This window comes from Flavobacterium sp. TR2, from assembly GCF_025252405.1.
GTDB lineage: Bacteria > Bacteroidota > Bacteroidia > Flavobacteriales > Flavobacteriaceae > Flavobacterium.
The window spans coordinates 1,152,501-1,267,843 of sequence record NZ_CP104307.1 but is presented as its reverse complement, the minus strand read 5'-3'; the positions used below and the strand labels follow the sequence as shown (position 1 = coordinate 1,267,843).

The 115,343-nt window shown below is 34.6% G+C and carries 95 protein-coding genes and 2 tRNA genes (2 of these 97 cut by a window edge); 51 read left to right on the top strand and 46 right to left on the bottom strand.

Features of this window, described 5'->3' with window-relative positions:
• From N4T20_RS05900 to N4T20_RS05880, 5 genes are all read left to right on the top strand, one after another.
• Positions 1-262, top strand: partial view of a TonB-dependent receptor gene (locus N4T20_RS05900; RefSeq protein WP_260672152.1) — the 3' portion only. It extends 2,228 nt beyond the left edge of the window; only the last 262 of its 2,490 coding nucleotides appear in the window; its start codon lies beyond the left edge, outside the window; the stop codon is at positions 260-262.
• Between the two features lie 58 nt (positions 263-320).
• Entirely contained in the window at positions 321-653 is a 333-nt protein-coding gene (locus tag N4T20_RS05895; RefSeq protein WP_260672151.1) for a hypothetical protein, read from the top strand.
• A 21-nt stretch (positions 654-674) separates the two neighbouring features.
• The gene (locus N4T20_RS05890) at positions 675-974 is read left to right on the top strand and encodes a hypothetical protein (RefSeq protein ID WP_260672150.1); all 300 of its coding nucleotides are present in this window, start codon (positions 675-677) and stop codon (positions 972-974) included.
• A gap of 4 nt (positions 975-978) precedes the next feature.
• Complete coding sequence (locus tag N4T20_RS05885) at positions 979-2,529, top strand: PepSY-associated TM helix domain-containing protein (RefSeq protein ID WP_260672149.1); 1,551 nt, start codon at positions 979-981, stop codon at positions 2,527-2,529.
• 315 nt (positions 2,530-2,844) lie between these two features.
• Entirely contained in the window at positions 2,845-3,957 is a 1,113-nt protein-coding gene (locus N4T20_RS05880; protein WP_260672148.1) for a PepSY-associated TM helix domain-containing protein, read from the top strand.
• 59 nt (positions 3,958-4,016) lie between these two features.
• Here the strand turns inward: N4T20_RS05880 and N4T20_RS05875 are convergent, their stop codons facing one another.
• Positions 4,017-4,364 (bottom strand): toxin-antitoxin system YwqK family antitoxin, encoded by a 348-nt coding sequence (locus N4T20_RS05875; protein WP_260672147.1) that lies wholly within the window; start codon positions 4,362-4,364, stop codon positions 4,017-4,019.
• 210 nt (positions 4,365-4,574) lie between these two features.
• Positions 4,575-5,570 (bottom strand): TlpA family protein disulfide reductase, encoded by a 996-nt coding sequence (locus N4T20_RS05870; RefSeq protein WP_260672146.1) that lies wholly within the window; start codon positions 5,568-5,570, stop codon positions 4,575-4,577.
• Positions 5,571-5,729: 159 nt separating this feature from the next.
• Between N4T20_RS05870 and aspS the strand changes: the two genes are divergently transcribed.
• From aspS to N4T20_RS05780, 18 genes are all read left to right on the top strand, one after another.
• Positions 5,730-7,481: an aspartate--tRNA ligase gene (gene aspS, locus N4T20_RS05865; RefSeq protein WP_260672145.1), complete on the top strand. Its 1,752-nt coding sequence runs from the start codon at positions 5,730-5,732 to the stop codon at positions 7,479-7,481.
• A gap of 309 nt (positions 7,482-7,790) precedes the next feature.
• Entirely contained in the window at positions 7,791-7,985 is a 195-nt protein-coding gene (locus N4T20_RS05860; RefSeq protein WP_007137066.1) for a cold-shock protein, read from the top strand.
• A gap of 243 nt (positions 7,986-8,228) precedes the next feature.
• Entirely contained in the window at positions 8,229-8,594 is a 366-nt protein-coding gene (locus tag N4T20_RS05855) for an NADH-quinone oxidoreductase subunit A (protein ID WP_260672144.1), read from the top strand.
• Positions 8,595-8,743: 149 nt separating this feature from the next.
• Positions 8,744-9,292 carry an NADH-quinone oxidoreductase subunit B gene (locus N4T20_RS05850; protein ID WP_111368857.1) on the top strand — a complete coding sequence of 183 codons (549 nt, stop codon included), beginning with the start codon at positions 8,744-8,746 and terminating at the stop codon, positions 9,290-9,292.
• A 1-nt stretch (position 9,293) separates the two neighbouring features.
• A complete protein-coding gene (locus N4T20_RS05845) occupies positions 9,294-9,815 on the top strand; it encodes an NADH-quinone oxidoreductase subunit C (RefSeq protein ID WP_260672143.1) in 522 nt (173 codons plus the stop codon).
• A 21-nt stretch (positions 9,816-9,836) separates the two neighbouring features.
• The gene (locus tag N4T20_RS05840; protein WP_260672142.1) at positions 9,837-11,075 is read left to right on the top strand and encodes an NADH-quinone oxidoreductase subunit D; all 1,239 of its coding nucleotides are present in this window, start codon (positions 9,837-9,839) and stop codon (positions 11,073-11,075) included.
• A gap of 90 nt (positions 11,076-11,165) precedes the next feature.
• Positions 11,166-11,696: a complex I 24 kDa subunit family protein gene (locus tag N4T20_RS05835; protein WP_057115709.1), complete on the top strand. Its 531-nt coding sequence runs from the start codon at positions 11,166-11,168 to the stop codon at positions 11,694-11,696.
• Between the two features lies 1 nt (position 11,697).
• The gene (nuoF, locus tag N4T20_RS05830; protein ID WP_260672141.1) at positions 11,698-13,065 is read left to right on the top strand and encodes an NADH-quinone oxidoreductase subunit NuoF; all 1,368 of its coding nucleotides are present in this window, start codon (positions 11,698-11,700) and stop codon (positions 13,063-13,065) included.
• 83 nt (positions 13,066-13,148) lie between these two features.
• On the top strand, positions 13,149-14,177 hold the full coding sequence (locus N4T20_RS05825; RefSeq protein WP_260672140.1) for a 2Fe-2S iron-sulfur cluster-binding protein: 1,029 nt from the start codon (positions 13,149-13,151) through the stop codon (positions 14,175-14,177).
• A gap of 6 nt (positions 14,178-14,183) precedes the next feature.
• Positions 14,184-15,236 carry an NADH-quinone oxidoreductase subunit NuoH gene (gene nuoH, locus N4T20_RS05820; RefSeq protein WP_260672139.1) on the top strand — a complete coding sequence of 351 codons (1,053 nt, stop codon included), beginning with the start codon at positions 14,184-14,186 and terminating at the stop codon, positions 15,234-15,236.
• A gap of 86 nt (positions 15,237-15,322) precedes the next feature.
• Positions 15,323-15,868 (top strand): NuoI/complex I 23 kDa subunit family protein, encoded by a 546-nt coding sequence (locus N4T20_RS05815; protein WP_129745948.1) that lies wholly within the window; start codon positions 15,323-15,325, stop codon positions 15,866-15,868.
• A complete protein-coding gene (locus N4T20_RS05810; RefSeq protein ID WP_066033069.1) occupies positions 15,869-16,408 on the top strand; it encodes an NADH-quinone oxidoreductase subunit J in 540 nt (179 codons plus the stop codon).
• A complete protein-coding gene (gene nuoK / locus N4T20_RS05805) occupies positions 16,408-16,728 on the top strand; it encodes an NADH-quinone oxidoreductase subunit NuoK (RefSeq protein WP_008466103.1) in 321 nt (106 codons plus the stop codon). The genes N4T20_RS05810 and nuoK overlap by 1 nt, the downstream gene beginning before the upstream one ends.
• Positions 16,729-16,734: 6 nt before the next feature.
• Complete coding sequence (gene nuoL, locus N4T20_RS05800; protein ID WP_260672138.1) at positions 16,735-18,618, top strand: NADH-quinone oxidoreductase subunit L; 1,884 nt, start codon at positions 16,735-16,737, stop codon at positions 18,616-18,618.
• Between the two features lie 10 nt (positions 18,619-18,628).
• Positions 18,629-20,068 carry a NuoM family protein gene (locus tag N4T20_RS05795; RefSeq protein ID WP_260672137.1) on the top strand — a complete coding sequence of 480 codons (1,440 nt, stop codon included), beginning with the start codon at positions 18,629-18,631 and terminating at the stop codon, positions 20,066-20,068.
• Between the two features lie 66 nt (positions 20,069-20,134).
• Entirely contained in the window at positions 20,135-21,526 is a 1,392-nt protein-coding gene (locus N4T20_RS05790; protein WP_260672136.1) for an NADH-quinone oxidoreductase subunit N, read from the top strand.
• Between the two features lie 164 nt (positions 21,527-21,690).
• Positions 21,691-22,461, top strand: a complete 771-nt coding sequence (locus tag N4T20_RS05785; RefSeq protein ID WP_260672135.1) for a Bax inhibitor-1/YccA family protein — start codon at positions 21,691-21,693, stop codon at positions 22,459-22,461.
• Positions 22,462-22,944: 483 nt separating this feature from the next.
• Positions 22,945-25,797, top strand: coding sequence for a T9SS type A sorting domain-containing protein (locus N4T20_RS05780; RefSeq protein WP_260672134.1), 2,853 nt, complete (start codon positions 22,945-22,947; stop codon positions 25,795-25,797).
• Between the two features lie 63 nt (positions 25,798-25,860).
• On the opposite strand, the gene N4T20_RS05775 is transcribed toward N4T20_RS05780, so the two are convergent.
• Positions 25,861-27,414 (bottom strand): aldehyde dehydrogenase family protein, encoded by a 1,554-nt coding sequence (locus tag N4T20_RS05775; RefSeq protein ID WP_260672133.1) that lies wholly within the window; start codon positions 27,412-27,414, stop codon positions 25,861-25,863.
• A 180-nt stretch (positions 27,415-27,594) separates the two neighbouring features.
• Here N4T20_RS05775 and N4T20_RS05770 point away from each other — a divergent pair, with 180 nt between their 5' ends.
• Positions 27,595-28,551, top strand: a complete 957-nt coding sequence (locus tag N4T20_RS05770; RefSeq protein WP_260672132.1) for an MBL fold metallo-hydrolase — start codon at positions 27,595-27,597, stop codon at positions 28,549-28,551.
• Here the strand turns inward: N4T20_RS05770 and N4T20_RS05765 are convergent.
• From N4T20_RS05765 to N4T20_RS05755, 3 genes are all read right to left on the bottom strand, one after another.
• Positions 28,546-28,755: a hypothetical protein gene (locus N4T20_RS05765; RefSeq protein WP_260672131.1), complete on the bottom strand. Its 210-nt coding sequence runs from the start codon at positions 28,753-28,755 to the stop codon at positions 28,546-28,548. The two genes, N4T20_RS05770 and N4T20_RS05765, sit on opposite strands and share 6 nt — an antisense overlap.
• A gap of 81 nt (positions 28,756-28,836) precedes the next feature.
• The gene (locus N4T20_RS05760; protein ID WP_260672130.1) at positions 28,837-29,376 is read right to left on the bottom strand and encodes a 3-hydroxyanthranilate 3,4-dioxygenase; all 540 of its coding nucleotides are present in this window, start codon (positions 29,374-29,376) and stop codon (positions 28,837-28,839) included.
• A 117-nt stretch (positions 29,377-29,493) separates the two neighbouring features.
• Entirely contained in the window at positions 29,494-30,591 is a 1,098-nt protein-coding gene (locus N4T20_RS05755) for an endonuclease/exonuclease/phosphatase family protein (RefSeq protein ID WP_260672129.1), read from the bottom strand.
• A gap of 230 nt (positions 30,592-30,821) precedes the next feature.
• On the opposite strand from N4T20_RS05755, the gene N4T20_RS05750 reads away from it, so the two are divergent.
• The 3 genes from N4T20_RS05750 to N4T20_RS05740 all read left to right on the top strand — a co-directional run bounded on the left by N4T20_RS05750 (position 30,822) and on the right by N4T20_RS05740 (position 33,051).
• Complete coding sequence (locus tag N4T20_RS05750; RefSeq protein WP_260672128.1) at positions 30,822-31,721, top strand: LD-carboxypeptidase; 900 nt, start codon at positions 30,822-30,824, stop codon at positions 31,719-31,721.
• 181 nt (positions 31,722-31,902) lie between these two features.
• Positions 31,903-32,274 (top strand): YraN family protein, encoded by a 372-nt coding sequence (locus N4T20_RS05745; RefSeq protein ID WP_260672127.1) that lies wholly within the window; start codon positions 31,903-31,905, stop codon positions 32,272-32,274.
• 120 nt (positions 32,275-32,394) lie between these two features.
• A complete protein-coding gene (locus tag N4T20_RS05740; RefSeq protein WP_008466087.1) occupies positions 32,395-33,051 on the top strand; it encodes a hypothetical protein in 657 nt (218 codons plus the stop codon).
• Positions 33,052-33,696: 645 nt separating this feature from the next.
• Here N4T20_RS05740 and N4T20_RS05735 read toward each other — a convergent pair.
• The 3 genes from N4T20_RS05735 to N4T20_RS05725 form a co-directional block, all read right to left on the bottom strand.
• Positions 33,697-34,251 carry a DUF5683 domain-containing protein gene (locus N4T20_RS05735; RefSeq protein ID WP_260672126.1) on the bottom strand — a complete coding sequence of 185 codons (555 nt, stop codon included), beginning with the start codon at positions 34,249-34,251 and terminating at the stop codon, positions 33,697-33,699.
• A gap of 167 nt (positions 34,252-34,418) precedes the next feature.
• On the bottom strand, positions 34,419-37,784 hold the full coding sequence (mfd, locus tag N4T20_RS05730; RefSeq protein ID WP_260672125.1) for a transcription-repair coupling factor: 3,366 nt from the start codon (positions 37,782-37,784) through the stop codon (positions 34,419-34,421).
• Positions 37,777-38,385 carry a hypothetical protein gene (locus N4T20_RS05725; protein ID WP_260672124.1) on the bottom strand — a complete coding sequence of 203 codons (609 nt, stop codon included), beginning with the start codon at positions 38,383-38,385 and terminating at the stop codon, positions 37,777-37,779. Before N4T20_RS05725 ends, mfd begins: the two co-directional genes overlap by 8 nt.
• 324 nt (positions 38,386-38,709) lie before the next feature.
• Between N4T20_RS05725 and N4T20_RS05720 the strand changes: the two genes are divergently transcribed.
• Positions 38,710-39,648 (top strand): L-threonine 3-dehydrogenase, encoded by a 939-nt coding sequence (locus tag N4T20_RS05720; RefSeq protein ID WP_260672123.1) that lies wholly within the window; start codon positions 38,710-38,712, stop codon positions 39,646-39,648.
• Between the two features lie 128 nt (positions 39,649-39,776).
• Here the strand turns inward: N4T20_RS05720 and N4T20_RS05715 are convergent, their stop codons facing one another.
• The 8 genes from N4T20_RS05715 to N4T20_RS05680 form a co-directional block, all read right to left on the bottom strand.
• The gene (locus tag N4T20_RS05715; RefSeq protein ID WP_260672122.1) at positions 39,777-40,535 is read right to left on the bottom strand and encodes a hypothetical protein; all 759 of its coding nucleotides are present in this window, start codon (positions 40,533-40,535) and stop codon (positions 39,777-39,779) included.
• Between the two features lie 15 nt (positions 40,536-40,550).
• A complete protein-coding gene (locus tag N4T20_RS05710; RefSeq protein ID WP_260672121.1) occupies positions 40,551-42,137 on the bottom strand; it encodes a M23 family metallopeptidase in 1,587 nt (528 codons plus the stop codon).
• Between the two features lie 176 nt (positions 42,138-42,313).
• A complete protein-coding gene (locus N4T20_RS05705) occupies positions 42,314-43,342 on the bottom strand; it encodes a hypothetical protein (RefSeq protein WP_260672119.1) in 1,029 nt (342 codons plus the stop codon).
• A complete protein-coding gene (locus N4T20_RS05700) occupies positions 43,323-47,390 on the bottom strand; it encodes a PAAR-like protein (RefSeq protein WP_260672118.1) in 4,068 nt (1,355 codons plus the stop codon). The genes N4T20_RS05705 and N4T20_RS05700 overlap by 20 nt, the downstream gene beginning before the upstream one ends.
• A complete protein-coding gene (locus tag N4T20_RS05695) occupies positions 47,383-48,246 on the bottom strand; it encodes a hypothetical protein (protein ID WP_260672117.1) in 864 nt (287 codons plus the stop codon). Before N4T20_RS05695 ends, N4T20_RS05700 begins: the two co-directional genes overlap by 8 nt.
• On the bottom strand, positions 48,236-49,048 hold the full coding sequence (locus N4T20_RS05690) for a hypothetical protein (protein ID WP_260672116.1): 813 nt from the start codon (positions 49,046-49,048) through the stop codon (positions 48,236-48,238). Before N4T20_RS05690 ends, N4T20_RS05695 begins: the two co-directional genes overlap by 11 nt.
• A gap of 193 nt (positions 49,049-49,241) precedes the next feature.
• Positions 49,242-51,122 (bottom strand): M1 family metallopeptidase, encoded by a 1,881-nt coding sequence (locus tag N4T20_RS05685; RefSeq protein WP_260672115.1) that lies wholly within the window; start codon positions 51,120-51,122, stop codon positions 49,242-49,244.
• Positions 51,123-51,186: 64 nt separating this feature from the next.
• Positions 51,187-52,821, bottom strand: coding sequence for a S8 family peptidase (locus N4T20_RS05680; protein ID WP_260672114.1), 1,635 nt, complete (start codon positions 52,819-52,821; stop codon positions 51,187-51,189).
• A gap of 305 nt (positions 52,822-53,126) precedes the next feature.
• On the opposite strand from N4T20_RS05680, the gene N4T20_RS05675 reads away from it, so the two are divergent.
• From N4T20_RS05675 to N4T20_RS05665, 3 genes are all read left to right on the top strand, one after another.
• Positions 53,127-56,816 (top strand): T9SS type A sorting domain-containing protein, encoded by a 3,690-nt coding sequence (locus tag N4T20_RS05675; RefSeq protein WP_260672113.1) that lies wholly within the window; start codon positions 53,127-53,129, stop codon positions 56,814-56,816.
• 3 nt (positions 56,817-56,819) lie between these two features.
• On the top strand, positions 56,820-57,512 hold the full coding sequence (locus N4T20_RS05670; protein ID WP_260672112.1) for a hypothetical protein: 693 nt from the start codon (positions 56,820-56,822) through the stop codon (positions 57,510-57,512).
• Between the two features lie 251 nt (positions 57,513-57,763).
• On the top strand, positions 57,764-62,824 hold the full coding sequence (locus N4T20_RS05665; protein WP_260672111.1) for a LamG-like jellyroll fold domain-containing protein: 5,061 nt from the start codon (positions 57,764-57,766) through the stop codon (positions 62,822-62,824).
• 73 nt (positions 62,825-62,897) lie between these two features.
• On the opposite strand, the gene N4T20_RS05660 is transcribed toward N4T20_RS05665, so the two are convergent.
• Both N4T20_RS05660 and N4T20_RS05655 read right to left on the bottom strand, forming a co-directional pair.
• Complete coding sequence (locus N4T20_RS05660; protein WP_260672110.1) at positions 62,898-63,755, bottom strand: MBL fold metallo-hydrolase; 858 nt, start codon at positions 63,753-63,755, stop codon at positions 62,898-62,900.
• A gap of 78 nt (positions 63,756-63,833) precedes the next feature.
• Complete coding sequence (locus tag N4T20_RS05655; protein WP_260672109.1) at positions 63,834-64,754, bottom strand: hypothetical protein; 921 nt, start codon at positions 64,752-64,754, stop codon at positions 63,834-63,836.
• Between the two features lie 331 nt (positions 64,755-65,085).
• Here N4T20_RS05655 and N4T20_RS05650 point away from each other — a divergent pair, with 331 nt between their 5' ends.
• The 5 genes from N4T20_RS05650 (at position 65,086) to sufD (ending at position 69,704) form a co-directional block, all read left to right on the top strand.
• Positions 65,086-65,415: a HesB/IscA family protein gene (locus N4T20_RS05650; RefSeq protein WP_260672108.1), complete on the top strand. Its 330-nt coding sequence runs from the start codon at positions 65,086-65,088 to the stop codon at positions 65,413-65,415.
• 85 nt (positions 65,416-65,500) lie between these two features.
• The gene (sufB, locus tag N4T20_RS05645; RefSeq protein WP_008466071.1) at positions 65,501-66,949 is read left to right on the top strand and encodes a Fe-S cluster assembly protein SufB; all 1,449 of its coding nucleotides are present in this window, start codon (positions 65,501-65,503) and stop codon (positions 66,947-66,949) included.
• 158 nt (positions 66,950-67,107) lie between these two features.
• Entirely contained in the window at positions 67,108-67,854 is a 747-nt protein-coding gene (sufC, locus tag N4T20_RS05640) for a Fe-S cluster assembly ATPase SufC (protein WP_260672107.1), read from the top strand.
• 47 nt (positions 67,855-67,901) lie between these two features.
• Positions 67,902-68,270, top strand: coding sequence for a four helix bundle protein (locus N4T20_RS05635; RefSeq protein WP_260672106.1), 369 nt, complete (start codon positions 67,902-67,904; stop codon positions 68,268-68,270).
• Positions 68,271-68,387: 117 nt separating this feature from the next.
• Positions 68,388-69,704: a Fe-S cluster assembly protein SufD gene (gene sufD / locus N4T20_RS05630; protein WP_111368792.1), complete on the top strand. Its 1,317-nt coding sequence runs from the start codon at positions 68,388-68,390 to the stop codon at positions 69,702-69,704.
• 106 nt (positions 69,705-69,810) lie between these two features.
• Here sufD and N4T20_RS05625 read toward each other — a convergent pair whose 3' ends face one another.
• Positions 69,811-71,160: a serine hydrolase gene (locus N4T20_RS05625; RefSeq protein WP_260672105.1), complete on the bottom strand. Its 1,350-nt coding sequence runs from the start codon at positions 71,158-71,160 to the stop codon at positions 69,811-69,813.
• A 220-nt stretch (positions 71,161-71,380) separates the two neighbouring features.
• Between N4T20_RS05625 and N4T20_RS05620 the strand changes: the two genes are divergently transcribed.
• The 6 genes from N4T20_RS05620 (at position 71,381) to N4T20_RS05595 (ending at position 75,567) form a co-directional block, all read left to right on the top strand.
• Positions 71,381-72,595: an aminotransferase class V-fold PLP-dependent enzyme gene (locus tag N4T20_RS05620; RefSeq protein ID WP_260672104.1), complete on the top strand. Its 1,215-nt coding sequence runs from the start codon at positions 71,381-71,383 to the stop codon at positions 72,593-72,595.
• 13 nt (positions 72,596-72,608) lie between these two features.
• On the top strand, positions 72,609-73,034 hold the full coding sequence (locus N4T20_RS05615; protein ID WP_260672103.1) for a hypothetical protein: 426 nt from the start codon (positions 72,609-72,611) through the stop codon (positions 73,032-73,034).
• 2 nt (positions 73,035-73,036) lie between these two features.
• A complete protein-coding gene (locus tag N4T20_RS05610) occupies positions 73,037-73,462 on the top strand; it encodes a SufE family protein (protein ID WP_201999101.1) in 426 nt (141 codons plus the stop codon).
• 86 nt (positions 73,463-73,548) lie between these two features.
• Positions 73,549-73,872 carry an SUF system Fe-S cluster assembly protein gene (locus tag N4T20_RS05605; RefSeq protein WP_012023258.1) on the top strand — a complete coding sequence of 108 codons (324 nt, stop codon included), beginning with the start codon at positions 73,549-73,551 and terminating at the stop codon, positions 73,870-73,872.
• Positions 73,873-74,027: 155 nt separating this feature from the next.
• Positions 74,028-74,537, top strand: a complete 510-nt coding sequence (locus N4T20_RS05600; protein WP_260672102.1) for a DUF2480 family protein — start codon at positions 74,028-74,030, stop codon at positions 74,535-74,537.
• Positions 74,538-74,616: 79 nt separating this feature from the next.
• The gene (locus N4T20_RS05595) at positions 74,617-75,567 is read left to right on the top strand and encodes a DUF3078 domain-containing protein (protein ID WP_260672101.1); all 951 of its coding nucleotides are present in this window, start codon (positions 74,617-74,619) and stop codon (positions 75,565-75,567) included.
• Positions 75,568-75,635: 68 nt separating this feature from the next.
• On the opposite strand, the gene hflX is transcribed toward N4T20_RS05595, so the two are convergent.
• The 7 genes from hflX to N4T20_RS05560 form a co-directional block, all read right to left on the bottom strand.
• Positions 75,636-76,868: a GTPase HflX gene (gene hflX, locus N4T20_RS05590; RefSeq protein WP_260672100.1), complete on the bottom strand. Its 1,233-nt coding sequence runs from the start codon at positions 76,866-76,868 to the stop codon at positions 75,636-75,638.
• 165 nt (positions 76,869-77,033) lie between these two features.
• Positions 77,034-77,891, bottom strand: coding sequence for a hypothetical protein (locus N4T20_RS05585; RefSeq protein WP_260672099.1), 858 nt, complete (start codon positions 77,889-77,891; stop codon positions 77,034-77,036).
• A gap of 136 nt (positions 77,892-78,027) precedes the next feature.
• The gene (locus tag N4T20_RS05580) at positions 78,028-79,362 is read right to left on the bottom strand and encodes a DUF5689 domain-containing protein (protein WP_260672098.1); all 1,335 of its coding nucleotides are present in this window, start codon (positions 79,360-79,362) and stop codon (positions 78,028-78,030) included.
• 16 nt (positions 79,363-79,378) lie between these two features.
• Positions 79,379-82,198: a TonB-dependent receptor gene (locus N4T20_RS05575; protein ID WP_260672097.1), complete on the bottom strand. Its 2,820-nt coding sequence runs from the start codon at positions 82,196-82,198 to the stop codon at positions 79,379-79,381.
• A gap of 215 nt (positions 82,199-82,413) precedes the next feature.
• Entirely contained in the window at positions 82,414-83,634 is a 1,221-nt protein-coding gene (locus N4T20_RS05570; protein WP_260672096.1) for an MFS transporter, read from the bottom strand.
• Between the two features lie 483 nt (positions 83,635-84,117).
• On the bottom strand, positions 84,118-85,161 hold the full coding sequence (locus tag N4T20_RS05565) for a Gfo/Idh/MocA family oxidoreductase (protein ID WP_260672095.1): 1,044 nt from the start codon (positions 85,159-85,161) through the stop codon (positions 84,118-84,120).
• A 77-nt stretch (positions 85,162-85,238) separates the two neighbouring features.
• Positions 85,239-86,309 (bottom strand): NADH:flavin oxidoreductase/NADH oxidase, encoded by a 1,071-nt coding sequence (locus N4T20_RS05560; protein ID WP_260672094.1) that lies wholly within the window; start codon positions 86,307-86,309, stop codon positions 85,239-85,241.
• Between the two features lie 201 nt (positions 86,310-86,510).
• Here N4T20_RS05560 and rseP point away from each other — a divergent pair, with 201 nt between their 5' ends.
• From rseP to N4T20_RS05545, 3 genes are all read left to right on the top strand, one after another.
• Positions 86,511-87,854, top strand: coding sequence for an RIP metalloprotease RseP (rseP, locus tag N4T20_RS05555; protein ID WP_260672093.1), 1,344 nt, complete (start codon positions 86,511-86,513; stop codon positions 87,852-87,854).
• Between the two features lie 83 nt (positions 87,855-87,937).
• A tRNA-Asn gene (locus N4T20_RS05550) sits at positions 87,938-88,011 on the top strand.
• Positions 88,012-88,050: 39 nt separating this feature from the next.
• Positions 88,051-88,124: transfer RNA gene (locus N4T20_RS05545), tRNA-Asn, on the top strand.
• A 1,641-nt stretch (positions 88,125-89,765) separates the two neighbouring features.
• Here N4T20_RS05545 and N4T20_RS05540 read toward each other — a convergent pair.
• The 14 genes from N4T20_RS05540 to N4T20_RS05475 all read right to left on the bottom strand — a co-directional run bounded on the left by N4T20_RS05540 (position 89,766) and on the right by N4T20_RS05475 (position 105,708).
• Positions 89,766-90,446: a hypothetical protein gene (locus N4T20_RS05540; RefSeq protein ID WP_260672092.1), complete on the bottom strand. Its 681-nt coding sequence runs from the start codon at positions 90,444-90,446 to the stop codon at positions 89,766-89,768.
• Positions 90,447-90,781: 335 nt separating this feature from the next.
• Complete coding sequence (locus tag N4T20_RS05535) at positions 90,782-91,978, bottom strand: aminopeptidase C (protein ID WP_260672091.1); 1,197 nt, start codon at positions 91,976-91,978, stop codon at positions 90,782-90,784.
• 221 nt (positions 91,979-92,199) lie between these two features.
• The gene (locus tag N4T20_RS05530; RefSeq protein WP_260672090.1) at positions 92,200-93,360 is read right to left on the bottom strand and encodes a BamA/TamA family outer membrane protein; all 1,161 of its coding nucleotides are present in this window, start codon (positions 93,358-93,360) and stop codon (positions 92,200-92,202) included.
• A gap of 89 nt (positions 93,361-93,449) precedes the next feature.
• Positions 93,450-94,625, bottom strand: a complete 1,176-nt coding sequence (locus N4T20_RS05525) for an AraC family transcriptional regulator (protein WP_260672089.1) — start codon at positions 94,623-94,625, stop codon at positions 93,450-93,452.
• A gap of 119 nt (positions 94,626-94,744) precedes the next feature.
• Positions 94,745-95,323 carry a DUF4136 domain-containing protein gene (locus N4T20_RS05520; protein WP_260672088.1) on the bottom strand — a complete coding sequence of 193 codons (579 nt, stop codon included), beginning with the start codon at positions 95,321-95,323 and terminating at the stop codon, positions 94,745-94,747.
• 268 nt (positions 95,324-95,591) lie between these two features.
• Complete coding sequence (locus N4T20_RS05515) at positions 95,592-96,971, bottom strand: DUF2252 domain-containing protein (RefSeq protein WP_260672087.1); 1,380 nt, start codon at positions 96,969-96,971, stop codon at positions 95,592-95,594.
• Between the two features lie 43 nt (positions 96,972-97,014).
• On the bottom strand, positions 97,015-97,818 hold the full coding sequence (locus tag N4T20_RS05510) for a hypothetical protein (protein WP_260672086.1): 804 nt from the start codon (positions 97,816-97,818) through the stop codon (positions 97,015-97,017).
• A 67-nt stretch (positions 97,819-97,885) separates the two neighbouring features.
• Entirely contained in the window at positions 97,886-98,899 is a 1,014-nt protein-coding gene (locus N4T20_RS05505) for an HAD family hydrolase (protein WP_260672085.1), read from the bottom strand.
• A gap of 64 nt (positions 98,900-98,963) precedes the next feature.
• Positions 98,964-100,643 (bottom strand): arylsulfatase, encoded by a 1,680-nt coding sequence (locus N4T20_RS05500; protein ID WP_260672084.1) that lies wholly within the window; start codon positions 100,641-100,643, stop codon positions 98,964-98,966.
• A gap of 530 nt (positions 100,644-101,173) precedes the next feature.
• Positions 101,174-102,607, bottom strand: coding sequence for a pyruvate kinase (pyk, locus tag N4T20_RS05495; protein WP_129745893.1), 1,434 nt, complete (start codon positions 102,605-102,607; stop codon positions 101,174-101,176).
• Positions 102,608-102,612: 5 nt separating this feature from the next.
• Positions 102,613-103,101, bottom strand: a complete 489-nt coding sequence (locus tag N4T20_RS05490; RefSeq protein WP_095930692.1) for an IPExxxVDY family protein — start codon at positions 103,099-103,101, stop codon at positions 102,613-102,615.
• A gap of 125 nt (positions 103,102-103,226) precedes the next feature.
• Entirely contained in the window at positions 103,227-103,967 is a 741-nt protein-coding gene (gene rnc / locus N4T20_RS05485) for a ribonuclease III (RefSeq protein ID WP_260672083.1), read from the bottom strand.
• 10 nt (positions 103,968-103,977) lie between these two features.
• Positions 103,978-105,231, bottom strand: coding sequence for a beta-ketoacyl-ACP synthase II (gene fabF / locus N4T20_RS05480; RefSeq protein ID WP_260672082.1), 1,254 nt, complete (start codon positions 105,229-105,231; stop codon positions 103,978-103,980).
• A 240-nt stretch (positions 105,232-105,471) separates the two neighbouring features.
• Positions 105,472-105,708 (bottom strand): acyl carrier protein, encoded by a 237-nt coding sequence (locus tag N4T20_RS05475; RefSeq protein WP_007137004.1) that lies wholly within the window; start codon positions 105,706-105,708, stop codon positions 105,472-105,474.
• Between the two features lie 175 nt (positions 105,709-105,883).
• Between N4T20_RS05475 and purN the strand changes: the two genes are divergently transcribed.
• Complete coding sequence (purN, locus tag N4T20_RS05470) at positions 105,884-106,444, top strand: phosphoribosylglycinamide formyltransferase (RefSeq protein WP_260672081.1); 561 nt, start codon at positions 105,884-105,886, stop codon at positions 106,442-106,444.
• Between the two features lie 72 nt (positions 106,445-106,516).
• Positions 106,517-106,993: a ribonuclease HI gene (gene rnhA, locus N4T20_RS05465; protein WP_260672080.1), complete on the top strand. Its 477-nt coding sequence runs from the start codon at positions 106,517-106,519 to the stop codon at positions 106,991-106,993.
• A 44-nt stretch (positions 106,994-107,037) separates the two neighbouring features.
• On the opposite strand, the gene N4T20_RS05460 is transcribed toward rnhA, so the two are convergent.
• Positions 107,038-107,397, bottom strand: coding sequence for a DUF6249 domain-containing protein (locus N4T20_RS05460; RefSeq protein ID WP_260672079.1), 360 nt, complete (start codon positions 107,395-107,397; stop codon positions 107,038-107,040).
• Positions 107,398-107,689: 292 nt separating this feature from the next.
• On the opposite strand from N4T20_RS05460, the gene N4T20_RS05455 reads away from it, so the two are divergent.
• From N4T20_RS05455 to N4T20_RS05440, 4 genes are all read left to right on the top strand, one after another.
• On the top strand, positions 107,690-108,277 hold the full coding sequence (locus tag N4T20_RS05455) for an RNA polymerase sigma factor (protein ID WP_260672078.1): 588 nt from the start codon (positions 107,690-107,692) through the stop codon (positions 108,275-108,277).
• Complete coding sequence (locus N4T20_RS05450) at positions 108,261-108,665, top strand: hypothetical protein (RefSeq protein WP_260672077.1); 405 nt, start codon at positions 108,261-108,263, stop codon at positions 108,663-108,665. The genes N4T20_RS05455 and N4T20_RS05450 overlap by 17 nt, the downstream gene beginning before the upstream one ends.
• 206 nt (positions 108,666-108,871) lie before the next feature.
• Positions 108,872-109,795, top strand: a complete 924-nt coding sequence (locus N4T20_RS05445; RefSeq protein ID WP_260672076.1) for a PfkB family carbohydrate kinase — start codon at positions 108,872-108,874, stop codon at positions 109,793-109,795.
• A gap of 82 nt (positions 109,796-109,877) precedes the next feature.
• Complete coding sequence (locus tag N4T20_RS05440) at positions 109,878-111,776, top strand: amidophosphoribosyltransferase (protein ID WP_260672075.1); 1,899 nt, start codon at positions 109,878-109,880, stop codon at positions 111,774-111,776.
• An 847-nt stretch (positions 111,777-112,623) separates the two neighbouring features.
• Here the strand turns inward: N4T20_RS05440 and N4T20_RS05435 are convergent.
• The 4 genes from N4T20_RS05435 to N4T20_RS05420 all read right to left on the bottom strand — a co-directional run.
• Complete coding sequence (locus N4T20_RS05435; protein WP_091490394.1) at positions 112,624-113,235, bottom strand: superoxide dismutase; 612 nt, start codon at positions 113,233-113,235, stop codon at positions 112,624-112,626.
• Positions 113,236-113,375: 140 nt separating this feature from the next.
• Complete coding sequence (gene pth, locus N4T20_RS05430; protein WP_260672074.1) at positions 113,376-114,002, bottom strand: aminoacyl-tRNA hydrolase; 627 nt, start codon at positions 114,000-114,002, stop codon at positions 113,376-113,378.
• A 220-nt stretch (positions 114,003-114,222) separates the two neighbouring features.
• A complete protein-coding gene (locus N4T20_RS05425) occupies positions 114,223-114,834 on the bottom strand; it encodes a 50S ribosomal protein L25/general stress protein Ctc (protein WP_008465977.1) in 612 nt (203 codons plus the stop codon).
• Between the two features lie 120 nt (positions 114,835-114,954).
• On the bottom strand, positions 114,955-115,343 hold the 3' end of the coding sequence (locus N4T20_RS05420; protein WP_111368496.1) for a ribose-phosphate pyrophosphokinase. The gene runs 553 nt beyond the window's last position; only the last 389 of its 942 coding nucleotides appear in the window; its start codon lies off the right edge, out of view; the stop codon is at positions 114,955-114,957.

Genomic DNA, 115,343 nt, shown 5'->3' with positions numbered 1-115,343 from the left:
AGAAGGAGATTTACAAGGATTTGGTTTAGGTTTTGGAGGAAACTACGCCGACAAAAACCTAATCATGAACAGAACAGTTACGGGTCAATTTACAATACCATCTTACACTGTTTTGAATTCATCAATTTTCTACGGAACAGAAAAATACACATTAACACTTAAACTAGACAACATCGCAAATGTTGATACTTATGATGGATGGTCAACTATTCATCCAAGAAATATGAGAAGTGTTGCTGCTAGTTTCGCTTATAGATTCTAAACAAAACAACAAAAACACCTTCCAAACCAAGGAAGGTGTTTTTTAAATTTTAATGATTATGATTACAATAGCCAGTCTTATCGTTTTCTTAGCTTTTTATACATTGTATTATACTTCAAAAAGAGCAGTTTTATCGTATGATTTAGGTTTTGAAAAATGGATGCAAAGAAATCCAAAACAAACCAAAATCATTGGTTTAATGCTTTTGCTTTCTGCTTACGCAATGTGGCTTTTTACTCAATCGTTAGGCTGTGGCACTTTGATGTTTTTTATTCAGCTCATGACCGTTGGAAGCTTGATCATAATTCTTACTCCTTTAAAAAAAATAAACCGCAAGTTACTTTTGGCTTTACTAATTTTTATTGCCGTAACTGAATTTTATTACAACTAAAAAACCACTTTAAATAATAATATGCCAGCAAATCCAAAATATCTAAACCCTTCTTTTTGGCCTCGTTTTTCCAAAATTACTGCTGCAATTTTAGGCGGATACTTTGTTTCTGTTACTTTTCATTTGGCCCTAGCAGCTTGGTTTAGCCGAAAAGATGTACTCATCACAATGGCTTTCAGCGGTTTTATTCTTTGGGTGACACTAATGATTATTGCTTTCTTAGCCAAAAGCGGCTTGAAAATCTGGGGACTTTACATTCTACTGTCTCTACTTTTTTGTCTTTTCATTTATCTAGGTCAAACTTATAATACGGCACAATAATTTTATGAATAACCGTCATTACAATATCTATTTTCACACACATACTGTCAGCGGAATCGTGATCAGTGTAGTTCTTTTTGTAATTTTCTTCGCCGGATCTTTTTCTTTTTTTAGAGATGAAATCATCAATTGGGAAAGAAGTGAATCTACAGCAATCACAAGAGAAATTCAATTAGATTACAATGATGCGCTTAAGCATCTTGACAAAAAATATGTGCTGCACGGAAGAAATCTTACCATTTCTAAACCTTCGGTAGAAAATAGAGTTGCTGTATATATGGAGGGAACCAAAGATACATTGGCTCCTAAAAAACAGCAAGCAGGAGAGTTTTTTTATCTAGACAACAAAAATTACAAAACCTACACCTACGAAGAGTCTTATTCATTAGGCGAACTTCTATATCGTCTTCATTTTTTAGCACAAATTCCATATCCTGCAGGATATTATTTATCTGGATTTACGGCTTTGTTCTTCTTATTCGCAATCATAACAGGAGTTTTATTGCATTGGAATAAAATAGTTTCTAACTTTTATATGTTCCGCCCAAAAGAAAAACTAAAAACACTTTGGACAGATGCGCATACAGCTTTAGGAATGATCGGTCTGCCATTCCAGTTTGTATACGCGGTTACAGGAGCATTTTTTATGATTAAGCTTTTAATTGTAGCTCCAGCTGTAATGGCTTTATACAAAGGGGATCAAGATAAATTATACAAAGAACTGGAATACACTGATCCAGATTATAAGTTTGAAAACAAAAAGCTCGCGAACCCATTTAACATTAATGAACTGGTTGCTAAAACCAAAAAAAACTGGACCGATTTTGAAATAACGCGTGTTTTTATTCAGAACTACGGAGATGCAAATATGCACGTCTTGGTTGAAGGTGAACTTTTAAGCCACAAAAAATTTACCGGAATAGGAAAAATAGTTTACAGAATTGCGGACGGGAAAGAAATTGCCAAAAAAGACCCAATTGCGCAAACCACTTATTTAGATGTTGTAAAAAATGTTTTATATAGAATACATTTTGGAGATTATGGCGGATATGCTTTAAAAATCGTAAGTTTCATTTTAGGAATCATTACTTGTTTTGTCATTATTTCTGGAGTTATGATTTGGCTTGTTGCCCGACAAAAAAACAATCTTCCAGAAAAGAAAAGACGTTTCAACGCTGCTGTTGTTCGCATATACTTGGCGATTTGCTTAAGTATGTACCCAATTACGGCTCTGGCTTTTATCGGAAGCAAAATCTTTTACCCATTAAGCCAGTCCAATTTATATGCTCTTTATTTTGGAGGATGGCTACTGCTGACTATCTTCTTTATCATTAAAAAAGATGATGCTTTTACTAACAAATTCTGTCTGATTTCTGGAAGCATTTTAGGATTCTTGATTCCAATTACCAACGGAATTGTCTCTGGAGATTGGTTTTGGACTTCTTTTATAGAAAACAAATTTCAGATTTTCTTTATTGATGTTTTCTGGATTTTTCTTGCTGGAATTTCTTTATACACAGCGTATCATTTAAAACCTAAAAAAGTCGTTTCCTAATAATAACTTTTGCCACAAAGACACGAAGGCGCTAAGTTTATATTTTAAAGCCTCAGATTAAAAGAATTTAGAAGATTTCCTCTCTCAGATTTTAAACAATTGCTTGGCCTGCTCGCGATCGCTCGTGAACAGATAAAATAATATTAAAAAAAATCTGCTAAATCTGTAGAATCTGCGTGAAACAAAACATTTGCTACTTTACGAGATCAGTTTTTTTTATAAGCACACACTGAAACTATACTTATAGGTAAAATGCTTTAGAATAATTTGTCTCATATAGATTTTGAGCATACTTTTACGCTTTTAATCAAAAAAATGGGATTCAAGACCAAAATACGCTTTATACACAAATGGCTCGGATTAATTTCTGGGATTATTGTTTTTATCGTCTGTATTACCGGTTGCATTTTCTGCTTTCATGATGAAATAAAAGACATTACCAGAAAAGAATGGCGTTTGGTTGAACCTCAAAACAAACCTTTTCTTTTGCCATCTCAGCTGCAGGAAAAAGCCAAAGAAGCTGTTCCCGAAAACAAAGCCAGCATGATCGCTTATTACGGTAAAAGCAGATCAGCGATTGTTTACACTTATTCTGATGCCGGAAATCTTTACTTATATTTCAATCCGTATACTGGGGAATATTTGAAATCAGAAAATCCAGAAACTGACTTTTTCATTATTGTAGAATATATTCATTTATATCTGCTCCTGCCCGATTACATCGGAAAGCACATTATTGGCGGCGCAACTTTCATTTTTATTGTATTGCTCATTTCGGGAATCATACAATGGTGGCCAAAACGAAAAAGCGACATCAAAAGAAGTTTCACTATCAAATGGTCTGCAAAATGGCGCCGCGTTAATTACGACTGGCATAATACTACTGGTTTTTACATCTCTATAATAGCCTTAATTTTAGCCATAACAGGACTTACTTTTACCTACGAATGGGTCGGTGACGGAATTTACAAATCCTTTAATTTTGGCGGAGACAAAGCGGCCGAAACCAAAACTCCTATAATTGACACCACTGCATTTAAAGCAAATTCGATTACAGCAATTGACAAAGCATTTGCCCAAACCTTAAAATTACAGCCAAAAGCAGAAATGTTTTTTATAATGATTCCGCAGCAAAAAGGCGATATCGTAAGCACAGGCGCATATCCGCATACATTGCGTTATGATCAGCAAAGCAATTATTATTTTCATCCGTCAAGCGGAAAATTAATTAAAAGCCAGACTTTCGACAAAAAAACTTTAGGCCTTCAAGTTGTCGAAATGAATTACGGAATACATACAGGACAAGTTTTAGACCTTCCTGGAAAAATAATAGCTTTTACCGTCAGTTTAATTGCTGCAGCACTACCTGTCAGCGGATTTATAATATGGTTTGGAAGAAGCAGAAAATCTAAAAAAGTAAAGGCATAAAAAAACCGCTCCATTAAAAATGGAACGGTTTTTTTATAATTGGTTTTCAGAAATTGTGACTAATTTCTGTTTGCTAAAGCATTTTTCTGTAAACTTTTAACCGAACTTACTTTGTTATCTACATAAGCAACTTCGTTTAAACTGTTTTCATTAAAGTAAATCCATTTTCCGGTTTTAACTCCGTCTGTGTATTCTCCAACGGCTTTTTTATTTCCTTTTTCGTCATAAGATACCCAGACACCGTCTAATTTACCGTCCTTAAAAAAGCCTTCTTGCTGCACTTTACCATTTTCATAGTAATACGTTGCTTTTACCTTGTTCCCAGCAGCTTCTAATTCAGGCTTTCCTTCTTGTGCAACTACAATTCCAGAGAACAATATTGCAGCTAAAATTACACTCTTTTTCATATCTTTAGGTATTTAATGTTAAGAAATCTTTATCAAATATAGTTAATAGTTTACATTAAAAAAACTTTTACTTAACAATTTGGTAACACAGAGTAAAAACTTAACATTGGAAAAATGCATAAAATAAAAAAACCAGCGCTGAGACACTGGTTTTATTGGTATTTAAAAAAAAACGAACTTTACGATAACGTTGTAAATTTCGTAAATAAATTAGTTCAATAATGCGCTAAGCTGCTTATCCAATTCAGGATCAGATGGTCTTGAGGCATCCGATTTTAGAATATTGCCTTGCGGATCTATCAAAATAAATCGCGGAATTCCTGTTACACCGTAATTAACAACAAACTCAGATTCCCAATCTTTATCTGCAAATAATTGAACGCCACCCAATTTTTTATCAGTTACAAACTTTTTCCATTTTTCGTTGTCTTTTGCTTTATCAATAGAAATGCTTACGAATTCAATGTTTTTTCCATGATATTTTTCTTCAATCTTTTGCAGATACGGAATCTCAGCTCTACAAGGCGCGCACCATGTTGCCCAAAGATCGATGTAAACATATTTCCCTTTTAAATCTGAAAGCTTTGTTTTTCCTCCTTTAAAATTTTCATAGTCAAAACCTGGAGAAGCTTTTCCTACCATTTTATTTGCCTTTGCAACTCTTTCATATTCTTCACCCGCATATTGATGAAAACTCTCAAAACTGCGTTTTAAAGCTGTTTTAAATTCTGGAGCAAAATTTCCTTTCTCTAGACTCTCAGTATCCGATTTCAATTTTCCATCAAGCAAAGCTGTAAATTCGCCTGATTCTTTAGCAAAAGCATCTTTCTGAAAGCTTTCATCTTTTAAAGCCTGCTGTGCCAAAAAATTACTTTCATCCACCCCTTTACCTTTATATACAATCGTTTCATCAAATTCTTTGGCATCCATAGTCAAATTAACTTCAGAATTTGGCTTTAAATATAAATTAGAAGATTCTGTGCCGTCAGAAAAAACATAAAACCCTTGAGGAGCATCAAAAGTTGCTGCAAAAATCTCTTTTTTATCAATCGGAATTACTTGTCTGAAATTGTCTCTTCCTTTAATAACCAAAGTATCGCTGTTTCTATTTGCGATTTTAGCCGTGAACTTTATTGAGTTTTTGCTTTGAGCAACAATATTTAAAGCATTAAAAAGTACTAAACCTGCAACAAAAAATTTTTTCATAGGTATTTATGATTAGTTTTTAGATGAATCAAAACTAAAGAAATAAAAGCTTCGGATTTTTAGAATTAACAAAATATTTGAAATTATTCTGAATCAACTTATCACTTTACTATATTATCTTGAATTTTGTATTTACTTTTGCAGTCTAAAATTTTGATTATGTATAGAAGTCATAATTGTGGCGAATTAAACGCTTCAAATATTAATACCGAAGTTACACTTGCGGGCTGGGTTCAAAAATCGCGTGATAAAGGATTTATGAATTGGGTCGATTTACGCGACCGCTATGGAATCACACAACTTATTTTCGACGAAAGTCGTACCGATAAAACTGTTTTTGAATTGGCCAAAACTCTTGGTCGTGAATTTGTAATTCAGGTTAAAGGAACTGTTATTGAGCGTGAGGCCAAAAACAAAAACATTCCAACTGGCGAAATCGAAATTTTAGTTTCTGAATTAACGATTCTAAATACGGCGCTTACTCCTCCATTTACAATTGAAGATGAAACAGATGGCGGAGAAGATATCAGAATGAAATACCGTTATTTGGATATTAGAAGAAATCCTGTAAAAAACAGTTTGTTATTCCGTCATAAAGTAGCGATGGAAGTTCGCAAATATCTTTCTGATTTAGATTTCTGTGAAGTTGAAACTCCTTACCTAATCAAATCTACTCCAGAAGGAGCAAGAGATTTCGTTGTGCCAAGCCGTATGAACGAAGGACAATTTTATGCATTGCCACAATCACCGCAGACTTTCAAACAACTTTTGATGGTGGGTGGAATGGATAAATATTTCCAAATCGTGAAATGTTTCCGTGACGAAGATTTACGTGCGGACCGTCAGCCTGAGTTTACTCAAATTGACTGCGAAATGGCATTTGTGGAGCAAGAAGATATCTTGAATATTTTTGAAGGATTGACAAGACATTTATTAAAAGAAATTAAAGGTATTGAAGTAGATAAATTCCCAAGAATTACCTACGACTATGCTATGAAAACATACGGAAACGACAAACCGGACATTCGTTTCGGAATGAAGTTTGGAGAACTGAACGAATTTGCGCAACACAAAGAATTCCCTGTTTTTAACGCGGCTGAATTAGTTGTCGGAATCGCTGTTCCAGGAGCTGGAAATTACACTCGTAAAGAAATCGACGGATTAATTGACTGGGTAAAACGTCCACAAGTTGGCGCATCTGGAATGGTTTATGTAAAATGCAACGAAGACGGAACATACAAATCATCTGTAGACAAATTCTACGATCAAGACGATTTGGCAAATTGGGCAAAAGCAACAGAAGCAAATCCTGGAGATATGATTTTTGTTCTTTCGGGACCAGCAAACAAAACAAGAGCGCAACTTTCTGCTTTACGTATGGAATTGGCAACTCGTTTAGGATTGCGTAATCCAGAAGAATTTGCTCCATTATGGGTTGTAGATTTCCCATTATTAGAACTTGACGAAGAAAGCGGCCGTTATCATGCTATGCACCACCCATTTACTTCGCCAAAACCAGAAGACATGGCTTTATTGGAAACAGAGCCAGGAAAAGTTCGCGCAAATGCATACGATATGGTTTTGAATGGTAATGAAATTGGAGGCGGATCGATTCGTATTCATGATAAAGCAACGCAGCAATTAATGTTCAAATATTTAGGATTTACCGAAGAAGAAGCAAAAACACAATTCGGATTCCTGATGGATGCTTTCCAATTTGGCGCACCGCCACACGGAGGATTAGCTTTCGGTTTAGACAGACTTGTTGCCATCTTGGGAGGACAAGAAACTATTAGAGATTTCATCGCATTCCCTAAAAACAACTCAGGACGCGACGTAATGATCGATGCTCCTGCTGCAATTGACGATGCACAATTAAAAGAACTTCGAATTAAAGTTGACATTGCTTAATTTGATGTAATTTTTTCATAAAAATTTAAAAAGCCGCTGAAATTTCAGCGGCTTTTTAAATTTAACAAAATGTTAAGAAAAATCTTAGCCGATGATTTTTTTGAATTATCAAATTCTTACAATTTTAATAATTTTATATTCTTACAATTAATGATTCGCAAATTATGGTATTTTATAAACAAATTGATGCAATAAACCGCGTAAAAACACTGTAAATCAATAATTTTTACAAAAAATTAACACGTATATGTCTTTTGTATTATTTTATATGTTACATTTGTTTTATTATAAATTATTATTACAATTACAATGCGTACAGGTACAGTAAAATTTTTCAATGAATCTAAAGGTTATGGATTCATTACAGACGAAGAAACAGGAAAGGACATCTTCGTTCACGCTTCAGGAATTAACGCGGAAGAATTACGCGAAGGTGACCGTGTAAGCTATGAAGAAGAAGAAGGAAGAAAAGGGAAAGTTGCTGCTAAAGTAGCAGTAATCTAAGAAAAATATAGCAATTATTTTTTTTTGCCTCTGAATGGTCTCAAAAGACGTCCCGAAGTATCGGGACGTTTTTTTTTGACCAAATCTTAAAAAAATATTAAAATAACGCAACGTTATTTATAATGAATAAAAATTAGACATAAACACGGTTTCACACCCTACTTAAATCCTTTTTTAGCTTGTGTTTTACAGAGTTCCAAGTTATCTTTGTGGCTCATTTTTTTAAGTATAAAACCGAATTTTATGCAATCTGATCAATACAGTTACATTCCTATTTTAATGCAGTTTATTTTAGCTGTTGGTTTTGTGGTAGGAACAATCATTATTTCTGGAAAATTAGGACCTAAAAGATCCTCTGAAGTTAAAGACAAAAACTTCGAATGTGGTATCGAATCTGTTGGTAACGCTCGTATCCCATTCTCTGTAAAATACTTCTTAGTTGCCATCTTGTTCGTATTATTCGACGTAGAGGTTATTTTCTTGTATCCTTGGGCAGTAAACTTCAAAGACTTAGGAATTGAAGGAATGTTAAAAATGATCGTTTTCATGTCTTTGCTTTTAGTTGGTTTCTTTTACATCATCAAAAAGAAAGCATTAGAGTGGGAATAACGATTTAGATTTTAGATCTGAGATTTTAGATTTATCTAAATATTGAGATTTAAAATTTGAATTCAAATTTAAAGTACTGATTTAAAAAATTGATTTTACTTTTTAAGATTACAAAAATCCAAAATCTAAAATCAGAAATCTAAAATAAAATGAGCGATTCAAAAGTAAATATGGTTGCGCCGCCAGAAGGAGTTACTGGTGAAGGTTTCTTCGCTACAAAACTTAGTGATGTTGTTGGTTTAGCAAGAGCCAACTCATTATGGCCGCTTCCTTTCGCGACTTCATGCTGTGGTATCGAATTCATGGCAACAATGGCATCTCACTATGACTTAGCTCGATTTGGTTCTGAGCGTGTGAGTTTCTCGCCAAGACAAGCCGATATGCTATTAGTTATGGGAACTATTTCTAAAAAAATGGCTCCTATTTTAAGACAAGTTTACGAACAAATGTCAGAACCTCGTTGGGTAATTGCTGTTGGAGCTTGCGCTTCTTCAGGAGGTGTTTTTGACACTTATTCTGTCCTACAAGGAATTGACAAAGTAATTCCTGTTGATGTTTATGTACCGGGATGCCCGCCAAGACCAGAACAAATTGTTGATGGAGTTATGAGACTTCAGGAATTGGTAAAAAGCGAATCTGTGAGACGAAGAAGCTCACCAGAATACCAAGAATTATTAGCTTCATATAATATCTCATAAGATGGCCTTAGAAAATACCCTGATCCAAGACAAACTTGTAGAAACATTTAACAATGATGTTTTTAACTTTCAGCAAGAAAGAGATATTTTTTCTTTAGAAGCTTCGGCTGATAAAATTACAGCCTTAATTCTATTCCTTAAAAACGATCCAGAATTGCGTTTTCATTTCTTAACAGATTTATGCGGAATTCATTATCCAGATAACGAAACAGAACGCCAGTTTGCAGTTGTTTATCATTTACACAACTGGTACGAAAACAAAAGACTAAAAATCAAAGTTTTCTTAAACGGCGAAAAACCAGAAATTAAATCGGTTTCAAATATTTTCCTTTCTTCCAATTGGATGGAAAGAGAAACGTTCGATTTCTTTGGGATAGACTTTATAGGACATCCACAATTGAAACGTATTTTGAATATGGACGAAATGCAGTCTCACCCAATGCGAAAAGAATTTCCAATGGAAGACAGCGGAAGAACAGATAAGGATGATAGATTCTTCGGAAGAACAACATCAAATTGCTAAAAAATAATTCAACATTATAAAATGTCAGAACTATTATTACCACCAGAGCATCGTTATGCTAAAATAATTCAAGAGAGATTAAATGAAGACGGAAGCGAACTTTCTGTACTGAATTTAGGTCCTACACACCCTGCAACACACGGTATTTTCCAAAATATCCTGCTGATGGATGGTGAAAAAATTCTTGAGGCTGAACCAACTATTGGCTATATCCACAGAGCATTCGAAAAAATTGCCGAAAATCGTCCTTTTTATCAAATTACACCTCTTACTGACCGTATGAACTATTGTTCATCTCCTATTAATAATATGGGATGGTGGATGACAGTAGAAAAATTATTAGGTATTGAAGTTCCTAAAAGAGCCCAATATTTAAGAGTTATCGTTATGGAGCTGGCTCGTATTACAGACCACATTATATGTAACGGAATTTTAGGTGTAGATACTGGTGCTTATACTGGTTTCTTATACGTATTCCAATTTAGAGAAAAAATCTACGAAATCTACGAAGAAATTTGTGGTGCTCGTTTGACTACAAATATGGGAAGAATTGGTGGTTTTGAAAGAGACTGGTCTCCAGAAGTTTTCAAAAAACTAGACAAATTCCTTGAAGAATTCCCACCTGTTTGGCAAGAATTCCAAAACCTTTTCGAAAGAAATAGAATTTTCCTTGACAGAACTGTAAACGTGGGCGGAATCACTGCTGAAAAAGCAATGGCTTACGGATTTACAGGTCCAAACTTACGTGCTGCCGGAGTTGATTACGATGTGCGTGTTGCACAACCTTATTCATCTTACGAAGATTTCGATTTTATTGTTCCTGTTGGAAAATCAGGAGATACTTACGATCGTTTCTGTGTTCGTAACGCTGAAGTTTGGGAAAGTTTAAGCATTATTCGTCAGGCATTAGAAAAAATGCCTCCAGGAAACGAATACCATGCTGAAGTTCCAGATTACTACCTTCCTCCAAAAGAAGATGTTTACACTTCTATGGAATCTTTAATTTATCACTTTAAGATCGTAATGGGAGAAGTTCCTGTACCAGTTGCAGAAATCTATCACCCAGTAGAAGGAGGAAATGGAGAAATTGGTTTCTATTTAGTAACAGACGGAAGTAGAACTCCATATAGATTACATTTCAGAAGACCTTGCTTTATTTATTATCAAGCATTCCCAGAAATGATTAAAGGTGCCATGCTTTCTGATGCAATTATCATTCTATCAAGTTTGAACGTAATTGCAGGAGAATTAGACGCCTAAAAAATTTAAATTTTACTCCCGATAGCTATCAGGAAAGATTTGAATTAAAAAATTTGTGCCTTTGCGCCTTTGTGGCAAAACAAGAATAAAATGGAAAGAAAACATTACAAACAAGAAATAAACATGACCGAGGCATTGATGAACCGCATCAATGAATTGATCAGTCATTATCCTGAGGGCAAACAAAAATCGGCTTTATTGCCTGTTTTGCACGAAGTTCAGGATGCACATAACAACTGGCTTAGTATTGAACTGCAAGATAAAGTTGCCGAAATTCTTCAGATAAAACCAATCGAAGTTTATGAAGTGGTTACTTTCTATACCATGTTCAACCAGAAGCCAATTGGCAAGTATATGTTTGAGTTCTGCCAGACTTCTTGCTGCTGCTTACGTGGTGCCGAAGATTTAATGGATTATACTTCTGAGAAATTAGGCATCAAAATGGGTGAAACAACTCCAGACGGAATGTTTACTATTGCTGGTGTAGAATGTTTAGGCGCTTGCGGATATGCTCCGATGATGCAGTTGGGAGATTTCTACAAAGAAAAGCTGACAGAAGAGAAAATCGATCAGATCATTGCTGATTGTAGAGATGATAAAATAATATTACACGATAAATAAGATGTCACAAAAAATATTATTAGATAAGATCAATATTCCTGGAATTAAAACCTACGAAGTTTATCGCCAAAATGGCGGTTATGCTTCTGTAGAAAAAGCTTTAAAAACACTTACTCCAGACGAAGTTACTGAAGAAGTAAAAAAATCAGGGTTGCGTGGCCGTGGTGGTGCAGGTTTCCCTGCCGGAATGAAATGGAGCTTTATTGACAAAAAATCAGGAAGACCAAGACACTTAGTTTGTAACGCCGACGAATCTGAGCCTGGAACATTCAAAGATAGATTTTTGATGGAATATATTCCTCACTTATTAATCGAAGGAATGATTACTTCAAGCTACGCTTTGGGCGCTAACCTATCTTATATCTACATTCGTGGAGAATATATGTGGGTTTTCAAAATTTTAGAAAGAGCAATCGCCGAAGCAAAAGCTGCCGGATGGTTAGGAAAAAATATATTAGGAACAGGTTATGATCTTGAACTTCACGTACACTGTGGAGCTGGAGCTTATATCTGTGGAGAAGAAACAGCATTGATCGAATCATTGGAAGGTAAAAGAGGAAATCCTCGTATTAAACCACCTTTCCCAGCGGTTTCTGGCCTTTGGGCAAATCCAACGGTAGTAAACAATGTTGAAACAATTGCGACTGTGCCTTGGATTGTAAACAATTCTGGAGATGATTATGCTAAAATTGGTATTGGACGTTCTACTGGAACTAAATTAATTTCTGCTTCAGGACACATCAAAAATCCTGGTGTTTACGAAATTGAATTAGGTTTAAGCGTAGATGAATTCATGAATTCTGATGAATATTTAGGAGGAATGTCTTCAAGTCGTCCATTAAAAGCATTTGTGCCAGGAGGTTCTTCTGTGCCAATCTTGCCTGCTGAATTGATTTTCAAAACAGCAAATGGAGAAGATCGTTTAATGACTTACGAATCTTTAAGTGACGGTGGTTTTGCTACTGGATCTATGTTGGGTTCTGGAGGATTTATTGTTTATAATGATACTGCTTGTGTCGTTAGAAACACTTGGAACTTTGCTCGTTTTTACCACCATGAGTCATGCGGACAATGTACACCTTGCCGTGAAGGAACTGGATGGTTAGAAAAAATCTTATGGAGAATTGAAAACGGTCAAGGCCGTGAAGAAGATATCGAATTATTGTGGAGCATTCAAAGTAAAATTGAAGGAAACACAATTTGTCCGCTTGGTGACGCCGCTTCTTGGCCAGTAGCTGCAGCGATTCGTCACTTTAGAGATGAGTTCGAATATCACGTTCGTTTCCCAGAAAAAATTAAAAATAGAGATCACTTTGTTGCCGAGCCTTTCTCACAAGTTAAGCATTTAGTAGGCAAACAAACAGTATAAAATAGTTTAAAGTTTCAAGTTTTTTTAGTTTCAAGTGAAAACCTGAAACCTGAAACCTGAAACTAAAAAAACAAAAGAAAGAGATGAAAGTAACCATAGACGGTCAAAGTATAGACGTAGAACCAGGAACAACGATCCTGCAGGCTGCACGTATGATTGGTGGAGATTTGGTACCGCCAGCCATGTGCTATTACTCAAAATTAAAAGGCAGCGGTGGTAAATGCCGTTGTTGTTTAGTTGAAGTTTCTAAAGGTAGTGAAGCTGACCCACGACCAATGCCAAAATTAATGGCATCTTGTGTAACAGGATGTATGGATGGTATGGAAGTAAACAGTAAATCGTCTGCAAGAGTAACTGAAGCCCGTAAATCTGTAACAGAATTTTTATTAATCAATCACCCTCTAGATTGCCCTATTTGCGATCAAGCTGGAGAATGTGACTTACAGAATTTAAGTTTTGAGCACGGAAATCCGAAATCACGTTACATTGAAGAGAAAAGAACATTTGAACCAGAAGATATTGGTCCAAATATTCAACTTCATATGAACCGTTGCATCTTATGCCAGAGATGTGTGCAAGTTGCAGATCAATTGACAGACAATAGAGTTCACGGTGTATTAGATCGTGGTGACCACGCTAATATTTCTACTGGTATTTCTAAAGCTATCGATAATGAGTTCTCTGGAAATATGATTGATGTATGTCCAGTTGGAGCTTTAACAGATAAAACTTTCCGTTTTAAATCAAGAGTTTGGTTTAACAAACCTTATAACGCACACAGAGAATGTACAACTCCTGGATGTTGCGGTAAAACTACAGTTTGGATGTTTGGTGGAGAAATTCAACGTGTAACGGGTCGTAAAGACGAGTACCATGAAGTTGAAGAATTCATTTGCAACAGCTGTCGTTTTGATCACAAAGATGTAAATGACTGGGTAATTGAAGGACCAAGAGAATTTGAAAAAGACTCTGTAATCAACCAAAACAATTACACTCAAAAATTAGAGAAAGTTCAAATCGATACAGAGAAGAACATTCTTTTAGGTAGAGATATAGACCGTAAAAAGATTAGTATGGCGGCAATTCCATTAACTGATAAAGATCAAAAATAGTAAGAAATGGAAAGTGCATTTATTATAGAAAAGAGTGTTGTTATTGTTGTCGTTTTTGCGGTAACAATGATTATGGCAATGTATTCTACATGGGCAGAACGTAAAGTTGCTGCTTTCTTGCAAGATCGTGTTGGACCAAACCGTGCCGGATGGGGAGGTTTATTACAACCGCTTGCAGATGGTATGAAATTATTCTCTAAAGAAGAGTTTTTCCCGAATACGCCAAATAGATTTTTATTTGTTGTAGGTCCTGCAATTGCAATGAGTACAGCTTTGATGACTAGTGCTGTAATTCCGTGGGGAGATCGCTTGCATCTTTTTGGAAGAGACATCATTCTTCAGGCTACCGATGTAAATATTGCTTTATTATACATTTTTGGAGTTCTTTCTGTTGGAGTTTACGGCATCATGATTGGTGGATGGGCATCTAACAATAAATTCTCTTTGATGGGAGCTATTCGTGCCGCTTCTCAAATGGTTTCTTACGAGGTTGCTATGGGATTATCGATAATTGCTTTATTGATGATGACCGGGACAATGAGCTTAAAAGAAATCTCATTACAGCAGCAAGGAATGAACTGGAATGTTTTTTATCAGCCTTTATCATTCTTAATTTTCTTAATCTGTTCATTTGCAGAAACAAACAGAACTCCTTTTGACTTAGCAGAATGTGAGAATGAATTAATTGGAGGTTATCATACAGAATATTCGTCAATGAAAATGGGATTCTATTTATTTGCTGAATATGCGAGTATGTTTATCTCTTCTACTATCATTTCTGTTTTATTCTTTGGCGGATACAACTATCCTGGAATGCAATGGATGGTAGAAAATGTTGGTGTAAATACAGCTAATTTATTAGGAATTGCGGCTCTGTTTGTAAAAATATGTTTCTTCATATTCTTTTATATGTGGGTACGTTGGACAATTCCAAGATTTAGATATGACCAATTAATGAACTTGGGCTGGAGAATTTTAATTCCGCTTTCAATCATTAATATCATGATTACGGGTGTTGTTATTTTAAGACACGATATTGCAGCAGCTTTAGGATTTTAAGAACCGTAACAAGCTTCAAATAAAAACAAAATAGATTTTGAATTTGATCCATTTCAAATTGTAAATCATAAACTATACTAGTAAAAATGTCAATAGAAACTATATCATTATCGGGTAGAAAAAAGGTGGTCTCAAATAAGGAGATGTCTTTTGTTGAGCGATTGTATCTTGTGGCGATTGTAAAAGGTTTATTTATTACTGTAAAACACCTTTTCAGAAAAAAAGTTACCATTCATTACCCAGAACAGGTTCGTGAAATGAGTCCAGTTTACCGTGGCCAACATATGCTGAAGCGCGATGAGCAAGGCCGTGAAAATTGCACTGCTTGCGGATTATGCGCATTATCATGTCCTGCTGAAGCGATCACTATGAAAGCTGCAGAACGTAAGCCTGATGAAAAACACTTATATAGAGAAGAAAAATATGCAGAAATCTACGAAATCAATATGCTTCGTTGCATTTTCTGTGGTTTATGTGAAGAAGCTTGTCCAAAAGACGCTATTTACTTAACAGAATCTAAAGTATTGGTTCCTGCTAACTACAATAGAGAAGATTTCATTTTCGGGAAAGATAAATTAGTAATGCCTTTAGAAATGGCTTTGAAAAATGCTCAACTTAAAAACGCGAACTAAATGATACATATTCCTGATTTTGCGCACGCAACAACTATTCAAGTTATCTTTTGCTTTTTAGCGTTTATTACCGTTATTACTGCTTTCTTGACTATTTTCAGCAGAAACCCAATTCACTCGGCTATTTACTTAGTGATTTGTTTCTTTTCTATTGCTGGTCATTATTTACTATTAAATTCTCAATTCTTAGCTGTTGTACATATAATAGTCTACTCCGGAGCTATTATGATTCTGTTCCTGTTTACTATCATGTTGATGAACCTGAACGAACAGCGAGAAGTTCACCGTCCTAGAATTACACGTTTAGGCGCAATTGTTTCTTTCTGTTTAATATTGATTGTTTTAATTGCAATCTTTATTAATTCGAAACCAATCGTTGGTGAATACGATTCTACTGGAGAAGATTTCCAATCAATTAAAGTTTTAGGTAAAATCTTATTGGACGAATATATGGTTCCTTTTGAATTTGCTTCGATCTTGCTTTTGGTTGCTATGATTGGAACAGTTCTATTGTCTAAAAAAGAAAAATTAAATAAATAATGGGTAATATATTAAATCAAATAGGTATTGAAAACTACATCTTTTTGAGTGTTGTACTTTTCTGTATTGGTATTTTTGGTGTATTGTACAGACGAAATGCTATTATCGTTTTCATGTCTATCGAAATTATGTTGAATGCGGTAAACCTTTTATTTGTTGCTTTTTCAACTTATCATCAAGATGCGCAAGGACAAGTTTTTGTGTTCTTCTCGATGGCGGTTGCTGCAGCCGAAGTTGCGGTAGGATTGGCCATTTTAGTTTCTATCTTTAGAAATATCGGATCAATCAGTATCGATAATTTAAAAAATTTAAAAGGATAATCAGAAATGGATACCAATTTAGCTTTAATTTTAGTTTTAACTCCTTTACTAGGTTTTCTAGTAAATGTCTTTTTTGGAAAAAGCTTAGGAAAAACAGTTTCTGGTGCAATCGGAACTATTGCCGTAGCAATTTCTTTTGTAGTTTCTCTTTTACTTTTTAATCAAATAACTTCAACTGGAAAAGGAATTGAAGTTACATTATTTGATTGGATTCAAATTAGCAACTTAAAAATCAACCTCGGATTTTTATTAGATCAATTATCTGTTCTTTGGTTGCTTTTCGTAACTGGAATCGGATCTTTAATTCACTTATATTCTATCAGTTATATGCATGATGATGAGAATATGCACAAATTTTTTGCTTATTTAAATCTATTCGTATTCTTTATGATTACGCTTGTAATTGGAAGCAATTTATTAGTTCTTTTCATCGGATGGGAAGGTGTTGGACTTTGTTCTTACCTATTAATTGGATTTTGGCATAAAAACCAAGATTACAATGATGCTGCAAAAAAAGCTTTCATCATGAACAGAATTGGAGATTTAGGTTTATTAATCGGAATGTTCATCATCGGATCGATGTTCTCAACATTGGACTATGCAACTTTAAAAACTGCAATTGCTGGAGCTTCTAATTTAGATTCATCTCTACTTTCTTTAGTTGCATTATGCTTATTTATTGGAGCTTGTGGTAAATCTGCCCAAATTCCGTTATACACTTGGTTACCTGATGCGATGGCTGGACCAACTCCAGTTTCTGCATTAATCCATGCTGCTACGATGGTAACTGCAGGTATCTTTATGGTTACAAGATTAAATTTTGTTTTTGACCTTGCAAAAGATGTTCAAAGCGTAATTGCTATTATTGGAGCTATCACTTCATTAGTTGCCGCTACAATTGGATTAGTTCAAACTGATATCAAAAAAGTATTGGCTTACTCTACGGTTTCTCAATTAGGTTTAATGTTTTTAGCATTAGGATTTGGAGCTTATGAAGTAGCTGTTTTTCACGTAATTACTCATGCTTTTTTCAAAGCTTGTTTATTCTTAGGTTCTGGATCTGTAATTCACGGATTACATGGAGAGCAAGATATGCGTAATATGGGAGGTTTGCGTAAAGCAATGCCAATCACGTTCTGGACAATGCTAATTTCTTCATTGGCAATTTCTGGAGTACCGTTCTTCTCAGGATTCTTTTCTAAAGATGAAATTTTATTGACAGCTTTCCACCACAGTATTCCATTATATGTTGTTGGATCAGTTGCTTCAATCATGACAGCTTTCTATATGTTCCGTTTAATGTTCTTGACTTTCTTTAAAGAATTTAGAGGAACAGAAGAACAAAAACATCACTTGCACGAAAGCGGTTCATTAATTACTATTCCATTAATCATCTTAGCTATTTTAGCAACTTTTGGCGGATTAATTAGTTTGCCTGGAAACAGCTGGTTAAATCACTACTTAGCTCCTCTTTTCACAAAAGTAGCAGGCGAAGAACACCATTTAGGCACAACTGAATATACTTTAATGGGGGTTGCAGTTTTAGGCGGATTACTTGGAATTTTAATTGCTTACGTTAAATACTTTAAACAAGATAATGTTCCAGAAGCTGACGAAAACATTACAGGTTTAAGCAAAGTGTTATACAACAAATATTATGTAGACGAAGTTTACGATGCAGTATTTGTTAAGCCAGTAAATAGTTTATCTAAATTCTTTAGAGACTATATCGAGACAGGATTATCTGCTCTTGTTTTTGGATTAGGTAAAATAGCAAACGAAATTGCTTTCCAAGGAAAAAAATTACAAACCGGAAGTATAGGATTGTATCTATTTGTTTTTGTTTTAGGACTTTGCGCAATTGTTTCCTATATATTTTTAGCTCAATAATATTATTACTATGAACGTTTCTACTATATTAATTATACTTTTAATTGGTGCATTTGCCACTTATTTTTCTGGTGACAAACTAGCTTCAAAAGTTGCTTTATTATTTAGTTTAGCAGCTTTAGGATGTTCAATTGTATTATTGAATAATTATAATGCTGGCGAAAATATCAGCGTAATCAACAGCTGGATCAATCAGCCAAAAATTTCTTTCGCTTTAAATGGTGACGGACTTGGGCTTGCAATGGTTTTATTAACTGCAGCTTTAACTCCAATAATCATATTTTCTTCTTTTGGAAATGAATATAAAAATGCAAAAGGTTTTTATGCTTTAATCTTGTTTATGGCTTTTGCTATGGCGGGAACTTTCTTAGCGGCAGACGGACTTTTATATTATATTTTCTGGGAGTTAGCGCTTATTCCAATCTACTTTATTGCTTTGATTTGGGGTAATGGCGATGCTGAAGAGCGCAGAAAAGCAGTGGTTAAATTCTTTATTTATACACTTGCCGGTTCGTTATTCATGTTGACTGCTTTTATTTACTTATACACAAAAGCTGGCTCTTTCTTAATCGAAGACTTATACAAAGTAAACTTATCTGCTAGCGAGCAATTCTGGATTTTCTTGGCTTTCTTCTTAGCTTATGCTATCAAAATTCCAATTATTCCTTTCCATACTTGGCAGGCAAATGTATATCAAAAAGCGCCAACAGTTGGAACAATGCTTTTATCTGGTATCATGCTAAAAATGGGATTGTACAGTGTTCTTCGTTGGCAATTGCCACTTGCGCCAATCGCTGCTAAAGAATATATGCATATTTTTATTGCTTTAGGAATTGCAGGTGTTATCTACGGATCAATCGTTGCATTGAGACAAAAGGATTTGAAAAAATTATTGGCTTATTCTTCTCTTGCTCACGTTGGATTAATTGCTGCCGGATCTTACACTTTAACACTTGATGGTTTTAGAGGTTCAGTTATGCAAATGATTGCTCACGGTTTTGTTGTGGTAGGATTGTTCTTTGCTGCTGAAGTAATTTTCAGAAGATACGAAACGAGAGAAATTGGTGAAATGGGCGGAATTCGTGCTCAATCACCAAAATTTACATCGATGTTTTTAATCTTAGTATTAGCTTCTGTTGCATTGCCAAGTACATTCAACTTCGTTGGAGAATTTACAGTATTATACAGTTTATCTCAAATCAATATCTGGTTTGCTATCCTTGGCGGAACTACTATTATTTTGGGAGCTTACTATATGTTAAGAATGTTCCAGCACGTCATGTTAGGTGAAACGAATTCTAAAGCTTTTGCTGATGTTACGCTAAACGAAGGAATTTCATTTGCTGTGATTATTGCAGTTTTATTATTCTTTGGTTTTTATCCAAAACCAATCACAGATTTGATTACACCAAGCTTGGAAAACATTTTACAAGTTATCAATAAGAACTAATATTTTAAACAAAAATAAATTAGGATTTAAGTTTAAAAATTAAAATCCTAAATCAAAAAGATAAAAATGAATACATTAATAGCTATAACAGGATTGGGTATTTTCTGCCTATTGTTTGAAATTCTTAATTTAAGAAAGGCGATCGTTCCTATTACCATTTTGGGTTTATTAGGCGTATTGGCTCTTAATTATTGTGAATTTGGAGCAGAACAAAGTTACTACAACAACATGATAGCAGTGAGCAAGTTTTCTACAGCTTTTTCATCATTGTTTATCGTTTTAACTATTTTCCTTGTAGCATTAAGTCACAATTTTTACCATAATCACCCAACGAAAATTTCTGATTATGTTGCTATTAAAGTTTTCTTGCTAGCTGGAGCTGTTGCGATGGTTTCTTTTGGAAACTTAGCGATGTTTTTCTTAGGAATCGAAATCTTATCTATTGCTTTATATGTTTTAGCGGCAAGCGACCGTTTGAATATTAAGAGCAACGAAGCGGGTATGAAATATTTCTTAATGGGATCTTTCGCATCTGGTATTATTTTATTCGGAATCTGTTTGATTTACGGTGCAATGGGAACTTTTGATATTAGCGAAATTCACGAAAGCGCTCTATCTGCAGAATTACCAATCTGGTTTCCAATTGGAATGATTTTAATGGTTGTTGGAATGCTATTCAAAGTAGCGGCTGTTCCTTTCCACTTCTGGGCTCCAGACGTGTACGAAGGTTCTCCTGCTTTAACAACCGCTTTAATGAGCACTTTGGCAAAAGTAGTAGCCATTGCAACTCTATTTAAATTGGTTTCTGGAATGAATTTAATTGCTTCATTAGATAACCAAGATCTTTTACACACTTTTGAAGTTATTGTCGTTATTATCTCTATCGCTTCAATGTCTGTTGGTAATATTATGGCATTAAGACAAGTAAACGTTAAACGTATGCTTGCTTTCTCTGGAATTTCTCATGCAGGTTTCATGTTAATGACCTTGTTAACGGTTTCTGCTTCAGCTGGGGTTTTATTGTATTATACTGCAGCTTACGCTTTGGCTGGAATCGCTGCGTTTAGTGTAATTTTATATGTTTGCAGAGATCATGATAACGAAGATATTACAAACTTCCACGGTTTAGGAAAAACAAATCCGCTATTGGCTGCTGTCCTTACAGCATCATTATTATCAATGGCCGGAATTCCTATTTTCTCTGGATTCTTTGCTAAATTATTCTTATTCAATCAAACTATTCAAGCTGGATATATTGGTTTAGTAATTGTAGCAGTAATCAATTCCATCATAAGTGTTGGGTATTATTTCAAACTGATCATCGCAATGTATTCTAAAGAGCCTAATCAGGAAAGAACAGGGAAACCATTCCTTATTTATGCTACAGCTGTAGTGTCAATTGCTTTAAACATCGCATTAGGTTTATTCCCATCATTAGTTTTAGACTTATTGAAATAAGATAACCTCTTTATCTAAAATATTCGAAAATCCATTAAATTAGTTTTAATGGATTTTTTTTTATGCCTTAAAATAAGAACTGAAATTCATGTTAAAAAATTCTTTCCAATAATTGCACTTCAAAAAATCTCCATATATTTGAGTTCAATTAAATGTATTAAAATATGAACTTTAATTCAAAAAATCCATTTTTAAACAGTAAGCGTTTCTCATCGAATGCTGAACCAAGAACAGAAGTACACCAAGCTCAGATTATTGATTACAATCAAGAAATGACAGTATCTGGAACAATCAACAAAACAGCAATCTTATTTCTTATTTTGTGCGGTGCCGCTATGGTAACATGGTGGATGACTTTTAACGGAATGAATCCTATGCTTCCTACAATTGGAGGAGCTATTGTTGGTTTTATCTTAGTACTAGTTTCTTCATTCAGACCACAGTCTTCTCCTTACCTAGCACCAGGATATGCTTTATTTGAAGGATTATTCATAGGCGGTATTTCTGCAATATTTGAATTAAAAGTTCCTGGAATCGTAATCAATGCAGTTGGAGCAACTCTTGTTACTTTCTTGGTTTGCCTTGGCCTATACAAATTTAGAATTGTTAAAGTTACTGAACAGTTCAAATCTGTTGTGGTTGCTGCTACATTGGCAATCGCTACCTATTATTTAATTTCTTGGGTTGTATCAATGTTTACAAGCTGGACACCTGTTCATTACGGAAATTCTATGATGAGTATTGGCATCAGTGTTTTTGTTATTATTATAGCAGCTCTTAACCTATTCTTAGATTTTGATTTAATTGAAAAAGGTGCAAGAGAAAAAATGCCGAAATTTATGGAATGGTACGGGGCAATGGGATTAATGATAACATTGGTTTGGCTGTATATCGAATTCCTAAGATTATTATTAAAATTATCAAGCAAAGACTAATTGATCTTTACATTATAAATTTAGAAGCCCTTTTGAGTAAAATCAAAAGGGCTTTTTCATTTCAATTACTTCACAATTTTTAATTCAAAATGCATCTTTACAATTAAAAGTTTTAAGAATAATCTGTTATCCAGAACACAAAAACAATCCATTTCCTACAAAAAAGTAAAATGTAATTTATGTAATAAAAAAAAATTACAGCTACTCTCTTCTATTTTTTGTTTAAGCATTAAAAATGTTAAAAGCTAGAAAAATTCGGCTTTCTGAATTAAAAACCCAATTTGCAATAAATTACAATTAATGCAATTTATTACATTTTTAACATTATAAAAGCCAAATAATTTAAGTATGTTCTTTTTTTTTGCAAAAAAATTATCGTATTAAAAATTAATATATAATTTTGTGTAATCGATTACAATTAAACCACTTGGAATCGTAAGTAAAACCACTTACTTATTTTATTAACTATCTTAAACAAACCTTATGAAAAAAAACCTACTTTTCGTGGCTGTCTTTCTTATGACAGTTCAATTATGGGCCCAAACTATTAACGAAGCTTCTGGCTGGCTGGAAACTGCTTTTGTAAAATGGCAACCAGTCAGCGGCGCCCAAACTTATAATGTTTATTACACAGGAAACGGATTAACAGACAAAAAAATAGACGATCAGCTTATTAGAAGTTATGGTTCTTATTTTCGTGCTGATATTCCAGGCCTTAAAGCTGGAAATTATACTGTAAAAGTAAAACCTGTTATAAATGGCACCGAAGGAACTGGTACCACAACAAGCAGCTTAACTGTAGTGGCGCATGACAGAAATGGTTTTGCCTTCGAAGGCGGGCGAGTTCCTGGAGGATACAAAGCAGACGGAACTCCGAAAGACAATGCTGTAATTCTTTACATTACTCAAAACACCAAAAACACGATTTCAATGAATATTACCGGGGCAAGTTCAAATCCTTGCATTGGTTTGCAAAATATTCTTTACGCAATCAAAAAAGGAAAAGATACACGTCCGTTTATCATTCGCTTAATCGGAAATATTACCGATATGACAGTTATGGAAGGTGGCGACGTTGTTATTGAAAATGCAAACAATGCTTCTAGTTATGTTACCATCGAAGGTATTGGAGATGATGCCGTTGCAAATGGATGGGGAGTTAGACTAAAATCGGCTTCAAACATTGAAGTAAGCAATCTTGGATTTATGAACTGTGACAGTACTGCTGGTGATAACGTGGGAATGCAGCAGGATAACGATCACGTATGGGTGCATAACTGTGACTTATTCTACGGAAATGCAGGCAGCGATGCTGACCAAATAAAAGGTGATGGAGCATTAGATAATAAAACTTCGACTTATATCACATTATCTTACAACCACTTTTGGGACAATGGAAAAGCAAGTCTTTTAGGCTTAAGCGAAGGAACAACTTCTGGGTTGTACGTTACTTATCATCACAACTGGTTTGATCACTCCGATTCTCGCCATCCTCGCGTGCGTTACTATTCAGCACATATTTATAACAACTATTATGATGGCGTTTCTAAATATGGAGCAGGATCTACTATGGGTTCTTCTCTTTTTGTTGAAGGAAATTATTATAGAAACAGCAAACACCCAATGCTGACTTCTCTTCAAGGTTCTGATATTTGGGATGAGGCAAACCAAGTGAATAATGCTGGAACAATGGGAACATTTTCTGGAGAAGCAGGAGGAAGCATTAAAGCTTTCAATAACACTTTTGACGCTTCTAACGGAACAAATAATATGCGTTTTGTAGCTTACAACGATCCTAATCCGTTGTATAATATCTCAGGAAAAATAAGCTCCACAACAGATTTTGATGCGTATGTTGCAGCAACAAGAGGAGAAGTTGTAAGCAGTTCTGTGAAATCAAAATCGGGTGCTAATACTTACAACAACTTTGATACAGATGCAAATCTGTACGTAAAAAATTTAGTTGTCGATACTCCAGCTGCAGCTAAAACGAAGACAACTCAATATGCTGGACGTGTTTCAGGAGGAGATTTAAAATGGACATTCAACAACGCAACAGATGATACTTCGTCTTTAGTAATTACGGCATTAAAAACAGCTCTTACAAACTATGCAGGAACTTTAGTCGCTGTACAAGGAGAAGGAAATCCGCCGGCAGGAACACAGACTTTAACTTTGACTTCTGCATCAAACAACAATCAAACTGTGGCAAGCGGTACTGCAATTTCTTCAATCGTATTTACATGGGGAGGAGATGCAACTGATGCAGCAGTAACAGGATTACCTGCATCTGGATTGTCTTTTGTAAAAAATACTACAGCCAAAACTATAACTATTTCAGGTACCCCAACTGCGACAGTTTCGTATTCGATAGCAACTTCTGGAACTAGTGGTTCCCCAGCCACTGGTTCAGGAACTGTAACAGTTACTGCCGCTGGAAACCAAACTTTGACTTCTTCAGGAAACAATAGCCAAACCGTTTCTTCTGGAACTGCTATTGCCTCTATTGTCTTTACTTGGGGAGGAAATGCAACAGATGCAGCAGTAACAGGATTGCCTGCTTCTGGATTATCATTTGTAAAAAACGCAACTGCAAAAACCATCACTATTACTGGAACTCCAACGGCTAATGTGTCTTATTCTGTAACCACCTCCGGAAGTGCGGGAACTCCTGTAACGGCATCTGGAACGATTACGGTTACAACGGGTTCAACTGGCGGATCTGAACTTCATAACTTTACAACTTCTGGAAAGACGAGCACGTTCTATTCTATTACAGGAAATATGAATTCTACTCCTGGATCTGTTACTTACAATGGGCTAACACTTACTGAACGTCTAAAAATAGAGTCAAGCACATCTATCACATATACTACCGCTAGTGCATCTACATTGACTCTCGTTTTCGATTCAAGTTTTACAGGAACCATTAAAGTTGATAATGTTTCATACACAGCATCTGCAGGTATTGTAACCGCTTCAATTGCTGCAGGTTCTCATACTATCACAAAAGGCTCTGTAGCGAACCTATTCTATATCAGCACAGTTTACAGTGGCAGTACTTTAAGAATGGCTGGTGCAACTGAAACTACTGCAAAAGAAAGCACTGAATCTTCAAAAATAGTTTTATACCCGAATCCAGTTTCAAGCACTTTATACTTATCAGATCCAGAACAGAAAGTACAAAAAATACTTATTTACAATATCTCAGGAAATTTGGTTATTAATTCTGGAAATTCTCAAACCATTGATACAAGCGGTTTAATTCCTGGCACTTACCTAGCCAAAATTTATACTGCCGATGGATCATTAAACCAAACACTTATTAAAAAGTAAAACTAACTTAACTTAAAAAGGCTTCCAAAATTGGAAGCCTTTTTTTATTACATATTATAATAATTACAAATCAAATTTAATTCCCTGTGCAAGCGGAAGATTTGTAGTATAATTGATTGTATTGGTTTGGCGTCTCATATAAATTTTCCAAGCATCAGATCCTGATTCGCGTCCGCCTCCAGTTTCTTTTTCACCGCCAAAAGCACCGCCGATTTCTGCACCAGACGTTCCGATGTTTACGTTGGCAATTCCACAATCAGAACCTATTGCCGATAAAAATCTTTCTGCTTCGCGCAAATTATTCGTCATAATTGCAGAAGACAATCCTTGAGCAACGCCATTTTGAATTTCAATAGCATTCTCAACTTCTCCAGAATATTTAATCAAATATAAAACTGGAGCAAAAGTTTCGTGCTGTACAATTTCAAAAGAATTTTCGGCTTCTGCGATTGCAGGTTTTACATAACAGCCGCTTTCATAGCCTTCACCAGAAAGCACTCCTCCCTCAACCAAAATTTTTCCTCCTTCAGCTACAACTTTATTTAATGCCGCCGCGTACATTTCGACAGCATGAGTATCAATTAGCGGGCCAACATGATTATTTTCGTCAAGCGGATTTCCGATTCTCAACTGTTTATAAGCTGCAACCAATGCATCTTTTACTTTATCATAAATACTTTCATGAATAATCAGTCTTCTAGTTGAAGTGCAACGCTGTCCAGCGGTTCCAACAGCTCCAAAAACAGCTCCAATAACTGTCATTTTAATATCGGCATCTGGAGTAACAATAATTGCATTGTTTCCTCCAAGCTCTAATAATGATTTACCCAATCTTCCTGCCACGGTCTGAGCAACAATTTTCCCCATTCTGGTTGAACCTGTCGCAGAAATAAGCGGAATACGAGTATCTGCAGTCAGCAACTCTCCTATTTTATAATCACCGTTTATTAGACACGAAATTCCTTCTGGAAGATTATTTTCTTTAATAACCTGCGCTATAATATTTTGGCAAGCAATACCGCAAAGAGGTGTCTTTTCAGAAGGTTTCCAAACGCAGACATCACCAGAAATCCATGCTAAAGCGGTGTTCCAAGACCAAACTGCAACCGGAAAATTAAACGCCGAAATGATTCCGACAATTCCCAATGGATGATATTGCTCATACATACGGTGGCCTGGTCTTTCAGAATGCATCGTCAACCCGTGAAGCTGGCGAGATAAACCAACCGCAAAATCACAGATGTCAATCATTTCCTGAACTTCTCCAAGACCTTCCTGAAATGATTTTCCCATTTCGTAAGAGACAAGTTTTCCCAAAGCTTCTTTATTTTGTCTCAATTTTTCTCCAAACTGACGTACAATTTCTCCACGCTGCGGTGCTGGAATCAATCTAAAAGTTTTAAAAGCTTCTGCTGCTTTTTGAATTGCTTTTTCGTAATCCTCAGCAGTTGACATTTTTACCGAAGCAATTAATTTTCCGTCAACTGGCGAATAACTTTCTAGAATTTCTCCAGATGAAAAATTATTAATTCCTGTTGATGTTCCTTCATTAATTTTCTTGATGCCCAATTTTTCAAGAGCTTCATTCATTCCAAATTGCGATGCTATTGTTGTCATTGTAACTTTTTTGGTTAAAATTGTTATATTTTTATGTAAAGATATTGTTTTAGAATTAATTTCCCATTGAAGGTAATCCATAAATGAAAGTAAATTTAAGTTTATTTTATAGTATTAACAGAAACGAAACTTCATTATTGAATTTATTTAATGAAATTTGCATTACTTAAATTTTAAAATATGACCTTTTATCCTAGGCTTCTTCTTTGTTTTCTTTTAGTTACAGCCAATATATTTTCTCAAAAAGCAAAAACTTCTTTTTCTGTAGTTCCGTTGGGAATAAAAGGAGGCATTGATGAAAAAAATCTTTCAGCTTATCTAATCGCTCCATCAAACACAACCGATTATATCTGCCTTGATGCTGGAACTGTAAATGCCGGAATCGAAAAGTCCATAGAAAAGAAAACTTTTAAAGTTTCTACAAGTGAAGTTTTACGAAAATACATCAAAGGATATTTAATTTCTCATGCCCATTTGGATCATGTTTCAGGTCTGATTATAAATTCTCCTGCCGATTCTTCCAAAACTGTCTATGCGACTAATAAATGTATGGAAATGATGGAAATTCATTATTTCAACGATCAGACATGGGCAAATTTTGGAGACGCAGGCCCGGGTTTCCCTTTAAAAAAATACCATTTCCAGACTTTAAATTTAGGAGAAGAAACTTCTTTAACTAATACCAAAATGACAGTTAAAGCATTTTCTTTAAGCCATGTTAATCCGTTTGAAAGCACTGCTTTCTTGATTAAAAATGAGAATGATTATGCGCTATATTTGGGAGATACGGGTCCAGATGAAGTTGAAAAAAGCAATAATCTTCGCGATTTATGGACCGCTGTAGCGCCATTGATTAAAGAAAAACAATTAAAAGGAATTTTTATCGAAGTTTCGTTTCCTAACGAGCAGCCAGACAAGTTTTTATTTGGCCATTTGACCCCGAATTATTTAATGAAAGAACTTCATGTTTTAGAAGATTTAGCAGGAAAAGGTTCTCTGGAAAACTTCAAAATCATCATCACACATTTAAAACCGCCGTCAAAAAATATTGCTAAAATAAAAGAACAGTTAAAAGCTCAAAATGATTTAGGCTTGAAAATTATTTATCCTGAGCAGGGAAGGAAATTAGAATTATAATTTACTTGTCAAAAGTGCTTTTTGAATATAAAGATCAAGATCACTTCTTTTAATAAAACCCTTTTGTTCTAATTCAATTAGCATTTCTTCATGCGTAATAAAATTACCTGTACGAAGTTCTTCTTTTGCTTGCTCAATTTCGGCTTTTAATTCTAAAATAAACTTTTCTTCATCGCCTAGTTTATTATTATTTTCAGTATTCATTTCAAAATTATATTAATCTATTCATATTTACAAACCCGTCAGGTTTTAAAAACCTAACGGGTTTCTGTGTTAAAAATTTATTTATTTCTTCGCTACAAATCTCGGATCAGTTTCCATAACAGTTCCGCAATTATCGCAGGTTCTTAATTCTTCTGAATTATAGAAATGTTCAAAATGAGGCAGAAAATCTTTCTCGATATTATGAAGTTCAAAATACACTTCGTACAATTTATGATTACAATTATCACAATGCCAAAGCAAACCATCTGTAAAACCTTGTCCTGCACGTTTACGCTCAATTACAAGCCCGATAGAGCCTTCTGAACGAACAGGAGAATGCGGCACTTTAGCTGGATGCAGATACATATCGCCAGCATTTAATTCCATTTCTTTACGCTGTCCATCTTCCTGAATGACAACTTTTATGCTTCCTTCTAACTGATAAAAAAGCTCTTCTGTTTCGTTATAATGATAATCTTTTCGGGCATTTGGTCCTGCCACAATCATTACAATATAATCTCCAGAATCTACGTAAAGATTTTTATTTCCAACAGGCGGTTTAAGTAAATGACGGTTTTCGTCTATCCACTTAGTTAGGTTAAAAGGTTTTGCTATAGCCATTTTTTTTAATACTAAATTAGGAATAGCTAAGTTAGTAAAATTGTAGAGACGCATCGCAGTGCATCTGAGGGTTTATAATTGAATTTCTGAAAAAGACAACCGTAATTCAGTGCGTCTCTACCTTAGAATCTCTTTTATCAAATAAACGTAAACCGGAAGATGATCACTAAATCCAGCCTCAGCCAAGGTATTGCGCAACGGATAACCTTTATATTGCCCAGAATTTTGAATAAGATAAGGTTGGTTGAAAATGCCTGCTTTCCAAAAATTAAAAGTCGAAAAATCCGATTTAACCAAAGATGCCGTCATGATAATCTGATCAAAAATGTTCCAAGAATCACGATAGGCAATAGTTCCAAAACCTTTACTCTCAAGCTCTTCAAACGGATTAAAAACATCAAATTCAGCTGCTTCTGCTTTTACTCCTTTTGCCCCTAATCCAACTTTTATGCTTTTATTCAATGGCCCGTCATTAAAATCTCCCATTGTCAATATTTTTGCTCGAGGATTAATCTGCTGCAAAGAATCGATAATTTTTCTGTTCAATTTCCCTGCTGCTTCTCGAAATAGACTCGTTGCTTTTTCTCCTCCTGATCTCGAAGGCCAATGATTTACAATAATATGTATTTCTTCATCTTCTAGAAACCCCGACACCAAAAGCTGATCCCTTGTAAAAACACGGTTTTTATCTTCTCTTTTAACTTCAATTTCTTCGTCTAAAACTTCTGTCTCCTCTTCTTTTTTAGGAATTTCTTTTTTATAAATAATTAAAGGGATATTCGAATAAGAAGTCGGCCTGAAATATTTTTTCTGATAAAGCAAAGCCACATCAATACCGCGCTTATCTGGCGAATCAAAATGGATAATTCCTAAATCTAATGGCTGTAGTTTGGGTTCTTTGATTAAATCTTCTAAAACATCACGATTTTCGATTTCTGCTCCTCCTATTAAGATAGGGGCATTAGAATTCTCAGGCGTTCCAATTTCAAATAAAACTCTTGCCAGATTATTTAGTTTCTGATGATACTTTTCCGTTGTCCAATGCTGAGCTCCATTTGGCGTCCATTCATCATCATTTGTAAACACATCATCTACAGCATCATAAAGGTTTTCGAAATTATAAAAAGCTACGGTGTGTATTTTATACTTTTTGGATTGAGATTGCGTTTGGATTGAAAAAAGCACAACCATTAAAAAGATTCTGAAAGAGCGCATATGTTTAATTTATAAAAAGACATTCCAATATTAATCTTTTTTATTCAATTGTAAGAAAATTCAAATAAATTTAAAATCTAAAATTTCTATATTTGTTTTTTCATATAAATGGAAAGAAGCAAATGATGATCATGAAAAACCTTATAAATAGTAAGAAGCCAAATATTCTGTTTCAACTCGCATTTCTTATTTTTGCTTTACAATCATTCAACTGTCAATCTCAACAAAACATGATAACACCGCCTTATTTACAAAAAGGAGATACTGTAGCGCTTTTGGCAACAGCAAGAAAAAACATCGATGACAACTTAAAACCAACAATAGATTTATTGCACAGCTGGGGTTTAGAAGCTGTAATTGGATCAACAATTGGTTTAGATTATAATCAATTGGCAGGAACTGATGAACAGCGAGCTGCCGATTTTCAGAAGCAATTAGACAATCCGAATATTAAAGCTATCTGGTGCGTGCGCGGTGGGTACGGTACCGTTAGAATGTTAGATTTACTGGATTTCACCAAATTTAAGCAGCACCCAAAATGGATTATTGGTTTTAGCGATGTAACTGTTCTTCATAATCATTTGAATACGATGGGCTATAAATCTATTCATGGCATTATGCCTGTAACGGTTCCTAGAGCAACTCCAGACGCTGTAAGTTCATTAAAAGCCAGTTTGTTTGGCGAACCTATCTCTTACTCGATTAGTCCAACTCCGATGAACCGTTTTGGAAATGCGACAGGAGAATTAGTAGGTGGAAATTTGTCTATTTTGTACAGTTTATTAGGATCTCCGTCAGCAATTGACTGCAAGGATAAAATTTTATTTATTGAAGATTTAGATGAATATCTGTATCATATTGACCGTATGATGATGAATCTAAGACGAAACGGATGCATTGAAAATCTTAAAGGGATTATCATCGGAGGCATGACAAGCATGAAAGACAATGAAGTGCCGTGGGGGAAAAATGCCTTGGAAATTATCGATGATGTAACCAAAAAATACAATATTCCAGTCATTTTTAATTTTCCAGCAGGGCATATTAGAGACAACAGAGCTCTCATTATGGGAAATATCGTTTCTATGGAAGTTACTGCAACAGGAAGCACAGTAACTTTTAAAAAATAATTCATAAATGCCATTTTTAGAGGCTTAAAATACCACTTAAAATCTCGTTGAGACGCAAAGCCGCAAAGTTTAATATCACTTTGCGGCTTTGCTTTTTTTACAAACCTAAACCTGAAACTTGAAACCTGAAACCTGAAACCTCAAACCTGAAACTTGAAACCTCAAACCTGAAACAAAAAACATGGCAGAACATAACGATTTAGGAAAACTTGGAGAAGATCTTGCAGTGGCACATCTTGAAGAAAATGGATATTCAATTCTAGAACGAAACTTTATCATACAGAAAGCAGAAATAGACATTATTGCACAAAAAGATTCCATTTTGGCCATCGTTGAAGTAAAGACCCGTTCGAATCTAGATTTTGGCTCACCTCAAGATTTTGTGAAGCCAAAAAAGATTCAATTACTTATTAAAGCAGTAAATGCCTACATAAACGATAGGGAAAAAGATTTTTGTGAAGATTTAGAAATTCGTTTTGACATCATTGCGGTCTGCAAAAATGGGGAATCATTTGCAGTTGAACATCTTACTGATGCTTTTTATCACTTTTAACATATTTTTTTATTGTTATAATTGTAACAATTTGTTTTTTTATTTATATTTGCAAAGAATTATAACATCGCAATGTTAAATTAACAAACCAACTCAACTGTTACCAAAAAAAAAAGAATTATGAAAACTGTTTCTTCTATTGTAGAAAACTACATTAAAACAAAACCATTTTTATTAAATGCCTTATCGCTCGGAATTATTAACCTAACATCACTTTCGCGAAATATTATGACCGAATTAGAGAGTGAGTTTGGTAAAGAGGTAAAACAAGGTGCTGTAGTAATGTCTTTAAAACGGCTAACGGAAGAACTTGATTTTAAATTAAATCACAAAATCAATAAAGTAATTAAAAACATAGGTGAAATCACCGTTCGTTCTGAGCTTACAGATTACACCTTTGCAGCATCTGAAACTGTCTTAAACAAACAGGCAGATTTAATCTCTGATATTAATGCTTTATCTGATATTTTTTATACCTCATCTCGTGGAGTAAACGAAACCAATATCGTAGTAAGCAGCAGTGTGAATCACTTAGTTGAAAAACACTTTATGAGAGAAAAATTAATCCAAAAGTTGGATAATTTAGCTTCGATTACTGTAAAATTGCCGAAAGAAAATATTGTTGTTCCTGGCATCTACTACTTTATTTTCCAGCGTTTGGCTTGGGAAGGAATTATCATCAATGAAGTAATTTCGACTTCAAATGAATTTACTATTTTAGTTGGAGAAGATCAAGTGGATGTTGCTTTTAAAGTAATTAAGGACTTGAAAAACTAAATTAAAAACATGATTTAAAGAATCGTCTAGATTCTTCATCATACCACAAAATCCTTTTGTCTTTTTTACTGAAAGATGAAAGGATTTTTTTTTGAATAAAAGGATGTGCTGCCATCATTTCATTTTTAGCAAATAAGAATATTCTCAAAAGACAAATTCTTAAAATGATTTTATTTCGAAAAAGCGTCAATATGACACTTACTTGTAAAAAGCCACTTTACGCTGCATTTTATGTCTTTTATACAAAAAACTAACAAAAAATACGAATTAAGTTTTTTTACATATAATTTATCACGAATAATATTTTTATATATTTGCGAAGAAGTCAGGCATCAGACCTCGCACTTTGATAATTTAATACCATGGGAATTCAATAACCGCAAATTAAATTGTTAGATGGTTAACCGTAGTGAAGAATTATTGATAAGTGAATTTAAAAGGAAACGAAAAAGCCTTCGCCAGCTTTTTGATTTGTCGCCAAGATATTATGATACAATAAAATTATCTAACCAAAACCACAAATAATGCCCTTAAAATCACTCTTCGGAGTGATTTTTTTATTTTGTTTGCCTCAGATTTCAATTTTTATTTGCCACGAATTCACGAATTCAATTTAACCTAATTCGTGAATTTGTGACGATCTTTTTAAAACGAATAATTTAGGGCAAAACCGAAATTATTGTTGAATGTGATATCATTTTTTATCACAGCAGGTTTAAATGCCAATCTTTCATCTACATTAAATTGCGATAAAGCCGCATCTATATTGGCATCAACAATATTTAAAACATAAAATCCAACTATAAATAGAGCTGATAAATCTCTGTATCGTTGATATTCCTTTTGAGCTGATGTCAATTGACTTTCTGTTAAACGCGCTAAAAATTCAGAATCGCTTTTTTTACCTTCAAGCCTATTTTTGTATTCATCTCTGTATAAATTATATTTTTTCTGATTGTCAATATAAAAATAAGTGCTCGTACCAATCGCCCCGTAAACCAAAGGAACCTTCCAATATTTCTTATTGTATATCTGTCCTAAACCAGGCAAAACTGCCGAATAAAATGCCGCTTTTGCTGGACGAAGCGGGTCAATAGTTTCAGATTTTAAAGAATCACTTAAAACTGTTTTGTTTTTTCCCTGAGCATAAATTGCAGTAACCCCAAGAAGTAGAAAAAGAACTAAAAATTGATTTTGCATATAAAGTATCTTTGAAAATTCGACTCAAAGAAAACCTTTTAGTTCTAAGATTTTTCTTAAATAAAAGATAAAGAATGCTTAATTTTTTTTATTTTGTTTGCCACGAATTACACTAATTTCCACAAATTTTTCCAAGCTTGAAGTTTTAATTCGTGGCAAACTTTATTTTACTCTTCAAATAACTCCATCAACTCCAACGCTCTTTTTATTGACTTTACATTTTCAAAAGTCAATAATAAACGTAATCCATTTACGGTTTGTTTTTCTTTCATTTTGCAGAGTGTGCTATGTTTTTGAACAAAATTCAAAACATTTCTAAACTTCACAGATTGGTAATAATCTGACTGCTGATCGGATACAAAATAACCAATCATTTTGCCTTGCTTCAAAACCAATTTCTCGATTCCAACTCTTGTTGCAATCCATTTGATTCTGATGCTGTTTAATAACGCAACAGCTGGTTTTGGCAATGGCCCAAAACGGTCGATTAGTTTTTTCTCAAATTCCTGTAGTCCCGCTTCGTCTTTTATCGCGCTCAATTCGTTGTATAAAACCAAACGCTCCGAAACGTTATTGATATATTCGTCTGGGAATAAAAGCTCAAAATCGGCATCGATCTGAATGTCTTTTACATATTCTTTCGTGTCGATATCATTTTCCTCAGGATACAATTCTTTAAACTCGTTTTCTTTCAATTCTTCGATCGCTTCATTCATGATTTTTTGGTACGTATCAAAACCAATTTCATTAATGAAACCGCTTTGTTCACCTCCTAATAAATCTCCTGCACCACGAATTTCAAGATCTTTCATTGCAATATTGAAACCGCTTCCTAATTCGCTGAATTGCTCTAATGCTTGAATACGTTTTCTAGCATCCTCGGTCATTGAAGAATATGGCGGGCAAATGAAATAACAAAATGCTTTTTTGTTGCTTCGCCCTACACGACCGCGCATTTGGTGCAAATCTGAAAGTCCAAAATTGTTCGCATTATTAATGAAAATTGTGTTGGCATTTGGAACGTCCAATCCGCTTTCGATAATGGTTGTTGCCACCAAAACGTCAAAATCTCCGTTCATGAAACCTAACATTAATTCTTCAAGTTTAGCGCCATCCATTTGTCCGTGGCCAATTCCTACTCTAGCATTTGGAACCAAACGCTGAATCATTCCTGCGACTTCTTTTATATTTTCGATTCGGTTATTGATAAAGAAAACCTGTCCGTTTCTTTGAATTTCATACGAAATCGCATCGCGGATAATTTCTTCATTAAAACCAACTACATTGGTTTCAATAGGATAGCGGTTTGGCGGAGGCGTCGTAATTACTGATAAATCTCGAGCTGCCATTAACGAAAACTGAAGCGTTCTCGGAATTGGCGTTGCCGTCAATGTCAACGTATCGACATTGGCCGCAATGGTTTTTAACTTATCTTTTACATTAACTCCAAACTTTTGCTCCTCATCCACAATCAATAAACCCAAGTCTTTAAAAACTACATTTTTGTTTACTAATTGATGCGTTCCAATAACAATATCAAGTTTTCCTTCGGCTAAATCTTTTAAGGTTTGTGTTTTTTGTTTCGCCGTTCTAAATCGGTTTAAATAGCCAATTGAAACCGGCATATCTTTCAAGCGTTCCGAAAAAGTTCTGTAATGCTGATAAGCCAAAATCGTAGTCGGAACCAAAACAGCGACTTGTTTGCTATTGTCAACGGCTTTAAAAGCAGCACGAATTGCAACTTCTGTTTTACCGAAACCAACGTCACCGCAAACCAAACGATCCATTGGGCGATCGCTTTCCATATCGGCTTTAACTTCTGCGGTTGATTTCATTTGGTCTGGCGTATCTTCGTATATAAACGAACTTTCCAATTCGTTTTGAAGATAACTGTCTGGCGCAAACTGAAACCCTTTTTCTAAACGGCGCTTTGCGTACAGCTGAATCAAATTGAACGCAATATGTTTGACACGCGCTTTTGTTTTCTGTTTTAAAACCTTCCAAGCGTTCGATCCTAATTTGTAGATTTTCGGAGGCGTTCCGTCTTTTCCGTTATATTTGGAAATTTTGTGAAGCGAGTGAATGCTCACATACACAATATCATTATCGGCGTAAACCAGTTTTATGGCTTCCTGCGTTTTTCCTTCTACTTGAATTTTCTGCAGCCCTCCAAACTTTCCAATTCCGTGATCGATATGCGTTACATAATCGCCCACAGAAAGTGCGGTCAATTCTTTTAAAGTGATGTTCTGCTTTTTAGAATAACCGTTTTTAATATTGAATTTATGATAACGCTCAAAAATCTGATGATCGGTATAAGCCGTTATCTGATTTTCTTCATCAATAAATCCTTGATACAAAGGCAATACGATAGTATGATATTGCTTTCTGATATTTTCTGAATTGGCTTCGTCTAGGCTTTCAAAAATATCGTGAAAACGTTTTGCCTGCGTTTCATTAGAACAAAACAGATAATTGACATATCCGTTAAAATGATTCTCACTTAAATTATTGAGCAATAAATCAAATTGTTTATTGAATGAAGGCTGAGGCTGAATATGGAATTCGAATTTTTTAGTGGTTTTAAAAACGGGTCTAGAAGCCAATTCTACAACCGAAAAATCCAAAGCTCTTTTGATAAACGAAGCCTGATTTAAAAACAATTGTTCGGGCGTGGCGTGTTTTATTTCTTTCGACAATTTCTCAAAAGCTTCTTCTGCTCTAGCAAATTGTTTATCTAACTGACTAAAAAGCCCTTCAGTATTTTGAATGAAAAGTACCGTTTTCTCTGCAATATAGTCTAAGAAACTTTCGCGGTTTTCCTGAAAAAGTTTGTTCTCAACATTCGGAATAATCGTGATTTTTTTATGAGTCTCTACAGATAACTGCGTTTCAACATCAAAAGTTCTGATGCTGTCCACTTCGTTACCGAAAAATTCAATTCTATAAGGATGATCATTAGAGAAAGAGAATACATCGACAATTCCTCCTCGGACTGAAAACTCTCCTGGTTCTGTGATGAAATCTACTCTTTTGAATTCGTATTCAAACAAAACTTCGTTGATAAAATCGATCGAAATTTTATCATTCAAAGCTACTTTTAAAGTGTTTTTATCAAGTTCTCTTCTGGTAACTACTTTTTCAAAAAGCGCTTCTGGGTAGGTAACAATTACGGCTGGTTTTTTTCGGGAATTAATTCGGTTTAAAACCTCAGCGCGAAGAAGGACATTGGCATTATCGGTTTCATCAATCTGATACGGACGGCGAAATGATGCAGGATAAAACAATACATCTTGTTCGCCAATCATCTGCTCCAGATCATTTAAATAGTATGCCGCTTCTTCTTTGTTGTCTAAAACAATCAGAAAAGGCAGCTCTGTTTTCCTGAAAACAGAACGGATAATAAATGAAACAGCAGATCCCAACAATCCGCTGATGTTCATTTTTACCTGATTTCCTTCCAGTAGGCTTTTGGCAATCTGCTCTGCTTTTGGCAGATTGTCGTAGGTTGTATATAAGGCGTTTTTACTCAACTTTTGGTATATTTTGATCTATTGGCGGTGCCGAACTCGGAATCGCACGCGTTGTGTCTAACATTCTAAGGAAATCTTCTTCTCCTTGTTCTTTAGGTATTTTGGCTTTTTCGACAATTTTATCCATTTGTCTTTCAAGCGAAATCAGTTCTTTATTGATTTCCTGTATCAAAAACACGACTTTATCGTCTGGGATTTTACTTAAATGGATAAACAAATCCAGCATTTTAATTTTAGTAATCAAAATAGAAATACGGCTTCTAATCTGCGGCTGGTTAAACTGAGCTGGAATATTGTTATTAAGAGCCATTGCTTTTTTAGAAATAGCCTCCGATTTTTTCTGAAATGCACCAATTGTCTTTCTAGGCTTTTCTCCTATTTCTTTCATAAACTCTCGCCACTCTGTCCAAGAATTCAATTGCGATTCTGAGATTTCGTTAATTGGCTCATCTAGAAAGGTCCAACCTTTATTTATATTGTTAAAAATAGCTTCTTTCTTTTTTGCTTCTTTTGCATTTTCTGCAAGGCGTTTTTCATTTTCATTTTGGCAAGAAAATAACAAAGTTGTCAAAAGCAGAAAAAGAGATATTGGGTATTTCATTGATTAAAATAGTTAAGCCGCAAAGTTACGAAGTAAATTTACAATTATGAATGCTGTTTTTTGCTAAAGATTCTATAAATCAAGGTTATTTTTTCGTCTTTTTATGGCTGCCGGTATATCAATTTGAAATGTTTCATTTACTGGATATACTAATAAAACCGCGCTTTTTCAAGGATTTTCAAAAAGGCACAAAGACACACTTTTAAAAGAGAATAATATAACAAACAAACTTTTTAATTATTGAATTTACAATTTATGATTGAAAAAATCATAAGTATTTGCGAAAACGTTATATTTGTGTCTCTAAAAAAATCTCTAAAAAAAATGAATCCTAAAATATTGATCATTGGCGCCTGCGGACAGATAGGAACCGAGCTGACTCAAAAACTGCGTAAAATATACGGAACCGAGAATGTTATCGCTTCTGATATTAGAAAATTAAATACTGATGTTGTTAATTCAGGGCCTTTTGAAGTGGTCAATGCTTTAGATTTTAATCAGATCGAACATCTGGTTGAAGCGCATCAAATTACAGATGTTTATCTGATGGCCGCTCTTCTATCTGCAACTGCCGAAAAAAATCCAGCTTTTGCTTGGGATTTGAATATGAATTCGCTTTTTCATGTTTTGAATTTAGCGAAAGCAAAAAAAATCCAAAAGATTTTCTGGCCTTCAAGCATTGCTGTTTTTGGACCAACAACTCCAAAAGAAAATACTCCGCAATATACTGTCATGGAACCTTCTACGGTTTACGGAATAAGCAAACAGGCAGGCGAGAGATGGTGCGAATATTATCATAATGTATACGGTGTAGATGTTCGCAGTATTCGTTACCCTGGCTTAATCAGCTGGTCGACTCCTCCAGGAGGCGGAACTACAGATTATGCTGTTGATATTTTCTACAAGGCTATTGCCGATAAAAAATACGAGTGCTTTTTGTCTTCTGAGACTAAAATGCCAATGATGTACATGGATGATGCGATTGATGCAACCATCAACATTATGAAAGCTCCTGCTGAGGAAATTAAAATTCACTCTTCTTATAATTTGGCGGCAATGAGTTTTACTCCTACTGAAATTGCTGCTGAGATTAAAAAACATATTCCGGAATTTGAAATCACGTATAATCCTGACTTCCGTCAAAAAATTGCTGACAGCTGGCCGGCAAGTATTGATGACTCTTCTGCGAGAGAAGACTGGAACTGGAATCATAAATTTGATTTAGAATCTATGACCAAAGATATGATTGAGCATTTGAGCTAATTATTGCTCTTCACAATTTGTTCAACAATGTCGAATAAAATATTCAATTGCCTCCAGCTTTAGCTGGAGGTTTTTTTGTTGCAAAAGTGAAGGGCTTTAGCCAAACTTTGATGGTTTGGCTGTTTTTACTATTCTATTGGAGCAATTATATTATTATTAATCATCTTATTATAGTCTCCCTCATAATCCCCATTATCGTATTTTTTGAAAAAATTGATGTTTTTTAAATCAAATCTAAATTGATATTTTTCTTTAAATTCAAATAACTTGCCATCATCGTAATTAGGATAATTGATATAATCTTTGTCATTAACAATTATGTTCTTCGATTTCATTTCAACAATAATCATTTCATCTTTTTCATAAATTTTTGTAAAATCTTTATAAGATATTTTTATTTCTTCATATTCATTATTCCAGTAACAAATTCGCTTTCCTAAAAAATATAACTTATTCTCTTTGTAATAATACAGTAACCAGCCAAAATTATATTCCCCTATCAGTGGAAACAAAAAGACATAGGTGTTATTTTTTTTAAAAACAGTTGGTCCAGATGTTATTAATTCAGATGTTTTTATATTTCGAATAATTGCTTTATCTATATCCTTAAACTTTACATTTATAAATTCAACTTGATTTTGTGCATCCGATTTTATAATTGAATTCGAGATCATAAAATCATCACATGATAAATTGTAAAAATCTTCATTGCCCATCGTAGTTGAACAAATGACACTTTTAAATTCATCTTCTCTACTAAAACCACTATTCTTATCTAAATCTAAAAGTTCTTTGTTTTGTTTTACTTCTAGTTTTTTAATTGGTGTTGCCGTTTTTTTGCAACCAAATAAAATTGAAAAAATTATTAATAAATATATCTTTCTCATTTTTTAAATTTTTTATTAATCCCAGAATTTCTCTGCAATTTTTTTCTGTTCATCTTTTTCTTGTTTACTCATATTTTCTTCATCTTTATAAGATATAAAAACCCCTGGATGACATCTATTATTTAATCCAGATGCTGATTTAGCATTTCTTATCTCAAAATGTAAATGCGGATCTTTTGTAGTCCCATAGCCACTTGTCCCCGCTAATCCTATTTCTTTACCACATGCTACTTCTTTTTCACTCATGTTAATTGAAATACTTTGAAGATGAGCATAAAACAAGTATATATTCCCATCTAAATTAAATCCTTCTCCTTGTAAAATTTCCCCTTCATCTTCATAGACTAGTTTAAAATCCTTTTTCCTTTTTACAAAAACCTCCTTATCCTTTACTCTTAGACAAACTACCTTTCCATAACCATTTTGTGTTTCTATAAATTCTATAAATGAATCTACGCATGCATATACACTATCTCCTGGAAGAGCAATCAAATCAATCCCTTGATGATTAATTTTTTCCCTTTCTTTTCTAACTCTGCCAAATACATTATATCTCGGTCTATAATTTCCATTCTGAGTGTATAAACACAACATTGGGTTATCTACAGGATCATGCCATCCTAATTTACTAGATGATTCACTATTTGAATTATATTTACAATCATATTTTTTTTGTTTCTTACCTAACCCTGATGCATAACTAATTCTATACCTTCCTAGTATTTCTGAACGTTGAATTATCCCATCATTATTGTTTTCAATGTCAACACTCTTATTTTGTTTGTACTTTTCTGTACCGATCTCATATAGGGGGTAATCATCTTTTTTGTTTACACCCATTGGAGCAAAAACATGAAGATAAATATCCTCTGGCGTAATTATTTTATTTGCTGATTTTTCAAAATATTTCTTCACATAATTCAATTGTTCAATTTCACCCATTTTTGCAAATCGTAGTTTTACATCATGCAATTTTTCGAAGCCATCTCCATTTTTAAATTCTCCAATTTCTACTAATGCGTCTTGTGTAAATTGAATAAGTCCTACAGCCCTTGATGATTTTTGCTTAACAATTGTTCCATCTTTTTGTTTAATTGAAATTTCATTTTCAAAATCTTTCTTTGAGATTTTATCTAATGGTATTAATTCTTTTCCCATTATTTGATGTGCTTTAAAAGACCCACTTGTCTCAACGCTCATAACTGCCATTAATCCATTTGCCATCTTATTATAATTTTTTGGCCAAAGAGATTTGCAAATCTCAACAACTTTTCTTCTAAAATCACAACTTACTTCATTAGCCCAAATAAGATTATAATCTTCACAAACACAAGTTCCTGTTTTATTATTGGCATTACTCTCAGACTTCTTAACCAAAACCGCACTCTTATACTCCGCCAATCCTAACAAAGCACTTTTTTTGGTAATTGCCACTCCACCATTTGCAGTTTTATTACCATTGTATAATATTTTATCTTCACTATCCTGCACAACAGCATATACAGTTCTGGAAGGTAGTTTCTCGTTGATTCTATCCCATTTTAAAGTTGCTGTTATTTTTCCACTTGTATCTACTGTAACATCTTTAACATCAAAAAGCATTTTACTTTTTTCGTAAATCGTGATTTTTAATTTTTCCCCTGCTTTTATACCTCTCGATTTGCCGTAGAAATAACTTCCTTGGTTGTAGTCTACATGATAGTGTCTTTCTTTACCGTCTTGTGTGCCAATTGTGCAATAAGTTTTCGGGCTTTTAAAAACACAAATTCATTAAAATATTATCGACATTTATGTAGTTCTACTGATGCCGTTTCGATTTTATTTGTAAAAGGGTTTTCGGTTTCAATATATTTCTTTAATAATTTATTGTAGAAACCATTCCAAGTAATTGATATCTTGCTACTATCATTTACTACAAAAGTACCGATAGCCCTTTTCTTATCGAGGTTTTCCCAATTTTGCATTTCTTCTGAACGAGGAATTATTGGAGGAAAATCAGTGAAATAAAATTCATAAGTATTAATATCTATCTTTTTTAATTCCGTATTCATACAAAATCTCCCTGGAACGCTAAATTGTCCTCCAATCACATCAAAATAGACATTCGTATTTGAATTGCAATCAGAACTCCAATTAACATCTTTGAATGAGTAATCCTCGACTGTGACTTGTTTATGCTCATAATTTAAGTCACTGCTTCTTATCTTAAATTGTGATGGGAATAAATCAATAAAAAAACTGCTATTAATATAAGGTGGAAGAAAATTACTCGTAATATGTCTCTGCAATTTCCATTTCTTTAAGTTTTGATCATATATGTAAATATCCGCAAAACTCCCTTTTTTAAGATTAATACTCTCTTCACTAAATCCATACTTTACATCTAAATATTCCTTTTTAATATGATAACAATAAATATTATAATCTGCAAAATTATTTTTTAAGATCTTTTCAATTTTTTCACTATCAACTTTCAAATCAAGATTATTAAAATCAAAATCTTTATAATACTCTTGTTTCCAAAAAAGAAAAAGAGATTTAGTTTTGGGAATAAAATGTACTGCAAAATACCCTTCGTTTTTAAAGTTTAAATAACTAAAAAAGGGGTGATCAGATAAATTTGACTCATCAACAACTAAAAAATATCCTTTAAAATATTTTTTCGCAAAAAAATCAACTTGCGAATAATTTAAAATACTGTCTTTAACATTTTCATCTTTTTTTTGAATATCTCTTTTGCAAGAAATTACAAAAAGCATGATACACAAAACATAAATAATTTTAAACCTAATTACTTTTATTTCCATCATTATCAAATTTAGTTTTCATATAATTTTCTGGATTTAACCTATCTTTTCCAAAAAAAGTGACTGCATTCGCCCCATCAGAACAAGCTTCTATATGACAATGCCAAAATTCTCTCTCAATTCCATGTCCTCTTTGTCCATTGGGCAATCCGCTAAAAGAAGCATTTCCTGTTGAACCTGATAAAGCAATTTTTTGACCATGTTTTACTTTTTGTCCTTCTGTTACATAAACTGAATCCAAATGGCAATAAAGAAGATACACTGTTTTACCATCTTTATCTTTAGATTTAATATTTATAACGTTTCCTAATTTTCTGAATCCATATTCGTTTGTTCTAAAAGAAGTCACTATTTTTTCAACTGTGCCACATAATAATGAATGAACATCTTTATAATTAGGCCCCGAAAGGATATCAACACCTTTATGTCCTCTTGTTCCTAAACCGTATCGATTATTATTTTTACCATGATTATCCGAACTTATTTCTGGATTGTCCCAAATGTCTGCATAATTAAAACATTGAGAATAATCATCTGGGCATTTTTCATTTTCAACCTTATTACAACAAGTATATTTGAATTCTTTTAAAAAACCTTTTTTAAGGTGCAAATCACTTTTCTGTGCTAATTCTTCCTTCAAATATTCATCATAAATTCTCTTTACATCTGCAAAAGTATATTTTGAATCTTGCTGACCATAAGGGGAATTTGGTAAACTTGCCCAACATAAACTAGATATCAAAGCTGCTTTTTCTATGTTTCCATCAATGATTAATTGAACAATATCACCTTTAAGACCTCTAAATTTTTTCCTTTCTTCAATTTCACTTTTTACACCTGTAACCTTGTCTGTTTTCCAAAAAAAACTTTCTCTTCTATTACTTTCGTAACTATGTTTTAAAATTGCAACGCAATATTTATCTTGAGATTCCTGATTAAAATTTGAAATATTATACAATTTTGCAAGATTATTTTTTTCTACATAATGCCAAACTTTCTGATCGTCCTTATAATATCCATTCAATCCTTTATAGGTGTCGTACAAAATCTGATAAGCTCCTGCTGCAGTAGACGAAAGGGTATTATTAATTCTTATTTCTATATTAGGATGAGTACTCATATCTTTATGATAATCTTTTACAAAATCACTATTACCTACTAGCATAGTGTATCCTTTTATTCCTCTAGTGCCTTCCTTAACTCTCAACATCCTTATAAATGCTCTAACTCTTGCTTCACATTCGCAAGCACAGTTTTTATTATTTATTTTAGAAATACTGCTCTCAGACTTCTTAACCAAAACCGCACTCTTATACTCTGCCAAACCTAGCAAAGCACTTGTTTTTGTAATATGCACTCCTCCGTTAAAAACTTTATTGCCCTCGTACAAAATCTTATTTTCATTGTCTTGTACCACTGCATGAACAGTTCGTGACGGTATTTTTTGATTTATTTTGCCCCATTTTAATGTTGCTGTTATTTTTCCACTTGTATCTACTGTAACATCTTTAACATCAAAAAGCATTTTACTTTTTTCGTAAATCGTGATTTTTAGTTTTTCCCCCGCTTTTATACCTCTCGATTTGCCGTAGAAATAACTTACTTGGTTGTAGTCTACATGATAATGTCTTTCTTTACCGTCTTGCGTACCAATTTGGGCAGAGTAAATTTCACGTTTGTCCTCTACTTCAAGATGATTTTTAGATTTAAAAATATTATTCTCATTTGCCAGTTTTAACTGCGGTGCGCCAACTTGCAAATATAACATTCCCCAGTTTCCTGCTTTGTTTTTTAAATAACTGTCTAACACAAGCGGGATAAGGTTTCCGTCATATTTTTTTACAGTAATCACTTTGCAGTAATCATCTTTAAAGGCATCATTGTCCCAAATCTCGATAGCAAGATCTTCACCTATAAGATGTTCTTGTTTTACCCAGATATTTACTGTTTGGTTCCAGCTTGATTTTTCGATCTCGATACCGTTGCTGTCTGTAAAAAGAATTCCCAGTACTTTTGCCTGTTTTACTTCTATACTTAATGTTTTGCCTGGCTGTCTGTTTATACGGCATTTTACAATTTCTCTCCCAGCTTTGAGCGGTTTTATCGAGATTGTTTTTTTATCTGCAACTTTATGCGGTATTGCAGTGTCCCAAACCACCATTTCGCTTGCATTTAAATCTGGGAATACTAATTGATCTGCTTCTAAAAAAGTAGTTTTACCCACTTTAGGAACACCGTTGTAGCTAAAAGAAATTACATCATTTTCTTTTACCTCGAAATGCCAGTCGTCATTTTCATGTTTTGCATCTTGTCCGTAGGCATTTGCCAATGTAACATACGCTTCTACTACATATTTGCCCAAGTTCATGAGCTCATGTCCCGATATGCTTATGCTTGTACCATTTCCTAATAAGCTCCCATTTAAGTTCCATTTTACAGCTTGTACTTCTTTAGAAATTGTTTCTTGTTCGTCTGGCACATAAAAACTGAATGTACTCTTTTTTACAGCAAAATTCATTGGAGTACCAGGTCTTATAACCTCAGCATTATGTGTTATTTCTGCTACCGAATTGGCTATTGTTTCTCCTGCAAAACTTTGGGTTTGTGTTTCACCGTTTTCTAGCTTATATACCGCTGTAATTTTGTACTGGGCTTTTGAATTTGTGGGCGTAAAAGAAACCGTATTCTCAATTCGTGTTGATTTTAAGATATTTCCCGAAGCATCTGTAATATACATCTTCAAATTTTCGAGTTCCTCATCTGTAGGAGAGATCAAAAATTTGGCTTTAAAACTAGCAGGAAAGTTTTGTCTCAGTCTCATTTTGCCTTTAATGATCTTAGCAAAATTTTCGCCGTCAATTGGTACGAGCTCCGTTCCATCCAATTTATTTAAAACCACTTCAATATCAATAGAACATTCTGGGTAGTTTTTATTGTGTTTTCCGCTTTCAAAATCTTCTTTTTTGGGTTTACCGTAGCCTTCGATGCGGTATTTACCTAACACCAAAAATGTATATTTAAAGCTAGTTCCCAATTGTTCTTCTGCAAATAGCCGTTTGTCTTTGTCTCCTGTAAAGCCGTCATAAATCACCCATGAAGTAAGGTTAACATTTCCTGTTTTTACTTTTGCCAAAAAACTGCATTCTTCGTTTTGGCGTATTGTGACTTTTTCGATTCTTGTTGCATCGCTTGATGATACTGGCTTAAAATTGGGTGTACTTTTAATACTTTTTAATGTAATATTCAAAACGCTCGGGTAAGCGGTTTCTAAAGCTGGCATTTTTATACTGGGGTTTATAAGCGCAAGAGCTACTTGGTTTGTATTCTCGGCGTGCTCTTTCATAATCGTATCAGTCTGCCCCGACTTTACGACTTCTATTTTACCTCCTACTGTACATTGTAAGGTAGAAATCTCTGTAAGTATTTTATTTCCTTTTATGCTTGTTTTTTCATAAACTTTCTGCCATTTGGGTGCGGGAGTCAGAGCGCAGGGCTGATTACCCGCAGAAGATGGTTTTAGGGTACACTTGCCAAAAGTTGCTTCCGAGGGGTCAAAAGTTTTATCAATCTCAGTAGCAGTAAATTTACCTTCCCCACCATTAAATATCACTTTATTGTGAGAAGTAACCAATAATTTTGCTGTTTGTTTTGGATTTTCTGCCTTATCACAACAACACTGGGCTCCATGTACTACATAATATTTATTGTCATGGGCATTTTTTTCAGTCTCTTTTTGTTTTTCTTCCTCTTCCTGCTGTTTTTGCTGTTCTCTTTCTTCTATCTCTTGTTTTTTTTGTTCTTCTTTTTCCTTAAAAGCTGTTACTGTTTTCTGCCATTCTTCATTTTTTTTATTAATTGCATCAATCTCATCCTGAGGCGGCGTTAAAAGTCTTTTCCCTACAGGAGGTTCAGGACCAATTCCGTCCATTATTTCTGCATTCATATTGTGGTAGTGACGTAAATCACGTGGATTGTCGATTCCTAAATCACTGGCAATACTTTGCAATGTATCTCCCTTTTTTACTAAATAAGGTATTGAATTATTCATAGTCTTGGTTTTTATTAATGGCAGATATGTAGATGGTTTCGCGATGTTTATAAAAAGTACCTATATCTATTTGCATATTAGTTTCAGAAAAATCAAAACCTCCCATTTTATTTATAAATTCTACTTTATGTTTAATACTGGAAACTATAGGCTCTTGTTTAACTTTAATTTTTAAAGCAGATTCATAGCCTGTTACCATCTTCTTTACAATTTTCGAAAATTCCTTACTTTCCATCACTTCTCCATTGTAGGTTATTTCATTTAAAATAGAATCAAAATGTTTGTTCCCTTTCCATAAAACTTCATAATCAAACAGACTAATATTCCATGGGAACTCATACGAAGTATCCTTTTTTGATTTTTGAGTGCAGAAAATTGCCATTTTCAAAAAACTAAGTGGCAAATAATATTTGGCCATATGTGTCCCTTCTTTTTGGGCTAAACCTATAAAATGTTCTTTCATGCTTTCTATTATAGAATACTGATCTATATCACCTCCTTGATCTAAATTCCCTTCTATAAAATACTCTGGCATTAGTCTAAGTTTTTCATTTTTTATCTTTATCCTCTCTAATACATCTTCGTGATTATAGAGCTCAATTGAATCTATGTTAACATTAAATAAAAGCGGAAATAATACTTGTGAATATTCTTGAATAACTTTTGCCGCTAAACCTAATTTTACGCTACTGACATTTACTTTAAATGAAAACTTCTTTATCTCTATTTTTAATTCCTGACTATTAACTTCATCAAAACTAAACTCATAAGTCATTGTTGTCTCAGCTATATGATTTGGTTGTTCTGTCCGAATATTACTTAGTACCTTAAAATTTCCGTGTGATTTAATACTCATACTTATCTTCTGTTTTACTAAAAGCTGTTATGGAAAAATTCTCGTGATAATGAAAATAAGAATTGCTGATTCTAATATTCGTTTCAGAAAATTCAAAATCAAGTCCCGTAGTATTGTATTTTGTTTCCTGTTTAATTGCAGTAGTTAGCACAGATTCTTCATCTGTAACTATCTCGGGATATTGATAATCGTTTCCTGAGGTTTTAATACTGTTAAGTAGTTTTTCATCTCCATTGTTTTCTGACTTATACTCTAGAATATTAGATTCAGGATTAAAGTTTTTTCTCCCTTTCCAAAAGACGTCGCAGTCTAATGTATGGACACTCCAGCAAAAATGGTAATCGATATTGTTTTGTGGTTTTTCGAAACAAAACTGTAGAACGTTGATCAAGCCTAAAGAATGCAAATAATTTACCATTGCATATCCATCTTTTGCTACTTTTTCAAAAAATGCCGTACGAATGTATTCCAGCCCAGCCCCTTTATATTTAAAATTTAGTTCTCCGTCTATATGTAATAAACGCTTTGAAATTTCATTATAATTTGCCAAGAAGAAACTCTCACTTCTCACCTCAAACAAAACTGGAAAAAGTGCGTCATTATAGATATATGCTATATTCTCAAACTTTGAGTCTAATTTTTTATCATTAACCTTAAAATTTTGACGTTTTATTTCTATTCGGGAATTATAATGTTTTACAATTTCAATTTCATATGTGCTGTAAGATTCTTGCTTTCTATCAAAAAGTTCCTGATTGATTTTATGTAGAATTTTAAAATTGTATTTTGAACCTGTACTCATTTTTTTAACTGTTAAAAAATTAACCATTAAAGCTACAAAGTAACTATTTCCCTACATATTACTTAAAAGGTATTTTTATAACAAAATAAGCTCAAAAATCATGAGTTGTTTCTTACTTTTTTTTGTTTAAACAAAAAAAATCCAAAGCTAGAAACCAGCTTTGGATTTTTTTTATTTAAGCATTATTGAATCTTTACTTCACTTCAAAAACATTATTGGTCTGTTTTACATCAGCCATCAATCCGCTTGGATCGATAGTGATTTTTTTGATTGACGTTTTATTTTTGTCAATTGTAAAACTATAATTTTGCTGTGCCCAAGCCCAGTCTTCCAGAACTGTTCTTTTTTCGTTTGGATTTGGGTTTGGTTTAATGAAATTCATCATTCTCAACGGAATATAGAATGTTTCTGATGTTCCGTCTGTGTAATCTATTTTTAAATCGATTGGCATTGGCATTCTTCCAATTCTTTCTAAAGTTACAGTTGTTTTTCCTGCATTGTCAGCAACGTCCTTAATTCCGTAATCGATTGTGTTAGTTGTTTGCGTCCAATCAATTAAATACCAGTCTAACTCAGCTCCAGAAACTCTTTCAGCTGTTCTTTTAATGTCGTTTGGAGTTGGGTGCTTGAATTTAAAATCGTTAAAATATCTCTTTAAAGTGGCATCAACATTATCTTTTCCAATTACATATTCTAATTGAGAAAGGAAAAGGCTTCCTTTTACATAAGATGAAATACTGTATGGGCGGTTTTCGTCATAACGATCTCCGTGCGTTGTCTGTGGCTGTTCTTTTCCAGAATTTACTAAACTGTAATATGCTTTGTAATTTCCTGTAAAAGGATTTACTTCTTTTTTATCTCCTTTTAATTCATTCAAAGCGCTGTCTTCGATGTAAGTTGTAAAACCTTCGTCCATCCAAGGGTGTTTTGACTCGTTTGAAGCTAAAATATGCTGGAACCAAGAGTGTCCTAATTCGTGCGTTGCAGTTCCTAAAATTCCTTCAAGAGTTCCGTTTCCTAACATTAAAGTACACATTGCATACTCCATTCCGCCGTCTCCACCTTGAATAAATGAGTATTGCTTGTATGGATAAGCCCCTACTCTTTGGTTGTAATATTCCATTACTTTAACCATCAAAGGCTCTAACTGTTTCCAGTTTGCAGTTGTTTTTTCGTTGTTTTTGTAGAAGAAATGCAGATCAACATCGTTTGGTCCTTTTACAATATCATGTGTATATTCTTTGTCGGCAGCCCAAGTAAAGTCGTGAACATTTGGCGCAATAAAATGCCAAGTCAATGTTTTTGCTTTTTTAGGATATGTAACGGTTACACCTGCATCTTGGTAACCATGCCCAATTGAATTTTTGTCCTGCAAATATCCAGAACCTCCAATTGTGTAGTCTTTATCGATTGTAATTTTTACATCAAAATTACCCCAAACACCGTGAAATTCTCTTGCGATGTAAGGATCTGCGTGCCATCCTTCAAAATCAAATTCGGCTAATTTTGGATACCACTGTGACATAGAAAGTTCTACGCCTTCAGAATTGTTTCTTCCTGAACGACGAATCTGAACTGGAACTTGTCCGTCAAAATCTAATGTAAAAGTCGTTTTAGAATTTGGAAGGATTGGTTTTGCCAAAGTCACTTCCAAGATTGTTCCCGAAACTCTTGTTTGAGCGGCAACTCCGTCTTGTTTGAAATTTGCAATTTTTAAGTAACCAATTTCGTTTGGTTTTAAAGTTTCAATACGGCTTTGTTTTACTTCTTTTCCATCAGCTTGTTTTACTTTGTTTACCATTCTTCCGTCTGGGTCCTTAATAAAGTGAAGACGCGCATCCATTTCGCTTCCTGGCTGGAAGGCATTTGGAAATAAATGATAGAACACTTTCTTTAGTGTATCAGAAGAGTTGTTGGTATAAACCAATTCTTGTTTTCCTTTGTACTGATAGTTTTTTACATCCATCGAAACCTCCATTTTATAGTCAGCGTGCTGCTGCCAGTATGGGGCGCTTTGTGCAAAAGCCGAATTAAACCCTAAGCTTAGGAAAGAAAGTAAAATAATTTTTCGCATTTTTTTATGTAATAGAAAATGGAAGGGCACAGACCCTTCCATTGGATTAATAGTGTATTATTGTTTATTTTTTAGACATCTTTTCAGCCATTAGCAAAGCATTATAAGCGTTTACCATCTTAGCTGTTTTTGATGATTCTACTGAAGAAACTGCTTTTGGCGCTTCGTCTGGATTTTCGCTTTCGCCCAAAACAACCATTGAAGGAAGTGCCACTCCAGAGTCCATCAAAATCTTTTTAACCTGAGCTGCTTTCAATTTTGGATAGTAAGAACGAATCAGCGCTGCAACACCTGCTGCATTTGGAGATGCCATTGATGTTCCTTGCAAATATTTGTATTTATTATTTGGAACTGTTGCATAGATTTCTTCACCAGGTGCAAAAACGTCTACATTTATTTTTCCGAAGTTTGAGAATGGAGCCACAACTGTTTCTCCGTACGATTTATTAATTGCTCCAATTGTGATTAAATTATCTGCAAATTCTTTTACGTTGTCTTTAGAATCGTTTGGATAATTAATGTTCTTCGCTTCGTCGATATTGTAGCCATCGTTACCTGCTGCATGAACAATTAAAACGTCTTTTTTAGCTGCATAAGTAATGGCATCATAAACCCATTGTTTGTGCGGAGAAAAACTTTTTCCAAAACTTCCGTTAATTACTTTTGCTCCATTGTCTACTGCATAACGAATTGCCAAAGCGATGTCTTTATCGTATTCGTCTCCGTCTGGAACAGCTCTAACGGTCAAAATTTCAACATTTGCCGCTACTCCGTCTCCGCCTAAATTATTTCCTCTAACTTGAGCAATAATCCCTGCAACGTGAGTTCCGTGAAGTGCTTTTTCTTTGTCTGGACCAAAAACAACATTGTTTCCGTAATGATTGTCTTTAATATCTTCAGGATTGTCGCCTACGATTTTTCTTCCGTCGTATTCTTTATTCAAATTATAATCCAACTGATCGTAAACTTGTTCTTTGTATTCTCCAAAATCAGCTTCTGGATCAAAAGTTGGCCCTGCATTTGTAAAAATTCGGGTCATAATCTCTTTACTTCTCAAAACTTTTGGATCTGTTGAAGCAATAGCGCTTAAATCTTCTATTTTGTACGTAGATTTGTTAAGCTCTTTTTTGATGGTATTATGAACATCAAGTAAAAAATCTACTTGCTGTTTATCTTTTAATGCTTTTTCATATTTTTCTGTGTATTGCGCCAAAGCCGCTTTGTATTCTGGAGAACCATCATCAGCTTTTTTTACGATACGGGTCATTTCTAGATTTTCGTGAACAGCGTTTCCAAGGAAATTCCATCCGTGAATGTCATCTATAAATCCGTTTTTATCGTCATCGATTCCGTTTCCTGGAATTTCTTTTTTATTGGTCCAGATCATTCCCTGCAGATCTTCGTGCTCAATATCGACACCAGAATCTACAATTCCTACGATTACTTTTTGCCCTGTTTTACCTTGCAGTAATTCAGCATACGCTTTGTCAACGCTCATTCCCGGAATAGAATCTTTTATTAAATCGAGATGGCTCCATCTTTTTAATTCATTTTCGCTAAGAGGCGCTTTTTTTACAACCGCTGCCGGCGCTTTAATAAATTCTTTTGAAGTTGAAACCTGCGCTTGTACAGTGGCGCTGCAACCTGCTAAAACAAGCAATGCAAAAGCAGATAATTTAAGAGGTTTTATATGATTCATGTATCTAATAAATATAAGTAAAGTTAAATGATGGGTCTAAATTATGCTTTTTTGTTACAAAAAACTAACAGTTAACAATGTGTTATGAAATTTTAATGAAAATTACTGAAAACTAAAATATCCGCAAACATTTATCTCTCAATTCATTATAAATGCAATCTGTTGGATTAAAAATATACTTAGACGCAATTATTTATTTAAGAATTGCCAAAAAATCAACAAATAATATAGCCATTACGGCTTCCCGTAAGGTTTTCCTTTTTAAATCGACTATACTTGCGCGACCTAATCCCTAAACTTATTCTATGAAGACAAAACTACTCTTCTTGCTTTTACTGGCAAGCTTTTCTATTAACGCACAAACCAACTTAGTTCCGAATGGGAATTTTGAGACTTGGTCTGTGTCTACTAAACCAGACAACTGGTATCAATATTTTAGCGGTTATATCTCTAAAAGTGCAGATGCTCAAAATGGCGCTTCGAGCATTAACATGATGGTAGCCAGCGGAACGTTTAACTTTATTAACACAGAGTATTTTCCTGTAACGGCTGGTAAAACGTATAGAGTTACCATGTACCACAAACTTGCAAAAGGAACATTTTCTTCTGTCGAATTTAGCTTGTATCATAAGCCTAGCACTTTTAAGGAGGAAATAATTAAAAAAACGGATGTGACTTTTTCTTCTACAGAATGGAGAAAAATAGAATTTGAATATACTTCAACTGTTTCTGAAAATATTGAAGTTGACATTTGGGCTTATGGAAGTCTTAATTCTGAAATTTTGGTTGACAATGTTTCAGTGGTAGACGTAAAAGATATTCCGCTTCAATACACGAAGATTCCGGATGTTGAATTCGAAAAAAAATTAATTGCTTTAGGACTTGACAGTGGCGCAACCGATGGAAGAGTATTAACATCAAACATTCAAACTGTCAAATCATTGAGTCTTGACACAAGGGTTATTTCTGACTTAACAGGGATTGAAGATTTTACAGCTTTAGAAACATTATCTGCGAAAGGAACCAATTATTATTACCCTACTGCAGAATCTGATGGTATATTGAAAACATTAAATGTTTCTAAAAATATTAATTTAATATCTCTAGATTGTTCTACAAACAAGTTGACTAGTATAGATATCTCTGCCAATACGAAATTAAACTATTTGAATTGCAGCGGAAATAAAATAGCTTCAATCAACCTAGCGAACAATCCTAATTTAGGAATAGCTAATGTCGACTATAACTTAATCAGCACTATTGATATTTCTAAGAACCAGGCTTTAACTTCATTCTCTTGTGCCTATACAAAAATAACTTCTTTTGATGCAGGTAAAAATCCTGGATTGCGTCTTTTAAACGTAAACGGAAATAAACTGCCTTCTTTAGATATTTCAAACAATTCGTACCTATATACATTATATTGCGAAGGGAATTCATTTACATCTCTTAACACCTCAAAAAACTATAATTTAATTACGCTTAGTTGTATTGGTACCCCAATAACAACTTTAGATTTATCAAATAATGTTTTATTGCAGACTCTAGACTGTTCTACTACCGCAATAACAACTTTAGATCTTTCTAAGAACCTTGATTTAAAATCACTTAGCATCGAAGCGACTCAATTAACTGCAATTGATGTTTCTGCTAATTTAAAATTGGAAAGTTTTAGCGGAAGAGCCAGCAAGTTAAAAACACTAGATCTTTCTAAAAATACAAATTTAACTAGATTATTTTGTCATGAAAGTGCCGCTTTAAGCGAAGTAAACCTAAAAAACGGCAACAATACCAAGATTAACGGTCAAAATTTTAATTTAACAAGCTGTCCGAATTTATACTGTCTACAGGTTGATGATGTAAATTATGCTACTCAAAACTGGAAACAAAAAGATGCGTATGTAAACTATACTAGCGCTGCTTGTTCTGCTCTAGCATATACATCTATTCCTGATAAAGAGTTTGAAAAAAGATTGATTGAATTGGGCATCGATTCTGGCACACCTGACGGAAAGGTGCTAACTCCAAGAATCGCTGCTGTAAAATCATTAAAAGTTGACCCTACTCTAGTTGCAGATCTAACTGGTCTTGAAGATTTTACTGCATTAGAAGTATTAGAATGCAGAAACAGCTGTATCGTTAGCACCGGTGGCGGATGCGGAAAAATCACTACACTCGATGTTTCTAAGAATACTGCATTGAAACAATTGTATTGTGAAGGCAATCAGCTTACAAGTTTAAATGTTAGCAAAAATATAAACCTTACGAGTCTATATTGTTCTTCGAACAAATTAACATCTCTAGACCTTTCAAACAATCCAGAACTTTCTGTTATTGATGTATCTCGCAATTTCTTGACCGAGCTTAATATTTCTAATAATAAAAAGCTAAGCCAAGTGACCTGCATAAGCAATAAAATAAAAAGTCTAGATGTAACCAACAGCAAATTAACTTTACTGGCTTGCAGTGATAATGAAATAAGCAGCTTGGATCTTACTAACCAAAGCAACTTGGTACAGCTGTATGTTGAAAACAATAAACTATCATCGTTAAATACTGCCAATAAGCCAAGTTTAATTTACTTTAATTGCAGCAATAATTTACTGACTAGTTTAGATGTAACTTCATCAATAAATTTATCAGAGCTTAAATGTTCAAACAACAAATTGACAAGTTTAAATGTTACCCAAAATGTCAATCTGACTTCTCTTGGGTGCGGCACCAATGCTATTGCAGGTTTTGATATTTCTAAAAATATAAAACTTAAAGAATTAGAATGCTCTTCGCTTCAATTAAAAGAGTTAGATGTTACGTTCTTGCCTGAATTAAAAAAATTGACTGCCAACAAAAACAATTTAACAGCTATTAATTTATCTAAAAACCTAAAATTAACTGATGCTTATTTGTCTGAAAATCAAATTGCTGAAATAGACGTCACAAACAATCTTTTATTAGCCTATTTATTGATTCAGAGTAACAAGCTTAAAGTTTTAAACGTTGTAAACAATCCAGAATTATATTATGTTGACTTTTACAACAATCAGTTAACGACTTTTGATATTTCAAAAAACAAAAAAGTGCAGTATGTAAATTGCAACACTAATAAGCTTACAAGTTTAAATTTGCAGAATGGCGTACAAAATCTTTATATCAACATTGAAATTCCTAACTATAAAAACAATCCTGATTTAAAATGTATTCAGGTTACTGACGCAAAATATTCCAAAACAAATTGGTCTTATTATGCAGATGCTAATGTTAGATTTTCTGAAGATTGCGCTGGACCTCTTACCCTTCTTCCTAATAATTTTACTGTTGAAGCAAAAGGAGAATTATGCCCAGGCGAAAATAATGGAGCGATAAACATCACTGCAAAAGAAACCTTTGCTTATCAAGCAAAAATTAATGACAAAGTATTGTCTTTTACAAACAACACTTTAAATTATAGCAATTTAGCTCCTGGAAATTACATTATTTCAATTACGATTCCGAACGAGATTTTTGAACAGAACTTTAATGTAACTATTCCAAAAGCAGCGGCTACCGCAGGAAAATCTAGTGTAACGGCTAAGAACGTAGACGTTGAAATTACTCAAGGAACTGCTCCTTTCACCGTATTTGTTGATGGTAAAGAACAATTCCAGACGACAGATGCCAATTTTACAGTTGCTTTGGATAAAGCTGGATTGGTTGAAGTGGCAACCGCAAAAGCTTGCGAAGGTGTTTTTGCTAAAAAAGTCACTTCTTATGAATTGGGGACAATGCTTGCTGCATATCCGAACCCTACTTCTGGCAGCATCGAAATCGAAATTCCGAATGCTAAAACTGAAGTTTTAATTGAATTATTCAACTTTGGCGGTCAATTGGTTTCTAAAGGGAACTACAGTGCTGAAAGCGGAAGGGTTCTTTTAAATCTTGAAAAATTGCCTGCAGGAATTTATGCGGCAAAAATCAATTTAGAAATTCCAGAATACATTAAAATTATAAAAAACTAAAAAATGAAGAATTCTATATATCTGTCAATTATCAGCTTAGCGTTTGCAGCTTGCAGCGGAGGCGGTGATGACCCAAAACCTGCAGAAAACACGGCGCCAACCGTTCCTGCTCTTTCATTTCCTGCTGACAATAAATTATGCCTAGACAATAATGTATCCTTTCAGTGGCAGGCCTCTACAGATGCAGAGAAAGATGCAATTGTGTATCAGATTCAAATTGCAAAAGATAATGCATTCGGCCAAATTGTAAACACCTTAGACAATTCATCGTTTTCTACAAGTCCTTTGCAATTGGATAAAAACACAGCATATTACTGGAGAGTAAAAGCTACTGACAGCAAAGGCCTATCTAGTGCTTATTCTTCAACATTTAAGTTTCATACTTCAGGTGACGCTGTTGTAAATCATTTGCCTTTTTCGCCAGAATTGATTTCTCCGACAACCAATGCTGCTTTGAGCACAACAACAGCGAGTTTGAAATGGGAAGCATCTGATGTTGATACTGCTGATGTTCTTACTTATGATGTCTATTTTGGCACTACAAATCCGCCAACTGCGAAAGTAAGCGAGAATACTAGTTCAAAATCATTTGGTGTTACGCTTCAACCCACAACACAGTATTACTGGAAAGTAGTTGTCAAAGACAATAAAGGCGGTGAAACCGTAGGCCAGGTTTGGAAATTTAAAACCAACTAAGCTTTAAAAATTACAATTAGTTAAATCAAAACTCCCATTTTCATTTTTTTGAAAACGGGAGTTTTTTGCAACATACTGATTCTATTTTATTTCGTTACGTCTTCCCGTAAAGAAATCTAGAACGGAATTTATATAATTGCTCTGGCAAAATCTATGGACTGGCTTATCATAACAAAATGATTTGTTGCTGTTTTTAGCAGATTTTTCAATTTAAATTCGTCTCACAATTAATTAACCCAAATATTAACTCTATGAGGAAAATTTTACTTTTAATTTTAATTCTTTCTTTTTCGCAGATAAATGCCCAATGCTGGAAATCAGTAGCCGCGGGAGCTGGTTACACTATTGCCTTAACAACAGATGGTGATCTTTGGTCTTGGGGAGAAAATGCAAGAGGACAATTAGGTATTGGCAGTTTTACAATAACAAACAAGCCTACCAAAATAGGAATCAATAAAGATTGGAAGACTGTTTCGACAGGACAATCCTTTGCTGTTGCATTAAAAACAAATGGAACGTTATGGGCTTGGGGTGATAACTATTACGAACAGCTATGTGATGGTACAAGAACAAACAGCAGCGTACCTATTCAAATAGGAACTGCGACCGATTGGACCGCAATTTCGGCTGGAGATGGTTTTTGCATTGCTTTAAAAGCAGATGGCACTTTGTGGGGATGGGGAAATAATTATAACGGACAACTGGGTGATGGAACAACTAACAATAAAAATACTCCCACTCAAATAGGTACAGCAAATGACTGGCAAACAATTGAAACAGGTTCTGCTTACAGTATTGCTATTAAAAAAGATGGAACATTATGGGCCTGGGGATCAAATTCATTTGGGCAATTAGGCGATAATACTCACACTGACATCCTTCTTCCAAAGAAAATTGGAACGTCAAGTGATTGGAAAACCATCTCCGCTGGTGTATCCCATACCATGGCTATAAAGACCGATGGCAGCTTATGGGGCTGGGGAGAAAGTGCATACGGAAATTTAGGCAGTGGCTCTAGAACAGATTTCTATGTTCCGACAAAAATAGGAACTTCTACAGATTGGAAAACTATTAGTTGCGGCGGAAATCATACCATTGCTATTAAAAACAATGGATCTCTGTGGGGCTGGGGATACAATTTAGACGGACAATTAGGCAATGGGGCAAATGCTAATATTATGGCTCCTATTCAAATAGGATCTGCAACCAATTATGAAACTACAGCTGTTGGTTATTTTCACACGACTGTCGTAGATACAAACAACTCTCTTTGGACAACAGGTCGAAATTCTGAAGGGCAATTAGGTCTGGGAACATTTGCCAATAAAAATGCTCCAACACTTTTGGCCTGCCCTGGAACATTAGCAGCAACAACAGAATTTACAAATATAACCTGTTTTGGCACTACAGGATCAGCATCTATAACATCAGTTAATGGCGGTACAGCTCCATATACTTATCTTTGGTCTAATGGAAAAACAACAGCTTCTATAACAAACTTAGCCGCTGGAACCTACACTTGCACAATAACAGACGCTGCTTCATTATCAATCACAAAAAGCTTTGACATTCTGCAACCAACTGCTCTTAGTGCAACAGTAATTGTTGAAAGCCCTGTCTGTGGCGATGTAAATAAAAAAGGAAGTTTGACCATTAATGCTTTTGGAGGAACTTTACCATACCAATACTCCATTTCAAATAATCCTTATCAAGACTCAAATGTCTTTGCTAATATGCCTTCTGGAATGTATCAAGTAATGGTAAGAGACAAAAACGGATGTATCATTCAAATTATAGCAGAAATTCAACCTGGCAATACTCCGCCACCATATACATATCCCGATGTACAGACATTTAACAGTACCGCAATTGTAGCTAATTTAAAAGCTAGCGGAATCAGCCTTAAATGGTATAGTTCTGATACAGATACAACTCCATTAGATTTATCAACCCCTTTGCGTACAGGCAAATATTATGTTTCGCAAACACTCAATGGATGTGAAAGCGCAAAAGCAGCATTTGACGTATCTATTCAGCCTGTTTCAATAAGCGATCCAATACCAACAGATGGTTTGGTTGCTTATTATCCTTTTAACGGAAATGCCAACGATGCAAGCGGAAACAGATTAAATGCGAGCGTTGCTGGTGCTACCCTAACCTCAGATAGGTTTGGAAACAATAATAGTGCTTATAGTTTTAATGGCGTAGACAATTTTATAAATGTTTTTATGCCAAATATTCCTCAAAAAAATGCTTCAAGAACAATATCAGGATGGTTTAAAACAGACAATGTTTTTAGCAATCCTAATAAACTTGAAACTTGTATTTTTAATTATGGCAATGCCGAAAAACTGCAAAGGCTATCTCTTTATATTTACAGCAAAGGTTACCTTGAACCTATAACGGGTTCAGATTTTTCTAATGATGACTTTTATGTAAACAATTTTAATTACGCAAACAATGATTGGTACTTCTTTACACTTACCTATAATGGCACTAAACTTTCTTTATATGTAAACGGTAAATTTGTAGATGAAAGAGCCGTAAGTTTAAACACAACGAATAATATCTTCCGATTGGGAGAAAGATATCCTGATAATAAAGATGAATGGTTTAAAGGAAAAATAGATGATGTTGCTATTTGGAATCGCGTTTTAACTCCAGAGGAAATTTCAGCTTTGTACACTCCTGGGGAGCAGCCTGCTTATACTTTAATTCCAGATCCGAATTTTGAACAAAAATTAATCGATTTAGGATTGGATAACTTTCCTCGTGATGGAAAAATCCACACATCTAATATCAACACCTTAACTTCCTTAGACGTTAGCAAAAGTAATATTTCAGATTTAACAGGAATACAAGACTTCACAGCATTAACTGATTTGAATTGCAGTCAAAATTCATTAACAAAATTAAACATAAGCAAAAATACCGCTCTAACTACTCTAGATTGTAATACCAATAGAATAACCTCGTTAGACGTAAGTAATAATATTGCTTTGCTTAATTTGATCTGCTATTCAAATCAATTGACATCTTTAAATGTTAAAGCAAATACAGCGCTAACAAAATTAGATTCGGGTTCAAACCAATATACTTCTTTAGATGTAAGCTCAAATACTGCTTTAACATTTTTGGGTTGCAATACAAGCCAATTAACTAGTTTAGATGTAAGTAATAATACAGCTTTAAATTTGCTGGATTGCCGCGAAAATAAATTAACCTCATTGGATGTTACTAAAATCACTACTCTAACAGAGCTATATTGTCAATCTAATCAATTAACAAATTTAAATATAAGCAAAAATAAAGCTTTAGAATTTGTAAACTGTTCAAGAAATCAGCTAACCGCTTTGGATGCTAGCGCAAACACTTCCTTAGTTGGTTTATATCCTAATTATAATCAATTAAAGAGTCTAAATTTAAAGAATGGCAACAATACTAAACTTGTCTATCTAAATTTTGCCAACAACCCAAGTTTAACTTGCATACAAGTTGATGATGCGGCTTACGCCAATGCAAACTGGTCTTCCAAAAAAGATGTCACGGCAAACTTTAATACGAACTGCAACGATGGGTATACTTTGATTCCCGATCTGAATTTTGAAAAAGCCTTAATTGCCAAAGGAATTGATTCTGGAACTCCAGACGGAAGAGTTCTTACCGCAAAAGTAGCTTCAGTAACTGAATTGTATTTTACGAACAAGTCAACTAGCAATTTATCTGGAATTCAAGATTTTAAGTCTATAAAAATTCTTTATCTCGATGAAAATCAAATTACCAGCATCGATCTTTCTAATAATACTGCTTTAGAATCTTTATCTATAGGCGATAATCAGTTAAAAGCTTTGGATGTTTCTAAAAATTTGGCTTTAAAAAGTCTCTACTTTCATAACAACCAAATAGACAGTATAAATGTTTCAAAAAATACACTTTTAAAATTTTTATATTTACCAGGAAATAAGATAACCGATTTAAACGTTTCAAAAAATACTGCTTTAGTGCACTTAACCTGTAGTTCTAATTTATTAACGACCCTTGATCTTTCTCAAAATACAGCTCTTGAAGATTTAATCTGCGATCATAATCAAATAACAGAATTAGATATTTCTAAAAATATTTTATTGAACGGTTTGTATTGCAATAGCAATAAATTAACAGCTTTAAATACTTCAAAAAACACTAATCTTGTCAGAATCGAATGTGATTCTAATAAAATTACCCGTTTAGATACTTCTAATAATCCTTTATCAGGCGGCTTGAATTGTAGTTTTAATTTATTAACATCTCTTGATATTTCAAAAAACACTTCATTAAACTATCTAAAATGTGCTTCCAATCAATTAATTAATCTTAATTTAAAAAACGGAAACAATACTAAATTCATCAATACCACTATGGTTGATAATTTGAAAAACAATCCTAAATTAACCTGTATTCAAGTTGATGATGTCGCTTATGCGAATAAAAACTGGATGAATGCTAAAGATTCTTGGGCGACTTACAATACCTCTTGCACAGTAGAATATGTAGCGCTTCCAGACACTAATTTTGAACAAAAATTAATTGATTTAGGAATTGACACTGATGGTCTTAACGGAAAAATCACAGTTGCCGATGCAACTTCGATAACAAGTTTAGACCTTTCAAACAGCAATATTAAAAATCTGACAGGTATTGAATATTTCACCTCATTGACATATTTAGACGTGAGCAATAACCAAATTACATCTCTTGACGTAAGCAACAATTTACTTCTAGAAACGCTAAACGCTTCTTCAAATCAGCTTACTACATTAGATTTATCCAAAAATACGAAGCTCAGAATTGTATATGTTGTCAATAATCCTTTGGTTTATTTAAATCTTCGAAACGGAAACAATGCTAATTTTATTCTGCCATCAAATACCGGAAGAAAATCTGCTGCTGCATTATATACCACTTTCTTAGGACTTACAAATCTTAGCTGCATACAAGTTGATGATGAGAATTATTCAAATGCAAATTGGTCAAATATCAAAGAATCGACTACTGCTTATTCTAATACTTGCAAAAGTCTGGGCATTGACAAATCTGAGTTTAGCCAAGTTATTGTATATCCAAACCCAACAAAAGGCGAAATAACTATTAATAATATTGCCTTAGACAAAGCAACAGTTTACAACTCGTTAGGGCAATTGGTAAAATCTTTTACTTTAAATAACGCAAATACAAATAATACGATCGATTTATCTGGCTTGCCTAGAGGAGTTTATTATGTATATCTAATCAATGGAGATGCCGCTTCTGCTAAAAAAATCATAGTAGAATAATCGCATTATCCTTTAAAAACAAAACTCCCATTTTCAGCAATTGAAGATGGGAGTTTTTTATTAAGTTGTTCTTTTAAAGAATCTCTTCGCAAGTAAAAACGTCTTTCAATCGAACGCCTTTTTCGGTATGCTCAACCGTTATAATCTGATTGTGGGCATCATGTTCCAAAAACAAATAATGATTCTGATCTGCTGCCAAATTCAAGAATTTTGACTTCTCAGGCATTGTCAGCAAAGGTCGCGTATCGTATCCCATCACATACGGAAGCGGAATATGACCCGCTGTCGCCAGCAAGTCGGCACAAAAAACAATCGTTTTATCTTGATACTTTATATAAGGAATCATCTGTTTTTCGGTATGGCCATCAACGTAGTAAATATCAAAACCAAGCTCTTTTGAAAAACCAAAATCAGATTCGGGTCTTTCTATAAAATTCAGTTGTCCGCTTTCCTGCATTGGCAGAATATTTTCAGACAAGAAAGAAGCTTTTTCTCTCGCGTTGGGTTTTGTTGCCCATTCCCAATGGTTTTCGTTTGTCCAAAATTTGGCATTTTTAAAAGCCGGTTCATAACCAGTTTTATCAGCATTCCATTGAACGCTTCCTCCGCAATGGTCAAAATGAAGATGGGTCATAAAAACATCTGTAATATCATCTCGATTAAAACCATATTTTGCCAGCGATTTGTCTAAAGAATGCGAACCCCAAAGCGAGTAATACCCGAAGAACTTTTCTGATTGTTTGTTGCCCATTCCGGTATCAATCAAAATAAGACGATTTCCGTCTTCGATTAATAAACAGCGTGCCGCAATATCAATAAGATTGTTGGCATCTGCTGGGTTGGTTTTATTCCAAATGGTCTTAGGGACAACGCCAAACATAGCGCCTCCATCCAACTTAAAATTTCCAGATTCTATAGGGTAAAGTTTCATGAGAATAATTTTCTAAAAGAACAAAGCTAGAAAATTCAAACTCCTTTTGCTAAAATTTAAAGTCAAAAAACTTTTGTTTTATTCTAATGTAACCGAAGTGCTTCCCATTATTTCCTGCTTATCAAAGTAATTCACAAAATAAGTTCCTTTCTTAAACTGGTCAGCATTTAAAATTCCGTAAGCATTTACAGATTTCCCTTGAAAATCGGTGCTTACTATAAAACTGTAAACAAGCGCTTTATCATTTCCAAATTCAATCAGCTTATTATCGCCCAAAACCGTATTTTTCTGATCTAAAACCTGAACATAAAAAACTCGTCTTCCTGCTTTAGCAACAGCATTTCCGTTAACGGTAAAACTAATTTTAAGCTTTTTTGTATTCTTCGCTTTTGTTGTTTCCAATTCTGCTCCAGAACTTTTTTCTCGAAGTGCAATTGCTTTAAAATTGCTTAGATAAAGCTTTGAAGCATCTTTTAAAGTCGATTCTAATTTTTTCTGTTTAGAAACCAAAGTGTCGTTTTCTACCTTCTGATTGTACATGGCAACATTCTGGCTTTCAATTTCTGTCAGCAGATTTTTATTCTGAAATTTCAGTTTTTTAATTTCCAGAACTCTGCTTGCTAATGACGCATTCAAATCTGAAAGCTGATTGCGATAAACCCTAATCTGTTCCGCCGATGGGTTATTAGAAGCTTTAATAATAGCCACTAAATTCTCCACATTTTTACGTTCCAGCTCCAATTCATTAGACAAAGCTGTTTTCTCTAAAATAGCCCTATCATACGCCTTTTTTAATGTATTTAAAGAATCTAGAATATTCTTCTGCTCACTTGCTTCCTTACTTTCAAATGAGATTATATTGGCAATACCTGCCTCCTTGGCTTCACTAGTATTTTTATCAGGTTCACTGCTAAAAACCAAAACTACAGCACCTGCTCCTAAAACAAAAATTGCAGCAAACAAGGGTTTAAACCACTTTATTTCATTTTGTTTTTTCATGATTACTCCTAATTTTCTGCAAAATTATTGAATAAAAAATGGCTATAATCAGTAGAAATACTTGTTTTTTAACAATTAGGAGCGATATTTGCAGCTCATTTTAAGAAGAACAAATTTCTTCTGATTTGAAACAGCTTTTTAAGATCGATTTTGTCAAAATAAGTATTATCTATTTTCTCATTTGTTATAATAATGTGAACCGTTATGGAAAAAGGTTTTTAAGTCGTATCTTTGCAGACAATTTCTATTTAACATTGAAAATTAGCGTTTTAAATCTGTAATATTTTTTATACAGAAGCAAAATGTTTATTAAAAACAAATACTAAGAACCATGATAAAAGTTTCTGATACTGCCAAAAAGAAAATCATCGACTTAATGACAGACGATGGTTTTGATGCTGCGCACGACTATGTAAGAGTTGGTGTTAAAAGCGGCGGATGCTCTGGTTTATCATATGAATTAAAATTTGATAAAACCAAAAACGAAGACGATAAAATATTTGTAGACAACGACATATCTATAGCTGTTGAAAAAAAATCATTTCTTTATTTAGCTGGAACTATTTTAGAATTCTCTGGCGGATTAAACGGTAAAGGATTTGTTTTCAATAATCCTAACGCGAGCAGAACTTGCGGATGCGGAGAATCATTCTCTCTTTAGTCAAAAGCTGAAAGTGAGAAGTCGCAAAGACTTTAACTGACTTTCGAATTTTAGACTTTAAAACATTAGACAACAACAAAAAATAATGAGCAAATACACCGAAGACGATTTAAAGATCGAACTGGAAACTAAAGAATATGAGTACGGATTTTATACCAATATAGAATCTGAAACTTTCCCTATTGGCTTAAACGAAGAAATTGTAAGAGCTATTTCATTAAAAAAAGAAGAACCTGAATGGATGACCGAATGGCGCATCGAGGCTTTCCGCGCTTGGAAAGAAATGATCGAGCCAGAATGGGCAAACGTTAGTTATGAAAAACCAGACTTTCAGGCAATCTCTTACTATTCTGCTCCAAAACAAGTAGATCCTAATAAAACGCTGGACGATGTTGATCCAGAATTATTAGAGATGTACAAAAAATTAGGAATTTCTATCGACGAACAGAAAAAAATGAACAATATCGCAATGGACATTGTTGTCGATTCTGTTTCTGTTGCCACAACTTTCAAGAAAACTTTGGCTGAAAAAGGAATTATTTTCTGTCCAATTTCTGAAGCCATCAAAGAACATCCTGAATTAGTAAAAAAATATTTAGGTACTGTTGTGCCTCAGAAAGACAACTTCTACGCAGCTTTAAACTCAGCCGTTTTCTCTGACGGAAGTTTCTGTTATATTCCAAAAGGTGTAAAATGCCCAATGGAACTTTCAACTTACTTCAGAATCAATCAGGCTGGAACAGGACAATTTGAAAGAACTCTTGTTATTGCCGATGAAGGAAGCTACGTTTCTTACCTTGAAGGTTGTACAGCTCCAAGCCGTGACGAAAACCAATTGCACGCTGCTGTAGTTGAGTTAATCGCTTTGGATGATGCCGAAATTAAATATTCTACCGTTCAAAACTGGTTTCCTGGAAACAAAGAAGGAAAAGGTGGGGTTTACAACTTCGTAACCAAAAGAGGTTTATGCGAAACAAACGCTAAAATATCTTGGACACAAGTAGAGACAGGTTCTGCTGTAACTTGGAAATATCCTTCTTGCGTATTAAAAGGAGATAATTCTGTAGGAGAATTTTATTCTATTGCCGTAACAAATAATTTCCAACAAGCCGATACCGGAACAAAAATGATCCATTTAGGAAAAAACACTAAATCGACTATTATTTCTAAAGGTATTTCAGCTGGAAAATCACAAAATAGCTACCGTGGTTTAGTGCAGATTTCTCCAAGAGCAGAAAATGCAAGAAACTTTTCTCAATGTGACTCATTATTAATGGGTAACAATTGCGGTGCGCACACTTTCCCATATATCGAAAGTAAAAATCCAACTGCAAAAATCGAGCACGAAGCGACTACAAGTAAAATTGGAGAAGATCAGGTTTTCTACTGTAACCAAAGAGGTATTCCGACTGAAAAAGCGATTGCCTTAATTGTAAACGGTTTCAGTAAAGATGTATTGAACAAACTTCCGATGGAATTTGCGGTTGAAGCTCAAAAATTATTAGAGATTTCTTTAGAAGGATCTGTAGGTTAAAAAAGTTTCAGGTTTCAGGTTTCAAGTTTTTGATCCGAAACTTACTTTTGCAACCATTAAAAAAGAATTTTATATCATATTAAAATAAAAGATTTTTCAAAGTTTCGTTTTTCAGCACAACTGAGAACTTGAAACTTGAAACTTTAAACAAAAAAAAGATGTTATCAATAAAAAACCTTCACGCCGCAATTGGTGATAAAGAAATCCTTAAAGGAATTAATATAGAAGTAAAAGCTGGAGAAGTTCACGCTATCATGGGACCTAACGGTTCTGGAAAAAGTACGCTTTCTGCTGTTATTGCAGGAAACGAAAACTACGAAGTTACAGACGGAGAGGTTATTCTTGATGGAGAAGATCTTGGCGATTTAGCTCCTGAAGAAAGAGCACACAAAGGTGTTTTCCTTTCGTTTCAATATCCGGTAGAAATTCCTGGAGTTAGCGTTACTAACTTCATGAAAACTGCCATCAACGAAACTCGTAAAGCAAACGGACAGGAAGAAATGCCTGCAAACGAAATGCTGAAAGTAATTCGTGAGAAATCTGAATTATTAGAAATCGACCGTAAATTTTTATCTCGTTCTCTTAACGAAGGATTTTCTGGAGGAGAGAAAAAAAGAAACGAGATTTTCCAAATGGCAATGTTAGAGCCAAAATTAGCCATCCTTGACGAAACCGATTCTGGTCTTGATATCGATGCCTTAAGAATTGTAGCTAACGGAGTTAACAAATTAAAAAGCGACAAAAACGCTATTATCGTGATCACGCATTACCAGCGTTTGCTAGATTATATCGTTCCTGATTTCGTTCACGTTCTTTACAACGGAAGAATCGTAAAATCTAGAGGAAAAGAATTGGCTTACGAATTAGAAGAAAAAGGATACGACTGGATTAAAGCAGAGAATTAGTCAGTCTGAAAGTCGAAAGTCAAAAGTCATAAAGTCGAAAATACAATATGAGTAAGTTCAAATCTTTTGAGGAAATAAATTCTTGGCAAAAATCTCGAATCTTCAATAAGAAAATATATTTGATAACTGAAAATTCTAATTTCAAAAAAGACTTTGATTTTGTTAGACAAATTAGACGTGCATCACTTTCTATTTCATCAAATATTGCAGAAGGCTTTGAGAGAAATACAGACAAAGAGTTTATTTACTTTTTATATGTAACCAAAGCATCCGCAGGAGAAGTAAGATCTCAATTATATTTGGCTTTTGATTTAGAATACATTATAAAAGAAGAATTTGAAATGCTTTTAGAATCGATAACAGAAATTTCGAAATTATTAAGCGGTTTCATTAAATATTTAAGCCCAAAGTCATAAAGTCGAAAGTAATAAAGTCAAAAACTTTATGCTTTAATTCTTGACCTTTAGGCAAAAACAGTCGACAATCCAAAGTCTTTCGACTTTCGACTTTCGACTTTAAGACTAAAAAGAACAATGGATTTAAAAGAAAAATTAGTATCGTCTTTTATGGCTTTTGAGGAGCGTGTTGATGTGCATTCAGACTTGCATGACATACGCACAAATGCTTTAAAAAACTTCGAAAATAAAGGTTTCCCAACCAAAAAAGAAGAAGCTTGGAAATATACATCGCTAAACGCCATCTTAAAAAATGACTTTACGGTTTTTCCAAAGCAGGAAAATGCAATCGAATTCAATCAGGTAAAAAAATACTTTTTACACGAAATTGACACTTATAAATTAGTTTTTATTGATGGTGTTTTCAGTTCGCATTTGTCTTCTACAACACATGACGGAATCGACGTTTGCTTGATGTCATCGGCATTAACCAAACCAAAATATAAAATGGTTATTGATACCTACTTTAATCAAATCGCAAGTAAAGATGACAGCTTGACTTCATTAAATACGGCTTTTGCAATTGAAGGTGCTTTCATTAATATCCCAAAGAAAAAAGTTGCTGACAAACCAATTGAGATCATGTATTTCTCAACTGGAAATGAAGCCGCTTTAATGGTACAGCCAAGAAATTTGGTTATTGTGGGCGAAAATTCACACGTTCAAATTATTGAGCGCCACCAAAGTTTGAACGAAAACCCGGTTTTAACAAACTCTGTTACTGAGATTTTTGCTCAAAAACGTGCTATTGTTGATTATTACAAAATTCAAAACGATAATAGCGAAGCGAATTTAATTGACAACACTTACGTTTCACAACAACAGGAAAGCCATGCTTATGTGCATACTTTCTCTTTTGGTGGAAATTTAACTCGTAACAACTTAAACTTTTACCATTTTGGAGAAAGATTGACAAGTACGCTAAACGGAATTTCGATCTTAAACGACAAACAGCACGTTGACCATTATACTCTGGTAAACCACGCACAGCCAAATTGCGAAAGTTTTCAGGATTATAAAGGAATTTTCTCTGATCGTTCAACAGGAGTTTTCAACGGAAAAGTTTTGGTAGAAAAAGAAGCTCAAAAAACAAACGCTTTCCAAAAAAGCAACAACATTTTATTGAGCGACAAAGCGACCATCAATGCAAAACCGCAATTGGAAATTTTTGCAGATGACGTAAAATGTTCTCACGGTTGTACTGTTGGACAGCTTGACGAAACAGCAATGTTCTATATGCAGTCACGCGGAATCCCGAAAAAAGAAGCTAAAGCTTTATTGATGTACGCGTTTTCAAATGCCGTTATCGAAAGCATCAAAATACCAGAATTAAAACAAAGAATTACTAAAATCATTGCTACAAAATTAGGCGTGAATTTAGGATTTGATTTGTAGTCAGGTTTTACCGCAAAGACACAAAGATTACGCAAAGTTCGCAAAGGTTTTTATTTAAAACTTTGCGAACTTTGCGCTTTTTACTTGGCGCCTTTACGGTTAAATTCTATTTTTTTATTGAAGAAATAACCTCCTTCAAAAACCCATTAAAATCAAATCCAGGTTCTTCTTCTCTCACTCCCATTCTCACGATTACCATATCTTTTGACGGAATAATCGCCACCATTTGTCCTTGGTAACCACTGCAATAAAACATATCGCGCGGAACATCAGGAAATTTTCCGCCTGCGTTTAGCCAAAATTGCGCTCCATATTTCCCTTCCGAAGTATTCGTTGGAGTTGCCGTATATTTTACCCAACTTTCATCCAAAATTTGCTCGCCATTCCAATTTCCTTTATGCAGATATAATAATCCAAATTTTGACCAATCGCGCGGTGTTGCCCATCCGTAAGACGAACCCACGAATGTTCCTGACATATCTTGCTCGACAATCATCGAGTTCATTCCGATTTTGTCGATTACGGCGCTATACCAAAAATCAAGATATTCTTGTTGAGTTTTAAAATGTCTTCTTAAAATCAGAGACAACAAATTGGTTGTTCCAGAGGAGTAATTCCAGTGTGAATTTGGTTTGAACTGCGCAGGCTTATCCAATTGCACTTTTCCCATATCTTCTGCCTGAAAAAGCATTTGTGTAGCATCGCAAATTGTGCTGTAATTTTCTTCCCATTCTAAACCAGAATTCATATGAAGCAAATCGTTTATCGTAATATTTTTGCGTTCGTCATTCTGCCATTCTTTTATTGGAGCAGGTTTGTAGATATCAATTTTTCCTTGTTTAGCCAAAACTCCAAAAGCCGAGCTTGTGATACTTTTGGTCATCGACCAGCCTAAAATTTTACTGTCTTTATTGAAACCTGTATCATATTTCTCAGCAATTAAATGGTCTTTGTACAAAACTACAACAGCGCGCGTTCTTTTAATTCTTGCGCCAGTTTTGTCAAAAGCATTGTCAACCGCTTTTTTCAATTTTGAATAATCAACATTCGCGAAAGCAGAATCTTTTGGTTCGTTATTTCCGTACGGAAAAGGAAGATTGTTTTCTAATTTTGTTCTTTTTGGAAGAAGATATGGTTTTGTACTATCAAAATCATCATTAATCAAAGTCGCCCCTAAACCTTCGCGATAAATAGCTTTTCTTTCTTTCAGTCCATAAACAGAAGAAATGGCAAATTTTCCACCATCATCAATTGAGTTTTTAGCCAAATCAACCAAATTGATATCATTGTCTGTTTTCTGAATTAAATCTAACGGGCGATTGTCTATAAAATGCCCCGATGCCACACTCTTGGCAGAGAAACCAGAAATCAAATCAAGTTTCGGATAAGTGGTAAATCCGAAATACAAAAAAGCAAGAACCAGCACTAGCAAGAGTACTTTGAGAAATTTTTTCATGATATGTCAGTTATTTTTATTGCAATATAAATAATTTATCTTCACTATTTTAGAACTCAAATTAGAAATCTGTTTCGGATAATTCAGAAAATCTTATCGATTTTTACAGAATCAGTATTTACTCCACACAACAATGGCGTCATAAAAGGAAATTATAGAATTTCTGTATAAACAAATTTAGTTTTAGTACTTTTGTAAATAGATTTTTTCTAAATAAGACATGCTAGATATTCAAAAAATAAGAGCTGATTTCCCGATACTTTCACAAACTGTAAACGGAAAGCCATTAGTATATTTCGACAACGGAGCTACTTCGCAAAAACCGCAAGTTGTAATTGATGCTGAAATAAAATATTATAACGAAATCAATGCCAACATTCACCGTGGCGTTCACACTTTAAGCCAGTTAGCAACTGACGCTTACGAGGTTGCCCGCGGAAAAGTAAAAGATCACATCAATGCAAAATTTGCCCATGAAGTGCTTTTTACTTCTGGAACAACTCACGGAATTAACTTAGTTGCAAACGGATTTGCTTCTATTTTAAAACCTGGTGATGAAGTTGTCGTTTCTTCTTTAGAGCACCATAGCAACATTGTGCCTTGGCAGATGTTATGCGAAAAAACGGGAGCTGTTTTAAAAGTTATTCCAATCAATGACAACGGAGAATTAATCATTGCCGAATTTGACAAACTGCTTTCAGATAAGACAAAAATTGTTACGGTAAATCATATTTCAAACGCATTGGGCATCATTAACCCAATTAAATATATGATCGATAAAGCTCATTCGGTTGGTGCTGCAGTTTTAATTGACGGTGCGCAGGCGGTTCCGCATTTAAAACCAGATGTTCAGGAATTAGACTGTGATTTTTATGCTTTCTCGGGACATAAAATGTGCGGCCCAACGGGAACTGGAATTCTTTACGGAAAAGAAGAATGGCTAAACAAGCTTCCTCCTTATCAAGGCGGTGGCGAAATGATTAAAGAAGTTACTTTCGAAAAAACAACATACGCAGATCTTCCTCATAAATTTGAAGCTGGAACTCCAAATATCGCTGGCGGAATCGTTTTAGGTACTGCAATTGATTATTTAAACAGTGTTGGTTTCGAAAATATTCAGGCATACGAGCATGAACTTTTAGAGCACGCTACAAAACGTTTATCTGAAATTGAAGGGATAAGAATCTACGGAACAGGTGAAAATAAAGCTTCTGTTGTTTCGTTTAATATTGATGGGATCCACCCATACGATGTCGGTTCTATTATAGATAAATTAGGAATTGCGGTTAGAACAGGACATCATTGCGCACAGCCAATTATGAATTTCTTCTGTATTCCGGGGACAATTCGTGCTTCATTTTCGTTTTATAATACCAAAGAAGAAATTGATGCCATGGTTGATGCTGTTAAAAAAGCACAAACTATGTTAAGCTAAAAAAACAAAATATATGCGAATAGTATCATTATTGCTCCTAACGCTTTTTATGGCTACAGGATGCTGCAGTCAAAAAAAAGCAGACATGAAATCTACTCAAATTGAATATTCTGCAATGTCGAGAGGTTATTACAAAAGTATTGTTGTGCAAAATAAATCGGTATCTGTGATTAAAGAGCGTAACGCCGAAGCTGTTAAAAGCAACATCGATGATGCAAAATGGAACAAAATTGTTGATGCTTATTCAAAAGTAAATTTAGAAAGTCTTTCTTCCTTAAAAGCGCCAACAGACAAACGCACTTATGATGGTGCTGCGATAGGAAATTTAAAAATAACCAAAGATGGAAAAACATACGAAACACCAGGTTTTGACAATGGTTTTCCTCCAAAAGAAATCGAAAAACTAGTAAATTTATTAGTTGATTTTTCTAAAGAATAATTATGACGATAAAAGAAATACAAGACGAAATAATTGACGAATTTTCAATGTTCGACGACTGGATGCAGCGTTATGAATACATCATCGAACTAGGGAAGAGTCTTCCGTTAATCAAAGAAGAATACAAAACCGACGATAATTTAATCAAAGGCTGTCAGTCTAAAGTTTGGCTGCAGGGCGAAGAACAAGGCGACAAAATTGTCTTTACAGCAGACAGCGATGCTATTTTGACTAAAGGAATAATCGCGATTTTAATTCGTGCTTTCTCTAATCAAAAGGCAAAAGATATTCTGGAAGCTGATACTGATTTTATAGATGAAATTGGCTTAAAAGAACACTTATCTGCAACACGTGCCAACGGTTTGGTTTCGATGATAAAAAACATCAAAATGTACGCTTTAGCTTTTGATGCTAAAAACAAAAATTAAATTTCTTCTGCCACAAATTACACAAATTAACACTAATTTTTAATTCGGGGAATTTGTGAAATTCGTGGCAAAAAACAAATAACAAAATGGAACAAGAAATAGACACAAACGAATTAGGAGAATCAATCGTAAGAGTTTTAAAAGGCATTTATGATCCTGAGATTCCTGTAGATATTTACGAATTAGGATTAATCTACGACGTAATGGTAAATACAGATTACGAAGTAAAAATCCTTATGACACTTACTTCACCAAACTGCCCCGTAGCGGAAAGTTTGCCAAGAGAAGTGGAAGAAAAAGTAAAAACAATCGAAAACATTAAAGATGTTGATGTTGAAATTACTTTTGATCCGCCTTGGAGCAAAGATTTAATGAGCGAAGAAGCTAAGTTAGAATTAGGAATGCTTTAATTTAGTCGTAAAGTCGAAAGTCGAAAGTCTAAAAGTTAAGGGACTTTTGACATTCGACTTTAAGACTTAAAAACAATTAGTCATAAAGTTGAAACTCATAAAGTCCAAAGTTAGAGACTTTATGACTTTCGACCTTAGACTTTAAGACTTAAAGAATGGAAGAAATCATCAATAAAGTTGCCAATAGTGCTTTAGAAGTTTTTGATTTGGAGGATTATTATCCAAAAGGAATGCGTGTGCAGATTGACATTTCGCAATGGCTTTTGGAAGGATTTTTATTGAAAGAAAAAGACTTTAGAGAACACCTTAAAAATCACGATTGGTCGCAATATCAAGATCAATATGTCGCTGTAAACTGCAGTACAGATGCTATTATTCCCGCTTGGGCATTAATTTTAGTTGGCGTTCATTTGGCTCCTTTTGCCAAAAAAGTAGTGAACGGAACTATTGAAGATCTTGACGCAAGCCTTTATGAAGAGCTCTTAAGCAAAATAGATTACTCTGCTTACAAAGGCAAACCTGTTATTGTAAAAGGCTGTTCTAGAAAACCCGTTCCAATGCGCGCTTATATTTTGGCTACAAATTATTTACAGCCATTTGCCCGCAGCATTATGTACGGCGAAGCGTGTTCTGCTGTGCCTTTATACAAAGAATCTAAGAAATAACCTGCAATAACACTACAGTAAACCTTAACTTTCCATTGGTTTTTAGTATATTTGATTATACACTTCTAAACTAAAGACCATGAGAAAGCTAACCCTATTACTTTTCATTTTAGTAAACTTTACATTTTTACAAGCCCAAAATTCAGAAAAAGAGTTAATTCAGAATACTGAAAAAGCAGTAAAAAAAATCAACGATACCATAGAAGGCGAAGGCTGGAAAACAAAAGGAACTGTTTCTCTCTTATTAAACCAATCGAGTTTTAACAACTGGATTGCAGGAGGTGAAGACAGCTTCTCTGGAACGCTTGGAATCAATTATGATTTCAACTATAAGAAGGATAATCTAACTTGGGACAACAAAGTTTTAGCATCTTACGGTCTTCTTCAAACCAAAAATGATGACTTCACAAAAAAAACAGATGACCGCTTAGAATTCAATTCTATCGTTGGAAAAAAAGCATTTGGGCAATGGTATTATTCATACTTCCTAAATTTTAGAACACAATTTTCAACTGGTTACATTTATGATCAAGATGCCAATGGAAAGCAAATAAGGACTGAACAAACCAAATTTATGTCTCCTGGATATCTTACCACTGGTCCTGGTATCTACTGGACAAAAGACGAAAATCTTAAAATAAATTTTGCGCCATTAACTTCAAAATTCACTTTTGTAGACAGTGCCTATACGACCGGAATCGATAGATTTACAGGCCTACCCTATGTAGACGGCAGTTATTTTGGTGTTGACGAAGGCAAAAGCATACGTTACGAGCTTGGTTTTTACGCTTCCGTTTATTACAAACTGGCCATTATGACAAACGTGACTGCCGAGAACACACTTAACCTTTATTCAAATTATCTCGAAGACCCGCAAAACGTCGATATAAATTATTCACTAAATGTCATTATGAAAATCAATAAGTTTTTATCTGCTAATTTATCTTTTCAGGCTATTTATGATGATAATGCATTTGCAGGACTTCAAACGAGAGAAGTATTTGGTTTAGGAATTAATTTCGGATTTTAATTATTGTTTGACTAGATTTCTGTAGCAAAACAAAAACGGCTTTTGATTTCTCAAAAGCCGTTTCTATTTTATTCTTCGTCATCTTTTTCAACTGCATCCTTGTAATCTGGATATAAGAAATTGTTGTAAGGAAAACGCGTAATATGAATTTGGCGAACCGCTTCATAAACTGTTTCTCTAAATTCTTCAAAATTCTCTTTATTTCTTGCAGAAATAAACAGCGCTTTGTCCTGCCCCACATTGCTCATCCATGTTTGTTTCCACTCGTCAAGCGTCCAGTGTTTTCTGGTTCTCTCTGTAATCAAATCATCTTCATCGATAGTAAGATGTTTGTAGGCATCGATTTTATTAAAAACCATTATGGTTGGTTTGTCGTTGCTTTTTATCTCTTGCAGAGTTTTATTTACCGATTCGATGTGATCTTCAAAATCTGGATGCGAAATATCTACTACGTGAAGCAATAAATCGGCTTCGCGAACCTCATCTAAGGTGCTTTTAAACGAATCGACCAATTGTGTTGGCAGTTTTCGAATAAATCCAACCGTATCAGAAAGTAAAAACGGAAGGTTTTTTATCACCACTTTTCGAACGGTTGTATCTAAAGTTGCAAATAATTTGTTCTCAACAAAAACATCGCTTTTACCAATTGCATTCATCAAAGTCGATTTTCCGACATTGGTATATCCAACAAGAGCTACACGAACCATTGCCCCGCGATTGCTGCGCTGAATGCTCATTTGTTTGTCGATCGTTTTGATTTTATCTTTCAATAACGAAATTCGGTCACGCACAATACGTCTATCGGTTTCAATCTCTGTTTCTCCAGGTCCACGCATACCAATACCTCCTTTTTGACGCTCAAGGTGTGTCCATAAACCAGAAAGTCTCGGAAGCAAATATTGGCATTGCGCCAATTCTACCTGCGTTCTAGCGTATGAAGTCTCGGCTCTCTGCGCAAAAATATCTAGAATCAAATTGGTTCTGTCTAGAATTTTACAGTCAATAATTCTTGAGATGTTTTTTTGCTGTGACGGCGTCAGTTCATCATCAAAAATTACAGTAGATATTTTGTTTTCTTTTACAAAAAGATTGATGTCATCAATTTTCCCCGTACCCACAAAAGTCTTTGGGTTAGGGCGTTCCATTTTCTGCGAAAAGCGTTTAATAACTTCACCTCCAGCGGTAAAAGTCAAAAACTCCAATTCGTCTAAATATTCATTTAGCTTTTCTTCACTTTGATTCTGAGTAACAATACCAACAATTACTGTTCGCTCAAAATTTATAACTTCTTTTTCTAACATAGTCTTGAATAAGGTGCAAATTTAATCATTTGTCAGCTACAATCAATTATACAATTTTGTTTTTACATTTATATTAGCAGAATAAACTGCAAAAAAAAATGGAACCCGTTAAGATAAACTCAACAAGGTTCCACTTACTCAATAAATGGTCTAAGTTTAAAACGTTTATTCGTAAATAAATGTTTTTTCCGTTTTCACAATTCCGTTTTCTTCTATTTGAGAACAAGAAATCGGGTAATTTAATTTGTTGTATTTGTATTTTCTGCTCACCGCAACTAAAGCTGTAGATGATGGGCTGAAATTCATTTCATTATTATAAGAAATAGATTCAAACTCAAATTCTTCTTCATGATAAGAAATCATCGGAACAATTACTTTGTAATTATCCCCAAAAAGACTTTGAACGATTAATTGGTCAACCGATTTTTTATCATCGTAAGTGTATGATTTAGAGATTTTATCTCCAACCAATCCTTTATGTCTAGACACATTATCGTTTACATAAACGTATTCTAATTTTCCGATGATTGCTTTGTTTCTATCGCGAGAAGTACGTCTTACGATAATTCCGTTTTCAACAAGATATTCAATATCATCTACTAAATTCTGATGATTTGTGCTCTTTTTTGTTGTTACTTTTACACGTGCTCCTTCGTATACGAATGAAACAGTTTTAGTAATATAATTTGGCCCTTCTTGGTATTTTTTTACAAATTTGGTAATGTTATTGTCAGCGTTGTACGTATAATTTATTACTTCTTTCCAGTCGCTTCCCACTTTATCTTTTACAGTCATATCCAGTAAACCGTTCTTGTTGTAATAGAAATGCTGCACAACATCTGAAGTGGTTATTGTTTGAAGTTTACCTTCTTTAAAAACCATTGTTTTGTTAACAATTTCGCCGTCTTTAGAGTTTTGGTAATTTGTCTTTACAATGTTGATCTGCTTTAGCTTAACGTTGTCTTGACTATGCATCAAGAAAGGAAACACCATCATTATGATGGCAATAAAGTAGGTTTTCATGTGGTACTTGTATTGATTTGGGATGACCAAAATACAAAATTCATTTAGATTTTAACAATTTGAAATACAAAAACTACAAACTTTTCAATAATACTCTAAAATTCAGTCCATTAATTTCATTTTTAAAAAATACCGCTTATTTTTCTCCAAATATCTTAATATCATCGACCATAAAAGCGCCGTTTAATGTTTTATCTTTTCCCGATCCGATGTACTTAAAAGCAATATGTATGTTCTCGGAATAAGCCGAAAGGTCAATTCCGCCAGAACTTATAAACGTACGGGAAGGCGTCGAGAGTGTTGGGATTTTTGCTTCCAGTTTTGTCCATTTTGCTTTGGTTACGTTTGCGCCATCAAAATTAGTTGAAACATAAACTTCTAGTGTATTTAGGGAAGAATCGGTTTTTAAATCGTGTTGTGCGCTCCTAAAAGAAAGCACCGCATTTTTGTATCCTGTTAGATTTATTTTAGGCGAAACAAGCCAAGCCACATTCTCGGCTGCAGTCGTGCTCGTTGTATTAAATTCTGCATAGCCATTTCCAGAATACACCATGCTTTTCCAAAGTTTTGTGGCTTTTTCGACAATATTGCTCCAGCCAGGAAGCGCAAAATTGACATTATTTTTAACCGACTGAAAATCTTCTGCAAAAAACGGAATATTTCTTTTTCCATTCATCGCAATATCGCTTTCATATCGAACCATAAATTGATAGTCAGTGCCAAATTTTGTTAGTATCCCCTTAATCTTTCCGCTTCCTTCTGACACATTATGATCAGCAAATTTTGCATAACTGCTGGTTCTAAAAATGATCTGATTTCCTGTTTTATCTCTCAAATACCAATTTGTCGAACCGCCGACATTATTAGATTCTTCAAAATAATGACGCCCTAATGCAGCCTCTGTAAATTCCACATCGTTTAATTCTATCAAAGTATTTAGTTTAGAATCTGAAAGAGCTTCTTCTACAGAAAGTGATTTCACCAATTGGCTCTCGTCTATATTGGTGCACGAAGCATTTAAAACATTTTTATATTCGTTTTGGGAGATTCTTCCAACCGTGGCGTCACCAGCATTGCTTACATACAAGCTGCCAATTCTTAAACCGCCATAATACAAATCTGTAAATTGATTTTTAAGTTTTATAAACACTTTGTTCCCCACTCGATAATCGATGTAAGTATTAGTGGCATCAATAGGAACACTAAAACCAATTGCCGGTGCTTTTTCAGTTTCTATGGTCTGCAATGAAATGGTTTTGAAAAAATTACCTCCCTCATCACTAGAAACTACATAAGCCTCTATAACGTCATCATATAAATACTGCTTCGCTGTTGTACCCGAAAGCTCATATATTTTTTCTACACTTTTGTTTACAGTAAGATTTGGTTGAGTGCAAGCTAATTCTGGGACATCAACTTCTTTACTGCAACCGATTAAGGATAATGCAAAAAATAAAACTAATTTTTTCATGAGGTAGGTTTTTGGTTTATAACCCGATTGTAAGATTTAAAAAATAAGTTCGCCCGTAGCCATAATAATATTTTGGGCCAAAAGACGGTGTCCCGCTTGATTGATCTTGATTTAATGCTCTAAAATTGGCATTTCTAGCCTGCTCAAAACCACCCGTTTTATACATTAAATCCAATACATTATTTACGCTGGCAAAAAGTCCAATGTATTTTTTATGAATACGCCAAGATTTGCCTCCGCTAAAATTCAGCAATGTGACAGGTTTAAATTTTTCTTGTTTCAGCAATTCGTTTCCTCTTTTGGAAGTTGCCTCAGGAAAAGGAAAACCATTGGCTGGATTGATATAAAATTGAGATGTCCTAGAAATTGGCGAAACATCGATATAACTTTCTGCTAAATAATTGATATTACCTCCAATCCACCAGAACTTCGGATCTCGATATTCTAACCCAAATGAATAAGCTTGCTGCGGAGTTCCCGGCTGTTTGTAGTTTTTCAGATAAGCTGGTCCAAAGTCAAAAGCGGTTTGCGCTCCTTCTTCTGCTCTATTGGCATCGTTTACAATCAGTACATTCGGGTTGCTGCTGTAGGTGTAATTTCCAAATGCCGCAGATAAAGCTGTTTTTAATGTAGGCCAAATTTGATATTCGAAACTTAATTCTGCTCCCCTATTTTTCTTGTCCAAATTGGTCAGCGTCTGGCTGACAAATGCATTTGTCGGATCATAACCAGAACCGTCATCAAAAATTCCCTCAGCATAGAAATAAGATGTTTTCGAAGTATTTTTAATTAGCGCATAATACGCCGTTAAACGCAATTTGAGTTTTGCTGAACGATATACATAATTAGCTTCAGCACAGCTGCTATTTTCACTTTCGATTCCGTCTACAACACTATTATTTAAACGTGAATTTGAAAAAGCATTTCGGAGGGAAGGTGCCTTTGTAAAGTGTGCAGCATTAAAAAACAACAATTGTTTTGCTGAAATTTTATAGGAGAAACCGCCTTTAAAACCAAAGTTTTCAAAATTTACTTTCTCACTCTTTCCTAACGAATTTGCTGGATAAAGTCCGTTTTGATATAATCCTTCTCTTTGATAATCTGACATGGAATAAGATTGCGACAAGAAAAATTCTGCTTTGTTATAACTAAATTTAAATTGCGCAAAAACATCTAACGTATTGGCCAATAAATTGTAATTATATCCGTAAATATCTCCTACTCCAACTTGACGATTTGGATGCTGCAAATCTGATTGGGAAAGATTTCCTTTGTAAAACGAGTCTATATCTTCAAAATACGTTCCGCCAAGAAGATCTAATAAATGCTGAAAATTATGCGATTTTAATCTCTTAAAAATAAATCCGCCATCAAAAGCAATATTAGGGGTTATTTGCGTGTTGAGATTTGAATTTACAGCAAAAGTCCTATCATCTGTCCTGTCCTCATAAAGCACATAATGACTTTGCGCAGGCTCGTAACCATTCTGCCCTATTTTTTGATTAGCAAAATACATTTCATTCCAATTGATCTGCGGATTGGCCAAAAAAGCTATTTTGCTTTTTTCTGCATTTTCATAATCTGGAGTAAATTGACCCGAAAACTCTCCTTGATCTTTAGCATAAAGCGAACTAAAATAACTTGGCATTTTTTTGTAATAAACCGGATCAGGGCTATTCGCATTTTGATAATCAATATTGCTGTTTCCTACTTCCCCGAACTGGTACATTACACCAGAATTCAAATTGGTTTTGCTATCGATTTTAAAATAATGATTCAGCATAAAGAGTGGCTCTTCTACATTTTTTACTCTTGCATTGCGTTTTTCACCATTCTGCAATCCCCAATACGAATTGTATTTTTCGCCCATCAAATCGGTAACTTCACTAGTGTTTGCTGAGTTTTTCCCGCGAGAATTTGGAGTATAAAATCCTGTAAAATTGATCGAATTCCTATTGTTTAATTTCTTTTCTATACTTAGGAAAAAAGAATTCGCATCGAAACTTGTGCCTTCAAAATAACCTTCGTCTGCCCAACGCTTTCCAGCCGAAACCACAAAAGCCCATCCTGAAGCATTCATTCCTGAAGCGTAAGTACCGTTTGCTCGCCATAAATAAGTGGTATTGCTTCCAGAAAATGTGAGTGATGTTCCTTTTCTGTACAACGACGCGCGTGTAAAAATCTGCTGCGTGCCTAAAATACCTCCAAAAGTATAATCGGAAGCTGCTGTTCCAACTGAAAATTCCTGGTTGCGGAGCACATTATTTAAACCACCCCAATTGCTCCATTGCGGTCTGCCATCGAAGATTTTGTTCATCGATATTCCGTTAAGCATTGTAACTGCATTTTCGCTGTCTAAACCTCTCACACGAAATCGAGCTTGTCCCCAATTAAATGCCGCTGACTGCATAAATGCATCTCTTGACGATTGCAAAAGCCCTGAAGTCATTTCAGATGAACTGTTATCTTCAGAAAAATCGCTGTCTGATAATGTAATTAATGCGGCAGGAACCTCATCAGAATAAGTGTCTTCTAATTGCAATATCCCAAGATCAATATTTTGTCCACCGTTGGATTTTACTTTCAAAAGAAAATCTTTGTATCCTTGACTTTTGAGTAAAAGGAGCTGTTCTTTTTGGGGAAATATATGAAGCTCGAATTTCCCGGTTTTTGAAGTAAGCTGCATTACAGCCGTATTTTGTATCGCTACCACTACATTCTCTAAAGGATTCTGCGTTCGGGCATCAATAACAATTCCTTTTACTGTTATTTCCTGCTGTGCAAAAGCAAAATTAAAGAACCAAAAAATAAAGAAGAATACGTATTTTTTTACCATTAAACCCTATTATTAACTTTGAAATTTTCTTCGGATGATAATCCTTAATTCAAAAGATAAATTGGTTTTTGGAAAAAGAGTATTTTAAAACTTAGTCGTCTAAGTTAGATAATTCAAAAATAAACAAAATATTAAATTGTAAGTAAATTCTTTCAAATTTATTTTAATAAAATGAAATAATAACCAAAAGAAGGCTTGTTTGCAAAAGCAGAATATTATGCTTCTGTTCTAATTTTAGAAACCATAAAAGCAATCAGAACACCGAAAATTCCGATAAAAGCAAAAGAAAACTGAAGTCCGAAACTTTGCGCAATATGCCCAATTACAGGAGGTCCCATTAAAAATCCAAGAAAACTTACGCTCGAAACAATAGTTAAAGCTTCGCCAGCAGGAACGGTCGGGTTCTTTCCCGCAATACTATAAACAGTAGGAACAATTGTTGCAACGCCCAAACCTACAAACATAAAGGCGATAGTGCACGGAATTATATACGGAAGAAAAACAGCGGTAAAAAGTCCAGCCGAAATCATAACGCCGCTAATCTGCATGACGCGTTCACGTCCAAATTTATTGATTAATCCATCACCCAGAAATCTTCCGCTAGCCATCATTATCATAAAAGAGGTATAGCCTAAAACAACCAATGGACCAGGCGCCTTTACAATATCTTTAAAATAAACACCGCTCCAGTCAAACATAACACCTTCGCTGGCCATACTGCAAAATCCGATAACGCCTAACCAAAGTAAAGCTGTATCTGGTTTTACAAATAGCTTTTTGCCTTCTTCTTTTGGTTTCTTTTTTTCTTTGGCTCTAACCAGAAATTTAAAATTAAATGCCACCATCAATAAAACGATTCCGGCTACTATTATAAAATGATGCAGCGGACTTAATTTTAAAGCCAGCATTCCTAAACCTACCAGCGCACCTGTAAATCCGGCAAAACTCCACATACCGTGAAACGATGACATAATTGTTTTTTTGAACAAAACTTCGGTATAAACGCCTTGTGTGTTTACCGCAATATTGGCTAAATTCCCAAACAATCCAAACAAAAATAATCCGAGGGATAATTGCAATGCTGTTGTTGCCAATCCTAAATTAATAAGACACAAGACGTACATTATTAAAGAAAAAATTAGAATACGGTGGCTTCCAAATTTGGTTACCATTTTGCCCGAAAAAGGCATAATCACCAATTGTCCAACTGGAAGCGCAAAAAGTATAGACCCTAGATCTCCTTCTGTCAAATGCAGAGCAGTCTTGATATCTGGAATTCTACTGGCCCATGTGGCAAAACTCAAACCCATTCCGAAATAAAACATTCCAACAGCAAAACGAATGCGATTTAAATATGAAGCTTTGGCTTCTCTAAATACTTTCTTGATTTTTGCTTTGGTCTGAAAAAGCGATAATGGATTAATGTTTATCAGCATATTGAATTTGTATTGGAATGTTGTCAAAAATACTAAAAACGCTCGTCAAAGTGCATAAAACCTGATGTTATACACAATATACAACGTTATTGTTTATAAATTCAAAGGTTTTGATTTGAATTTAGCCTATTAAAATTACAATTTTTCGGGTTTAGTAGAATCATAATTTGTTTCATTTTTTTTAAGCAAAAAAGGAGCGGTCTCAAAAAATGAGAATGCTCCTTTTTTCAAATATATATTTCGTTGTTCCGTAGGAACATTTCATCGGTAAAAAAAATATCGTTGTCAATATTTTTATGTTCCGTAGGAACGTTTGACACATTCGGTTATTAAAAAATGGCATCAAAATCAAACGTTCCTACGGAACGTAAATGCGTCCGAATATTATTTTTTTCTACCAACGAGACATTCCTACGGAATGTATTATTGTACCTATTCCCTTTTGCTGGGCATTGCTACCGATCAGACATTGCTGCGGATTGATTATGATATGCCTATTACTTTTTGCTGGGCATTACTTGCAATTGCGGCTTCTATAACTTGCATTACTTTTACGCCTTCATCTGCGGTAACAGGCTCCGCTTTATTGTTTGCAATCGAATCATAAACTCCATCGAAGAAACTGAAATAATTTCCCTGAAGCGTTGGGATTTTTTCTCTCACAATTTTACCGTCAATTTCGGTGTGCAAAAGCCCTTGTAAACTTACATCTTCTGTTCCCCAAGAATCTAGGTTTGGTTTTTTGCCTATTTTCAATTCATCTTCCTGAACATCTCCGCGAGGTTTTAAAAATGAGCCTTTTTTTCCGTGAAGCGTATAGGCGGGATTGGCTTCTCTTACAAAGAAACCTGCTTTTAAACGGACTCTGAAATTAGAATAAAACAAAGTCAGATCGATCCAGTCGTCTACAACTGAATTTTCTCTGGTTACACGAATGTCTCCAAAAACAGCTTTTGGACAGCCAAATAAACTAACCGCCTGATCGATAATATGCGGACCTAAATCTTTCAGAACTCCTGCTCCATCATTTGCGGTTTCTTTATGCGCCTTAGGGCTCAACAGCGGGTTGTATCTGTCAAAATGAAATTCGGCTTCGACTAAATCTCCTAAAACGCCGTCGTCGATTACTTTTTTTACGGTTTTAAAATCGCTGTCCCATCTCCTATTTTGAAAAACGGCCAATTTTAAACCTTTATCTTTTGCAATTTTTGCCAATTCTTTTGCTTCTGCTGCAGTGGTTGTAAATGCTTTTTCTACAACGGCGTGCTTTCCTGCCAAAAGCACTTTTTTAGCATATTCATAATGCGTTCCAACCGGCGTATTTACAATTACTAAATCGACATCATCGCTTAACAATTCGTCTAATGATGCGTAGCTTTTTACGTATGGATAATCTTCTTGAATTAATTTTTTGCTTCTTTCCCAAGAACCTAATAATTCAAATCCTTCGTGAATATCTAAAAACGGAGCGTGAAAAACTTTCCCCGACATTCCGTATGATAATAATGCTGTTTTTATCTTTTGCATTGGTTTTGTTTTAATTTATTCGCCACGAATTCACAAATCTATTTTTTGCAATTCGTAAATTCATGGCAGAAAAAATATTAAAGTTTAGCTCTTTCGTATTGTTTTGGCCATTGAATCTCGTCTTTTAATTCTCTAGCGAAATCTAAAGGCAGATTAGGATTTCTCAATGATTCTCTGGCAAATAAAATCAAATCGGCCTGATCCATATTTAAAATTTCTTCGGCTTGTTTGGCTTCCGTAATTAATCCTACCGCTCCTGTTGCAATGTTAGCTTCTGCTTTCACTTTTTCTGCAAAAGGGACCTGATAGCCTGGTCCTAATGTTATTTTCTGATGCGAAACCAATCCGCCTGACGAAACATCGATTAAATCTACTCCTTTTTCTTTTAATATTTTAGAAAGCTGCACAGATTCTTCTGGATTCCATCCGTTTTCTGCCCAGTCTGTCGCCGAAATTCTAACAAACAATGGCAAATCTGAAGGCCATTCTGACTGGACTGCTTCTACAATTTCTAATGTAAAACGGATTCTATTTTCGAAACTTCCTCCGTATTCGTCTGTTCTTACATTTGTTAAAGGCGATAAAAATTGATGCAGCAAATAGCCATGAGCCGCGTGGATTTCTACAACTTTATATCCTGCTTCGACTACCCGTTTTGTGGCTGTTTTGAAATCGGAGACTACTTTTTGGATTCCGTTTTTATCCAAAGCCTCTGGAAGAAACGGTTCGCCTTCATGATACGGAATCGCACTTGGTGCAACGGTCTGCCATCCGCCTTGAGCGAAATCTAATTTTTTGTTCCCAAGCCACGGAGCCGAAACACTTGCTTTTCTTCCTGCATGAGCTAATTGAATTCCGGGAATAGAATTTTGAGAAACTATAAAGGCGTTGATTTGTTTTAGTTTTTCGATATGCTCATCTTTCCAAATTCCCAAATCGGATGGAGAAATTCTGGCTTCTGGAGAAACTGCCGTCGCTTCCTGAATGATAAGTCCAGCACCTCCGCTGGCACGGCTTCCTAAATGAACCAGATGCCAATCGTTTGCAAATCCGTCAACTGCAGAATACTGGCACATTGGCGAGATTGCAATTCTATTTTTTAAAGTGATGTTTTTTATAGTAAGCGGAGAAAATAATTTCGTTGCCATATACTTGTAACTTTTAATGATTTTATACTACCAATTAAGTAAGGCAGTGTTAGAAAAGTAAAGTTACGGCATCTTGTTAAAACGAGAAATCTAAATGTTTATTAATTAACAAACATTTAAAATCTTAAACACTATCTTGCATACTTATATTAAAATAGAAAACGCTACTTTTGTGCGTTAAATACGAATTAAAAACAACAAATGGATATAGTTATCAAACTGTCTCAATTTCTATTGAGTTTATCTTTACTTATTATTCTTCATGAATTAGGGCATTTTATCCCTGCTAAATTGTTTAAAACTAGAGTCGAAAAATTTTATTTGTTTTTTGATGTTAAATATTCTCTTTTCAAAAAGAAAATCGGAGAAACAGAATATGGTATCGGATGGCTTCCGCTTGGTGGCTATGTGAAAATTTCTGGAATGATTGACGAAAGTATGGACAAAGAGCAAATGGCGCTTCCGCCTCAGCCTTGGGAATTTCGTACAAAACCAGCTTGGCAGCGTTTAATTATCATGCTTGGCGGTGTTACGGTAAACTTTATTCTGGCTTTTATTATTTATATCGGAATGGCGTTTGCTTACGGAGATACTTATATTGCTAATGCTGATTTAAAAGATGGTGTTGCCATTGAAAATCCTGCTATGCTTAAAGCTGGTTTTAAAACTGGCGATAAAATTATTTCTATCGACGGTAAAGCTGTAGAAAATTTTGACAGCGACATGAACATGAATGTAATCATGGCAAAACATATCTTGATTGAAAGAGACGGAAAACAGCAGACTATTACAATGCCGACCGATTTTGTTGATCAGCTTTCTAAAACAGAAAAAGGAATCCTTATTGATATCCGCAGACCTTTTGCTATCGGAAAAGTTGGAGAAGAATCTCCAAATCAAAATTTAAAAGCAAAAGATTTGATTCTTTCTCTTAACGGGCAAAAAGTTAAATATTTTGACGAGGCTAAAGCTGTTTTGTTGGCGAATAAAGGAAAATCAATTTCTGCGGTTGTTTTACGTGATTTGAAAGAAACGCCTCTTACTGTAAAAGTTTCTCAAGAAGGAACGTTAGGCGTTTTTGCTGGTGGTTTAGACATGAAATCATTGGAGAAATTAGGCTACTATAAAATAAGCACTAAAGAATATGGTTTCTTCGAATCTATTCCGGTTGGCCTTGAAAAAGGAAAAGATCAATTGGTTGGCTACGGAAAACAATTAAAAATGATTTTTAATCCAGAAACAAAAGCTTACAAACAAGTGGGTGGTTTTGCGGCTATTTATAATATTTTTCCAAGTTCTTGGAGTTGGGAAGTTTTCTGGTCTATCACAGCTTTATTGTCAATTATGCTTGGAGTTATGAATTTATTGCCAATTCCGGCACTTGATGGCGGTCACGTGATGTTTTTATTGTATGAAATTGTAAGCGGCAAAAAACCGAGCGACAAATTCCTAGAGAATGCGCAAATGGTTGGTTTTGTTTTACTTATTTCACTACTACTATTTGCTAATGGTAACGACATTTACAAGGCAATTGTAGGCAAGTAAAAAAAAGTCAAAAAAAGAGTGAAAATGTTTTTGAGAAACTAAAAATAGTTTTATATTTGCACTCGCTAAAAAGAGCAACACTTTCCTCCTTAGCTCAGTTGGTTAGAGCATCTGACTGTTAATCAGAGGGTCCTTGGTTCGAGCCCAAGAGGGGGAGCAACTTTTTTTAGCAAACATATTAACCTTTTAAGGTGATTCCTCCTTAGCTCAGTTGGTTAGAGCATCTGACTGTTAATCAGAGGGTCCTTGGTTCGAGCCCAAGAGGGGGAGCAAAAAAGACTGTCAGAAATGATGGTCTTTTTTTTGTTTAAATCCCAAAGTCTAGAATTCCAAATTCCAATATTTAGGATTGCTCATTTAAACGCAAAGGGCAGAAGGTTTTTTCGCGAAGTTCGCTAAGATTAATTTCACGCAGATTGAGCAGATTTTCTAATAATTCTTCTGATTCTTTATCTGTAACCAAAAACTTTGCGCTTTTGTTTCTTTGCGCGATTTTCTAACCGCTAAGAGGACACTAAAGTTTTTCGATGTAAGTCTTAATAGTTATCGCAAGAGTTCGCAAAGCTTATTCATGCATAATATTAGGTATAACCCGTGGCTTCAACTAAGGAACACAAAGAGAATTTATACCATTCGTTTCCCCGTGGTTGAAACCACGGGCTATGATCCAACAAAAAGATTATTCTACAACGGTAAAACAAAAAAAGCTCGCAGAGCTTTACACACAAAGCATTGCGAACTTAATCTTTAGATTTAACCTTCAAAATAACCTTTGCGAACTTTGCGCAAACCTTAGCGTTCTCTGCGGCAAAAAAACTTCACAAGAAAACCCTATTTCATTGTCAAATATACCATTCATCCCCCGTGGTTGAAACCACGGGCTATATTATCCAATAAAAAGATTATCCTACAACAGTTAAAATAAAAAAAGCTAGCAGAGCTTTAAACACAAAGCCTTGCGAACTTAATCTTTAGATTTAACCTTCAAAATAACCTTTGCGAACTTTGCGCAAACCTTAGCGTTCTCTGCGGCAAAAAAACTTCATACAAGAAAACCCTATTTCATTGTCAATTATACCATTCATCCCCCGTGGTTGAAACCACGGGCTATGATCCAACAAAAAGATTATTCTACAACGGTAAAACAAAAAAAGCTCGCAGAGCTTTACACACAAAGCATTGCGAACTTAATCTTTAGATTTAACCTTCAAAATAACCTTTGCGAACTTTGCGCAAACCTTAGCGTTCTCTGCGGCAAAAAAACTTCACAAGAAAACCCTATTTCATTGTCAAATATACCATTCATCCCCCGTGGTTGAAACCACGGGCTATATTATCCAATAAAAAGATTATCCTACAACAGTTAAAATAAAAAAAGCTAGCAGAGCTTTAAACACAAAGCCTTGCGAACTTAATCTTTAGATTTAACCTTCAAAATAACCTTTGCTAACTTTGCGCAAACCTTAGCGTTCTCTGCGGCAAAAAAACTTCATACAAGAAAACCCTATTTCATTGTCAATTATACCATTCGTCCCCCGTGGTTGAAACCACGGGCTATGTTATCCAACAAAAAGATAATTCTACAACGGTAGAACAAAAAAAGCTCGCAGGGCTTTACACACAAAGCCTTGCGAACTTAATCTTTAGATTTAACCTTCAAAATAACCTTTGTGAACTTTGCGCAAACCTTAGCGTTCTCTACGGCAAAAAAACTTCACACAAGAAAACCCTATTTCATTCTCAAATATACCATTCATCCCCCAGTGTTTGAAACCACGGGCTATACTATCCAATAAAAAAATTATTCTACAACTGAAAAATAAAAAAAGCTCGCAGGGCTTTACACACAAAAGCCTTGCGAACTTAATCTTTTAGGTTTAACTTCAAAATAACCTTTGCGTTAAAACAACCTCATTTCATACTCAAAGTTTCGCTTTTGAACCTTTTCATTAAAGTATTTGCTTTTTCATCTTCATTTATTGCTTTTAATGACTGAGCGTATCTGTAGTAGTAAATAACATCCAAATCTTTGGCTTCATCAAACAGGCGCGCGTAATAGCCTGCTGCTGCGGTTAAATTCCCTTCAAAGTAAAAACGATCGGCTACTTTTTTAAGCATATCTACAGATTTGTAGCCTTTATCTATAACTTTTTCATATGTATCTACCAGGTTAACAGTCACGTATCTTGAAGTTGTAGCAGCAGGAGCTGTAACTTCTACCTTAACAGGTGACACAGAAGCATTCGAACTTGCAACAAGCGTTTTTGTCTCTATTGTATTTGGAGCAACTTTAGGTTTTCTTTTTACGTAATTAGGAATTACTGTTCTAGTATTATTGGGTCCAAGATCGTAAGTGTCGACCATGTCCAATTTTGAAACTTGGTAGGTAATAATTCTACCTCCAAAAAGTTTATTTATTCTTTCTTCTACATAATATGATTGTATTACCATATCATCTGTAGGGAGGTTATCCGTCAATAGTGTCGTTTTTCCTGTTGCTGGAGAAACAGAGGCACTGTTTGTGCTCTGCGCAAAACAGCCGAGAGAAAATACGAACGCAAGTGTAACAATAACTGCTTCATACCTTTTCATGATTTTTGAATAAAATTAAATGCTCCAGTTAAAAACTCAGACTAAAGATACTGATTTTCTTCTACTTAGCTTTTATTCTAACCGCCAACTACCCAGAAAAACGATAAAGTACTTCTTTTTACGCATTTCCTCAAAATAATACTATTTGAATATTACATTAGAAAATCTCAACTATAAAAAAATATTGTTGATTTACATAGCGCACCTCCCAGAGATATCCTTTTTTAGGATACAAACACACCAGAAATCTATAAATTAACGTTTCTACGGAATAAAAAAAGCGCCACAATTTTCATTGCAGCGCTTTTCTATTTTTTACAAACTCTCGGTTATAATTAAACCCCTAATTTCTTAGCGATTTCAGCAGGAATTCCTCCTTTGTTTACTAGAAGTGCAGTAGTTTTATATTTTACGAAGTTCTTAGTTACAAACAAGAAACCTTTGTAGTCGTTTGTTTCTCCCCAAGAATTTTTTACGATATAGTATTCTTTTCCAGTTTGATCTTTTGCAAGACCAATAATGTGCATTCCGTGGTCGTCTGTTGTTGTGTAGTTGTCAAACGCTGCCTGACGCATTTCTGGAGTAATTTCTGGTTCTGCTTTTGGTCCGTTAAACATATCTGCTTTTTCTTCAGCAGTCATATCGTCGAATTTTTTAGTAGACACGTAAGCTACACCGTTTTTCCAGCTAAAGCTTTTCTCGCTAACATCTGTTGCCCAAGCAACAGTATATCCTTTTTTAAGCGCATTGTCGATAACATCTGTCATATCGTTCAATTTTACGTTGTAAACTTGATCCAATGACCAGTTGTCTGGCACCATCATAGTTGTTTTTTGATAGTATGGCGCATTTGTAAAAGATGACATTTCTACATACTCGTCTGGGTTAATTCCTACTACTTCTTTAGCAAAAGTTTGTGGTGTATAGTTTTTTCCTTTGTATGTAAAGTTATCTGGCACTTTTCCTAAGTAAGAATCAATAACTGCTGCGTAAGCTTTTTGCCAGTTTGGAGTCAATTCTCCGTTTGGGTTTTTAACCACTGCTGCAAGAACTCCTTCGATAAGAGCACCCATTTCAGCAAATTTATTTTTGTCTGTTCCGTAGTTTAATCCAGTGTAAACTTCTCTTGGCACAGTTCCGTATTTTTTGTACATATTAATTACATCGTGAAGAGCTCCTCCATCACCAAGTGTAATTGCTCCGTGCATACGAACATAGTTAATTCCTTTTTCTACATACACGTTTCTTGCAGAATAAATCTGAGACAATTCAACAGGCTGTTTTCCTAAACGAATCATTTCTGACTCTAAGAATGAGTTTGTTGAGTAGCTCCAGCAAGTTCCAGATGATCCTTGAGATTTTACCGATGTTGTGCCTAGATTAATTACTTCTGTAAATTTGAAGTTCTCTTTACTTTTGTCGCTAGCATTTAGTTTAAGGGAATTTACTAAGATGTCTTGCGCAAAACAGCCTGCAGTTCCAGCCAAAAATACTGAAGCAGCAAACACTGATTTGAATGAAAATGTATTCATAATTTATGTTTAAGATTTAACAAAATTAGTCTCCAATGTTTCCAATTTGTTACAAAACAATTAAATATTATACAATTTGTGTGATGTTTAATTGTTAATGTTTTCTTAATGAGCATAATTAACAAGTCATTTAGCACAAAAAAGCCTCAATAGCACAGTATCGAGGCTTTTTATGATTATTATTTATAAATTAACTTCTTACAAGTTTTTTCAGTATTTATTTATCGCATCCAATTGCTTCCAAAAACGATGTAGTAGGCCCACTCTTCTGGTCCTTTGGCAACGTCTACACCCATACGAAGTTTAAATTTTCGGGCAATAAGATATCTAAAACCAGTTCCGTAGCTGTACACAACGGGTTTGGCAAATGCCTGATCCCAATCGTTAAAGGCACTGGCCAGACCACCAAAACCCATGAGACTCCATCTTCGGTACAAATCCCATCTAAATTCGAGTTCTGAGACAATGCTCGTGTTTCCCATATATCGGGCGGCGGGAATTCCTCTCATATTAATTCCTGGCTGTAAATAAAAAGGCGGACTACCCAACGCCTGCTCCCCTTCAATCCTAAGTCCGCCAATTAGTGTTTTCGCCAACGGATAATATCCTATTGCCGATAAGTTAATACGCCATGCCTGATAATCACTTCCTAATGCTTTATCTGACCAGAAAAAATCGGTCTGAAGCCTTACTCCTTTATCTGGCGTAAATATATTGTCACGTCCGTCAAATTGAAGTGCTGCTCCAAGCTGGCTTATGGTGCTTTTAATATCTTTCGGATCTACAAATGGCGGAGGGAGATTAAAATCGGGCAGGTTTATTTTAGAATTTAAAAATAAATATTGAGGCCCTGCACTCCATTTGGCATTATTAAACTGTTTGAGCCATTGCGTGTAAAAAATAGTAGATTTAAAGTTAAGTTTAAATTCCTCGTCTTTACGGTTGGGCAGATTATTGGCATAAAATGATAAATTCATGTCGCCATAAGCCGCAAAACCACGGTACAGTATTTTCGGTTTTACAAGTGTTGCAGAACGAAAAGCTCCTGCCAGCCAGCTTTTGTTTGCGGTATACATTCCGATTCCTCCCGTAATATCTGGATTTATAAATCGCTTTTTACCATTTTCATCAATTACCGGAGGGCGCTTTTTCAGAAAAATTGGAGCAACAGCACCTCCAAATCCTCCAACGGCCGGTTCTGTAATAATGGTTGGCACTACGATGAATCCGTTGGCATAGATTAGGAAATCACTTAAATCGAAAGCTCCGTCCAAAGAATCTTTTAAAACCGTATGGTGTTTTTGTGCGCTTAACACATTAAACGATAAGATAATCCAAAGTAAAAACAGAATCTTCTTATGTGTCGTTTTTTTGTTTTTCATATAAGATTTATCGTTTATGATTCAAATTCACCTCATCTCAAAAAAAGGGCAACACCGCAATTTTTAAAGCTCTTTTATGCTTAATACTGCTATTTAAAATAATAGGCACTTGTATGATCCGGATTTATTCGGATGGTTTTAAAGTATTCTGAAGGAGATTTTCCGGTGTGTTTTATAAAGGCTCTGAAACAAGTTGTTCGGGATTTAAAACCTGAACCCCATGCCATGCCTTCCAATGATAAATCTTTCCATTCTGGATCATTTATTTTGTCCTTGAAATATTCAATTCTTTTCAGATTAACATAGTCCTGAAAATGAAGGCCAAATTCGGAGTTAATCAAATTGGATAAATGATGCACTGATATTCCTGTTTCGTCTGACAAATCTCGAATTACAAAATCTTTTTTTAAGAATAGATTTTTAGAGTTTAAAACATAATCCAGTTTTAAAAGGTATTCTTCTCTTTTTTCAAGCGTCAATTCACTTGTAATCGGAAGCGTTGCCTTTGTCTCTTTGGTTTTTACCGCTATTGTATTATCTACAACAAAATCAAATGCTTCTTCTTCATCATGAAATATCTGCGGTCTGAAGTACAGCCATCCGACAGTAAAAAATAATACTGATGAAATTAAAAAATAGCAGGAAAGATCGACCACATTTACTTTTCTTGATAAAAAATGATGGACAAAAAGTGCAGAGAAAAGAAACAAAATCATAAGGTTATAAACCCTGATCCAGTTAATTACTTTAGTTCGATGAAATAGATTTCCTTTAAATTTTTTCAAATCATAGTTTAAAATCAACATGGTTTGAAAAAAGACATAGAAAAGCCAAATCGTCAAAGTTAAAATAGAAAACGGGTTTCTTATTTTGGCCGCTACATAATCGACAATTTTTAGATTGGTAAAGCTTCCTATATAAACAAAAAGCGTCAAAGCAAAATAAACAGCAAAAGGAATAAAATGAAGCCAATCATACTTTCTGAAGCTTTTATTTAGCGATAAAATATTTCGAACATATAAAAATGAACATGGCGCTGCCAGAAAAATAAATGATTTGGTAATAATAAATAAATCTGGAAATTCTTTAAAAAGATTGGCCGATAAATAAAAATTGTAAATACTTACTACAGCCAAACTCAGCAGGAACATTCCCAAAAAGAAGCTTTTGGAATAATTTTTTTTGGAAAATAAAACCATCATTGCAGTAGCAAGGCCCGCAATTGTGGCAATAAAAAAGAAAAGGGAGAGTAAAATATCGATCATTTTTTTAAGCTTAATTAGTTTATTATTTTCTTAAAAATAGAATACGAAGGGGGGCGTATGCATAGAAAGAATCGTACTTGCCAAAGTATGGCAAGCACAAAACCTTTGTTTTATTTCAGCTATTTTTTAACTGCTCCCGGAGGAAATCCGGCCAATATTTTTTTGATAGCATCGTTAATAAATTGCTCAGGATTGTCTGGTCTGCTGTCTATTTCAGCATTTCCGATTCCCTGCCAAACCAATTTATCCGTTTTTGTAGATACGATGTCTATTACCAGTGAGCCGTCAACATAATCGTAAGAGTTGAATGTTGTGCTACCGCCACCCATCATGGCGCCTCCACCCCAATAGCCGTATGGACGATACATTCCGCCATAGCCATAAAAATTAGTATCGGCTGTCACTTGAGTTTTGTTTTTTAATATAGATACGGCATTCACTTTTAGATCTGGATTACTAGATTCTGTAAATCCTTTTGCGAGCATTTCGTTTCGGATTGCTTTTGCAACACGATCAACATTTAACTGATTTACTTGTCCTTGCTGAGCTTTTAAGTCGTAAACGGCAAAGGTTTTGTATTCGCTGAAGTTCGCAGCATGATCATAATCAGTTGTAACTTTTACAGTTGGGGCGCAGCTGTAAAACAAACCCAAAAATAAGACTGGGATTATACGAAGATTTGTTCTTTTAATATTCATGTTGTGGTATTTATTAAATTAATAATTAAATCAGTTTAACTCGAATGTATTAAAATCGTAAAAATCTTGAACGAAGGGGCGATTTAGATGTCTACAATCGTTATGTAGCACAAAACACTACTAAACAATTACTTACATCACTCTCAAAGATAAATCATTTTATTTAATTAACAGTATTAAATAAAAAAAATCTTACTTTACATTCATTTAACTTATTTTGCCAACTATTTTTGCTTTTTTTATTCTATTGCCTCTGTACAGCTGCATCTTAAATTTCGGCCGCTATTGGCAGTTTGCCATGTTTTATCTCTTCTAGCATTTTATTGTAATCCGATTCGTTTTGATCGGCATATAAAACCGAAAATTCCGAAATAGCATCGGCAAATTGGTCTGTATCTCCAATATAGCCTGAAATCATTGAAGGATCCCCTGAACGCGCATGAGCTCTTGCAAGCGCCCATCCGCAGGCTTTGGCATAATCTGCCATATTTTTTGGCTTCATAACTTCTAAAACCGGTTTTATTTTGGCATCTCTAAGCTGTCTGATATAAAAGAATCTGCCCTTACTGTCGTTTGTCCAGCCCAGAAACATATCAGATGCAGACTGCATGAGCTTTTGTCCCATCACGATGCGTTCGCCCTGATGAGTGTATTTGCCTTTAACTTTTACATTTTCTTCGAGCACACTTTTTCTGGCTTCTTTAAACTGTAAAAAAATAGGTTCGCCAGTAGCCGACATTAGCAGACTAATCCCGCAAAGAGTCCCGACACTTCCTACGCCCACCACTTTTATGACAATATCATGAAGCTTATATCTGCTTAACAAAATCTGTTTTTCTTCTGAAAGAGATTCTATATATCTTTTGTGAATGATCTCGCCTTCTTTAGCAACCAGTTTTTCAAGATCTCCGCTTGGATGAAATATCAAAGGTGGATCATCTTTTATGCGTGCCCTTGCTCCGTCAAAATAAGTCATCTTTGCAAACTCTCTCTCGTGAGCGGTATATTCTGATGCTTTTTTTATTCGCTTCTGATCAAACTCTTTCTGTTCTTTATCATGGCCTAATTCTATCAGTTCTGCTAAATCAATATCTGCATACCAGATTTGAAGAGCAGATAATTTACTGTAATCCTGCATATGCCGTTTGTAGCTGTCGGCAACGTGCCACGCAAATTCTCTACAATTTTTCTTGGAAAATTTTCGCCATTTTCCTGCAATGACAAAACTGGCTGCCAGTCGTTTTACATCCCATTCCCATGGTCCAGGAAATGTTTCATCGAAATCATTTATATCAAAAACCAATTTGCGTTCGGGAGTCGCAAATCCCCCAAAATTCATTAAATGGCAATCACCGCAAAGCTGCAGATTTATTCCCGATACGGGAGTATGTGCTAAGTCAGCCGCCATAATCGCTGCTGCCCCTCTATAAAATGCAAAAGGCGATTCCATCATTCTGCTGTACCGAATTGGCACTAGACTTTCAACTCTTCCTTCACTGGTCTGAATTAAAATATCTACAGGATTTTTTCTGTCCACAAAAGAATTCCATTCCTGATGCTTTTCCAAAGGGATTTTTTTTCTAATCGAAGCCCCTTTTTCATAACGCTCGGTTTTTGATGCAATGGGATCAAAAGAATTTTCGGCCATGTGTTCGAATTTAAATGATCTTTTCTAAAGCTCTTATGAAGAATTACTGCGGAAATATAAAGGCAACAACTGCTCTTAATCCCCAATCTGGCCTTATGTTTGAATGGCCTACAACTGGAATTAATGGCATAACAGCAAACTGCATGGTTTGTCCTCCTAATTTTGTAATGGCGCCAACATTTGGACTAACGGTAATAAGAGTTGTATTTCCCTGCCAGTTTTGCGTTATTTCTGATGTGAAACCTAAACTTGCGCCACTTTTGTAACTATGCGTTAAAAATATTTGCGTGTAGAACTGATTGAAATCTGCTCTATCAGCATTTCCTGCCACAGACCAAATCTGATTGGCTAAAAAACCTATAGAGAGCCCTTTTCCCTGATGCATTACCAAAACGCTTGGTCCAATTCCGAATTTTTCTGTTCCTAAAAGTTTTTCTGTAGCAGTTGGCACCAGAAAAGCAGGACCAACTCCTAAAATGATTCCTTTAGCTTTAGGAGCAAAAAATGCTGTCACTGTTGCATCGCTTAAACCAAACTCGTGCTTGTTTTCGCCTGTAACATCCTGCTGATCTACAACCGGGAGAATGTAACGGGTAATCAAGTTTAAATTTTCACTTAACTTGAACGGAACAACAGGCTGTATGTTGATCTGATATTTTATTCCATTATAAGGACCAATTCCATAAGTAAGATTATTTTGCAGCGGAACACTGATTAAACTTGCCACAGGATTTGCCATTTTATCTGCAAGTTCTTGTGCACTGTTTCCAGGTTTTGAAGGCTCTTCCTGAGCTGAAATCGTAAAAGTGACTAATAGCATCAATATTGCTAGAAAAGAATTTTTCATACGGCTTAAAATTTATTAATTAGAAGAAACTTCAACTCTTTAACCTTAAAAAACAGTTCTTTCTCGCTTAATCTGCAAAAACTTTTTTCCAGTCTTTCTGCATATCAACAATATGCCATTTATTTTTTGCCGCAGCATTTAATGACGCATCATCTTTCTCTTGATATTTATACTCTCTTATTGAATCATTGTGATTGACCAGCAATTGAAATGATGGATATTTATTGCCTTGCGAATATGTTAGCATCGCAATATCTCCAGCTCCACCTTCATTACCACAAGCAAAAACAGGTCGCTGCCCAATGTGCAATTGAATACCTACCGGTTTGCCTTCTTTATCATTAAAATGATCTAAAGCAGCTTCTCGCTGTAGCACATTTTTAGCTGCATCATATTTATATTTGAAAGAAGTTCCAACCACTTGGTCTTTTGGGATTCCGTAAAAATCCTGAGATATTGCTCTTACTACTTCTATTGTTCCGCCAGTAACGATGTACGTTTTAAATCCGTTAGCGCGTAAATAATTTAGCAGTTCCAATTGCGGCTGATAGCGTATTTGTTTTACTGGAACATTTTTGCTGGGATACTTTGCGCTTTTAAAGAAATCATTTACCGAAGCTTCGAATTCATCTTCAGTCATTCCGGTATGAGTTGCTGCAACCAGTTCTATAAGCGCTTTGTCACCTCCTTTTTCAAAGAAAGTTTTGTCTTTTTCGATTACCGCTTTAAAAGGCTGTTTTTGGGCTAATTCAGGTTTCGCCTCCACCATTTTTTGCACTCTATAAAAAGCAAAAAGTTCTTGTACATAAGGTTTTTCAGCCCATAAAGTTCCGTCATTATCAAAAGTCGCAATTCTGTATTCTTCTGGAATAAAGTCTGGACTTCCTTCTTTCGTTACTTTTTCAACATAAGCAATGATTTCATTTTTTAAAGTTCCATCATTCCAGCTCGGCAGAGGATCTCCGCTAGCTGCAGCGGTTGCTGTGCTGTCTTTTGGTTTAACAGCTGTGCTTTCTTCTGACTTTTTGCATGAAACAAATAAAAAAAGAAGCATCGGAATTAATATTATCTTTTTACGCATAGCAAGTAGTATTAAGTGAAAAGAAACAGAACTTTTCATCCTGTTTCTTTTGATTGTCTATGATTTATTTTTTCTTTTTTGAAGCTGCCTCTTCTTCTTTTACTTTAGGAAGAACGTTTTTCTCAATATATTGCTGCGCTTTAATATCTTTCATTGCTTCTTCCATTATAGTGTAAGCCGAGAAACTTGGCGGAATAGATCTTGGAGGATATTCTTTGAATGTTTCAGCAAATACGCCTACATCATATATTGCACCATATACCATCTGAACGTGATTCATAACCCAATCCCAATAGGTGTTTGAGGTAAAATCGGCTCTTTCAAAAGGATCTTGGTATAGATTAAATATTTTTTGCAAACGAAGTTTAGTAAATGGCTCTGCCCATACTCCAAGTGTACCAGCCAGACGCTGTTCTGCAAAAACATATTTGTAATCTCCTTCTCTTAATCCTACTAAAAGACCATCATCGTCGGTATAAAAGAATTTATCTCTAGCACTTTTTGGTGTTTTTCCTAGTAAAAAACTACTTTGATCGTAACCGTCTAGATGAACTTTATATGTTTTTCCGTTTGCATTATAGCCTTTTAAAAGTTTGTTAACAATATCTGGTTCACCTGCAATAGAAGCCAAAGTTGGAATCCAGTCATTATGGCTCATCAATTCATTAGTAATAGTTCCCGGTTTGATATGTCCTGGCCAACGAACAATACAAGGTACACGGAAAGCTCCCTCCCAGTTCGTATTTTTTTCTGAACGGAAGGGAGTCATTGCTCCATCAGGCCAAGTATTCATATGAGGCCCATTATCTGTTGAATAAATAACGATCGTATTGTCAGCAATTCCTAAGTCGTCCAATGCTTTTAAGATGCTTCCAATAGTTTCGTCATGCTCAATCATACCGTCAATATATTCGCTGTCTCCATGAGTATATCTTCCTCTATGCTCTTTTCTAACGTGCGTGCGCAAGTGCATACGTGTTGCATTGAACCAGCAGAAAAATGGCTTACCCGCCGCATTTTGTCTTTTAATATAATCAATGGCCGCAGCAGAAGTTTCATCATCTATCGTTTCCATTCTTTTTTTAGTAAGCGCTCCCGTATCTTCAATTTTCTGTTTTCCAACTCTTCCAAAACGAGGATCTGTTGTACCGTCATCTACATTTGTAGCAGTACATTTTAGCACTCCTCTAGGTCCAAATTTTTTCAAGTATTCTGGATCTTTAGGATAATCTGGCAATTCTGGCTCTTCTTCTGCATTCAAGTGATACAGGTTTCCAAAAAACTCATCAAAGCCATTCACCGTTGGCAGGTTTTCGTTACGGTCTCCAACATGATTTTTACCAAACTGCCCTGTTGCATAACCAAGACTTTTCATAATTCCGCCAATAGAAGGATCTAACTGGCTCATTCCCATAGGAGCCCCAGGATAACCTACTTTTGTAAGCCCAGTTCTAAGGCCGTGCTGTCCTGTTAAAAAAGCCGCACGTCCCGCAGTACAGCTTTGTTCTCCATAATAATGTAAAAATCTTAATCCTTCATTGGCCAAACGATCAATGTTTGGAGTTGTATACCCCATAAGCCCATCGCTGTAAGCACTTATATTCGTTGTTCCAATATCATCACCCCAAAGCACCAAAATATTTGGCTTTTTGCTTTGCGCTATAGCCGAAACCCAGCAAAAAAACAGTAAAGCTGATACCCGCAGAGTATTCGTAAATCCGCATTTTAATTTGATTTGTTTCATGGTAAAAAAATTCGTTAATGATTCTTATTGTATGAGTTTGAAAATCGAAAAAAAATAAATGGGAAAAATCGTAAGTTTTCCTCAATATGAGGCTGCATCGCTATGATGTGTTTCAAATTCGTCTTTTATCTTAAAATTTGAAACAGAGTATTTTTAACTTTTTTTTAAGTCTCTCAAAATTAACTAATAAAAGAGCGAACAATCGTAGTTATTCGGCATGAGCTTGTTTCATTTTATAAAATGAAACAACAAAAACCGAGAATTTGCACCAAAATGTTTCATTTTAGAAAATGGAACATATCGAAACGTAAGAAAATTAAGCAGTTATGTTTTTATTGCAGAAGAGCAAAAAGAAGTAATTAAGGGATTGAAATAAAACTTCTGAGAAGAAAATTTTCAAAAGTTTAGCCAAATGAAACAAAAAAGCCTTTAAAAAAGACAAAATATTCAATGAAAATTGATTTGGAGAAGATTTGTAAAACAAAAAAGCCACTTAAAATAAGCGGCTTTTGAAATATTTAAAGAAAATGTTACTCGATTTCAGAAACTCTCATCGTGTTAACCATTCCTTTATCTTTAATTGGCATTGCTGCAAGGTTGATTAAATAATCTCCTTTTTGAGCATAACCTTTGTCGATTGCAATTTGATTTACATCTGTTACAGTATCGTCTGTACTTTCTTCATTATCATAGTAGAAAGATTTAACTCCCCATAATAAATTCAATTGTGTTAAGATTCTTCTGTTTGAAGTAAATACTAAAATATGAGCTGTTGATGGTCTCCAAGCCGAAATTTGAAAAGCTGTATAACCGCTGTTTGTTAAAGTACAGATTGCTTTAGCTTCAATTTCGTTAGCCAATAAAGCTGCTTGGTGGCAAACTGTTTTAGTAACAAAACGTTTAGTTTTAATTTGTGGCGTATTTTGCGGCACCTGAATAAGCGGAGAGTTTTCTACTGCTTCGCAAATTTGAGCCATTCTCTGAATTACTTGCACAGGGTAATTTCCTGTAGCTGTTTCTCCAGACAACATTACAGCATCTGCACCGTCCATTACTGAATTTGCAACGTCGTTTACCTCTGCTCTTGTTGGCGTTAAGCTTGTAATCATTGTTTCCATCATTTGTGTAGCAACGATAACCGGAATTCTAGCTGTCTTAGCTCTTCTGATCAAATCTTTTTGCACCAATGGAACTTCGTGTGCAGGAAGCTCAACACCTAGATCTCCACGAGCAACCATTAAACCATCGCAGTATGCTACAATTTTATCCATGTTCTCAAGAGCTTCTGGCATTTCAATTTTAGCAACGATTGGAATTTTATATTCTGAATGCTTAGCAATTAATTCTTGTAAATCTTGCAAATCGCGAGGAGTTTTCACAAATGAAAGTGCGATCCAATCTACTTTTTGCTCGATAGCAAAAATCGCGTCAGCAATATCTTTTTCTGTTAAAGCTGGCAAAGATATTTTTGTATTTGGAAGATTAACCCCTTTTTTAGATTTTAATTCTCCACCTTGAATAACTTTAGCAACAACCTCTGTCTTTTTATCTGTAGAAACAATTTCGAAAATAAGTTTACCATCATCAAGCAAGATGCGCTCTCCTGGATTAACATCATTTGGGAAATTCTGATATTTCATGAACACTCTTTTTGATGTTCCTATAATATCTTCAGCAGTTGTAAAAGTGATTTCATCTCCATCGTGTACAACAGTGCCTTCTTCCATTACACCCACTCTAAGTTTTGGCCCTTGCAAATCTCCTAAAATTGCTGTCGTATAACCAAACTCTTCGTTTAATCCTCTAATGATATCGATTTTTTCTTTTACTCCTTCGTAATCTGCATGCGAAAAATTGATTCTAAACACATTAACCCCTGCATCGATCATATCCTTAATGATCTCTCTTGTACTACAGGCAGGCCCAAGTGTAGCAACAATTTTGGTTTTCTTGTTTGTTAGCATTTTTTTTAAAAAATTAGATTGTTTTTTGATTTTATTTTGTCTGTATCAACGGCATAAATAGCCGCAATACTTTCTATTGTGTTTAATTTTTGTTGAATTTCTGAAAAATTAAGCGCCTCTTCGCTATTATCAATTTTCAGGAAAAAATCGACTTTTTTAAATTCAGGAAGTAAATGAATTGTTGTCGAAACCTCACTTGTCTCATTAGAAAACAAATTCTGGAAATCATTTGTACTCACAGAAATGATTTCATTTTTATTCTGAATTAAATTCCAGGAAACAGCTTTTTCTTCATCATAATAATAGAATCTCGAAAAATTTGCTTCACCTTCCTTAGTCTGAGCATGGATCTCGTTTTTGCTCTTACTTAAGTTGATCGGAAGGATTTTATTGATAAAATAGGCCAATCTATAATCTTCTAATGAAGTATGAATTGCCATTAAATAATAATCAATTTCGTCAAATTCGTCTAAATCCAATTTATGAATAGCCATGTCTTGAAAAATCAAGTTGTAAATATACTATTTCTAAACGGAGCATCAACAGTTATGACTTGCTTGTTTTGTTAAATTATAAACGAAAACGATGTAGTCTTGTGAGAGTTACAACATTTTTGCAGCTATTTCTTGTCAATTTTTTCTTGAAATGCAAAATAGGCTCTTTGAGATGCTTTTTCTTCTGCTTTCTTTTTTGAAGTTGCTCTCGCCCTCGCAACAACTTTATCATCAATACTCAATTTGACACCAAATAAACGCTGGCCATCTATACCGTTATCTTCAAAAATGTCATAATGAAAAACTCTTTTTTCCTTCTGACACCATTCAATAACCAAACTTTTATAACTTATAACTTTACCTTCTAGTCGTGCAATGTCGACATAAGGTGTAACGACTCTTTTTTGGATGAATTTCTCGCAAAAAGTATAGCCTTTATCTAAATAAATTGCTCCAATTAGAGATTCAAAAATATTACCATGAATATTTTCTCCAAAATGCTGAATTGGCACTTTGCTTTCTACAAACTGTACTAAATTTAAGTCTTTGCCTAATTCGTTCAAATGTTCACGGCTCACAATTTTAGAACGCATTTTGGTCAAATAACCTTCGTCCCCATTTGGCGCTTTATTAAACAAATGCGCAGCAATTACAGCACTTAACATAGCATCTCCTAAAAATTCTAACCGTTCATAATTAATAGGATGCCCATTTTGATCTAATTTATTAGACGAACGATGTGTGAAAGCCCGTCTGTAAAAATCTATACTAGAAGGCTGAAAACCAAGAATTTTCTGAATAGTGTCAAAAAAAATCCCGTCTTCTTGAGAACGGGATTTCGAAAATATTTTTTTGATAATATTCATATATAGAAAATTAATCAGCTATTTTTTTAAACAATACGCAAGCATTGTGTCCACCAAAACCAAATGTATTACTCATAGCAACATTTACTTCTCTTTTTTGAGGTTTGTTTAAAGTAAGGTTTAAAGATGGATCAATGTTCTCGTCTACAACTGTATGGTTAATCGTTGGAGGAACAATACCGTGTTGCATTGCCAAAATAGAAGCAATTGCTTCAATAGCTCCGGCAGCACCAAGCAAGTGTCCTGTCATCGATTTTGTAGAGTTGATATTGATGTTTTTAGCATGATCGCCAAAAACAGCGCTGATTGCTTTTAACTCAGCAACGTCTCCCAATGGAGTAGAAGTTCCGTGAGTATTGATATGATCAACCTGATCAGGTGTCATTCCAGCATCTCTCAATGTATTTTCCATTACTGCGATAACTCCAATTCCTTCCGGATGTGGTGCAGTTAAGTGGTAAGCATCAGATGACATACCGCCACCGCCAATTTCGCAATAGATTTTTGCACCTCTTGCTTTTGCGTGCTCATAATCTTCTAGAACTAAAGCTCCCGCTCCTTCTCCTAATACAAAACCATCTCTGGTTGCATCAAAAGGTCTTGAAGCTGTTTCTGGGCTTTCGTTTCTTGTCGATAAAGCGTGCATTGAGCTAAATCCTCCCATACCTGCAATTGTAACAGCAGCTTCAGAACCACCAGAAACAATAACATCGCACATTCCTAAACGGATGTAATTGAAAGCATCGATTAATGCATTTGCAGAAGACGCACAAGCAGAAACCGTAGTATAATTTGGCCCCATATACCCGTTACGCATAGAAATATGTGCAGGAGCAATATCGGCAATCATTTTAGGAATAAAGAAAGGATTGAACTTTGGAGTTCCATCACCTTTTGCATAGTACAATACTTCATCCTGAAAAGTCTCTAAACCTCCAATTCCTGCTCCCCAGATAACACCAACTCTTTGTTTGTTTACGTTATCATTTGTGATTCCAGCATCTTTAATAGCTTCATCACTGGCAGCAATTGCGTATTGTGCAAATTTATCTAATCTACGAGATTCCTTGCGATCCATGTAATCTTCAATATTGAAGTTTTTTACTTCGCAGGCAAATTTCGTTTTGTGCTTCTCGGTATCATAATATGTGATTGGAGCGGCTCCGCTAACTCCATTCACAAGTGCATTCCAATATTCTTGGATATTATTCCCAATAGGAGTAAGTGCACCTAATCCTGTTACAACAACTCGCCTTAATGCCATAAATATGTGTTTTGTACTTTAAACAAATAAAACCCACGCTTTCTTAACTTATTGTTACTTAAGAGCCATGGGAATTACAATATAAATATATCTTTTTGATTGAAAATCAATCGAAATTTAAATTTAAAAAAAATAATAACACCCGATTTTTAGAAAATCCAATTTTTCAAAAAACAAATTCCAATTTTTGGGATTTGAGCATTCAAATTTTGGAATTTTTAAAATTCGGGTGCGGTATTATTATTTTTTTGCTTCTTCGATATAAGAAATAGCTTGACCAACAGTAGCAATGTTTTCTGCTTGATCGTCTGGAATTTGAATATCAAATTCTTTTTCGAATTCCATAATAAGCTCAACAGTGTCTAATGAGTCAGCTCCTAAATCATTAGTGAAGCTTGCTTCTGTTACAACTTCGTTTTCGTCAACACCTAATTTGTCTACGATAATCGCTTTTACTCTTGATGCAATGTCTGACATAATCTTTAATTTTAGAATTTAATTTGTTGGCAAAAATAAAAAACTTTATTTTAAAACAACTATTTAGTTTATAAATGTGACACTAAATTATAAAATTAATTTCAAGAAAGGTCTTTTAAAGCTATTTATTTTCGATTTTTATTCCGTTTTTTGCACTCTCAAAACACACAACTTTATGAAAAAAATTATTGTTTTTGCCTCAGGATCAGGAACTAACGCAGAGAACATTATAAAATATTTTTCGAACACTGAAATTGCAAAGGTCGTTTCGGTCTTTACAAATAATGCTTCGGCAAAAGTGATTGAAAGAGCAAAAAATCATCAAATTCCAGTCGAAATCTTCGAAAAAAACGAACTTTTAGAAAGAAATGTGCTACAAAAAATACAAAAAATCGACCCAGATTTGATAGTTTTGGCTGGCTTTTTACTCAAATTCCCCGAAAATATAATCAACGAATATCCAAACAAGATAATCAATATCCATCCTGCACTTTTACCTAATTATGGAGGCAAGGGAATGTACGGAATGCACATACACAGAGCAATTGTAAACAATAAGGAAAAAGAAACCGGAATCTCTATTCATTATGTAAATGAACATTATGATGAAGGTGGCATTATTTTTCAGGCCAATGTAGCGCTAACAGACGAAGACACTCCAGAAACAGTTGCAGAAAAGATTCATGAACTGGAACAAAAACACTTTCCAGAGATTATTCATAGATTGCTACAATAATAATATCAATACCAATATCAATTTTAGATTAATTGGAGCAATCTGAAATCTAAAATCTGAAATCTAAAATAAATGAGTCACGAAGTACATATATACACAGACGGTGCTGCAAAAGGAAATCCAGGAAATGGCGGCTACGGAGTCGTGATGGAATTGGTGGGTACTCCACATAAAAAAGAATTCTACGAAGGTTTTCGGCTGACTACCAATAATAGAATGGAACTTTTGGCTGTAATTGTAGGTTTAGAAAAACTGAAAAAGCCAAATATGAAGGTTCTTGTCGTTTCAGATTCTAAATATGTTGTGGATTCTGTCGAAAAAAAATGGGTACTTGGCTGGGAGAAAAAAGGTTTTGTCGGAAGAAAAAACGGAGATCTCTGGAAACGTTTTCTAGTGGCATACCGCAAACATCAAGTCGATTTTAAATGGATAAAAGGACATAACAATCATCCGCAAAATGAGCGCTGTGATCAATTGGCTGTTATGGCATCCATGCAGCCGAAACTTTCGGTTGACGTTTATTATGAAACCATTGGATCGAAAGAATAACAAAAACGCATCAAATATTTGATGCGTTTTTTGTTTTTACTCTCTTACTTTTCTTCTTCTGCCTTATCTAAATCTTTGGCCATCCCAAATCCGATTAATAATCCAACTCCAGCCATTATGAATATGATCGAAGGATAAACCGCTCCATCATTCAAAGAGGTATAAGTGGTAATTAATAAGGCGATAAAAATACCTAAACCGCTTCCTATTAATAAAAAGGCAAGATTTACAACAAAAATTTTCCATGCCGGAACTCCTTTTCCTGCTCCTTTCAAAAATATACTGGCATCTACTCCTTTTTCTATCAGTGCCAAACGCTCTCTGTTTCTTGTTGAATAAATTAAATAAACGATCCCGAAGATCATCAAAAAAAGGCTAAGCGGTACTAAAACTTGTGGTCCCATAATTTTTATGTTTTTATAATTGATTGATACTCCATATGACGAAGGTTTTTAAAATCAGGTTACAACATTTGATGAAAAATTTCAAAAAACAAATCTAAAACACCAAAACTCGCTGATAATCAATTAATTTTGATTGTCTAAAACTTTGGCTAAGTTTAAAACTTTGACAAAGTTCACCCATACATATATATGTAAAGAATTAGATTTTTTGGAATTTGGAATTTTAAAAAAATTTGAAATTTATTTTCATCTTTCTTGTAACCTAAACAAACAACTTGTCGTCCTATATAATATGAGCACAATACCTGATCAACATTATATCGATAAAATCCTGAAGGGCGAGACCAATGCGTTTGCCGTTCTTGTAGACCGCTATAAAGATATGATCTTTACATTGGCGCTAAAAATGGTTAAAAACCGGGAAGAAGCAGAAGAAGTCGCACAAGACACGTTTATAAAGATTTATAGTTCGCTGACAAAGTTTAAAGGAGAGTCTAAGTTTTCGACTTGGATTTATAAAATTGCCTACAACACCTGTCTAGACCGTTTGAAAAAAAGCAAAAAAGAAGATCTGAATATTTCTATTGATGATTTTTCGTCCCATTTAATTAAAACGATGGACAATGCTTTGAGCACATTAGAAGAAAATGAACGAAAACAAACTATTCAGAAATGTTTAAATTTATTGCCAAGAGATGAAAATTTCCTTTTAACCTTATTTTATTTTGACGATCAGAATTTGGAGGAAATTGGAAAGATCATGAATATATCTGCCAATAATGCCAAAGTGAAATTGTTTAGAAGCCGACAGAAATTGGCCGTAATTTTGAGACAGCAGTTAGAACCAGAAATAATAGAATGTTATGAGAGAGAACGATAAAAATATAGAACAACTTATTGAGAAAATGATGGCTGATGAAAAACTGCAGTCGCCATCTATGGATTTTACTTCTAAAATAATGGCTGAAGTTCATTTTTTAGAAGAGAAAAAGCTCAAAACCTACAAACCTTTAATTTCTAAACCAATCTGGATTTCGATTGGATTGGCTGTGGCTGCATTAGTGATTTACTTCTCTTTATTCTCAGTTTCAGAAACTGATTTCAAAATTGACGAAATCGGGAAATTATATTCTAATAAAATTACGACAGCTTTTTCAGGAATTCATTTTTCTAAAAACATCTTGTATGCCATTTTGATTGTTCCCATTATGATCTTGGTTCAAGTTGGCATTTTAAAAAATTATTTTGATAAAAAGTACCAGCTGTAAAATATTCGCAATTATTTTCAAAAAAGTTGCATCTTAAATTCAAAAAACCTATTATAAACACTGCCAAAAATCATTTTTAAACCATTCATTTACAATAGTTTTACTTCGAAATAGCGACCATTTTTTTAAGAAAATTTTGAGAACCTAAACCGTTGCAAGATTGTAACTTATGAAGTATCTTTGCACCCTAATTCGAAATTCATAAAATGAATAAACTATTGATTGTTGGAACAGTTGCTTTCGACGCGATTGAAACTCCTTTCGGAAAAACAGATAAAATATTAGGTGGTGCTGCAACCTACATCGGATTATCAGCGTCATTTTTTAACTTGCAATCAGCCATTGTTTCTGTAGTTGGCGACGATTTCCCTCAAGAACATTTAGATCTTTTAACTTCAAAAAATATTGATATCTCTGGTATCGAAATTGTAAAAGGAGGAAAGACTTTTTTCTGGAGCGGTTTATACCACAACGATTTAAACTCTAGAGACACGCTTGTAACTGAGTTGAATGTTTTGGCCGATTTTCAGCCAAAAGTTCCTCAAAGCTACAAAGATGCTGATGTGGTAATGTTAGGAAACTTACATCCATTAGTACAGAGCAGCGTTCTGGACCAAATGGAGAAAAAACCAAAATTAGTTGTTTTAGATACAATGAACTTTTGGATGGACTGCGCTCTTCCAGAATTATTAGACGTTATCAAACGTGTAGATGTTATTACAATCAATGACGAAGAAGCAAGACAGCTTTCTGGCGAATATTCATTAGTAAAAGCAGCTTCTAAAATCCAAGACATGGGACCAAAATATGTGGTGATCAAAAAAGGAGAACACGGAGCACTTTTATTCCACAACAGAGAAGTATTCTTCGCGCCAGCTTTACCATTAGAAGATGTTTTTGATCCAACAGGAGCTGGAGACACTTTTGCAGGTGGTTTCTCTGGATTCATTGCGCAAAGCGAAAATATTTCGTTCAACAACATGAAAAATGCCATTATTTACGGTTCAAATTTAGCTTCGTTCTGCGTAGAAAAGTTTGGAACTGAAAGAATGGAAACGTTAAGCAAAGCCGAGGTAGCGATTCGATTACAGCAATTTAAGTCGTTAACTCAGTTTGACATAGAAATATAATGCCTAAGAGCCTCGATAAAACGGGGCTTTTTTATTACGTTAATACACACAACTTACAACAACACACAAATAACAAAAAACAATGAGCGACGCTTTAAAACACGAATGTGGAATAGCTTTGGTTAGACTACTTAAACCGCTTGAATATTATAAAGAAAAATACGGAACTGCTTTCTACGGAATCCAGAAGATGTATTTAATGATGGAAAAACAGCACAACCGTGGACAAGACGGAGCTGGTTTTGCAAGCATAAAATTTGATGTTGATCCAGGACAGCGTTACATTAGCAGAGTGCGTTCTAATCACTCACAGCCAATACAAGATGTTTTTAAGCAAATCAACGAGAGAATCAGCGAGGAGTTAAAAGCACATCCAGAACTAGGTGACGATATGAAAGAGCTAAAAGCAAATATCCCTTATGTTGGAGAATTGTTTTTAGGACACGTTCGTTACGGTACTTTTGGGAAAAACAGCATCGAGAGTGTTCACCCATTTTTGCGTCAAAGCAACTGGATGCACCGCAACCTGATTTTGGCAGGAAACTTTAATATGACAAATGTTAAAGAACTTTTCGAAAACTTGGTTGAACTTGGACAGCATCCAAAAGAAATGGCTGATACCGTTACTGTAATGGAAAAAATCGGTCACTTTTTAGATAAGGAAGTAATGCAATTATACCAAGATTGCAAAGCTGAAGGTTACTCAAAAAGAGATGCTTCTCCAGTAATTGCAGAGCGTTTAGACATTGCTAAAATTTTAGCTCGTTCTGCTAAAAACTTAGACGGTGGCTATGCTATGGCTGGTTTATTAGGTCATGGTGATGCATTTGTTTTTAGAGATCCAGCAGGAATTCGTCCAGCTTATTACTATCAAGATGACGAAGTTGTCGTTGTAGCTTCTGAGAGACCGGTTATTCAGACCGTATTTAATGTTCCTTTTGAAAGTGTTCAGGAAATCAACCCAGGAAATGCGTTGATTATCAAGAAAAACGGCAAAGTTACCATGAACCAAATTTTGGAGCCAACTGCTTTAAAAGCTTGTTCTTTTGAAAGAATTTATTTCTCTAGAGGAAGTGATGCAGAAATTTATCAGGAGCGTAAAGATTTAGGAAAACTAATTTTACCTGCTGTTCTTAAAGCAATTGACAGCGATACAGACAACACTGTTTTCTCATACATTCCCAATACAGCCGAAACATCATTTTATGGTTTAGTAGAAGCTGCTCAGGATTTCTTAAATCAGAGAAAAAACAATTATATTCTAGAAAACAGAAATACATTAACTGCAGAGACACTTCAGGAGCTTTTATCTGTAAAAATACGCACAGAGAAAGTAGCCATTAAAGATGCTAAACTTAGAACTTTTATTACTGAAGACAGCAGCCGAGACGATTTGGTCGCTCACGTCTATGATGTTACGTATGGCGTAATCAAACCAGAAGATAATTTAGTTATTATTGACGACAGTATTGTTCGCGGTACTACATTGAAAATGAGTATCATTAAAATGATGGATCGTTTGAAGCCAAAACGTATCGTAATTGTTTCATCTGCACCACAAATTCGCTATCCAGACTGTTACGGAATTGATATGGCAAAACTAGAAGGTTTAGTTGCATTTAGAGCTGCCCTTGCTTTATTGAAAGAAAGAAACTTGTATCATATTGTAGATGAAGTTTATGCTAAATGCAAAGCACAAGAAAATTTTGCAGACAAAGATGTAGTAAATTATGTTACAGCAATATACGATCAATTTACAAACGAAGAGATTTCAGATAAAATTGCAGAAATGTTAAGCTCACCAGAAATTAATGCCGAGGTAAAAATCATCTTCCAAACGGTAGAAGATTTACACAAAGCGTGTCCTAAAAATTTAGGCGACTGGTACTTTACAGGAGATTACCCAACTCCTGGTGGAAATAGAGTTGTAAATCGTGCTTTCATGAATTTTTATGAAGGAAAAGATGCTCGAGCTTATTAATAAAATACTAATAAAAGGTTAAATTGTGCATTTCATCGGTTTTTTTTGCCGTTCATCCTATTTCTTTGGTGAAATTGAAAAGCTATGATACTTTTGAAATACCATAACATTAGTAGGTTAAGTTTATGGTAGATTTGGGGCAAAAAGGGTGGAAGCAATTCCACCTTTTTTATTGGAATAAACTCAACATATTTATAAACAGCCGATTATATTCTCTTCATCGGATATACTTACCTTTCATCTGAAATTTTTTCTTCGCAAAAATAACTGCCATACATTTACTGGACCATAACATTAGTAGGTTAGTTTATGGTAGATTTGGGGCAAAAAAGGCGGAGTAACTTCCGCCTTTTTTAATTTAAATCATAAATAACTGAAAATCAATACTTTAACTGTTGTTTATCGAGTATAATTGCATTTCATCTAAAATTTTTTCTTTATAAAAATTCCCGCCATACATTTACTGAACCATAACATTAGTAGGTTAGTTTATGGTAGATTTGGGGCAAAAAAGGCGGAGTAACTTCCGCCTTTTTTATTGGAATAAACTCAACATATTTATAAACAGCCATTGCAAGCGTTTTATCGGATATTATTGCCTTTCATCTGAAATGTTTCGTTCAAAAAAATATCTCCTATACCTTTACTGGACCATAACATTAGTAGGTTAAGTTTATGGTAGATTTGGGGCAAAAAAGGTGGAATCTCTTCCACCTTTTTTATTTTCTTTTTCTAGCGTATCGAAGAAAGAGCATAGGAAAAACGGTTATAAATGAAATATATAGACAAAAAAAAAAAGACGAGTAACTTTTCAGCACTCGTCTTTTTTCTTTACTCTATTATTTTATTATTTATCTAAAGCAAATCTTCTAGCCACTTCTGTCCAGTTAATTACACTGAAGAAAGCCTCAATATAATCTGGTCTTCTGTTTTGGTAGTTTAAGTAGTAAGCGTGCTCCCAAACATCCATTCCTAAGATTGGAGTTCCACCGTGACCAGCAACTTCTGGCATTAATGGATTATCTTGATTTGGAGTACCTACAACTTCTAATTTTCCTCCTTTTTGAACTGTTAGCCAAGCCCATCCAGAACCAAATTGTGTAGCACCAGCTTTAGCAAATTTTGCTTTAAATTCTTCGAAAGATCCGAAAGAAGCTTCAATTGCAGCTAATAAATCTCCTGTTGGCAAACCTCCTCCGTTTGGAGACATTACAGTCCAGAATAAATTGTGGTTGTAGAAACCTCCACCATTGTTACGAACTGCAGCGTTAGATTTATCTAAGTTGATTAAGATATTTTCGATAGTTTTTCCCTCTAAATCTGTTCCAGCGATAGCTGCGTTAAGATTTGTAGTGTATGCGTTGTGGTGCTTTGTATGATGGATTTCCATTGTACGTGCATCAATATGTGGTTCTAATGCATCGTATGCATAAGGTAATTGTGGTAATTCAAAAGCCATGGTATTATGATTTTTATGGTTTATAATATATTTATTCCAAATTTAGACATTTAACTTTGGAATTGAAAATACTATTTCGTTATAATTGAATTAAATTCACTGATAATTTACATTTTTACAATATAAACACCTGAAAATCTTTATTTTCCATTAAACGTGGTCATTGTATTTTCTAAACCAGCCGTTCCGAAAGTTTTAATAATTTCTGCTGAAGTTTCTAAACGCTCTGGCAATTTTGCTTCTTCTTCAGCATTCCATTCTCCTAAAACATAATCTACCTGCTGTCCTTTTTTGAATTGGTCGCTGATCCCAAATCGATAACGGGTATAATTTTGTGTATTTAAAACTAAATTGATGTTTTTAAGTCCGTTGTGGCCACCGTCGCTACCTTTTGGCTTAATGCGAATGGTTCCAAATGACAGGTTTAAATCGTCTGTAATGACCAAAATATTCTCTAGGGGAATATTTTCTTTATCCATCCAATATTTTACTGCTTTACCGCTTAAGTTCATATAAGTATTTGGCTTTAAAAGGAAAAAGGTTCTTCCTTTAAATTTATATTCAGCCAATGCACCCAATTTTACGGTTTCGAATGAAAGTCCTTCTTTTTTAGCAAAAAAATCAAGCACTTTAAATCCGATATTATGTCTGGTGTTTACGTATTCGGCTCCGATATTTCCTAATCCTACGATTAAATATTTTTTCATGTTGTCTATGTTCTCTTCTTTTGGTGTTGATGAAAACAGTTTTGTTATCCATTTTATCATTTGGCAAAAGTAAGATTAATTAGAGAATGTGACAATTGGATAATTAGATAATTTCTTAAAGAGGGCTTCGACTCCGCTCAGCCTGACAAATATTATGTGTGTCAGGCTGAGCAATAAAAACCTTAACATCTCAACACCTTAGTCCCGAAGCCTCGGGATAGAGGCCCAAAAAAAAGCCCCAATCTTTCGATTGAGGCTTTTTGTATTGAGTGAAAAAAAATTATTTTTTCTTTCCTTTTGCAGGAGCTTTTGCAGCTTTTGCAGCTTCTTGAGCAGCTTTCATAGCAGCACGAGAGATTCTTACTTGACAAACAACAGTGTTGTCTGGGTGCATAATTTTGTACTCTGGTTTTCCAACTTTAGTAACATATAATTTGTTACCCATTTCAAGTGGAGTGATGTCAGCTTCAACGAAATCAGGAAGATTTGCTGGTAAAGCTTTAACTTTTAATTTACGTTGGTTTAAACGTAAAACACCTCCCGCAAGAACACCTTTAGATGTACCAACGATTTTCACAGGAACTTCCATTGTGATTTCTTTATCATCAAATAATTGGAAGAAGTCGATGTGTAAAATTTTGTCAGTTACTGGGTGAACTTGGATATCTTGCAAAATTGCATTGAATGATTTTCCTTTTCCAAGTTCGATCACAACTGTGTGAGCGTTTGGAGTGTAAACCAAGTTTTTGAATGCAGTAACGTCTGCTGAGAAATGTACTGCTTGGTTTCCTCCGTATAAAACGCAAGGTACCTGTCCAGCATTACGTAAGGCTTTAGTTGACACTTTGCCCACGCTTTCTCTTTCTGATCCTTTAATTGTAATCGATTTCATTGTAAAAAAATATAGTTATTAAATAAATATTCTTATTTGCTGTAAGCTTTAAACCATAGGCTTTAGGCTTTTGTAATTGTGATATAGCTTACGGCTTAAAACCTAAAGCGTATAGCCTTTTTACATTATAAATTTTCCACTGATGGAATTGTTGTGGTGTACCATCTGCATTACCTCAGCAAATAGAGGCGCACAGCTTACCACTTTTATTTTCTTTGATTCTCTCTTTAACGGAATAGAATCTGTTACGATTAATTCTGTCAGTTTTGAGTTTTCAATTTTTTCATAAGCTCCGCCTGATAAAATAGCGTGCGTACAAATTGCTCTAACGCTTAGCGCTCCTTTTTCGATCATAAGGTCTGCCGCTTTCGCTAAAGTTCCTCCTGTATCGATCATGTCGTCTACTAAGATTACGTTACGTCCTTTTACTTCACCAATCAGCTCCATAGTGTCGATAACGTTGGCTGCTTTTCTTTGTTTGTAACAGATTACTACATCTGATTCTAAAA

What these genes read in the sequence shown, in the direction of transcription:
- N4T20_RS05425 (WP_008465977.1), bottom strand. Translation starts at nt 114,834, where the DNA reads ATGAAATCGATTACAATTAAAGGATCAGAAAGAGAAAGCGTGGGCAAA.
- N4T20_RS05680 (WP_260672114.1), bottom strand. Translation starts at nt 52,821, where the DNA reads ATGAATCATATAAAACCTCTTAAATTATCTGCTTTTGCATTGCTTGTT.
- N4T20_RS05855 (WP_260672144.1), top strand. Translation starts at nt 8,229, where the DNA reads ATGCAATCTGATCAATACAGTTACATTCCTATTTTAATGCAGTTTATT.
- hflX (WP_260672100.1), bottom strand. Translation starts at nt 76,868, where the DNA reads ATGTTAGAAAAAGAAGTTATAAATTTTGAGCGAACAGTAATTGTTGGT.
- N4T20_RS05770 (WP_260672132.1), top strand. Translation starts at nt 27,595, where the DNA reads ATGACCTTTTATCCTAGGCTTCTTCTTTGTTTTCTTTTAGTTACAGCC.
- N4T20_RS05455 (WP_260672078.1), top strand. Translation starts at nt 107,690, where the DNA reads ATGAGCACAATACCTGATCAACATTATATCGATAAAATCCTGAAGGGC.
- N4T20_RS05840 (WP_260672142.1), top strand. Translation starts at nt 9,837, where the DNA reads ATGTCAGAACTATTATTACCACCAGAGCATCGTTATGCTAAAATAATT.
- N4T20_RS05850 (WP_111368857.1), top strand. Translation starts at nt 8,744, where the DNA reads ATGAGCGATTCAAAAGTAAATATGGTTGCGCCGCCAGAAGGAGTTACT.
- N4T20_RS05625 (WP_260672105.1), bottom strand. Translation starts at nt 71,160, where the DNA reads ATGAAAAAATTTCTCAAAGTACTCTTGCTAGTGCTGGTTCTTGCTTTT.
- N4T20_RS05725 (WP_260672124.1), bottom strand. Translation starts at nt 38,385, where the DNA reads ATGAAATACCCAATATCTCTTTTTCTGCTTTTGACAACTTTGTTATTT.
- N4T20_RS05570 (WP_260672096.1), bottom strand. Translation starts at nt 83,634, where the DNA reads ATGCTGATAAACATTAATCCATTATCGCTTTTTCAGACCAAAGCAAAA.
- N4T20_RS05665 (WP_260672111.1), top strand. Translation starts at nt 57,764, where the DNA reads ATGAGGAAAATTTTACTTTTAATTTTAATTCTTTCTTTTTCGCAGATA.
- N4T20_RS05520 (WP_260672088.1), bottom strand. Translation starts at nt 95,323, where the DNA reads ATGAATATTAAAAGAACAAATCTTCGTATAATCCCAGTCTTATTTTTG.
- N4T20_RS05705 (WP_260672119.1), bottom strand. Translation starts at nt 43,342, where the DNA reads ATGGAAATAAAAGTAATTAGGTTTAAAATTATTTATGTTTTGTGTATC.
- N4T20_RS05460 (WP_260672079.1), bottom strand. Translation starts at nt 107,397, where the DNA reads ATGGGACCACAAGTTTTAGTACCGCTTAGCCTTTTTTTGATGATCTTC.
- sufD (WP_111368792.1), top strand. Translation starts at nt 68,388, where the DNA reads ATGGATTTAAAAGAAAAATTAGTATCGTCTTTTATGGCTTTTGAGGAG.
- N4T20_RS05880 (WP_260672148.1), top strand. Translation starts at nt 2,845, where the DNA reads ATGGGATTCAAGACCAAAATACGCTTTATACACAAATGGCTCGGATTA.
- N4T20_RS05540 (WP_260672092.1), bottom strand. Translation starts at nt 90,446, where the DNA reads ATGAAAAGGTATGAAGCAGTTATTGTTACACTTGCGTTCGTATTTTCT.
- pyk (WP_129745893.1), bottom strand. Translation starts at nt 102,607, where the DNA reads ATGCTAACAAACAAGAAAACCAAAATTGTTGCTACACTTGGGCCTGCC.
- N4T20_RS05635 (WP_260672106.1), top strand. Translation starts at nt 67,902, where the DNA reads ATGAGTAAGTTCAAATCTTTTGAGGAAATAAATTCTTGGCAAAAATCT.
- N4T20_RS05740 (WP_008466087.1), top strand. Translation starts at nt 32,395, where the DNA reads ATGAAAACTGTTTCTTCTATTGTAGAAAACTACATTAAAACAAAACCA.
- nuoH (WP_260672139.1), top strand. Translation starts at nt 14,184, where the DNA reads ATGGAAAGTGCATTTATTATAGAAAAGAGTGTTGTTATTGTTGTCGTT.
- N4T20_RS05870 (WP_260672146.1), bottom strand. Translation starts at nt 5,570, where the DNA reads ATGAAAAAATTTTTTGTTGCAGGTTTAGTACTTTTTAATGCTTTAAAT.
- fabF (WP_260672082.1), bottom strand. Translation starts at nt 105,231, where the DNA reads ATGGCATTAAGGCGAGTTGTTGTAACAGGATTAGGTGCACTTACTCCT.
- nuoL (WP_260672138.1), top strand. Translation starts at nt 16,735, where the DNA reads ATGGATACCAATTTAGCTTTAATTTTAGTTTTAACTCCTTTACTAGGT.
- N4T20_RS05690 (WP_260672116.1), bottom strand. Translation starts at nt 49,048, where the DNA reads ATGAGTACAGGTTCAAAATACAATTTTAAAATTCTACATAAAATCAAT.
- N4T20_RS05895 (WP_260672151.1), top strand. Translation starts at nt 321, where the DNA reads ATGATTACAATAGCCAGTCTTATCGTTTTCTTAGCTTTTTATACATTG.
- N4T20_RS05845 (WP_260672143.1), top strand. Translation starts at nt 9,294, where the DNA reads ATGGCCTTAGAAAATACCCTGATCCAAGACAAACTTGTAGAAACATTT.
- N4T20_RS05565 (WP_260672095.1), bottom strand. Translation starts at nt 85,161, where the DNA reads ATGCAAAAGATAAAAACAGCATTATTATCATACGGAATGTCGGGGAAA.
- N4T20_RS05595 (WP_260672101.1), top strand. Translation starts at nt 74,617, where the DNA reads ATGAGAAAGCTAACCCTATTACTTTTCATTTTAGTAAACTTTACATTT.
- rnhA (WP_260672080.1), top strand. Translation starts at nt 106,517, where the DNA reads ATGAGTCACGAAGTACATATATACACAGACGGTGCTGCAAAAGGAAAT.
- sufB (WP_008466071.1), top strand. Translation starts at nt 65,501, where the DNA reads ATGAGCAAATACACCGAAGACGATTTAAAGATCGAACTGGAAACTAAA.
- N4T20_RS05815 (WP_129745948.1), top strand. Translation starts at nt 15,323, where the DNA reads ATGTCAATAGAAACTATATCATTATCGGGTAGAAAAAAGGTGGTCTCA.
- N4T20_RS05515 (WP_260672087.1), bottom strand. Translation starts at nt 96,971, where the DNA reads ATGGCCGAAAATTCTTTTGATCCCATTGCATCAAAAACCGAGCGTTAT.
- N4T20_RS05885 (WP_260672149.1), top strand. Translation starts at nt 979, where the DNA reads ATGAATAACCGTCATTACAATATCTATTTTCACACACATACTGTCAGC.
- N4T20_RS05795 (WP_260672137.1), top strand. Translation starts at nt 18,629, where the DNA reads ATGAACGTTTCTACTATATTAATTATACTTTTAATTGGTGCATTTGCC.
- N4T20_RS05810 (WP_066033069.1), top strand. Translation starts at nt 15,869, where the DNA reads ATGATACATATTCCTGATTTTGCGCACGCAACAACTATTCAAGTTATC.
- N4T20_RS05765 (WP_260672131.1), bottom strand. Translation starts at nt 28,755, where the DNA reads ATGAATACTGAAAATAATAATAAACTAGGCGATGAAGAAAAGTTTATT.
- N4T20_RS05755 (WP_260672129.1), bottom strand. Translation starts at nt 30,591, where the DNA reads ATGCGCTCTTTCAGAATCTTTTTAATGGTTGTGCTTTTTTCAATCCAA.
- N4T20_RS05745 (WP_260672127.1), top strand. Translation starts at nt 31,903, where the DNA reads ATGGCAGAACATAACGATTTAGGAAAACTTGGAGAAGATCTTGCAGTG.
- N4T20_RS05655 (WP_260672109.1), bottom strand. Translation starts at nt 64,754, where the DNA reads ATGAAAAAACAAAATGAAATAAAGTGGTTTAAACCCTTGTTTGCTGCA.
- N4T20_RS05760 (WP_260672130.1), bottom strand. Translation starts at nt 29,376, where the DNA reads ATGGCTATAGCAAAACCTTTTAACCTAACTAAGTGGATAGACGAAAAC.
- N4T20_RS05525 (WP_260672089.1), bottom strand. Translation starts at nt 94,625, where the DNA reads ATGATCGATATTTTACTCTCCCTTTTCTTTTTTATTGCCACAATTGCG.
- nuoF (WP_260672141.1), top strand. Translation starts at nt 11,698, where the DNA reads ATGTCACAAAAAATATTATTAGATAAGATCAATATTCCTGGAATTAAA.
- N4T20_RS05715 (WP_260672122.1), bottom strand. Translation starts at nt 40,535, where the DNA reads ATGAGAAAGATATATTTATTAATAATTTTTTCAATTTTATTTGGTTGC.
- N4T20_RS05445 (WP_260672076.1), top strand. Translation starts at nt 108,872, where the DNA reads ATGAATAAACTATTGATTGTTGGAACAGTTGCTTTCGACGCGATTGAA.
- N4T20_RS05605 (WP_012023258.1), top strand. Translation starts at nt 73,549, where the DNA reads ATGGAACAAGAAATAGACACAAACGAATTAGGAGAATCAATCGTAAGA.
- purN (WP_260672081.1), top strand. Translation starts at nt 105,884, where the DNA reads ATGAAAAAAATTATTGTTTTTGCCTCAGGATCAGGAACTAACGCAGAG.
- N4T20_RS05860 (WP_007137066.1), top strand. Translation starts at nt 7,791, where the DNA reads ATGCGTACAGGTACAGTAAAATTTTTCAATGAATCTAAAGGTTATGGA.
- N4T20_RS05750 (WP_260672128.1), top strand. Translation starts at nt 30,822, where the DNA reads ATGATAACACCGCCTTATTTACAAAAAGGAGATACTGTAGCGCTTTTG.
- N4T20_RS05580 (WP_260672098.1), bottom strand. Translation starts at nt 79,362, where the DNA reads ATGAAAAAATTAGTTTTATTTTTTGCATTATCCTTAATCGGTTGCAGT.
- N4T20_RS05440 (WP_260672075.1), top strand. Translation starts at nt 109,878, where the DNA reads ATGAGCGACGCTTTAAAACACGAATGTGGAATAGCTTTGGTTAGACTA.
- N4T20_RS05585 (WP_260672099.1), bottom strand. Translation starts at nt 77,891, where the DNA reads ATGAAAACCTACTTTATTGCCATCATAATGATGGTGTTTCCTTTCTTG.
- N4T20_RS05610 (WP_201999101.1), top strand. Translation starts at nt 73,037, where the DNA reads ATGACGATAAAAGAAATACAAGACGAAATAATTGACGAATTTTCAATG.
- N4T20_RS05510 (WP_260672086.1), bottom strand. Translation starts at nt 97,818, where the DNA reads ATGAAAAATTCTTTTCTAGCAATATTGATGCTATTAGTCACTTTTACG.
- N4T20_RS05560 (WP_260672094.1), bottom strand. Translation starts at nt 86,309, where the DNA reads ATGGCAACGAAATTATTTTCTCCGCTTACTATAAAAAACATCACTTTA.
- N4T20_RS05890 (WP_260672150.1), top strand. Translation starts at nt 675, where the DNA reads ATGCCAGCAAATCCAAAATATCTAAACCCTTCTTTTTGGCCTCGTTTT.
- N4T20_RS05735 (WP_260672126.1), bottom strand. Translation starts at nt 34,251, where the DNA reads ATGCAAAATCAATTTTTAGTTCTTTTTCTACTTCTTGGGGTTACTGCA.
- N4T20_RS05450 (WP_260672077.1), top strand. Translation starts at nt 108,261, where the DNA reads ATGAGAGAGAACGATAAAAATATAGAACAACTTATTGAGAAAATGATG.
- N4T20_RS05575 (WP_260672097.1), bottom strand. Translation starts at nt 82,198, where the DNA reads ATGGTAAAAAAATACGTATTCTTCTTTATTTTTTGGTTCTTTAATTTT.
- aspS (WP_260672145.1), top strand. Translation starts at nt 5,730, where the DNA reads ATGTATAGAAGTCATAATTGTGGCGAATTAAACGCTTCAAATATTAAT.
- nuoK (WP_008466103.1), top strand. Translation starts at nt 16,408, where the DNA reads ATGGGTAATATATTAAATCAAATAGGTATTGAAAACTACATCTTTTTG.
- N4T20_RS05530 (WP_260672090.1), bottom strand. Translation starts at nt 93,360, where the DNA reads ATGAAAAACAAAAAAACGACACATAAGAAGATTCTGTTTTTACTTTGG.
- N4T20_RS05685 (WP_260672115.1), bottom strand. Translation starts at nt 51,122, where the DNA reads ATGCGAAAAATTATTTTACTTTCTTTCCTAAGCTTAGGGTTTAATTCG.
- N4T20_RS05475 (WP_007137004.1), bottom strand. Translation starts at nt 105,708, where the DNA reads ATGTCAGACATTGCATCAAGAGTAAAAGCGATTATCGTAGACAAATTA.
- N4T20_RS05675 (WP_260672113.1), top strand. Translation starts at nt 53,127, where the DNA reads ATGAAGACAAAACTACTCTTCTTGCTTTTACTGGCAAGCTTTTCTATT.
- N4T20_RS05825 (WP_260672140.1), top strand. Translation starts at nt 13,149, where the DNA reads ATGAAAGTAACCATAGACGGTCAAAGTATAGACGTAGAACCAGGAACA.
- N4T20_RS05710 (WP_260672121.1), bottom strand. Translation starts at nt 42,137, where the DNA reads ATGCTTTTTGATGTTAAAGATGTTACAGTAGATACAAGTGGAAAAATA.
- N4T20_RS05490 (WP_095930692.1), bottom strand. Translation starts at nt 103,101, where the DNA reads ATGGCTATTCATAAATTGGATTTAGACGAATTTGACGAAATTGATTAT.
- N4T20_RS05660 (WP_260672110.1), bottom strand. Translation starts at nt 63,755, where the DNA reads ATGAAACTTTACCCTATAGAATCTGGAAATTTTAAGTTGGATGGAGGC.
- N4T20_RS05435 (WP_091490394.1), bottom strand. Translation starts at nt 113,235, where the DNA reads ATGGCTTTTGAATTACCACAATTACCTTATGCATACGATGCATTAGAA.
- N4T20_RS05875 (WP_260672147.1), bottom strand. Translation starts at nt 4,364, where the DNA reads ATGAAAAAGAGTGTAATTTTAGCTGCAATATTGTTCTCTGGAATTGTA.
- N4T20_RS05780 (WP_260672134.1), top strand. Translation starts at nt 22,945, where the DNA reads ATGAAAAAAAACCTACTTTTCGTGGCTGTCTTTCTTATGACAGTTCAA.
- pth (WP_260672074.1), bottom strand. Translation starts at nt 114,002, where the DNA reads ATGATAAAATGGATAACAAAACTGTTTTCATCAACACCAAAAGAAGAG.
- N4T20_RS05775 (WP_260672133.1), bottom strand. Translation starts at nt 27,414, where the DNA reads ATGACAACAATAGCATCGCAATTTGGAATGAATGAAGCTCTTGAAAAA.
- N4T20_RS05720 (WP_260672123.1), top strand. Translation starts at nt 38,710, where the DNA reads ATGAATCCTAAAATATTGATCATTGGCGCCTGCGGACAGATAGGAACC.
- sufC (WP_260672107.1), top strand. Translation starts at nt 67,108, where the DNA reads ATGTTATCAATAAAAAACCTTCACGCCGCAATTGGTGATAAAGAAATC.
- rseP (WP_260672093.1), top strand. Translation starts at nt 86,511, where the DNA reads ATGGATATAGTTATCAAACTGTCTCAATTTCTATTGAGTTTATCTTTA.
- N4T20_RS05600 (WP_260672102.1), top strand. Translation starts at nt 74,028, where the DNA reads ATGGAAGAAATCATCAATAAAGTTGCCAATAGTGCTTTAGAAGTTTTT.
- N4T20_RS05500 (WP_260672084.1), bottom strand. Translation starts at nt 100,643, where the DNA reads ATGAAACAAATCAAATTAAAATGCGGATTTACGAATACTCTGCGGGTA.
- N4T20_RS05620 (WP_260672104.1), top strand. Translation starts at nt 71,381, where the DNA reads ATGCTAGATATTCAAAAAATAAGAGCTGATTTCCCGATACTTTCACAA.
- N4T20_RS05785 (WP_260672135.1), top strand. Translation starts at nt 21,691, where the DNA reads ATGAACTTTAATTCAAAAAATCCATTTTTAAACAGTAAGCGTTTCTCA.
- N4T20_RS05790 (WP_260672136.1), top strand. Translation starts at nt 20,135, where the DNA reads ATGAATACATTAATAGCTATAACAGGATTGGGTATTTTCTGCCTATTG.
- N4T20_RS05695 (WP_260672117.1), bottom strand. Translation starts at nt 48,246, where the DNA reads ATGAGTATTAAATCACACGGAAATTTTAAGGTACTAAGTAATATTCGG.
- N4T20_RS05505 (WP_260672085.1), bottom strand. Translation starts at nt 98,899, where the DNA reads ATGCGTAAAAAGATAATATTAATTCCGATGCTTCTTTTTTTATTTGTT.
- N4T20_RS05835 (WP_057115709.1), top strand. Translation starts at nt 11,166, where the DNA reads ATGGAAAGAAAACATTACAAACAAGAAATAAACATGACCGAGGCATTG.
- N4T20_RS05615 (WP_260672103.1), top strand. Translation starts at nt 72,609, where the DNA reads ATGCGAATAGTATCATTATTGCTCCTAACGCTTTTTATGGCTACAGGA.
- N4T20_RS05535 (WP_260672091.1), bottom strand. Translation starts at nt 91,978, where the DNA reads ATGAATACATTTTCATTCAAATCAGTGTTTGCTGCTTCAGTATTTTTG.
- rnc (WP_260672083.1), bottom strand. Translation starts at nt 103,967, where the DNA reads ATGAATATTATCAAAAAAATATTTTCGAAATCCCGTTCTCAAGAAGAC.
- N4T20_RS05650 (WP_260672108.1), top strand. Translation starts at nt 65,086, where the DNA reads ATGATAAAAGTTTCTGATACTGCCAAAAAGAAAATCATCGACTTAATG.
- N4T20_RS05670 (WP_260672112.1), top strand. Translation starts at nt 56,820, where the DNA reads ATGAAGAATTCTATATATCTGTCAATTATCAGCTTAGCGTTTGCAGCT.
- N4T20_RS05700 (WP_260672118.1), bottom strand. Translation starts at nt 47,390, where the DNA reads ATGAATAATTCAATACCTTATTTAGTAAAAAAGGGAGATACATTGCAA.